Below are 115,343 nucleotides of genomic sequence, written 5' to 3'. Positions count from 1 at the left end.
AAAATAGTGACCCGAATACTCTTTAGCGTTCACATCCGAAAACCGTTCTGGTTTAAATTTCACAGGCTCATCCCAGTTTTTTGGGTCGGTATGAATCTCTAACAATGAAAATAATAAACTTGAATTTTTCGGAATAAACATCCCTTCAAAAGTATCGTCTTCAATATTCACCCTATCTATAAAATATGCCGGAGGGTAAAGACGAAGTGATTCTTCAATTACATTCTTAATATACGAACAGTTTCTAATGAATTCCATTAAGCCTGTCGAATTCTCGGATGCGGCAGTTATTTCATCATAAATCTTATCTTGTACTTGAGGGTTTCGAGCTAATAATTCACAAGTAAATGTAAGTGCATTTGAAGTTGTTTCGTGACCAGCAGTAAACAATATTAAAATTTCATCTATCAACTGCTTATCGTCCATTCCACTTCCATCTTCGTATCTAGCGTCTAAAAGCATATCTAATAAGTCATCCTCACGAACACCCGATTGTCTCCTTTCATTAACAAGTTTCTTAAGAATGTTTCTCGCTTCTTTAGTTTCAGCAAGGTGTTTAGAAAGTTCACCGCTCAACTTAAACCACCAGCCCAAGTACGGCATACGTAATTCCTTTACCAGCATTTGTTGAGCAGATTCGGTGATATGTTGAAGCCTTTTTATTTCTCGACTGTCAACGGCACTACTAAAAAGAGATTTTACTACCGTTTGAAAAGCGAGGTCGTTGAAAATAGGAAAGATATCTTTCGCTTTACCCGTTTCAATCTTAGAAAGTTCAAATTCAATTGCACTTTGAATGGCGTCTAGTAAATTAACCAACTGTTTTTTATGAAAAGCAGGTTGAATTAGTTTACGTTGTTTTTGCCAAAGTTCACCTTCTGAAGTAAGAAGTCCGTTACCTACATACTTAACAAGGTCACGAGTTTGTATGGGAGATTTTTTATAATTCTTATGGTTTTTCTGAAGTGCATATTGTGCTAAGCCAGCATCACGAGAAAAAATTACAGATTTCCCAAAACCGAGCTTCAACCGAAACGTGTCCCCCTTATTTTCAAAATTACTATGATGAAATGGTAGGGGATTTTTTAAAATCTGAGTGGAGTGAATCAGAAATCGGAAGGCAGAAACCGATGGGATTTTCTTTACTTCCATAGCACAAATTAAAACAATTCACTTTGAGTTGAACCTCTATTCTTCCCAAGATGCTTATATGCCGCCTCGGTAACTTCTCTTCCCCTTGGAGTTCTCATAATAAACCCTTGTTGAATTAAGAAAGGTTCGTATACTTCTTCAATGGTTTCAGGACTTTCCGAAACAGCGGTTGCAATAGTAGTAATTCCAACAGGTCCGCCTTTAAACTTTTCGATTATTGTTGAAAGGATTTTATTGTCCATTTCATCTAAACCAAAGGCATCTACATTCAAGGCGTTTAACCCAAACCTTGCTATTTCAATATCAATTTTTCCGTTTCCTTTTATCTGAGCAAAATCTCTAATTCTACGTAAAAGAGCATTTGCAATACGAGGTGTACCACGACTGCGTCCTGCAATTTCTATAGCAGCTTCCATAGCGATAGGCACATTTAAAATACTTGCACTACGCTGTATAATTGTAGTTAACAATTCGGTAGAATAGTATTGAAGTCTTGAAGAAATTCCAAAACGTGCACGCATAGGCGCTGTAAGTAAACCTGAACGGGTTGTTGCACCTACTAGCGTAAAGGGATTTAAATTAATTTGAACCGAGCGCGCATTAGGCCCAGATTCAATCATTATATCAATCTTATAGTCTTCCATTGCTGAATAAAGATATTCTTCAACAATAGGGCTTAAACGGTGTATCTCGTCAATAAAAAGCACATCCCGTTCATCCAAATTGGTAAGTAATCCTGCAAGATCACCTGGCTTGTCTAATACAGGACCAGAAGTTACTCTAATATTAACGTCGAGCTCATTTGCAAGAATATGCGCTAATGTTGTTTTCCCTAATCCTGGAGGCCCGTGAAATAGGGTATGATCTAAAGCTTCACCTCTTTGATTTGCAGCTTGAACAAAGATTTGAAGATTTTCCAATGCCTGATCTTGTCCAGTAAAGTCTTCAAAGCTTAATGGACGCAATTGTTTCTCAATATCCAATTCCTGTGGGGATAAATTTTCGCCGGTGGGATCAAGGTTTTCATTCATAAAACAAATATAAGGAATCAGTAGATAGGAAGTGTAATTGTAATTAATGTAGAAATAAGAAAAAGCAGAAAAAACAACAAGCCGTGCTTTTTAGCACGGCTTGTCAAATAACTTGTAGTCTCCTCACTTCCTACTCATTATTATCTATTCAAAGATAACATGGTTTAAACTACTAGGAAATACGTGTTACTACTAATATTTTGCGTTAAACAGAGATTAATTAGTGTTCTAATTCATCCTCATTGTCCTGTAATGGCACGTTTTGAGGAACATAATCTTGACCAGCAATTACGTAATCTGTTTCGTCTTTATTAAGTTTACTATAATCGTAAGCCCAACGGTAAACATGTGGTATTGGACCAGCCCAGTTTCCATGGATGTGTTTTTGTTCTGCTGTCCATTCTAATGTTGTAGAATTCCAAGGGTTTTTTGGACCTATCTTTCCGTAGAACATAGAGTGGAAGAAGTTGTAAAGGAACACTACTTGTACTGCAATCGTCATAATTGCAAACAGCGTCATAACAACATTAATATCATGTAAGTCATCAAAATATGGGAAACTTGTGTTGTTGTAGTATCTACGAGGTAGACCTGCTAAACCAACAAAGTGCATTGGGAAGAAAATCCCGTAAGCTCCAATTGCTGTTACCCAGAAGTGGATGTATCCTAATTTTTTATTCATCATACGTCCTTCAAACATTTTAGGGAACCAGTGGTAAACCCCAGCAAGAAGTCCATAAAGCGCCGAAATACCCATCACTAAGTGGAAGTGAGCTACAACGAAATAAGTATCGTGAACGTTAATATCTAATGCACTATCTCCAACGATAATACCAGTAAGACCACCAGTTATGAAAGTAGAAACAAAACCGATACTCCATAGCATAGCTACGTTCATCTGTAAGTTACCTTTCCATAAAGTTGTAATCCAGTTAAATGCTTTTACAGCAGATGGAATTGCAATAAGTAATGTGGTAAAAGTAAACACAGAACCTAAGAATGGATTCATCCCTGAAACGAACATATGGTGACCCCATACAATTGTAGAAAGGAATGCAATTGCAAGGATAGACGCAACCATCGCACGGTATCCGAAAATTGGCTTACGAGCATTTGTAGCCATAATTTCAGATACAATACCCATTGCAGGTAGAATTACAATATATACCTCTGGGTGACCAAGGAACCAGAATAAGTGTTCAAACAATACTGGAGAACCTCCTTGGTGATGTAATACTTCACCAGCAATATAAATATCTGATAAGAAGAAAGAAGTACCAAAACTTCTATCCATTATAAGCATTAAAGCCGCTGAAAATAATACTGGGAAGGCAACTACACCAATAATAGCAGTTACAAAGAATGCCCAAATTGTTAAAGGAAGACGCGTCATAGACATTCCTTTAGTACGCATATTTAAAGTTGTAACTATATAGTTAAGCGAACCTAACAATGATGATGCAATAAATATCGCAATAGATATCAACCATAATGTCATACCTGCTCCAGAACCTGGAATAGATTGCGGTAAAGCACTAAGTGGAGGATAAATTGTCCAACCTGCTGATGCCGGTCCTGCTTCAACGAATAATGAGAAAACCATTATTGCACTAGAAATAAAGAACAACCAGTAAGAAACCATGTTTAGGAATCCTGAGGCCATATCTCTTGCACCAATCTGTAATGGAATTAATAAGTTACTAAAAGTACCACTCAATCCAGCTGTTAGTACGAAGAATACCATTATAGTACCGTGAATCGTAACTAATGCAAGGTAAACACTAGGATCCATAACTCCTTCTGGAGCCCATTTCCCTAGTAACATTTCAAAAATTGTAAAACTTTGGTCTGGCCATGCTAGTTGTATTCTAAATAATAAAGACATTAGAATACCAATAGTACCCATAAACAAACCTGTAATTAGGTATTGCTTAGAGATCATTTTATGATCTTGGCTAAAGATATATTTAGTTACAAATGTTTCTTTATGATGATGCCCATGATCTTCGTGATGATCTTCTATTGCGTGAGCCTGTGCGTGTGCTGACATATCTTTTTAAGCTAAATTTTCTATTAATATTATTTGCTAAGTTGTTCTGCCAAGGTAGGCTGTTCTGCCAACCAAGCATTATATTCTTCTTCAGATTCAACTACAATCTTCATTTGCATGTTATAGTGGCTAATACCACAAATCTTGTTACAAAGAATCATATAATCAAATTCATAAGGATCTAGAGGTTCTTCACCAGCAGCTTGAAGCTCTTTACTCTTCTCGGCTCTAATTTCATTAATGTTTTGAACCTTGTTGATAATATGATCTTCTTGACGCATTTCCTCAGTTGTAACTGTAGGCGTAAATGCAAATTGAGTAATCATACCAGGAACACAGTTCATTTGCGCTCTAAAGTGTGGCATGTAAGCAGAGTGTAATACATCCTGAGAACGTATCTTAAACAATACTTTTCTACCAACCGGTAAGTGAACTTCAGTTACAACTTTATCGTCTTGACCGTTAGGATCTGAAGGATCAACACCTAAAACGTTAACACCTTCGATTAAACGAACGTTAGCATCACCTAGTGTGTTGTCATTACCACCGTAACGTGCTTTCCAATTAAATTGTTGAGCATATAGTTCTATAACAAGTGGATCATCATCCTTATCAACATTCATAATGTCTGTCCAAGTGAAAAGACCATAAATAATAAGTCCAGCAAGAACAATTACAGGAATAATAGTCCAGATAAATTCTAATTTATCGTTATCAGCATAGAATGTCGCTTTTTTGGTTTTGTTACCTCTATAAACAAATGCAAAGTAGTGTAACAACCACTGTGTAAGAATACCAGCCGCAAAAATAACGATCATCGAAACCAACATTAAGTTGTCAATTTGCGCACCGTGTTCTGAAGCAGACTTTGGTAACAAGGTATCATACCATAACCAGAAAGAAACAATAGTTAAGATATAGATAAAGGCTAAAAATCCTAACATTAAATAACCTTGGTGGTTATTATCTTCATCTGAAGCGATATCAGAATGAGTTGTCGATTTAATCTGAGCCAATCGAAATATCCTGCTTATTTGCCAAACAGAGATTCCAAAAAGGAGAATTACTAAAATTACTAAAAATGCGGTCATCTTTAAATTTCTTCTTTTAAACTAAATGATTAAAAATGGTAGTTTTCACTTTCTTTGATAAATGGGTCGTTCTTAGGTCTTAGAGATACTTTTCCAAGTCCATTTCCAACAACCATAATGAAAAGTCCTGCAAAGAATAACAATGCAGCTACTTCAGGTATTCCAAAGCCCCAGTTGTGTCCAACTGTTGATGGCATAACTAATAGGAAGACATCTATATAGTGACCTACCAAGATGAATACTGCTGCTATAACAACAAACCATGGAACTTTTTTGAAATCACTATTCATTAACACAAGTAATGGGAACACAAAATTAAGTATTAGCATTCCAAAAAACAATCCTTGATACTCCTGAATTCTTATGATAAAGTAAGTTACTTCTTCTGGAATGTTTGAGTACCAGATTAGCATAAACTGGCTAAACCATAGGTAAGTCCAGAAAATACTGAAAGCAAACATATACTTAGCTAAGTCGTGTAAGTGTCTATCACTTACAAAAGACAATAGCCCTTTGCTCTTTAAGTGAATTGTTACTAAAGCAATCACAGTGATTGAAGAAACAAACATAGTTGCGAATACATACCATGCAAACAATGTACTATACCAATGTGGAGTCATAGACATGAACCAATCCCAAGCCATAGTAGCTTCAGTTAATAGGAAGAAGATAAGGAAGAAAACTGATGCCTTAAAGTTCTTTCTATAGTGATCAAAGTTATTTGCTTCAGCTTGTGCTAAAGAGTTTTTTCTTGAGTAGTAACGGTAAATATTCCATCCTAAAAGATAGATTGCAGCACGGATAACAAAGAATGGGAAGTTAAGGTATCCCGACTTTCCTTGTAAAATTTTATCCTCTGCTACTAAATCAGCATTTTGCCAAGGATAGAAGTGTTCTCCTGCAAAAATTACAAGAACAAAAACAATAATTGATCCTGGTAATAAATAAGATGTTATTCCTTCCATTACTCTATATAGTACTGGAGACCATCCTGCTTGTGATGCAAATTGAATTGCGTAAAACACAAGTACACCTAAAGCAATCATCATAAAGAAGAATGCAGCTACGAATGTAGCAGACCAAGGTCTAGTTTGTAATTGGTGTAGTACGTGTTCTTCATGTGATGAAGCTCCGTGACCTTCAGCACTTAAATCGGTTGCGTGCTCCATTGCAGCTCCTGAGTACCCTTCTTCACCTCTTGCAATATCAATGAAGTTAGCAGTATCTTCTTTATGATCCACTGCATGGTTTTCGCCATGGTGAGCCTCTTGTTCTGCTAAAATCTTTTTAACATCATCAATGGTCTTGGGAGTAGTCATAAACCCAAAGATTATTCCTGCAAGCCCTAGGACCATTAGAACAATAGAAAACAGTTTTAATTTACTTGGTAGCGTATACATATCTTTAGCCATTCTCTTTAATAAATCATTAATTACGTTCTACTTTTGAGTAGAGTTGTCATCTGTAACTGAGGTAAGAGACTCCGTTAATTCTTTTTCAGCTTGCACTGTTTCAAGAACACCAGGTTCACCTTTTAAGGATGCTTTTAAGTCCATTACGTGCATTGCTATTTGCCAACGTTCTTTTTCAGTTGTTTGCGAAGCATATGAACCCATTGCATTCAATCCATAAGTCTGTACGTGATAAATCCCTCCTGGTACAATTGTACGTCCTGCATCAGCAAAACTTGGAATACCTAAAAACTTTTCACGAGTTGCTAAGATTCCTTTTCCATCTCCTTTATCACCGTGGCAAACTGCACAATATATATTGAATAAGTCTGCTCCAACTTTTAAGTTTTCTTCAGTAACCTTATAAGGATTATCAAGTTCAGCTTTAGCTAAATTTAAACCTTCTGTACTGTTTTCATATTCATAAGGAACAAAACCACGAGGAACAGTATTTTCTACTGGCATCATTGCTGATTGTTGCCCTGGGAAAATCTCATACTCTCCATAGGTTTCGTAACCTACCGACTCATACATATTCGGGAAGTACTGATAATTTGGCTTTTTGTCATTAAAACAAGAAGTCAAAACTACAGAGGCACAAATTGCGATTGCTATGTTTTTTAATGTTTTCATACTAGTGGTCCTGCTCATTTTCAATTAAACTAATCTCTGATGCACCTGTGTCATACAAGAATTTAGAAAGCGTTTCAACATCGTGATTGTCTACATCTACTTCCATTAAGAAATGGGCATCAGTAGTACGTGGATCTGGATTTTCTGCTTTTCTAAAAGGCCAAAGCTTACTTCTCATATAAAATGTAATTACCATTAAGTGACCAGCGAAAAATACAGTCAACTCAAACATAATTGGGATGAAAGTAGGCATGTTTTGGTAGAAAGTAAAACTTGGTTTTCCACCAATATTTTGAGGCCAATCTTGAATCATCATATAATTCATCATCAGCACAGCAACTGTTAAACCACATAATCCATAAAGGAAAGAGGTAATCGCTAGTCGCGTTGGAGCCAGACCTAATGCGTGGTCTAATCCGTGTACTGGAAATGGTGTAAATATTTCAGAAATATGATATTTTGCCGCACGGGTTTGGTTTACAGCCTGCAATAACAGGTCGTCATCCGTGTAAATAGCGTGTATTTTCTTTGCAGCCATAATTATTTGTTGTTTTTTAGGATTAGCGCCTGTCCAGCCCAATCATCACGTTTGGCTCTTCCAGGGAATTCACTAACAATCTCATCTAATAAATCGTATTCACGGTCAGTCATTCTACTTACCTGATCAAAAGTAAAGATACCTATCTGATGCAGTTTTTGCTCCATCACAGGTCCAACTCCATTAATCAACTTCAAGTCATCTTGCTCTTCAACATCAGGATTAAATGTTCCTATAGTTGAAAGTAACGAGTCTACTTTTGCTTTATCAGACACAATATTTTGTGAAGCTACAGGCTTTTCAACTACCGGTCCACCGTCAAGTGCTCTTACGTGGCTAACATCATTTCCGTGTTTCGCACGTAAATTCTTGAATTTCTCACCTGAAGATTTCAATATTGTTTTCACCTCTGCTTGTGCAATTACAGGGAATGTACGCGCATATAGAAGGAATAGAACAAAGAAGAAACCAATAGTTCCTACGAACGTTCCTATATCAACAAATGTTGGTTGGAACATTGTCCATGAAGAGGTCAACCTATCTTTTGTAATGTTTACAACGATAATGTTGAAACGCTCAAACCACATTCCGATGTTAATCACTAATGCAACAATAAATGTCCAAATAATGTTTCTTCTATATTTCTTAATCCATAAGGTCATTGGAACAACAAAGTTACAGATAATCAATGCCCAGAATGCCCACCAGTAAGGTCCTGTTGCAGCACCGTATGAAAGGTAAGTGTAATCCTCGTAAGGAACACCAGAATACCACATCACGAAATACTCAGTAGCATAAGCAACTGTTACAATACCTCCCGTTAGTAGGATTACTTTGTTCATATATTCAATATGAACTATTGTAATATAGTTTTCTAGGTTAGACACTTTTCTCATTATTATAAGAAGCGTTTGTACCATTGCGAATCCTGAGAAAATCGCACCTGCCACGAAATATGGAGGATAAATAGTACTATGCCATCCAGGAACTACAGAAGTTGCGAAGTCAAAAGATACAATGGTGTGTACAGAAAGTACAAGTGGAGTCGCTAAACCTGCTAATACAAGTGAAACTTCCTCAAAACGTTGCCAGTCTTTTACACGACCACTCCATCCAAAACTAAGGATTCCGTAAATCTTTTTCTGGAAAGGACTTTTAGTCTTATCACGAATCATCGCGAAGTCAGGAAGTAATCCTGTCCACCAGAATACCAATGAAATTGATAAATAGGTAGAAATCGCGAATACGTCCCAAAGAAGAGGCGAGTTAAAGTTAACCCATAGTGATCCAAATTGGTTAGGTATTGGAAGTACCCAATATGCTAACCATGGACGACCCATGTGAATAATCGGGAATAAACCTGCTTGAACAACGGCGAAAATTGTCATTGCTTCCGCAGAACGGTTTACAGCCATTCTCCATTTTTGACGGAAAAGTAAAAGTACTGCAGAAATAAGTGTTCCTGCGTGACCAATACCTACCCACCAAACGAAGTTAGTAATATCCCAAGCCCATCCAACGGTCTTGTTCAAACCCCAAACTCCAATTCCAGTAGAAACTGTATAAATAATACAACCTAATCCCCATAAAAATGCAATAAGGGCTATGGTAAAAACAATCCACCAAGATTTATTTGCTTTTCCTAGTACAGGAGCTGCTACATCTGCACTGATGTCTTGATAGGACTTTTCGCCCAGAACCAGTGGTTCTCTTATAGGTGCTTCGTAGTGTGACGACATATTTAATTATTAAATAATTGGTTCTTGATTAAATTATTATGCTTCAGAAGTGTTTTTAACTATCATTTGATAGAAAACGTTTGGTTTAGTACCAACATTTTCAAGAAGATAGTACATTCTGTCATCTTTTTTCTTCTTAAGTATTTCTGATTCTTCATCATTTACATCTCCAAATACCATGGCTCCAGTTTCACAAGCATTTGAACATGCTGTAGCAAATTCACCATCTCTTACTGGCCTACCCTCACGCTTAGCGTCTAGTATAGTTTTCTGAGTCATTTGGATACATAAAGAACATTTTTCCATTACTCCACGAGAACGAACTACCACATCTGGGTTAAGTACCATTCTACCAAGGTCGTTATTCATGTTGTAATCAAACTCATCATTTTCACTGTATAAGAACCAGTTGAAACGACGAACTTTGTAAGGACAGTTGTTAGCGCAGTAACGAGTACCAACACAACGGTTATAAGCCATATGGTTTTGCCCTTGACGCCCGTGAGATGTTGCCGCTACTGGACAAACAGTTTCACAAGGTGCGTGGTTACAGTGCTGACACATTACAGGCTGGAATGCTACTTCAAGGTTTTCATAGTTTGGCACCTCTACGGCTTCATAACTATCAAAAGCAGGAAGGTTTTCGTACATCTCAGCTTCTTCCTTAAAGGTTTCCCCTGCAGAGTAATATCTATCGATACGCAACCAGTGCATATCACGGAATTTTCTAACTTCAGTTTTACCAACTACCGGTACGTTGTTTTCAGCGTGACAAGCGATAACACAAGCCCCACATCCCGTACAAGCATTTAAATCTATAGATAAGTTAAAGTGAGTTCCGATAGTAGTATCGAATGGACTCCAGATATCTGCTTTTTTATCACGAACGGAAATAGGAGCGTGATCATAGTCTACAACTGGAACAGCATTCCACTCACTTACATCTTTAGTATTAAAAATCTCTAAAGTAGTATCCTTTATAATATCGTTACTACGTCCAGCCATTGTGCTTTGCAACTGTACGCAAGCAAACTCGTGCATTCCACTAGCTTTTTCGATATTTACTTTTTGAACATCAGAGAAGTTCTGGTAAAGCGGGTAGGCATTAATACCTGTTTGCATTTCTTCTTGAATAGCAGCTGTTTTACCATAACCTAAAGCTAGACCAACAGATCCTTTAGCTTGTCCAGGTTGAATAATAACAGGAACTTTTTCAAGAACAACACCACCTACCGATACGTTTACATAACTACCGTTTAAGGCACCATTTGCAACGTTCTTATTAACAAGTCCTAACTCTTTAGCGTCTGCAGCTGAAACAGTAAGGTAGTTATCCCAAGATGCTCTTGTAATTGGATCTGGGAATTCTTGTAACCAAGGGTTGTTTGCTTGTTGACCATCACCAATACCTGTTGATGTATACAATGTCAACTCGTAACCTCCTTCTTGAGATAAAGCTGCAAGCGCACCATTAGATGTACTTTCCTGCATTAAACCAGAACCTTCAGTAGCTGGCTTAACTTCTTCCATTTTCATTTCTACATCACTAGAAACAAAACCATCGTGAAGAGCTTCATTCCAAGAACCTCCAGACAAAATAGAACTTGTCCAAACTTCTTTAATGTAATCGTAATATTTTTTTGAGTTACCTGTCCACTGTAATATGCTATCTTGGAATTGACGCGTATTGAATAATGGACGGATAGTTGGCTGAGTAAGGCTATAAGTACCTTTCTTAATTTGTGCATCACCCCAAGACTCTAGGTAGTGAGGAGTTGCAGCAACTAATTGTGCCAATGATGCTGTTTCATCTTGCTTCATACTGAATGCAAGACTCATTTCAAGCTTTTGGTAAGCTTCAGCAAATTCTTTGCTATTTGGTAGCGAGTAAACTGGGTTTACACCTACTGTAATTAATCCTTTTATACTTCCAGAAATAACGCCGTTAACAACACTCATCACTTCGCTAGTACTTCCTTGTCTAACAAGTAATGGCTTATTAACATCAATTGCCTCACTATTAGCATTGAAATCCAAAGCTAACGTTTGCGAAGCTACATCTGGTAAGCCAGTCACCAATAATGCTTTTCCTCCAGCTTTCTGAAGTTGAGCTTTTGCTTTATTCACTGCGTCAGCAATATTTTCTGGCAAGCCAGAAGCACTTCCGCCAGTTAAAGCCTTAAGTATTTGTAATTGTTGAGATGGAGTTGCCGCAACACGCTTATCAGCTTTAGCACCAGTCAATGTAAAGTTAGCCTCAAACTGAATATGTCGAGACATTTTTCCATTTTTAGGCACTCTTCCTTGAGCATATCCTTTGCTATAGCTTCCTCCTTGCCAATCTCCTAAGAAATCTGCACCAACAGAAACAATAACTTCAGCTTTTGAAAAATCGTAATCTGGTAATGCGCGAGTTCCGTATTTATTTTGGAAAGCATCTAATGCAGCTGAACTAGACACGGTGTCATAAACAACGTGACGCACATTAGGATACTTAGTAGTAAATTCAGAAATTAACTTAGATGTAGATGGACTCGCGAATGTTTGAGTAAGTAGAACTATGTCTTTCCCAGACATTTCGTTCATCTTCTGCGCAATAGCAGTATCAAACTCCGGCCACGATACTTCAGATCCACCAACCATAGGACCAGTTAATCTATTTTTATCATATAATGATAAAACCGATGCGTGAACACGAGCATTTACACTTCCTCCATTTTTAGCTAAATCATTCTTCTCAATTTTGATAGGACGACCTTCGCGTGTTTTTACCAATATATTGGCAAAATCGAAACCATCCGCCATTGTAGAAGCATAATAATTTGCTACACCTGGAACAATTTCATCTGGCTGAACAACATAAGGGATAGATTTCACTACAGGTCCTTCACAAGCCGCTAAAGTTGCAGCTGCTGTAGAAAAACCTACATATTTTAAGAAATCACGACGCGTGGTAGAAGAAGCTGATAAAGCTTCTTTGTTTCCAAGAAATTCGTCCGTAGGTATTTCAGTTACAAACTCATTGTCTTGTAGCGCCTTCACAATAGTGCTGTCTTCATTCAGCTCTTCAACACTTTTCCAGTATTTCTTGTTTGATGCCATATTGCTATTTGTAATTATCCTTTTTTATTTATTAATAGTGACACTTGCCACACTCCAATCCACCCATTTCGGCGATTGTCAATTTTTCTACACCGTACTTCTTAGAAAGCTCTTCATGTATCTTAGCGTAGTACTCATTAGACTCTAAGTTAACATTGGTCTCTTTGTGGCAATCAATACACCATCCCATTGTAAGTGGCGCAAACTGCTCCATAACCTCCATACTCTCAACTTCACCGTGACACTTTTGACAATCAACTCCCGCTACTGTTACGTGTTGTGAGTGGTTGAAATATGCGAAATCAGGAAGATTGTGAATACGAACCCATTTTACAGGCTTTGTTTCGCCAGTATATGCTTGTTGCTCTGGATCCCATCCAACAGCGTCATACAACTTAGCGATTTCACCATCGTAAAATTCTTTTGAGTACTCTTCAGTAGCAGTATCTTCTGCAACTTCAGAAATATTTTTATGACAGTTCATACAAACGTTTAACGAAGGTATACCTGCAGTTTTACTCTTTCTAGCTGAACTATGACAGAAGTTACAATCTATCTGATTGTCTCCTGCGTGAATTTTATGCGAATAGTGAATTGGCTGAACCGGAGCATATCCTTGGTCAACTCCTACTTGCATTAAGTATCCGTAAGCGAAGTAGCTTCCAAAAAGAATAAAGAAAATAGACGTAACTAATACCAAGAATTGATTCTCAGCAAAAGCCTTCCAGATTGGAGTACGCTTTTCTCTTTCTTCATAAACTACACCGTTAGCTTCAGCAATTCTCTTCAAGGTAGTAGATACCATATAAAGAAGAATAACCAACAACAAGAATACAAGAACTAGCGCACCTAACACTAAAGCATTAGAAACACCCTCACCTCCTCCTGTACTTGCAGCACCTCCAGCAGGAACTTCAGCAACAACAGGCGCAGCTTTTGGCTGACTTGTATACGCAAGGATATTATCGATATCCTCATCAGACAGTCCTGGGAAAGCCGTCATGACAGCTTTGTTATTTTCTTCAAATAATCTTACTGCAGTTGCATCACCTGAAGCAATAAGAGCTGAACTATTTCGAATCCAGCTGTACAACCAATCACGGTCAAACTTATCGGCCACACCTCTTAAGGCAGGACCAACCGCTTTTTTGTCCATCTTGTGACAGGCAGCACAGTTTGCCTTAAATAATGATTCACCCGCAGCAACATCACCTCCAGCATCAGCCGGCGCATCCGCAGAAGCAGCTTCCGCTTCATCTTGAGAATACGAGGTAGTTGAAAAAGTTAGTGTAAGCACTAACAATAGAAGTGGCAATTTTGATCGTAGATGTATAAAATTCACCTTTTTCATACTAATGGTTAAATTATTGTCGATAGTTTGGCACAGAATTAGTTAGGTTATGTTTTAACAGAATTACTCTTTCCGTACCGCAAATAAAGGAGCAAAAATACATTATTAAGTCGATTTTGGAAATGCAAACAAAGTGTTAACCATTAATTTATATTAGTTCTAAATAATAAATTTGCGCTTCACTCAGTTATTAAGTTTTACATTTGCATTAAAGATATAATTATATGAAATCAACAACTTCTCACAAGATTTTTATAGCCAGCATTTTACTGATTTTATTATCAGCTAATAGCTATTCACAAAGCGCAACACTTCAGGTAAATCAAGATCCAAAAATCACACAATTGTTAGATTTGAAAAAGAGTCTTGAAAAAGACAATAAGCTAACAGATGGCTACACCATACAGCTTTATTACGGTGAATTGGATAAAGCCAACCAAATACTACGAAAATACAAGGGTAGTTTTAGCAATTGGCCTGCTTCTATTGAATACGAAACTCCGAACTACAAAGTATGGGCCGGAAGTTTTGACACCCGTATAGAAGCGGAAAGAGCTTTGCTTAAAATACAACAAAGCTTTAGTTCTGCTTTTATCTTAAAGCCAGAAAGAAGAAAGTAATTTTACACTTCCAATTTCTCCAATCTAGAAAACGAGATTTTATTCATTTTTCTAGACTTCTCAATTTCCATATTCTGAATGGGACGGTTTTTTTTAATTATTCTGAAGACTGCTCTTTAGGAACAAATGATATTAATGAACAACTATTTTCTATATATCCAAACCCTGTTAATGAAGTTTTGGTATTAAATGACACAAAAGATATTGGCAAGCTTAAAACCCAAATTTACTCAACAGAAGGCAAGCTTTTAAACACACAACATATAAATTTTAATAAGCAAAATTTAATCGATCTATCAAATCTTTCCAGCGGCATCTATTTTTTAAATATTGAAGATGAAGAAGGGAATACTGAAACAAAAAAGTTCTTTAAAGAGTAAACTGTTAACTATACCTACAAGGAGATTGCTTCGTGCCTCGCAATGACACCTTGCAGGATATTTAGGGTTTAAAATAGTTTAAACAAAAAAAAAAAAAAAAACGCTCCGAAAAGTTAATTTTCGGAGCGTTTTTAATATTTATAGAAACTAGTTATTACTTCAACTTCTTCTTCACTGCTACTTCTTGGAAAGCTTCAATAATATCGTTTTCTCTAATATCGTTGTAGTTTTTAATTTGAATACCACAGTCGTACCCTTTAGATACTTCTTTCACATCGTCTTTGAAACGTTTTAAAGAAGCTAGTTCACCTGTGTAAACCACAACACCTTCACGAATCAATCGAATACCCGAGTTTCTAAAGATTTTACCTGTAAGCACCATACAACCTGCAATGGTTCCAACTTTCGATATTTTGAATGTTTCACGAATTTCGGCTGTACCAGTAATCTCTTCTTTCATCTCTGGAGATAGCATTCCTTCCATCGCATCCTTTACGTCGCCAATTGCATCGTAAATGATAGAGTATGTACGGATATCTATTTCTTCCTTATCAGCTATCTGACGCGCATTACCCATTGGACGCACGTTAAATCCAATTATAATTGCATCGGAAGCAGAAGCTAACAACACATCGCTTTCGGTAATTGGCCCAACAGCTTTATGGATTATATTCACCTGAATTTCTTCAGTAGATAGTTTTTGGAATGAATCTGTCAATGCTTCCACCGAACCATCAACATCTCCCTTAAGGATAATATTAAGTTCTTTAAAGTCTCCAAGAGCAATACGTCTTCCAATTTCATCAAGCGTAATATGACGTTGTGTTCTTACCGACTGCTCACGTTGTAATTGAGTACGTTTAGTAGCAATAGATTTTGCTTCACGTTCATCTTCAAACACGTTAAACTTATCACCCGCTTGAGGCGCACCATCTAAACCTAGTACAGATACTGGAGTTGACGGACCTGCTTCCTGAACATTTTTACCACGCTCATCTTGCATTGCCTTAACCTTACCACTATGCTGACCAGCTAGCAAGTAGTCTCCTACCTTCAATGTACCTCCTTGCACTAGTACTGTTGAAACATAACCACGACCTTTGTCTAGGAATGCCTCTACTACAGTACCATCTGCTAGACGGTTTGGATTTGCTTTAAGCTCTAGTAATTCAGCTTCAAGCAATACTTTTTCTAGTAATTCTTTAACACCAACTCCTGTTTTAGCAGAAATATCGTGTGATTGAATTTTACCACCCCAATCTTCAACCAATAGGTTCATTTGAGCTAGTCTTTCTTTAATCCTTTCTGGATTAGCAGTAGGCTTATCAATTTTGTTTATCGCGAAAACTATTGGCACACCCGCAGCTTGTGCGTGGCTTATTGCCTCCTTAGTTTGTGGCATAATATCATCATCTGCCGCTACAACAATAATTGCAATATCTGTTACTTGAGCACCACGAGCACGCATCGCTGTAAACGCTTCGTGACCAGGAGTATCAAGGAAAGCTAGTTTTTGACCTCCATCAAGCTCTACGGCGTACGCACCAATATGCTGCGTAATACCTCCAGACTCACCTGCAATTACATTTTCCTTACGTATGTTATCTAGCAATGACGTCTTACCGTGATCAACGTGACCCATTACAGTTACAATTGGAGCTCTTGGCAATAAATCTTCAGGAGCATCTACGTTGCGTTCTATAGACTCTTCAATATCTGCAGTTACAAATTCAACGTCGTAACCAAATTCATCGGCAACAATACTTAGTGTTTCTGCATCTAGACGTTGGTTCATCGTAACCATCATACCCAAACTCATACAAGCTGAGATAATTTTGGTAACAGGAACATCCATCATAGTTGCCATTTCGCTAGCTGTTACAAACTCGGTAACCTTAAGAAGCTTACTTTCTGCTTCTTGTTGTGCCATTTCCTCCTCAGTTTTCTGACGGTGGAAATCTCTTTTTTCACGACGATACTTAGCACCCTTCCCTTTAGAAGACTTCCCTTGAAGTTTTTCTAAAGTTTCGCGTACTTGTTTTTGTACTTCTTCTTCGCTAGGCTCTTCTTTAGGAGTATTTGGACGCGGCTTTCTGCCTTTTCCACGATTATCTCTAAAGTTTCCACCTCCAGCAGTTTTAGGAGCTTCTTTACTTATACGACGACGCTTACCTTTTTTGTCTTTGTTAGCGTCTGCCTTAGGATCTTTTTTCTTTTCAGGTTTTTTAAACTGAGAAAGATCAATTTTTTGACCTGTAAAGTTTGGACCTTCTAGTTTGCGGTATTTTGTAGTTACCGTATCCGAATCTTTTATTGAAGGCTCCTCTTTGGCTTCTTCTTTAGATTCAACCTTAGGCTCAACTTTCGGTTCTTCTTTAGTTTCTTTTTTAGAAACAGGAGTTTCAGCAGGCTTTTCTACTTCTTCTTTTTTAGCAGGAGGAGTTGGTTTCGTTTTTGGCTTTTCTTCTACAACCTTTTCTTCTTTAGCCTTTTCTTCCACCTCAGGTTTTTCATCAACCTTTGGTTTTTCGGCTTTAGGTTTTTCTGCTACAACTTCAGGCTTTTCTTGTTTTTCAACCTTTACCTTTTCTTCTTTAGCAGGCTCCACCTCAACTGGTTTTTCCGCAGCTTTAGGCTCTTCTTTTTTAGGTTTCCCCGTAGAAAGATCAATCTTACCTACTTGTTTAGGACCCTCAAGTTTAGCACCAGCTCTGATTACTCGAGAAGCTTCTTCTTTCTTTTGCTTTTCTTCAAGCTCACGCTCACGCGCTAATCGAAGCTCTTCTTTCTCCTTGCGCTTTTCCTCACCAATTTCCTTGGATTCTACTTTTTTACTTTTGTCGGTTTCAAACTCTTCAAAAAGAACTTCGTATTCATCGCCCGTTATTTTAGTGTTTGGACTTGCGACCACATCGAAACCTTTTGTGCTCAAAAATTCCACGGCACGATCCAACGAGATATTAAATTCACGTAATACCTGACTTAGTCTTTTTTTCTTTACTCCAGCCATAAATGCTTTTTCCTGTTTTTCTTTTTAAAAAATTTGTATAAAAGTAGTCAAAGTTTCAACTACTCTTCAAATTCTTCTTTTAATATATTAATTACATCAAGAATGGTTTCTTCTTCCAAATCGGTTCGTTTAACCAAATCCTTGATATCGTGTTCTAGTACACTCTTAGCTGTGTCTAGACCTATTTTATGGAATTCTTCGATGATCCAGCCTTCTATTTCATCTGAGAATTCACGCAACTCTACGTCTTCTTCTGCGCCTTCACGAAGCACATCTATTTCATAACCTGTTAATTGACCTGCAAGGCGAATGTTATGCCCTCCACGACCAATTGCTTTACTCACTTCTTCAGGACGAAGAATTACTTCAGCTCGCTTAGTCTCTTCATTTATTTTAATTGAAGTTACTTTTGCTGGGCTTAATGCACGAGTAATATAAAGGTTAATATTACTTGTATAATTTATAACATCGATATTTTCGTTTCCAAGTTCACGTACAATACCGTGTATTCTTGAACCTTTCATACCAACACAAGCTCCTACAGGATCAATACGATCATCGTATGAATCTACAGCAACTTTTGCTTTTTCACCAGGAATACGAACTACTTTTTTAACAGTAATTAAACCGTCAAACACTTCTGGAATTTCTTGTTCGAATAATTTTTCAAGGAAAATTGGGTTTGCGCGCGACATAATAATTGTCGGTTTATTTCCTTTTAAATCAACGCTTTCAATAATTCCACGAACGTTATCTCCTTTTCTAAAAAAGTCTGAAGGAATTTGTTTATCCTTTGGAAGGATAACTTCATTCCCTTCATCGTCTAACAATATAACGGCACGGTGACGAATGTGATGAACCTCAGCAGTGTAAATTTCTCCTTCAAGATCTTTAAATTGCTTATAGATGATAGTATTATCGTGCTCGTGAATTTTTGAAATAAGGTTTTGACGCAATGCCAAAATAGAACGACGTCCTAGGTCGATTAACTTTACTTCTTCCGAAACATCCTCTCCAATCTCAAAATCCGGCTCAATTTTTTGTGCTTCGCTTAAAGAAATCTCTTCGTTTGGATCCTCTACTTCTCCATCTGCAACCACAACACGGTTTCTCCAAATCTCCAAATCCCCTTTATCAGGGTTTACAATTATATCAAAGTTATCGTCACTTCCATATTTCTTTTTCAGTGCATTTCTGAAAACGTCTTCAAGTATCGCCATAAGCGTTACTCTATCTATTTGCTTATCATCTTTAAACTCTGAAAAAGAATCGATTAGTGCTAAGTTTTCCATATCAATTCTATTAAAATGTTATCATCACTTTTGCTTCCATAATATCTTCATAAGGCAGTGTTGCCTCTTTTTGAACGGTAACTTTCCCCTTTCCTACTGGTTTAGGCTCTCGCACAGACCACTTCAAGGTACAACTTTCTTCGTTCGCAGCGATTAATTCGCCTTCAATTTTTTCTTCGTTTTTAGTTTTTATTTTAAGCGTTCTACCTAAGTTCTTTTTATACTGCCTAGGTAAAGTCAATGGTTCTGAAACACCCGATGACATTACTTCTAATGAGAAATCATATTCCTCACGGTCCAAATTATGTTCAATTTGTCGGCTAACAGCTATACAATCTTCAACCGTAACGCCTTTATCGCCGTCAAGGATGACCCGTATTTGGTTGTCTTCAGTAATATTTAGGTCGATCAAAAACAGAGATTGGTTTTCTGCTAAAGCAGTTTCTAGTAGTTGTGCTACTTTTTCTCGCATCGTTTTTTTTAGCTATAAAAAGAGGGGACTTTTAGTCCCCTCAGATATTTTCGTATCAAAATCGGTGCAAATATACTATAATTTTTTAATATTATAAAAATCAAGGGCAACCGATTTATTTTTGTAAATTATCATCGCTAAAAAATTTAATCCCAAAACTATTTATGAAACGTATTTTAGTCCCCACAGATTTTTCCGAACAAGCTGAAAACGCCCTTAAAGTAGCTATAAAATTAGCTAAAAAACACAATAGTGAAGTTTACGTTTTGCACTCTTTGGAAATTCCCATGCAATACGCTACTGCTAAAGATTCTGGCAGCCTTCCTGAATCGCTGTATTTTATAAAACTTACTGAAAAACGCTTTAACGACCTTAGAAATAGCGACTTCCTTGAGGGAATTACGATAAACGAGACAATTGGTCACAACGAAATTTTTGAGGATATCAATGAAGCTTGTAAGAATTATGACATAAATCTTATCGTTATGGGATCTAATGGTGCAAGTGGATTTAAAGAAATGTTTGTAGGAAGTAATACAGAAAAAGTAGTTCGCACCGCCGAAGTTCCAGTTTTAGTGATAAAAAATAATCATTCGGAATTTAATGTGGAAGATTTTGTATTCGCAACTGATTTTTCTGAAAATTCACGCGGTACATTAATTAAAGCTTATGATTTCGCTAAAAAAATTAACGCAAAACTACATTTGCTATACGTGAACACGCCTGCAGGTTTTAAAACTTCTGGCCAAGCTCAGGAGTTAATGGAGGATTTTGTAGATGGTATGGGAATTGAAAATTACTCTCTAAACATCTATAACGACACTACTGTGGAAAAAGGAATACTAAATTTCACAAAATTCATAAATGGTGAATTAATTGGAATGGCTACCCACGGACGCAAAGGTATTTCGCACTTTTTTAATGGAAGTATCAGTGAGGACATGGTAAACCATGCTAATATGCCAGTAATTACATTTAAGAAATAAAGAAATACCTACTTAATTTTTTTGAAGCCTGTGATCTATCAAGTCCACAGGCTTTCTACTTAAAGGTGGAAACCTAAGTGCTTGAATCTCTTTAGATGAGGCAAATTCTAATTTAGGCGCTACTCTTAATTTTGCTCTAAAATGATCCTTGATATCTAAAAGAAGCTCTTCGGAAATATTATCGGAAGCAATCTTTATTAAAATTTCATCGGTACCTAATTCATTGTGGAACACTTCAATTACGTAGCTTTCAACTTCTGAAAAGTTATTTAAAATATTATACATCGCCGGCGGATACAAGGTAGTTCCCTTATATTTAATCATTTGCTTTTTACGCCCAACAACTGGCCCTAAGCGCATGGTATTACGTCCACACTTGCACCTTTCATCATTTGCTTGAACCATATCACCAGTTTTAAAACGCAATAATGGCATCGCTTCAACACCTAAGGTGGTAATTGTAAGTTCGCCCACTTCACCATTTTTTACGGGGTTATTATTTTCATCCAAAATTTCAGCAATAATTAATTCCGGATGGTGATGACCGCCAACGTGATATTCGCATTCATTAAAAGCTGTGCTCATTTCGGTAGAAGCGTAAGTTGAAAACAACTCAATATCCCAATCTTTTTTAATTTTTTTTGACAGTATATTCAAAGAAAAATCTTGATCGCGAATAGGTTCACCAATGCATATAGCTGCTTTAACACCTGTATTTTTTAAATCTATATTATGCTGTTTTGCATATTCTATAAGTTTTAAAAGAAACGAAGGCACTGTAATTAAGTAAGTAGGATTAAATTTTAAAATCGAATCCCATTGTAGCTCAGGAATCCCAGATCCAACTCGAATGATTCCCGCTCCCAATTTTCGAGCACCTAAAAAGTAAGCCAACCCTGCCATAAACCTGCGGTCGATAGTGGTCATCAACTGCATCACATCGGTCTTCTTAACTCCTGCACACTCAAATGAAATCGCTTCGTTATAGGCTAAGCGGTTTAAATCATTATCGGTAAGGGCAAATATTACAGGGTCACCCAAAGTCCCAGAGGTTGTAACATAGTCTATAATTTCAGCTCTTGGCACACATATAAAATCATCATTATAACGCTGCAGAAAATCTTTAGTAGTAACAGGAATTTTATAAAGGTCTTCTAGCTTCTTTATTTCTGAAACGTTAATATTGTTTTCCTTAAAAAAGCGCTTGTAAAATGGAGATTTCTCATTTAGATATTCTAGCGTGTCTTTAAGCTTCTCTTCTTGAAAGACTTTTATTTCTTCTTTGGATGCTTTTTCTATTTCTGGAATCATTTACTGTTCTTTTTTGAAGCAAGACTTTAAGGCTTACTAAACACCACGACTTTTTAATTCTGTTAGTTTAATTTCCGAAGATATTTTTCAATTTTCTGTCTATCGGTAACTGTTGTTATTTCTTTGGTCAACGCTTTTTCAAAATCAAGTTTTGCGGCGGCGTCATATTTTTTTCCAAAGTAATACTTTCCTATTAAATAATAGGCTTTCCAATACTCTGGGTTTTTTTGTTGTAAAGCTAAAATTGTTTCCTGGGAAAGTGTTTCTTTTTCCGAAATAGCTTTTTCAACTTTCCGCTCCAAAACTCGGTATTCTTGGTAGTCTTTAAATTCTTTTGAATGTATAAACTTATCTTCAGGAATATTCCCTTTCCTGTTTGAAACGGAAGTAATTGCTGGGTTATCTTCCCTATTCATAAAAATATCATCTAAATCGTATTCCACAAATTCACCCAATTGATAGGGGTTTGAAGAAACCCATACTTTTTTACTTTCAGGTTTAAAAACAATCCCGTGATGGGCTAAAAGTTGGTTTAAGGCTTTTTCATTTCCAAAACCTATTTCTTTGTTATCTAATCCCTTTTTATTTCGAAGAATGGCAACCGCATCTTTAACATCAATTTTTTCTTTTTCTGAAATCAGTTCTTGCATCCTTTCAAAACGGTACATAGAATGACTCTCTTCTATCCATTTTATATTGCGTTCGTCATTTTGATATTCTTCACTTTGAAAGTGATTACTACATATAAGTTTATTGGTGTTTTCTACTTCATAAACACCAAAATTATCCGGTGAAACTTCAATAACAACTGCTTTTTTATCCTTAGCACTCCCGATAAAAATAGCTTCAGATACAAATACTTCACGCTTTTTTGCAATAGCAATTGCCTCATCTATAGTAGATGCATATTGAAGAATTTCGCGTGTTACTATAGATATTGGTGTTTTAGCAACTAATGGAATTTTAGATTTTCCAGCATTTATAGTAACCGTTAAACCTTGCTCGTTCATTCCAGACACTACGCCTATCATTCCGCCCCAAGTTACCGACATAAACTTGTGTCCTTTTGAAGGGTTTACAAAAGAGATTATTTTCTCCTTCGCAAAGTCATCTCCAGCATAAAAATCGAAATTTCTTCCAATTAGCAGATCGTTATCGACTGTTTTATCTCCCCAAACAGCGAAAGATGAACAACCAACCAGCATTAAATCTTGCATTGCATGGCCTATATCGTGGGCGCCGTGCAGGTATAGTATTCGCAAATAAGGCTTGCCAATTTCACTGAAATTTGATGATGAATATTGTGAAAGACCATAAATTTCGGTTTTATATTCCTCAGGGATATGTTGATACATTTTGCGATTGTACCAAGCCAAAAATTTACGAAGTAAGAATTGTTGAAACTTTGAAGGGATTATATCCTCCACCATATTGAAGATATAAGCCTCCTGACTTTGAAGTTGTTTCTGCGTAAGGCTTCCAGTTATTTCCCCAATTTGTAAGGGATTACCTTCTACATATAGCTCCCACAGACCTTGTTTATTTTTTAAGAAGAAGTTATTTCCAGCTATAAAAGTGGAATCGTTGATTTTAATTTTTTCAGGAATTGAAGAATTGTAGCCACTAACATCAGGTCTATTGTTAATAGATTTTGACACTCCACACGAATTCAAAAGAAATATTAACAAAGCAAATGCAAGTAACTTTCCTGAATTCTTCATCCTTATAAATTTTGATTATTCAGCTTGGCTACCCTATTATTTGTTTTCTTATAAGTACGGTTTTCTTTATAATCAATCCACTTCTGCCCAAATGATTTACGCATTAGATTTTCAAAATGTCGCATAAAGAATACGTTGTAAAGCATATTTCCAAAACGCCCTAAATGCCTTGGAAAAGCTCGAAGTGTCATAGAAAAACCTCCATTTAGATATTTTATATAGTGCCAGTAGCCGCTTGGCATATACAACGCATCACCATGTTCCATTGTCGCGTGAATTCCTTCAACATATTTTAACGCAGGATACTTTTCAAAATCGGGATTATCTAGATCGATGGTTTCTAAGTTATGTACTGCAAATGGAATTTTATATAAATACTTAGTTTGCTCGGGAGAGAAAAGCAAAACACTCTTAGTCCCCTGAAAATGGAAATGCACTAAATCTGCTAAGTCCATGTCGTAATGTGGTAAAACCTTAGACCCTTCACCTCCAAAGAATAGTACTGGAAGACGTTTAAAAAACTTTAAACCAATATTGGGGTATTCAAAATCTTTTAGAAGTTCTGGCAACTTCACCTTAAGATCGTAGAAGAAAATTCGTAAATCGGTAGGTTTGGATTTTATAAGATCGATATAGTCAGACATTTTCATTTCAGTAGCAGGCTCGGCCGAGTTCTGCTTCCCTTTTGTAGGCTCATTATTATAAAGCGGAACCACTTGATCTCCAGCGTGTTTTTGAATATAGTCCAAGTTCCACATTTTGAATGCCTTCCAATCTTTGGTGAGTCCTTCAATTAAAACAGGCTTTTGAGGTTTGTAATATTTCTCAATAAACTCTTCCTTAGAAATATTCCGAACCCTTTCAATAGGTTTTGATTTGATTTGTGACATCTCTAAACTCTTTAAGTTATCCTTTCCGTATTTGAAGCTTCTAAAATTTTATTTAAAAGGTATTCCCCTCCTAATATTTCCGAACAAGTTACTACTCCACTAATTGTAACGCCTAAAATCCCGTGCATATTTAAATTTTGCCCAGTAAAATAAAGATTGTTGATTTTAGTTCGTGGCGACACGAAAGATTTTAATGGACTATTAGCGTCTTTAACAAAGCCATACATCGATCCTTTACTACACCCTATATAATCACGGTAAGATAAAGGGGTTGAAGCGTAAACTGCTTCTATACAATCTCGGATATTGGGGAATTTTTTTTCTAACTCCTGAATAATTATCTCAGCCTTTTGCTCCTTAAACTCTTCATAGGTTTGCCCTCTCTCATTTTTATCGGCGGCTGTGTTAAAGGTATTTATCCAAGGTTCCATTTCTTCAAAACGCATATAAGTCATAACCGTTAAGTTATCCCCATACTCATCTTCGTCCTTCTTAATTCCCATAGACATCATATACACTTCAGGCCAACTTTCTTCAGTATACTTATGCGCATCCCAAATAGAGTTATAGTCTTTAAAATGATAGTAATTATGATTTAAGTATTTAAAACTATTGGGTTTCAATACTAAATAAAGACTAAAAGCAGCAATTGTACTTTCAATATTTTCAATACGCTTGGTGTAGGATTTCCTAAAATGATTTTCACCAATCATCTGAAGGGTCATCTTAGGATCTATATTAGAAATAAATATATCGCCTTTTATTGTCTTCCCATTTGCAATTTCCACAGCTGAAACCTGACCATCTTCTGTAACAAACTTTGTTACTTCGTGGCGTTTATATGCCTTTCCTCCATTTTCACGTAGCCTAGCAAGTAGTGCCTTGGTAATTTGACTTCCACCATTTATACAACGATAGGAGCTTTCTATATAAGAATTTACTGACAAAGCGTGCATATACAAAGGAGTGCGTTCCCCCTCACCAGCATATAGCAAATTACTTCCTCCTAATACAGCTCGAAGTTTTTTATTATCTGTAATAGAATCTATAAAATCTTTTATTTTCACTTCAAAAAGTGAAGTGTTTTCATAATATGGTTTTCCAAGTTTAAGTCTGTAAAGCGGAAAGAAATCGCAGGTTTCTTTCATTTTATTGCAATAGGCATCTATTGCCTTTTCTTCTTCAGGAAATTCCTCGAGGAGCGTTTTTTTAAATCTTTCGTAACCTTGTGCGTATTTGTATTCCTTTGGGTCATTGTCAAAAGTGATTCTATCAAAACCATCTTCGTCCATTTTCTTTAGTGTAATATCGTCAAGAATACCTAAATACTTGAAGTACCTATTCAGATTTTGTCCATCCGAAAGTCCTCCTATATAATGTACCCCTGTATCAAAAATGGTTTTATTACGTGAAAAGGTTTGTAGATTCCCACCAAATTGTTGATTCTTTTCGAGCACACAAACACTATAACCTTCTTTGGCTAGTATAATTGCCGATACCAGCCCTCCTAGGCCGCTACCAATAATTACTACATCGTATTTTTCAGTCATTCTGCTGTGGTTCTCGATAGATTAAAAACACTAATATTCGTATTTTGATATACACTTTGATATACACTTTGATAGTCTAATGTAACAATATTTTCCTTCTCAACAAGGGAGGCATCTTTCAGAAAGACAATGGTTTTCACAGAAATTTGCGGTAAAATGTCTATTACTTCAGCCAGGTGTTTTTCTGAAGAAATTACTAGCATTTCAACATCTGCGTTCAATACAGCTGAGATAGACGATTTAAAATAAACCTTACCGTATTTATTAGTTATATAACTATTTTGAAGTATTGCTCTATTATCTGAATCTTCAATATAGCTGAAAATTTTTCTATCTGACCCATCAAGATTTAAAAGAAAGTCGAGTTGCCCAATATCATCTGAAATATGTGCAATATTCCCACGCTTTTCAAGGTGTCTTCGGGTTTCGAAATACGCCGCAGCATTTTCTTTTAAATCCTTCTTTACAGCCTTATAAACTGAGTCTCCCTTATATCGGTATTCCTCTAAAACAATATTGTGAAAGTAATTTACACCTTCAATTTCGTTTCTAATTTTTAAAAACTCATCTCTAAAATACGCGCCTATTTGTTTTGCTTGTTGCCTATGAGTTTCTCCATAAGAAGTGTCTTCGGCTTTTATACGCGGTAAAATCTTTACAGTAATGCTACCGTCTTTTATAATAAAGCTTCCCTTAGGATTAACTTCGCTATTTCCGTGAATTAATACCGGTAGAATATCCAAATTGAATTGGTTTGCCAAATAAAAAGCACCTTTGTGAAAACGCTTAATTTTATTGGAGTCACTTCTAGTGCCTTCTGGAAAAACCATCAACGAATATCCTTCCTCAATTTTCTTTTTTAAAGGCTCTAAGCTATTTTCAATTCCACTTGATACAGGGTAGAAATCTGCTTTTTGCACTGCTTTCCCAAAAATTGGAGAATTATAAACCCAATCGTTTACCAAGAAACAAATTTTTGGATTCAACATCCCCACCGCCAAAATATCTAGGAAGGAAGTGTGATTGGCTATAATTACCGCAGGTTTTGAAAAATCCTCACCCGATTCATTGATTATAGTTTTCTTCACAAAGGGATTGGTGTATAATACCGATTTAAAGAATTTCGATATTACCTTATGAAACCATCCCATAGATGTTTTCTTACTTATTGGTAAGATTGGCATTAAGGTTACACTGTAGATTGAAAGCAATATTCCTCCTAATCCGAAATAACTAAACGACAATACCGAATGCACAAACATCCTAGGGGTTATAGGGCGCTTTTTTGAACTTCCTATAAAAAGCTTAAACAATAACGGTTGCACTGTGAATGCTGTAAACATTGCCGAAAATATTCCAATGATCGAGACTATAGATATTGAATACAATGCCGGATGTTTAGCAAAAATTAGAACTCCAACTCCGAGAATCGTGGTTAAAACCGACAGTATTATTGATGTTCTATTGGTTACCATTACTTTTTCACCCATAGCAAGCTCTTTCAACAAGCCTTTAGTCATAAAAATGCTGTAATCGATTCCCAATCCAAAAATGAAAGTGGAAATTATAATATTGAAAATATTGAATTGAATATTGAGCAATCCCATTACCCCTAAGGTTAAAAACCAGGTTAGGAAAATTGGGGTTGCAGTAACCAAAGTGAGAGAGAAACTTCGGAAGAATAAAAACAGTATTAATAAAACTGCCAACAAACAATACCCTATCAGGCTGTTGAAATCGTTTTTAAGATTCCCTAAGAAGGTTTCATTCATTTCCTGCCTATCAATAACATAGGTATTCGGGATTTTCTTAAACCTATCTTTAATGTCAGAAACATCTACATTCTCTAGTTTAACTAGGGTTGTAATTGTTGTAAATCCAGCTTCTGTAGTGATATAATCCTCTAGAATAATCGATGGAATTTGCTGATAATCCTCAGGCTTTAAAGTGTTGAAGTCTTTATTCAGAAAATCGTAAAACTTACCAAAAGTTGAAGGTTTAAAACCAAGTTCTTTCCCACTGTCAATAAGATTGTTTGCCGTACTATCCTTTCGAGATTCACTCCAAAACTGTTGCCAAACAGATATTTTATTTCTTTGGTCACGTTGTGAATGCACTAAAGCTCCAATAGAACTAAAACTGCTTATTTTATCATCTTCTTTTAGTAATTCTAAGGTTGCGTGAATTGAATCGTTTAGCTGAAGCGTACTTTCTACAGATTTCCCATAAGTCGCTAAGTAGACCGATTTTGAGGAAATATCTGTCAGCTCATCCAAATGCTGCATTGCAGCTTTCAACGCTTCAGGCTCATAATTTAATTTTGAAATATCTTTATCAAATTCAACCTTATTGAAGGTGAACAGACTTACCGCTAAAACCGCTCCTAGACCTATTAACAACCATTTATTTCTATGGTAGGAATAATCGGCGATTTTATCCAACACATTAACTTGTTGCTTTTGCGAAAGTGGATTTTTGTAAACTAATGGAATAAATAAAAGTGCAAAAACCGAAGCACCCAAAACACTTACTGCAGCAAACATCCCTAAATCCTGTAAGGCTTGAGAATCTAAAAACAACAAGCACAAAAATGCTAACGCAGTTGTTAAACTGCTCATCAATATTGGTTCTGCTACATCTTTATATAAACTTTCTACAGTTTCATTATTGCGGATATGAGTGAGTATATGAAGTGAATAATCCAATGTTACCCCCAGCAAAACTGAGCCTATCCCTAATGAAATAGCAGAGATGTTGTCTCGAACTAAATACAATAGTGCAACTGCTAAAAGTCCACCGAAAAGCGTCGGTACAAATAAAATTATGGGAACATATATCTTTCGGTAAAAGAGTATAAAAACTAGAACCAATAACGAAAAGGCGATACCTACGGTAAACTGTATATCACTTTTTATTTGCTGGGCATTTGCAACTGCAATTAACGCAGCTCCAAAATATTCACTTTTTACTTTTCCTGAATATTTAAGATCTAAAGATTTTTGTAGCGCATATAATTTTTCGGCAAACTTGCTGTTTTCAGAAGTCTCACTACTTGCATATTGCGGAGTGATAAAAAGAAGAAGATTTTTTTCATCCTTACTTACTAAAAACCCGTCTTTCAATACAAATTCGTCGGTGACTCCAAGCTGTCTAAGCTTTTTTAAGGCGATTAGTGAAAGCCCCAAAGGGTCTTTAAGAATAATATCTTTCGTTACTATGCCAGAAGGGGAGATAAGTGTTTTGTAATTCGCTGCTGTTATAGCCGAAACACTATCTTTTTCAAGTTTGTTGGCAATGGTTTTGTAATCATCTTTATCAAGAAATAAAGGCAAATTTTCGTACACAAAATTCATAGTACGAAGTAAATCGTCATCGTTAACTTTCCCTCTAATGTTTTTGATGTATTGAGGTGAGTGAGTTTGTAAGCTATCGATAAATTCTGAAGCGTAATCGGTAAGTTCTTCAACGGCTACATCTTCATTTTTCTGAAGGGTGACAATAATTTTATCAGTAAAATTTACTGATTTTAATACTTTCTGAAGGTTTTTAGACTCTCCTTCTACAGGTATTAATTTTGAAATATCTTCTTCAAATTGAATTTTGGTAACAAGGAACACCAAACCTGAGAGCAACAATAAAAAGATAATTGCGCTTCTGGATTTATTATTTTGAAGAAATTGATATGCCTTAAAAAACCATTTACCCATTCTTAAAAATCTTTTTACGCTCAAACAACGTTAAGACTAAGTATCCTGCAAGTCCGCAGAAAATTGCTGCAGAAATTGAAAGAGCCAAACTGCCAACAATATAAGATTTTAAATATTTCACTAGCTCTAAACTAGGATCTATTTCATTAAATGAAAGGACAAAGTTTTCACCTAAAAGCCAACTCCCAAGTTTTAAACTGAAATAAAGAATAAAAGGGATAAATGGAGGCAAGCTTACATTAGAAAAAGCAAAGGCAATCACCTTATTTAGCTTCAAAAGAATGGCCAAAAATATAACCGATACAGTATGAAAGCCCCAAATTGGAGACAAGCCTATAAACACCCCTAAAGCGATTGAAAAAGCTTTCTTTTCGGCAGAATCATCGCTTTGAAGTAGGTCTTCCATCAAGAACCTTTTAAGTCCTTTTTTTTTTAATTTCCTAAAGAGATCTCGTGGTTTAATATATAGGAAGGTAACAAGTACAAGCCAAGTGTTTAAGATACTTATTCGTGTAAAATCTTTAAACGGACGAAAATGTGAAACTCTGTTTTCCAACTCATAGTGAATTTGAATCGGAATGTTTTTCACTTCTATCCCACTCCAGGCAGATTTGACTATTGCTTCAATTTCAAATTCAAACTTACTGGTGTAAAAGCTTAAGTCTTTCATTGCGTAAAGCGGATATAATCTAAAGCCAGACTGGGTGTCTTTTAAGCGAATTCCCGTTTCTACCCAAAACCAAAAATTTGAAAACTTGTTTCCAAAGCTACTTTTCTTAGGTACTCCCGTTTGCCCCATATTTCGTGCGCCGATAAGGAGTAACTTTTTATTTTCTGACTTTTCTAAAGCTTCTGTAAAAACCGGAATATCTTCTGGAAAATGTTGCCCATCACTATCAATGGTAATGGCGTAATGGTAACCCAAACTTTCAGCGTGTTTAAAGCCTTGTCGCAGCGCATTCCCCTTTCCTTTATTTTGTGAAAGGTTAATTAACTCCAATTGCGGAAACTTTAGCAATATTTCTGAAGTTGAATCTGTGGATCCATCATTCACCACAATTACATTTTCAGTGTAAACCAAAACACCTTCAATTACCTGTTGCAAGGTCTTGTGATTATTATAAGTAGGAATAATCACACAACACTTCAGGGAATTAAGTTTTTCTGAATGTAGTTTTTGGCTCATTATGAAGTTTTATTCTTAGTGTCCTCTGTGTCTTTGCGGTGTATAACTACCACTGAGGAATAGAGCACGCAACAAATATAAGTTATTGCAGTTGAAGTAATGGTTTTGCTTAGGCTAATTCAACCCTAACTTTTCAGTTTCATCAAAACTATTAGAGTTTAAAACAAAATCTTTTACAATGGTTTTTAAAGTCTTAGAGGATAGCGTTCCGTAATTCTTTAAAATAAAATCTTTATCAGCCTCAATATTTTTGTGATACCCTATGAATTTTGGCGAATTTTCTTGAACTGATAAACGGATGTATCTAATTTCAGTATTCTTCGAATCTGACTCTACAGCAGATTCAAGTAAAGAAACGCCTTCTTTAAAAAAGTCTTTCTTATCGCGTTTACTTTTTGAAAACTTAGCTTTCAACGTCAACATTGCTCCTTTATAGGCAAGTAATACAGGCTTACTCGATGTACTTATTCTTGCAAGTTCGCCATACAATTTCTCGGTTACTTCAGTGCTCTCAACTGCTTTTGGGTATTGCGTACGAATTTCTCCTAAATCTTGAGCGTTTCCAATAAAGGAAATAAAAAAGAATAAAATGAATATGTTTTTCATAATTGTAAGTTCTAAATCTAAAAGGTTTTAAAACCTTGTTAGGCTTAGACAAAAATTAAATAATATTAAACGTAGCACTTAACTTAAGAGCTATAGTGTCTTCGAAAGATGTAGTGTTTTTCACCTTTACCTCTCCATTTTCTTCAGTAATATCTATGGAAAGCTGCAATTCTGAATTCTTTTCAGGATTGATAATTGCCATAAACTTTATATTGGAAGAAACCGCCAAAAACAATTCCTTTTCTACTGTTTTTTCAGTGAGCTCCTTTATAATCTGAATCATACAAACTCCTGGCATAACTGGATTTCCAGGAAAATGCCCCTTAAAAATATCGTGATTTTTATCTAAGTGTACTTTTGCTAAGATGCCTTTTTCAGTCTTATCGATAGCAATTATTTTGTATAAACCTTCTATGAGCATATTATTCTTTTTTGAATTTTTCCAAGTCTATCGTTAACTTGAAGTTGTTGTGTTTAATGCTTATGATGTCTGCGATTTCTTTTTGAGTTGAAGTAAAATCAACCTCAACTTTTTCTTTTCTTTTAGTTGTATTTATAATATTTTGAAGCTTTCCTGTTTCCTTTTCAAAAAAGTAATAATTGAATCGTTCCTCGGACTGTGTTTTAAAAACATTATGCACTTCAGAACTAAAAACTTCCAAAATATCAGATTTTTCGGTTATCAATAATTTGAAATCGTCTCTCAAAATATTAATTATAAATTTTTTATCTAAATCTTCAACAACAAAATTCTTGGTAAACTTATCTCCATCAAACTGAAAGTCTAATAATTTACTTCCAAATTCAGTTGTAAATACTACTCTGTGATTTTCTAGACCTGTCTTTTTTACAATTAATATTCCGCCGAAATTTTTATTGTAAACCTTGATTTTCGCTTTATAAACATAGTCTATTTCTGGGTTAGAAAAATATAGATTTTCGACCACTTTATTCAACTTAGCAACCTCATTCAAATCTATTAGTCGCAATCCTTCTGTGGTCTTTAACGAGCAGGAAGTTAAAGAGAAAACAAGGGATAGACTAATTGCTAAAAACCGAATCATTAATCTTACTGTTTAAAACTCGATTGCTAAATATAATCCTTGTAAAGTCTTTTGAAGGCTCAATCATTTTTACCTCGTGAACCTGTGCGTCGTCTTTGTTGAAAAGCAATTCGAAAGAAGCTATATAATTAGCTATTTTTTTGTCTTTAGGCACAAAAACCGCTTTGTAATGTTTCGATACTTTATAAAATGAAACCGTAAAATCGGCGTCGTTAAACATATTGCCTTTTACGCTATTCACGATTAACTCGTTTAATTTCTTAAAGAGATTGCTATTCCCAATATCGACTTTACTTTTAGTTCCTCCATCATTGATAAGTAGCTTATCTTCTTTAAAAATTACGCTGTATTGATAAGGGTTTGTGTACTCCCATTTTACCAAATTAGGAGCTTTAAACACCATTTTCCCTGAAGTTTTTACATCATTCGCTAAAAAGTCTAGATGCTTGAATTGCACAAAATCAGCTTTAATTGAATTTGTGCTTTTTGCAGTAGTGATAACTTTTTGTTTGAAAGCAGAAATTTCAGAAGCACTCATCGCAATTTCTTGTGCTGCAATGCTACCGCCGATTAAAACAAAAACTAGTAAAAAAAGATAATTACGCATAAGGTTCTATTTCTAGCAAACGATCCACCGAAACCGACTGCAATTCGTGCGGAGTCAAAGTTAACAATAACTGTTCCAATACGGCAACGGATTTTGAACTGCTATCGTGAAGTAATACAATATCACCTTTTCTCAGGTTGGGAATAATGCGTTTTAAAATCTTTTCTTCCGAAAGATTCGTAGTATCCAAACTGCGTTTACTCCAACCAATAGAGTGATGCCCAGTTTTTTTCAAAGCTTTCTTGATATTCGGATTTGTTACACCAAATGGAGGACGAAATAATTTAACTTCCTTTCCTGTGATTTCTTTCAGAATTGAATCAGATTTTTTTAATTCGGCTATAATTTTTTCAGAAGAAAAAAAACTGAAAGTATTAGCGTGTGAAAATGAGTGATTTCCTATAGTATGTCCATCTGCTATTATTTCACGGACTAAGTCTGGGTGATGTTCAGCGTTTTTTCCTATTATGAAAAAAGTAGCTTTTGCGTTGTGTTCCTTTAAAAGCGAAAGAACTTTTGGTGTATAATCTGGATTTGGTCCATCGTCGAAAGTGATGGATATATAGTTTTTTGAAGTTTTATAATTGTGGTTTAATGACTCTAAATGATAATTCCATTTTATTTGAAAAGACCCAATAGCAGTAATTACTATCCAAATAATTACAAATAATACATAAAGCCAAACCGGAACATCACCAAAAAAACCTGTTAGCAGCAATCCAAAAAAGATTACTAAAGCTAAGGCGTTTATGGTGTAGAATTTCAACATTTTTTCAGGAGTACAAGACTGTGGTTTTCACCGCGATATTGGTTGTAACACAAAACAATATTAGTTTCTGTTGATTCAATTTCGTTCAAATTCACTATAGCTGGAATTTGTTGTGTTTTAATAATTTTTGAAGCCAACCAAACCCCAAATGCCGACACTGTATTATTTTCACCAACTAGGTGTTTGTAGTAAACCTGTTTAGTGTTTTTGAAGATATTTTCAGATAGTTGATTGTAATATCCATCAAAATCTACATCACCATTATTACCGAGCACCACAAGGTCTAAGTCTTCAGGTTTTAAGTTATTTTCTTCTAAAAAGTTTTTAATTATTTCTGAAACCTTGTCTTTTTGAAGAGTATTGTATGTTTCAACAGCAAGTAATTCGGCATAACTGCTATCTTTCTTATCGTTAGAAACCACGAAGAAATTAGCACCTTCACTAAACACAGCTCCTTCAGTATTGGAATTTAAAACCTCTGAAATTGTTACTGGCTCAGGTTTAACGTGATTGATAACACGATGAACATTGGTGGTATGTGAGCCTAATTCTTCTACGCCCCCTACTAATATGTTATTTGCTTCGTCATTTTCTAGTTGCATTTTAGCGTCTATCAAAGCCGATTCAAACGAAATAGCAGAGTGAACATAAGTGAAATTATAAGCTTTACACTCCATTCCTAAAGCTATCTGCCCAGCAACTGTATTGTGTGTACTTTGTATAAAGGAAGTAGGAGTTAAATATTGCTCGTTGTTATCAATAATAGCACTGACAAATTTTTCAGAATCGATCATGCAACCCATTCCTGTTCCTGTAATTATAGCATCTACAGTTTCAATCCCTGCTTCTTTCATTGCAAGTTTTGAAGCTACCACTCCCATTTTAATTCCTTTTGCCATCCGTCTAGCAGCGGCAGGCGGTATGTGCTCTTTATAGTTTGGGTCGAAGGCTGGAATTACATTGTCGTTATATTCAATAATATCATCTAAAAAGGATGCACTCTCAAAGGTTTTTTGAGGTGAAATAGAAGCGATACTATTAATATACACCTTTTTCATTAAGCTTCTTTTGAATAGATAACAGTTGAACAATTACCGCCAAACCCTAATGAATTTGAAAGCACGGTATTTAATTCTTTCTTCTTTAATTCGGTTTGTGGAATTAAATTGAATTCTTTCATCGGAGTTTTAAAATTCAGGTTGGGAAAAATTACGTTTTCTTGTAATGCCAAAACTGAATATACAGCTTCAATCGCTCCAGCTGCAGCCAAAGTATGACCGGTATATGCTTTTGTAGAGCTAAATTCTGGCATTTCATCCTTAAAAATGCGAAGAATTGCCCTTCCTTCCGAAAGATCGTTATTTCCTGTTGCAGTTCCGTGAGCGTTTATATAATCTATATCAAACGGATTTAAATTGGCAACTTTTAATGCCTTTTCCATCGCTAGTGTTGCTCCATCACCATTATCAGAAGATGCTGTTTGGTGAAATGCATCATTGGCATTTCCATATCCTTTTACGTAAGCGAGTACCTTTCTATTTTCAGCTTTTACCACTTTATCACTTTCTAAAACTAGATAAGCAGCTGCTTCTCCAAGGTTTAGTCCTTTCCTATTTTCGTCGAAAGGAGTGTTGAAGGTATCGCTTAAAATCATCAAGGTTTTAAATCCGTTGATGGTAAATTTTGAAAGACAATCGGCTCCGCCTACTACTACTCTATCTAGTTTTCCAGATTTTATAAGTCGGGCTCCCAACATAATTGCATTGGCAGCAGAAGAACAAGCAGTACTTATAGTTGTTACAAAACTTTCTTCAATGCCTAATTGCTCTGCAATTTTTTGTGTAGAATCTCCAGCGTGATGACTTTCAATATATTTCTGAGGTTCTTTTTCGGTGAGATATTCGTAATAGTACTTTTCAGTCATATCCATTCCGCCTACACTGGTACCCGAAACAATGCCTGTTTTATATTTTTTAATATCGGTTATTCTTGCCTGAGCAATGGCTTCTTTAGCTGCAATAACACCTAACATCGCAGTACGCGAGAAGTTGTTTTCAGGTGGAAGACCTAATTGAGCGATTAATTCATCGTTTGTGAATTTAATTTCGCCAACCATAATTTCTTCGCGTTGTATGGTTTTAATATTATCAACACGAGTAATCCCTTTTTTTTGATTTATAAGCGCATCAAAGTTTTCAGCTACATTGTTTCCAATGGCCGAAATTATCCCCATTCCGGTTATCGCTACGCCTTTACTCATTTAAACAAGAGACTTTATAATAATTTCAATAAGGTTTTGACTGCCCTCAGTCTATAAATTCAAAAATTACTTAGTGCGGTTTGCTTCTATATAATCTGCCATTACTTGCACAGATTCAAATATTTTGCGTCCTTCTTTCGGATCACTCAAACGGATACCATAATCTTTGTCCAACATTACGATAAGCTCCAAAGCATCAATAGAATCTAAGCCAAGACCATCACCAAAAAGTGCGTCATCGTCAGCAATTTCTTCAACTGAAACATCTTCAAGGTTTAATTGCTCAATTATTTTTGCCTTTAATTCTTCTTTTAATTCGCTCATAATAAATTATATAATCTGTTTATTTCTTCAGTGTTATGTACTATTTCGCCTTTGCTTTCAACTAAATATAAAAAAGCTTCATAGCTATTTTCATCAAAATCTACCCAGCCGCATAATACCTTTTCTGCTTTGTTATTTTGCAATAAATTATTGGCATACAGATATAAATGCTCGGCATTGAAGCGGTCAAAGATAAAAAAACTATTCTCAGAATAAAGTTTGTGTTTTATACTTATCTCCCCAAGACAAATGTTCGGCAAAGTATAAACAAAAACTGCCGGACTAGGGAAATATTCCTCTTGGTTTTCAATTGATTTTTGATGTTTTCTATCTGTATCTAAACTCGATGCTTTATTTGAAAATATAAGGGCAATATTGTTTTCCTCTTCACTTAAGCTTTCTTGCTTCAACAATACATCGGCCGCTAGAAATGCCAGCTTACTGAGGTTATCCATCTTGAAGAACTTAGAATAACTTGTCTCCAAATGTTTATATGCACTCTTTATAAAGTTTGGAAAATCAGCATCATCTCCTTTAAAAATCACATTTCCGTTTACTGAAACAGTTTGGTTTTTAATATGTGAGTAGCTTTTTATGTGAAGTTTATTCGTCAATTTTATAATTCTTTAGAATCTCGAGTTCGTATAGATGCTCAAAAACACCGTTTTATTGTGATTTCTTTTTACAAACTAGCATAGTGTGATACTCACCGATTTTACAATCTTCGTGTAATTGCAAGCCGGCTTTTTCAATCAGTTTAATAAATACACTCGCAGGGTACATTTTACTATTTCCATTTGCAAGTACTGTAAAATAAAGTGAAGTTGCTTCTAATATAAACTGGGAAGCCTTAAATGCTTGTCTATCTGTAAAGGTTTCTACAATAATCAACTCGGCATTATCATTCATCGAATCTGCGCAAGTTTTCAAGATTTTTAAAATTTCATCCTCTGAAAAACAATCTAAAAACTGACACATCCAAATAAGATCTGCACCTGTTGGTATCTGTGGATTTTCTGAAAGCCAATCTATTGGGTGACCTTTAATTCTGTCTTTAAAGCCTCGTTTTTCGGCATTGGATAAAGCCATCTTTAATTGTCCAGGTAAATCAACAATAGTAATGTTTACGTCTTTATTAAATTCGGCACATTTAATTGAAAACTTCCCGGTATTCCCACCAATATCAAATAGCGTTTTTATGTCCTTTTGAAAAATTTTCTGAAGCGCTTCATCAAAAATATTATCTGAATAATGATGATCGAAATCGAACCAAGCTTTTTGTTCCTCTGGTTGTAATTTTGAAAGCCCTTCGTATATAGTTGGCCATTCGCCTAACTCTTTAAGTCCTTCAGGTTTTCCAGTTTTTATTGCATCGTTTAAATGGAAAAGACCTTTGTAACAAACTTCATTGGTAAAATTGAGGTTTACGCTTGTTGTAGTGTCGTAATTTAAAAAGTAACCAACCTTAGACAACTCATACTTTCCTGCTTTACACTTATTAACGATATTTGATGTTTCTGCAATTTCAAGAAGCACCCCCACACCATATGGACTTAGTGAAAGTTTTTCAGAAATTTCTTCGGCAGTAGGTCCTCCACCTTTTCTATTTTCAAAGATATAATCTAGGATTCCTAATTTCCGAAGCGAAACTGAAGCCTGAAAAACAAATGGCGCAAAGGCTATGCGATGCGCTTCTTCCAAAGCTTCAAATGCGTTAATATTTTTTTTATTTGCTTGCATTATGGTTGGTTAATTGGTTGTTTTTTGAAAAACTATTGCTGTATTACAACCCCCAAAACCTGATGCAGTTTTTAGGAAAACATTCAAGGTTTTCGGTGTATTGGACGTTATTATGTTTATATTTTGTGAAACCCCAAGTTCGGTAAATCCTTTGGAAGAAAAAAGTAAATTTTTCTTTACAGAATGCATCCCCACGATAGTTTCCAATAATCCAGAGGCACCTAAAGTGTGTCCGAAATATCCTTTTAAACTATTTAAAGGTACGTTTTCTAATCCTAATCTATTGAATGCAATTGCTTCCATTTCATCGTTAAATGCGGTAGCAGTTCCGTGAGCCGATACATAATCAATATCTGATGCCTTTACACCTGCCTCTTTCATTGCTGCCTTAACACTTCTATATAAACCTTCACCAGTTCGTGACGGGCCTGAAATATGATTAGCATCATTGCAAGTAGCGTCGCCTAAGATTTCAACAGCTTCACTATTTAAGTGTTTTTTTGAAGAGGTAACTAAAATACTTGCTGCAACTTCGCCTAGGTTAATTCCTATTCTATTTTTATCGTAAGGCTTACAAGGTTCTGATGAAAGAGCTTGAAAAGAATTAAATCCAGATAATATGAATTTAGTAACTAGATCTCCACTTGTAATAAAAACGTGGTCGTATTTTTTTTCAGCAATAAAACGCTTTGCTCCCGAAATTGCTAAAACTCCCGAAACACAAGCATTAGAAACGACTATTGCCTCATTTTTAAACCCGAAGAAATCCTTCAGGGTTTTTCCTAACTCACTTAAATATGAGCGACTTTCGTCGAAATTACTTTCACTTTCAAGTACGTCAATATTTCCTTTAGTTGTTGAAATAATAAGCCCAACCCTATCACTTAAAGTTATTGAAGATGCATCTATAACTTTTTTTAACGACAGAATTAACATCTGTTCAAGCTTAGTATATTTTGAAGCGTCTGATATTTTGTTGAATTCTTCCCTTACTACTTCCGAAGAAAGTAAGGAAGCGCAAAATGGTTGAGGTAAGAGAGAATTGTTGTCATATCTATCTAATCCTGAAACGGCATTAGACACTTTTTCAATAACAGTTTCAGAATCAAATCCAAGACTTGAAAATATATTATTATATGAAAGATATGTTTTAGCCATTTTTAAACTCCCATTTTCTCTCTCCACTTAGCAAAAAACTCAGGCATTGTAAGTGAGAGCTTTCCGTCTTCATTTAAAAAAACTTGAATAGTTTCACCTACACATACTTCTTTCCCTTCAGGGTTATAGATTTTGTATTTAAAAATCATTTTTGCTGCACGCGAGGGTACAAATGTGGTTTTGATAGTTGCCACATCTCCATATCGCAATGGTAATTTATGCTCACAAGTAGATTTAACAATTGGCGAGGTGTAACCATTGGCCTTTTGCTCTAAGTACGAAATACCGTGTTCGCGCCCAAAGGCTTCTCTACCATCTTCAAAGTATTGTATATAATTCCCGTGCCAAACAATCCCTAATGGATCGGTTTCGGTGAAACGCACTCGTATTTCAGAAGTGAAACTTATTTCATTTTTTTTATCAGACGGCATTTTTACTACGATTATAAATTATTGCTATTAAAATTGTTAGCAGGAAAAACAGCAATAATAATGAAATTTCAGGAAGGATTTTAACAAAACTCACATTTCTTAAAAATACATCATAAAATGCTTCCAAGCCCCAATTCATAGGAGATATTTTTGAAATCAACTGCATAAATTTTGGCATCACAAATACTGGAACCCAAACACCACCGAGTGCGGCTAATATTACTACCATTGTTGCTCCAAACGGCGCTGCTTGCTCTTGCGTTTTTGCTATCGTCCCTAAAAGCAACCCTAAGCCAATGGCAGCCAATCCTGAAAATAAAGCTACAACATAAAGCAAAGGCAGTTTACCTGTTACATCCACACCAGGAAGTCCGATGGCTGGAAAAAGATATATTCCCACCAATAACATTAATGTAAATTGAATAAGGCAAACCCCTAGATACACTATCGTTTTCCCTCCTAAAACCGTGGCATAGTTCACAGGTTGAGTGCGTAATCGAACAAAAGTTCCTTGATTTTTTTCTTTTACTAAATTTATTGAAAGCGGAACAATAATGAAAAAAATTGCAAACAACGTCCAAGCTGGAACGTTGTGTTGTGCCGAGTTTGGAATAATTTCCTCATTATTTTTTGTAGGTAAAATTTCCTTGAAAGCAATAAAATTTTCTGTATCAAATATCGATTCGTCTTCGTCTTCCCCTAATTCAGATTGAAAAGCTTTGTAAATACTTTGGGTTTCAATTTTTGAAATCATTTTATCGATTCCGTTTTTAACTGAAGACTTAAAACTCACTTGTGTAGCTGGATCAAAGTAAAGTCGGACTTCCTTAACGGGAATAGTTTCTTTTTCAACAAGCAAACTATCTTCCTCCAACCCAAATTTGGATAAAATCCCTTCAACATTTTGATTTACTTTCTTCTGAAGAGACGTAGAGAGACTTTCAGGAATTACGATAGCTAGCTGATATTTTCCTGCGAAAACAGCTTCTTTCGCTTCTTCTTCAGTGTCTTTTTGAAGAATTTGAAAGGAATTAGATTCAGAAAGGTTATCTATAATATTCTTAGAAACTTCCCCTTTATCATTATCCACTAACAGCACAGGAATTTTAATGTCGCTAATGGTTTTAAACGTACTATCCTGAACCAAAGTAATAACAATCAGCAATAACATTGGCATCACGAAAAGGATTGCTATTCCGCCTAAATCGCGCAAAAGCAGTAGCATTTCTTTGTATGTTGAAGCCCAAAGTTTATGCATAATCGCGAAGTGCATTACCCGTTTTTGCCAAAAACACATCTTCGAGGTTGTTGGCAGCGGCTTGATTGTTTATTAATTCAGAAGGAACTCCTTCAACAATAATTTCTCCATTGTCGATTATAGCAACACGAGTACAAAAAACCTCTGCTTCGTTTAAATGATGCGAGGTGTAAACAATAGTTGTTCCCTGCTCGTTTAAATATTTTAGATGGTCTATAATTACGTTTTTTGACTGTACATCTACTCCAACTGTAGGTTCATCGAGAAACAACACTTTTGGTTGATGAAGAATTCCCGCTATTAAGTTTACACGGCGTTTCATTCCTCCAGAAAAAGTTGCCGTTTTTTTATTGGCAAATTTTGAAAGTCCCATTATCTCCAAATGTTGCATGATAGATTTTTTTAAGGCCCCTCCTTTTATACCGTACATACTCCCGAAATACTCCAAATTCTCATACGCAGTAAGTGTTGGGTAAAGTGCGTATTCCTGAGGAACAATTCCTATTAATTGTTTTAGCTGAATTTTATGCTCTTTAAAATTCAAGCCATCAATAGTAAACGTACCTGAAGTTGGTTTTAACAGTGAAGTTAGCATCGAAATTAACGTGGTTTTACCTGCTCCATTTGGGCCGAGTAAACCGTAAATTTCACCCTCCTCAACTTTCAAATCAAGGTCTTTAACCGAAAATAATTCGGCGCCTTTGTATTTTTTTGAAAGTTGATTAATCTGTATCATTTGCTGTACTAAATCCCACTAAGGGATTTTAAAACTTAATTAGATTGCCTTTTTCAATTTCTTGAAAAACACTTTTTCTAAGTCGGCTATATGGTCTAACTGATTTGCTACTTGGTTATAATTTTCGGATTGGCCTGCGTCATTTCGTGATCTATTTTTATAAATCCTTGAAGCTTCAACGGCAAAGTCACGCCATAAATCCCCAATTTCAGTCATTTCTTTTGCAAGTTCTATCAGTTTTTCATTTCCTAATAACTTACCTGATTCTTGAAGAAATGCTGCATAAATATATCGAAATCCACCGCCTCCAGTTCCTATTTCTTCCTGCATTCGCACTACTTGACCTAGATAATGATTCGCAGTTTTAATTCCTTTTTTCTTAGGCCATTTACGAATTAAATTTGCAATAGTTTTAATTCCCTTCACTCCTACAATTGGAATGGGCGCAAGCATGGTTTTACAAGTATCTTTAATACCTGCAACAATAGCTTTTTCAAGTTCCAGTTTTTCAGGAAAAGAAATAGGATAATACATATGCCCTTTAGGTGCAAAGGCCCCTTTAGCAAAACGCACTTTTTCCAATTCTTTTTCAGAAAGCGAAGTAACTTCTTCCATTACTGGATCGCTAATTAAATAACGGCCATTTTGCTTTCCATACACCACCATATTGTGAGCGTTGAAATGGAAACGGTATTCATCAGGAAAATATAAAAGGTTATAAACGCCCACTTGTAAACCAACAGGATTGTTGCGCTCCAGATTTTCATCTAACCTACTTTGCGCTTCTTTTGGGTTACTGAACTTTTCACGCTTCATTTTTATACCAGTACGCTTGGCGAATTTTTTAAAAATATGACCAGGCATAGCGCGATATGTAATTACAGGCGCGTGATTTACTTTTAGAAATGGTATATAACAAAATAGCAATCCACTGCCGATACCAAAAACCATAGGCTCGCTAACGCTAAAGCCGTTGTGCTTCATCAAGTTTGAAACTACCCCGTTCTCACAGTGAGCAGCTTGATGGTGGGTAAAGTTTATTATGGTTTCTTCTTTCAATATTAATATTTTTAACCACAAATCTAAATAAGAAACAACTATCGTATTTATAGAGTTGCGGCAATTTGTATTCGATTAAAATTTAGGTTTTAACTGGATGAATTACGAAGTTTTAAAAGCGCTAATTAAAGGAATTAAATATTTTCCATGTTGAGAATCATCACTTTACAGTTTTTAACTCATCGACTGAAATTTCAAAAACCTCAGCGTACTTCTGCAAAGTATTAGTTTTTAATTTTTTAAAAACCGAAGGTTTAAAATGTCTTTTCACCCTCCATTGCCATAAACCAACATAGCTTGCTAAAATCCCAACATCCATTTTATGGAGTTCCATATAATATTCTATCGGGCTAGTTTTTCCTTCTAAAACACGCTTTTTTGCATCTTCAATTCTTTCGTTTATTTCATCAATAGCATTGTTTAATGCCACCGTCTTAGGCTCCCAACCAGTGCTATTTGCTGTGGTATATTCACCATTTTCGTCAACCGCATAACAGAGTTCGCGAAAATTTGCAGATTCTAAATTACTCTTATCCTGTGGTACTTCTTCCTTTTTCATTATCAGACCTCATGTATTAAAAAATTCATAGTAGAAGATACAATTAATTTTTCATCGATATAGGTTTCAGTGTCTAAACTGCACATTGTCATTTCGCCTGTATCAAACCGTGAAAGGAGTTTTGCCTTTGTTATAATAGTTTCACCTACTTTCGGCAACTGAAGTATCTCCACTTTTCTTACAGCACTTATATAACCAACTAACTTGTTGCCCGTTCCTTTTAGGTCGTCTTTTTCAAAAAATGTTTGTCCAACTACCCCAGAAGCCGCTTGTGCAGCATTTTCTATAAGTCCAGTTTCCGATAGACTTCCATTTTTTATAAAAACACAATCTTCAGCTATATAAAATTTCGTTGCAACAGAATCATCGTTTATATCCACTACCGAATCTACCATTAACATCGGCTTACGATGTGGTAGAAAATTTGAAATATCAATATCTGAAATATCGGTAGACTTCATTAGTTAGCTAGTACTGTTTTCATTTCACTAGATGCAATTACTTTTCCATCGCATTCAGTTTCAACATTAACAAGTGTAACTCCCATAATATCGTGGAGTATATTTACAGTTGTTTTTAATTCTGCTCCCACTTCTGGAAGTTTAAAAATTTCAGCTTTTTTTATGGCTCCAATATAACCTATTGGTGCTTCTTCATTTTTTAAATGATATTGATAACCCGTATAAAGTGCAACCGATTGAGCCATATGCTCTATTAAACCTGGCGCGGTAAACTTTTTATTTTGAGTGAAAATATTTTCTTCGGAAATGGTAAAGCCTGCCACAACTTTATTTTCTTCAAAGTGAAGTAGTTTATCTACCATTACAAACGGCGCTTTCTGCGGAATCAATTTTCCGATGAAATCTTTATCCGTTATTTCTTCCGTGAAGTTAATCATTTATACTACGGTTAGATATGCGTAAGAATATGCAAAACGCGCACTTTCAGGAACCTGAAGGAATATTCTATCTCCTTTTTTAAGTTTTCCAGAATTAATCAATTCCTCTAACATAAGATATATTGAACCTGCGCCTACATTCCCTACCTTTTGAAGGTTTAGAAACCATTTTTCCCAAGGCATATGAAGACCTTGATTTTCAATTTCTTTATATAAGTTTTCTTTAAAGTAATATGAAGAAATATGCGGTAGGTAATAGTCGATATCATCTTCTGTGATATTGTGCTTTTCCATAGCCAACTTCATACTTGCCACACCTTTTTGAAGGATATTTTCACCAAGTAATTTTACATCTTGCTTCATAGCAAAAAGTGACCTTTTCCCCCATTCGTCTGCGGGATATTCACTCCACGGCTTTAGGTGTCCGTTTTCTAACTTATCCCCACCTGCATACATACAAGTTTCAAGCTCGAAGGCATAGCTATAGCCTTCCATCCATTCAATTTTTAGGGGTGTTTTTCCGTTTGGTTCACTTTCTAAAAGAACAGCTCCAGCACCATCAGAAAGCATCCAACGCAAAAATTCTTTATTGAAAGCTAGAATAGGTTGCTCTTCTATTGATTCTAAATGAGCCACTTCATCTTCAAAAATATCAGATTTCATCCAAGAAGAAGTTCTCTCAGATCCTGTACAAACTGCATTTTTTACTTGATCAGACTTCACGGCCATATAGCCGTACTTTAATGCATTCATTCCCGCGCAACAAGCACCCGAAGGAGAATTCACTTCAAGGTTTCCATTCTTTAAAAATCCGTGTACCATAGCTGCGTGGCTTGGTAGGATTTGATCTGGACTTGAAGTTCCGCAAGAAAGTAGTTCGATATCGTTTTTGCTAAAAGTATCGTCGCATAAAGCCTCGACTGCTTCTGCTACTAACTGTGCATTGTTATGAGTTACATTTCCATCTTTATCGATGGCGTAATAACGCGTTTTAATTTGGTTGTTTCTAAGAATAATTCGGCGTGCTTTTGAGGTCTTGCCGTTAATAATACCAAGTTTCTCCTCCATTTCCTCATTTTCAACGGGGTCGTTAGGTAAAAACTTCGCAATTCTAGTAATGTAAACGTTCTTCATTAATCCTTCTTTAATTCAACTGATGAATAATAAGCTATATCTTTTTGTATTTTACGATACATGGGGAGATAGGTAAGTAAAAATACAATAAATACTATTGGGGCTATAAGCCATATTGCAAATAACAAATAATATTTAAAATAAACGAGCCATTTCTTTCTTTCTTCGCCTTCTTTCTTAATTAATTGATTAGCCCATTTTGTAAAAACCATGTTTCCTCTAATGTCTGTAGCAATAAGTGATGCTTCAACCTTTACTGCTCCAATACTCAATAGATTACTTTGTAAATCTGAATAGTCATTTTTTAACAAAGCCGCTTTAATTGGGCCTCCAAATCGTGATGAAGCTTGAATATCACTATCAGAAACTCCTGGCTTCGGGAAGATACCAAACATTCTTGTTTTTTTACCGCCCATTAGCCAATGTACGATTGTTATAACACTAATGTGATTTATGTTTTTATCTACCAAAGCTATATTCCCAACTAGTTTAGCACTGTTTGCTTGTAGCAACTTCTTAATTTTTTCCTGAGCCATAATCCACATATTTCTACTTGCGGAAACAGTAACTACAGGAGTGTTGTTAAGTAAGACTTTAGCTTCTTCCGATTTTAAAAATGAATTTATAGGAATTGAAGGCGTTAAATACCAAGTTGTATATCCTAAAATTACTAAGTCGTATTTCTTTTGAAGCACATTAGGCGTTACTGCTTCTAAAGGTGTTGGAATTTGAAGAAAAGTTTCAGGAAAAGCGCCATAAAATTCTTCTTGAGTCCAAGGGAAGGGAAATTTTTTCTTCGGAACTATTTTGTGATAAGAAATATTTACTTCTTCCCCAGAAAGCGTTGTTGCAATATTTTTTAAGATATTGGTTAACTGTCCAGTTTGAGAATAATATACTATTAATACTTCTTTCATAAGCTGTATGTTTATACCTACATGATCTTTGAGACCTTGCAGGATGCCGTGGAGACCTGCCCTTCCTACAGAAAAACTTTCCTTGCTACGAAAGGTCTTGCTTGTCTTTTAATTAGCTGGCATGAAAGATAAAAATTAGTCATCTGTTTCCCAAAAATCAAAATAATTAAACCACTGCAAAGGATACATTCCCAACATCCACTCTACACTTTCTGTATATTTTTTTAACAACCCTTGCGCATCTCGGCTTTTCACTTCGGCTTTTCTAGCGTATAAGTGGTAATGTTTGTTAGTTTCTTTCATAACATAAACAAACAATACAGGCACTTTTAATCTGCTAGCTAAAAGAAATGGTCCTGCGGGAAAATTAGCTTCTTTCCCTAACAACGATTCTGACAACACCTTTTGATCTTTCATATATCTGTCGCCAGTAAAGCAGACTAATTCTCCATTACTCAATGCGTTATTAATTTCAAATATATGTGACATATCGTCCTTCACCAAAATAAATTTAATCTTAGAACGCACAGTAACTTTCTCCATATACTCCTTGATATTTCGATGTTCCGCATCTGTGGTTACAAGACTTATTTGAGATCTAGTATCAATTTCTTCGAAAAAGAATTCAGCGATTTCGAAATTCCCAACGTGAGCACTAATAAGTATTCCTCCTTGTTGCTTATCAAGCAAGTCGGTTATATTTTCTACACCATCACATTCATGAGTGAATTTATTTTTTAAGCCTGAAGAGATTGCGGCTTTATCGATAATAGTTTTTCCGAAAACGTAATAACTCTTATAAATACTCACCAAGCTTTTGAAGCTTGAATACTTAAGTCTTTTTCGAAAATAGTAATAAATAGATCGGGTGCTCTTTCCTGCGAAGAAAACATAATAAAGCGCAACAAAGTAAAGCAAGCCATAAGCTGCTCTAACACCAAGTTTTCTTATAAAAAAAATGAATATTTTATACCCTAAAACGGTGCCTTTGCTTTTGCCTTCCCACTCGCCCGCCATATTAAATAGGGTGTTTTATCCGATTTTTGTTTCGATTAAATCGTAAAAATCTTGAAGAGTTATAATGTTTTGAAAATCTTCACCAGTTAATTTAACTCCAAAGTTAGCTTCAATAGCAACCACCAAATCCACGAAATCTAAGCTATCTAACTCAAGCGTTTCCTTTAGGTTTGCATTTGGTTCTATATCATCTTTATCCACCTCAAATTCATCTACCAAAAAGTAGTTGATCTTTTCTACTATAACTTCTTTGTTCATTTCTAAAGTTTGCATTTTTTAATAATTAATGCGGAATTGGTACCACCAAAGCCAAATGAATTCGACAAAAATACATCAATTTTTTTGTTTAACGTTTTGTTAACAAGGTTTAATTTTGAAGCAGCCTCGTCTACACTTTCTAAATTGATGTTTGGTGCAACAAAAGAATGCTCCATCATAAGCATTGAATATATTATTTCGCTAGCTCCTGCCATCCAACATTCGTGGCCTGTCATTGATTTTGTTGAACTAACGCAAGGGCCATTTTCACCAAATACATCGGTGATTGCAAGGGCTTCATTGGCATCTCCTACAGGAGTTGAAGTTGCGTGTGCATTTACATAATCTACATCTGAAGCTTTAATATTTGCTTGCTGTAAGGCCATTTTCATTGCTCGAGAAGGGCCATCGACGTTAGGAGTAGAAATATGATCTCCATTGGATGAAAATCCGTACCCAATAATTTCGCCTAAAATTGGTGCGCCACGCTTTACTGCGCTTTCGTAACTTTCTATTACTAAGGTAGCAGCTCCACCACTAGGCACCAAGCCATCGCGGTCTTTATCGAAAGGACGACTAGCTTTAGTTGGATCTAATTGAGTAGAAAAAACTCCTAAGCCATCAAAACTACCCATAGCAAATTCGTTTATTTCTTGGGCTCCTCCTGAAATTATGCAGTCTTGTAATCCGTTTTTAATTAAAAAATATGCCATCCCAACAGAATGCGACCCACTTGCACAAGCTGCACTAATTGTAAAATTAATCCCTCTCAACTTAAAAATAGTTGCAAGATTCATCGTTACAGAAGAGTTCATTGCTTTAAAAATAGCACCTGACCCTACAAGAGTAGTATCTTTCTTTTCTCGAATTTTATCTACCGATTCAATTACAGATTTTGCTGTACTATCATTTCCGTAGAGAATTCCTACTTCATTTGTTTCTAGAAATTGCTCGTCTATTTTTGCATTTTTTAGGGCTTCCAAAGTAGCTGCGTACGCATACGCTCCTTCTTCACCTAAACTAACACGTTCGCGACGAGAAAGTTGTTTCTTTAAATCTGGCTCTTCTACCCATCCTGTTAAACAAGAACGGTAACCAAAATCTTTGCGTTTTCCGTCGCAGATAATGCCAGATTTTCCGTTGTATAACGATTCTTTTACTTCTTCTAGGTTCTTACCTATACAGGAATAAATACCCATACCGGTTATAACTACTCTTCTCACTTTTCGTTGAATTTAGGAATAAATACCTCCATTAATATTAATAACTTCCCCGGTAATATATGAAGCTTTATTGGATGCTAAAAAACTTACTAAATGCGCTACCTCTTCTGCTTCACCAAAACGATTGGCTGGAACCATTTTTTTAAGTTCTTTCTGGTCAAGCTCAGCAGTCATATCACTATTTATAAATCCTGGTGCTACTGCATTTACAGTAATATTGCGTTTAGCAACTTCTTGAGCTAGGGCTTTTGTTGCTCCAATAACCGCCGCTTTTGCAGCAGAATAATTTACTTGGCCTGGCGTTCCCTTTAGTCCAGAAACTGAAACCATATTTATTACTCTCCCGTATTTATTAACCAACAGTTTCTGAATAAGAGCATTGGTAACATTGTAGAAACCATTTAGACTAGTGTTAATTACACTATTCCAATCGTCTTGGTTCATCCACATAAACAAGCCGTCTTTAGTAATACCTGCATTGTTTACAATTACCTCAATAACAGCCTCTTTATTTTCTGAGTGCCAAGCGTCCAGTGCATTATTTACAGCTTCGGCATTGGTTACGTCGAACTGCATAATTTCACCTTTTCCCCCAAGGGCTTCAACTTCGCTTAGGGTTTGTTGGGCTGCTTCTTTGTTGCCGTTATAGTTTATTAGAAGGCCATAGTCTAAATCTTTTGCTAATTGTATACAAATGGCACGACCTATCCCGCGTGACCCTCCAGTTATTAATGCGTATTTCGGTTTGTTTTTTTTCTCTTTCATATAAATTTATCACACGGAGTAACCCCTCCGCCTTCGGCACCTCCCCTTTAAAGAAGGGGAGGAACTTTTTATAATATATTTAAATCTTAGTCTTTTACTAAAATATTACAACTAATAATTAATCCGTAAAAACACTTAAATTATTCCTTGTATTCGGTCCCACATATTCCTTGAAAAAACAGGTAAAACATTTTACAATATATTTAAATCTTAGTCTTTACTAAATATTACAACTAATAATTAATCCGTAAAAACATTTAAATTATTCCTTGTATTCGGTCCCACATATTCCTTGAAAAAACAGGTGAAACATTTTACAATATATTTAAATCTTAATCTTTTATTGCCAAGTTTTCTTCAGTAGAAATTCTATTTAGAAACATCTACAAAGTTTTCTGCGTTTTGGAACCATTTGCCCACTACTTGGCCGTTTTTATTTATAAATCCCCATTCTTTCTTATACTTCACACGTGCAAGTCCGTTTTGGAAACCTTTTTCAGATCCCTTTTGTAAAAACCCAAACATACCAATTGAAATATCATATTCCATTGGAATTACAAGATTTCCTGTTTTGTCTATAAAGCCCCAAAGTTTTTTCTCTTTTACGGGTGCTAAACCATCATCTGAAAATATCTCGGCATCTCTGTATTTTATATCAATTACTTTTTCACCTTTTTCATTAATGTATCCCCATTCCTTACCCATATTAACTGGAGCAAGACCTGCATTAAACGCACGAACTTTATCGTAAGTTGGAGGTATAACCCATTCTCCCTTAGCATTCACAAATCCCATTTTACCTCCGCTTCGTGCATAAGTTAGCGATGAATCATTTGTGAAATCCCACATTTTCTCAACGCCATTAATCGGTGTAAAGGTTACGTTGTTGATCACGCCAAAGCTATCTCCTTTTTTAGCCCAAATTCCGTTTTTGCTATAATCGCCAATCTCATCGTATTCAGCAGCTACAAACACCTTTCCTTTATTGGTTATCAACCCCCATTTTTCTCCTTCTTTAAACTTTGCATAGCCATCGTTAAAACTTTTAATTTCATCGTATTTTGTTTCAACAATCGCTTTCCCACTGGTGTCTATCAAACCTACTTTATCACCACTTCTAATAATTGCCACGCCTTGATCGAAGTCGTAATACTTATCGGTGGCAGGTGTGTTAAGGGTTTCGCCTTTAGTGTTTATATACTTCCACTCTTTACCTTCTTCAACTAAAAAGTATCCAGAATTATAAGGCTTTATACGATCGTAAGTAGGTTGAATTACCCACTCTCCTGAGGCGTTTATAACTCCCCATTTTTTGTCTTTCATTACTGCAGCGTACTTACCCGAAAAGCTATCTGCTTTGTCATACTGTGGTTGAATTACAAATTCACCAGATCTATTTATATAACCAAAGCTTCCACCGTCTCGCACTAAGGCGAGTTCTTGTGCGTTTATAGCACTAATCCCCATCAAAAAAATGCTCAGAATTGTAAATATCGATTTCATAATATTTTTATTTTAAGTTAGTTAAAGTTAAAATAAGCAATTTTGAGGAGACTGAATAATTTTATTTGGAAGTATTCATCAGGTACTCTTTCACCTTATTTACATAAGGATACATTACCACATCTTCTTTAAACACAGGCACTATCGCACGAATTTGCTGATACATTTTTTTGGTTTCAGAAGACACCTGATCCTGTACCTCTAGATATTCGATAGCTTGAATAATGGTAATTAACTCTATTGCAACTACTTCGAATGCATTTTCTATCACCTTTTTAGTGATAAGCGCAGCATTTGTACCCATACTTACAATATCTTGATTGTCGTTATTGTTTGGAATACTATGAACATACATCGGATTGCTAAGCATTTGACTTTCTGCTGTTGTTGAAGTTGCAGTAAACTGAACTCCTTGCATTCCGAAGTTTAAACCTAATTTCCCCAAATTAACAAATGGAGGAAGAATATCATTAAGTTTAGAATTCAATAAATAGTTAAGTTGGCGTTCCGAAAGCATTGTCATTTTAGCAACAACAATTTTCAGTTTATCCATTTCTAATGAAATATAATCGCCGTGGAAATTTCCGCCGTGATAAACATTTCTATTTTCAACATCTACAATAGGATTGTCGTTTGCAGAGTTTACTTCTTCTATTAAAATATTTTCAACAGAATCAAGCGTGTCTAAAACTGGACCTAATATCTGCGGAACACATCGCAAAGAGTAATACTCTTGTACTTTTTCAACAAAAACATCTTCTTCTTTAGTTCCGTTATATAGATGGTGTTCACGTTTTCTTGTAAGCGTACTATCCTTTAAATGCGTGCGCATCATCTCGGCAACTTTACGTTGACCGTTATGTCTTTTTGTTTGATTCAACTCGAAAGAAAGATGATCGTCGTAGGCTTTTACAATTTCATTAATGGCAGAAGACGCTTTAATCATCCAATCCATTATAATTCTAGTATAGAGCACATTTACAACACCAATTCCCGTCATAACCGAAGTTCCATTCATCAGCGCTAGACCTTCACGTAACTCAACTTTTATAGGTTCGAGGTTTTCTAGTTTGAAAACTTCTTCTGTATTTCTTCGTTCGCCTTTATAAAAAACTTCGCCTTCGCCAATTAGCACCAATGCCAAGTGTGCCAGTTGTACCAAGTCACCACTCGCCCCTACACCTCCGTGTTCGTATATTAGCGGAATAATGTTTTTGTTAAGCAATTCGCTCATCAAGTTAATTACAGACGGATGTACACCACTATTACCGAGGCTTAAAGTATTTAATCTAGCCAACATTGCCGCGCGTACGTGTTGAGCAGGAATAGGGTTTCCTGTTCCAGAAGCGTGGCTACGGATAAGATTGTATTGCAATTGAATTCGTTCGTCGTCTTTAATCTTGTATTGCGCCATTGGCCCAAAGCCAGTATTAACACCGTAAATAATTTTATTTTCAGAAAATTCTTTCAGAAATTTAAAACTACCTTGAACTCTTTCTATTATATCTTTGTGAAGTTGGACAGCTTCATTTTTGAAGATCGTTTTTTCAAAATCTGCTATTTCCAGTTTTCCTTGTAGTATTGGCATTTATTCTTGAATCAAAGTGTGTAAAAATGTGTACTGCGAAAATAAATTGGTAACTTTCCACTGCAAATTTATATTTTTTTAACAATCTATTTCTTAATTATATGAATGATATTAATGTTGATGTGTTAATAATTGGAGCTGGTCCTTCGGGGTGCGTGGCTGCTGCTTATTTAAACAACAATGGAATAAGCTGCAAAGTAGTTGAAAAAAATATCTTTCCACGTTTTGTGATAGGTGAAAGTCTATTACCGCGTTGTATGGATCATTTTGAAGAGACTGGGCTATTAGATTGTTTGATGGCACAAGGATTTGAAATAAAATCTGGAGCTCGATTTTTAAAAAATAACATTGTTTGCAACTTCGATTTTAGCAAGAAACACACTCCTGGTTGGGATTACACCTGGCAAGTCCCTCGCGCTGATTTTGATAACACACTCGCTAAAGAAATAGTGAAGAACGGCGTAGATGTTTCGTTTGGGCATGAAGTTATCGATGTGCAATTCAATACTACCGATGAGAATATTAATCCGACTCAAGGGGTTGGAAGCTCTACCACAACTGTAAAGGATGAAAGTGGGAAAGAATATAAAATAAATGCCAAGTTTATAATTGATAGTAGTGGCTACGGAAGAGTTTTACCTCGATTATTAGATTTAGACAAACCTTCTTCTCTTGATGCTAATTCAGCCATTTTCACTCACGTTAAAGAAAATAGAAGACCTGAAGGCGTAGAAGGAACTATTATAACCTTTGACGTTGTAAGAGATGATGTTTGGCTTTGGGTGATTCCTTTTTCAAACGGTGTTACTAGTATTGGTTTTGTAGGACCAACCTCGTTTATAGAATCCTACAAAGGCACAAATGCTGAGAAAATGAAGGAAATGCTAAAAATTTCCGATTACTATTACGATAGACTAAAGAATGAAGAATTTTTGTTTGAACCTTATACTATTAAAAATTACTCTAAGGCTGTAAAACAACTTTACGGAAAGGGCTATGCTCTTACCGGCAACAGCGCCGAATTTTTAGACCCGGTATTCTCTTCAGGGGTAACTTTCGCAACCGAATCTGGATTAAAATCGGCCAAACTAATAACCAAAGAATTAAAAGGCGAACAAGTAGATTGGGAAGCAGAGTACACAGGGTATATTATGAGAGGTGTAGATGTATTTAGAACCTATGTTAAAGAATGGTACACAGGGAATCTTCAGAAAATATTTTTTCACCGACCTGAAAATCCTGTAATTAAAGAACAAATTTGCGCTGTACTTGCTGGTTATGTTTGGGATGAAACGAATCCTTTTGTAAAAAACCACAACCGCTTGGTTAAAACGGTTGCAAAGGTTATTGATATGGAAAATGAGCGATTAAACGAGTAAAGTTATTTTGCTTTCTTTTTTATGTTGTAAGCAACTTCCTTAGCTAGTTTGGCATAAGCTTCAGAAATTCTATATCCAGAATCGAAGTCGTAACCCATAGCGCCACTCCCTTCTACTTTAGTGTAATTGGCAGACCATAATACTTCGGAGGGGTTACTTGTTTTATAAACCGAAACCGTAGCTTCAAGCTTAGAGTTTTTTCTAACCACCCCAACGTTATATCCTGCCCACATCATTGTGGAATGAATTTTCATAGTGTATTCGGCATCTATATCTTTGGCTACGCGTACCTCACCATCAAAGCGCTTATTAAAAGATTCGATAAACTTTGGCTCATATCTTTCTTCCCTATCGGCAAACCAAGATTTTTTAAATTCCTCTCCAGCTCCAGCCTTTTTATTTTCACGTTTTTCCATTTTATCCTTTAAAAACGCTTCTTCCGAATCGTATTTTGGAATCTGAACTCCAGTGTAATCAAACTCCAAGTTATAGACTGTAATACCCTTAAGGTTCTTAAAACCCCCTTCTATCACCTTTACTTTCTGTGAAAACATAACCGTAGAACACAGTAAGATTGAAAGGATTAAAACTATTTTTTTCATAATTAAATTGTGTTAGTTAAATACATCTTTTAAAGATAGTTATCATCTTCTAATAAATTATTTAAATCGTTAAAATAATATCGAGGCTTATTTACAATATAGACCGAGCAAATTATTGTTTGCTATATATCTACTTCAAATAAAATACAGAATAAAAAAAGCTGCCTCCCATTAGGAGGCAGCTTAAATTGAATTTAACTAAAAATTAATTACTGCTTTATAACTTTGAAGTTTTCTGTTAATCCGCCTTCAAAAGTAACACGGAATAAGAAAGTTCCAGTTGATAATGCAGAAACATCAACCTTACCGTTAGAAACGTTTACGTTGCTCATTACTTCTTGACCCAATAAGTTGTAAACTGAAATTGACTCAATGCTTAAGTTTGAAGCAATGTTAAGTTCATTTTGCATTGGGTTAGGGAAATACGAGAAGTTAACTGCTGAGAAATCATTCACACCTGCAGTACCATCAACTGTAATAGTATAATCTTCAGTTTCTCCGTATCCTTGTGTTTCATCACAAGACATATCCCAAGTAGCTGTAGATTGACCTACTGCTGCCACACGAACTCTCATTCTATAGTCTCCATCAGCAAGACCAGCTGGTATCGCTAATTCACCTGTTAAAGCTTCATCAGATCCAGTTCCGATATAGAAGAATTCAGACTCTTCGAAAGTTTCGCTATTGTCAAAATCGATCCAAACAGATACAGACTCACTTGACCATCCATTTCCTACACTTACAGAGATTGGATAAGTTCCACCTGCTGCAACAGTTCCAGACATAGCAGTATAATCGCCATATCCATCAGGGCTACAAGTAGTAGTATTGTCTATTTCTTGGAAAGTTACATTAGTAATCATATCGTTATCTGTACAATCCAATACAGGGATACAGTAACCTCCACCAACAGTGCCAGTACCTACAGTGAATTTATAATCTTCAAATTCTCCGTAGCTAAATCCAGTTTCACAAGGATCAACATCTCCATTTGGATCTAACCAATGGCTAGCAATACGCATACGAGTATCTCCTTCTAAAGCATCAGCAGGTACTGTAAATGATCCAGAATGTGAGTTCTCATACGAAGAAGAGTTGTAAGCTACTTCAGTAGCAGTATCAAATACACCATCTTGGTTCCAGTCTACCCAAACTCTAAATCCAGCAGTTCCACCTTCTATATCAACAGTAAATTCAACATCACCACCTTGCTCTTGAGCTACAGTATGTGTATCATAGAAATCTCCATATCCATCAGCTGAGTACCCAGAAGCCATATTAGAAACATTATCAGATCCTCCAGTAGTACTGAAGTTATTGATAAAACGGCTAGAGTTTGTACCTTCAGGGATACAGTAAGTAATTGTTCCACCTCCAGTGTCACAATTTAAGTCGCTAAATGTAGCTTCTTCACCACCTGGAAGAACTCCGTCTAAAATTTCATTCCCATCAGTTAAAATAGTGTATGCTGGAGTATTATCTCCAAATGTACCAATAGAATTAATATAGAATTCTAGAGGTCCCTCAGCAGTAGTTGTTTGCTCGTCGTAGTAGCCTTGACCGTAGCCACCACCAGATAACAATACAGCACCACCTGCCTCTCTTAATTCCCATTCTACTTCATCACCAAAGCTTGTACCCTGAACGATTACTGTCCATTCACATCCAGCTCCACCAGCTTGTTCCCCGTGGATTTGGAAAGGCACTCCTTGTGGTGTATTTAATCCAGTATCTAACCAAGGACCCCATCCTGTTGAAGTTTTTTGTAGCGCGTCTCCTGTTGAAGTCTCGCCTAAAATAGATATAGGTGGCTGCCAAGGTCCAGAACCACCAGTACCATCAAATGAATATTCTAACCAGTATGTCCCAGCGCTTAAGGTAAGTCCTGTAATTGCAGCATTAACCTTTTGAATCATTCTAGCTCTACCTCCTTGGTCATTTTCTGCAACTCTATATGCGTTAATATTTTCTACTGAAGAGAAAACATTGGTAGTTTGGTCTCCCCAAACTATTGTAGAAGATGCATCACTAGGATTTCCATCCCAAATAGTTACATACATTGCATTAATACTAGTAGATGTAGCATTTGTTTGGTATGCATATCCTGTAATTTCAGTAACTTCAGTTTCAGCAAGTAATTCAAAATCATCTGCATAAGCAAAACCAGCTGCATTTGAAACATTACCACCTAAGGTGTTCATTCCATGAGTAACAGACTCAAGAACACTTAAGTCAGGGTTTCCAACTACGTTAACATGAGGTCCGTTATCGTAAACAACGGTCGCTTGAGTACGTGGATAAAAAGCTGTTGAAGTGTTTGGAAAACTAAACGTACTTGGATCTACTCCATTTACGGTTATTTCACCTACTCCATTAGTACGTTCGTTAAAATTAGTCCAACTTGAATTAGCTCTAGAGCTACTCAAATCTGTTTGGGCTTCGCTAGTCGGAACCGCTCCGAAAAACAACATCGTGGACATAAGCCATGATCCGCATAAATACTTTGGTATTTTTTTCATCATAATTAAAAAGATTTGGGGTTAAAAATTAAGTTATTATCAGAAGTAAGCAAGGCTCACCATTTTTTATCTCTGTAACACATTAAAGCAATCAAAACTTAACTAACATAGTTACCACGTTTTATAACTAAATAGCATTCGATACATTTTTGGTATGGAAACTTTGGAAATTTAATCTTCTGCCGTTGTACGTTTTCCAGACTTGTTAATTCTGTGATTTACAACTTTAGTAAGACGATTTGGACCTCCTTAATTTAATAGCACAAAAATTGATTTAATGTGTTTTTACATTAAGGTTTTAAAGAATTAATAAAAGCTAAAATTTTTTGCTTTGAAGAAAGAGCAGGGTATGCAAGAATAGCAGCGAATAAGTAATTTACTTTCATAATTCTAGGTTAATTAATGTTAATTCCTTTCAAACTTAGGAATAAATTATGATAAAAACCAATTCTTTTAAAATCTTTTTAAAAAAATAAAACACACTTAACAAAACGCTCTTAGGCATAGTAAAATCAAGCTTTTGCAGTAACACACTGTCTGTCAGTCACATCCGATTTTATGATGTTTTTCCAACTAAAATGAACAAAATAATTTTCGTTATTTTTATAATAACAAACACATACATATTTCATTAATAATCATTTAACATAATTAGTTATAATTCATTTATTTGTTTCTTAAATTCCTGATAATTTAACCTTTGACAAACTATTAAATAGTTTAAAGCAAATCTTATTTGGAAAAATCAGTTGTAGAGGAGTTACGATTAACTGAAAATTTGACTTAGAAACCAACAAAGACATAAACAATACTCTTTAAATCGTTTGTAGATACTCTAAAAAAGAAGTTAAGTTACCAAATGAACAATCATTTAAAGACAAGAATAACTTTTACTCAAGGACGAAAAGAGTGTTTTGTTTGGATACAATTGGTTAATGAGAGAAGATGGAATTAGAAATAGACCCTTAATTTTAAAAATAACACCTATTGTTTAGATTATAGTGTAACCAAAGAAACACACCTTGTTATTTACACCTTCAACAATGATCCTATGCTATATAATAAAAAAGTCACATATTTCTTGGATTAATAAATAGAAACAAATCCAACAAAAAAAGCCGCTGAATATCAGCGGCTTTTATATTTACACATGTTGAGGTTTAAGAAATACTCCAGATATCCACACCCTTAATCATAATTTAAAGACATGAAACAAGCAATCTCAACTTAAAAATTTATTCTTTGATGAATTTTTTAGTGATTTTAACACCATCTAAAAAATTAATCTCAACCAAGAAATAACCATCATTTAAATTTGACACATCTATAGTAGACTGACCATATTCAGTTTGAACCAATCGTCCTGTTACGTCATAAATATTGATTTGATCTATCGCTAAATTTTGAGGAGTGGTCATATTTAATTCATGAGCTGTAGGATTTGGGAAAACCTTAATTTGATTTTCAAAATTATTTTCTTCCATTCCCATAATAACTTCTTCACCATAAAGAAAGAAACTAAGCCCTCTAACGTCATCGCCGAAAGCGCCCCCTGTCATGTCATAAATTGACAACCAATAAGTTAAGCCAGAACCAAAAAAGTCATCTGGATCTATATTCATAGCATCGTTAAAGTGAAATGTTGTACTGTTAAACCAATTCCACATTTCAGGGTGATCTAACTTTTCAGCAAAATCAATTTTTACCGCAAATACCATCCAATACGTTTTACCCCCTTCCAAGAATAAATCAGGAGTTTCAACACTAAACTCATAGAGATAATCACCTCCTGATGTCATAGCTAATAATGGATTTGTTTTATCTAGATCTAATGAATAATAAGGCGTTCCTGATTTCTCTGGAATGCCGTTAGGGATACCTTCATTATTTTCATAAATATACAGCACTGCTCCAGTGTAGGTATTTTCTAAATTGTTCGCGAACTGATATCCAGGAAACGTGATGCTCGAAATATTAGCATCCGAATCAAGTACAACATCCTCACCAGAGTAATACCCTTCTCCATCTATCGATGCAACAGATGATCCAGAGCCCATTTGAGAATTTATTTCTTGCGAATACAAAAGAGAGTTACTTTCTTGAGCGTAGGTGTTAAACCCGCAAATAGAAAAAAAGGATAAACAAATAAGGGCAAAATAGTTCTTTTTCATAATTTTATTTTTTTCGCGAAAATATAAAATCATCTAAGAAACACACTGAAATGGGAAAGATTTTAATTTCTCTAAGATACTTCCAATTGACACAAACAAAAGACCAATACAGACAGAAGGACAATTGACATAAACAATCTGTTAATATAATAGAAAAGGATGTTTACTTTAACATAAAGTGATGCCAATAAAATTATTGCAATAAATACAACTTAACATCAACCCTGCAACTATCCCACTAAACAAGACAACTATCACCCAACCATAAAAAGAAAAACCCCGACCCTTTATTAAATCGGTATACCGCAAAGGGAAACGCCATAAACATAAAATGTCTTTAGCATTTTGTTTAAACCATTCACATTTACGTAAGCCAACAGCTTAAAAATCAAGATAAAAAACTACATAAATAAAAAATCCCGACCTAAATTTAGATCGGGATTTTTTTTTGTTGGCCCACTAGGGCTCGAACCTAGACTCTTCTGGACCAAAACCAGACGTGTTGCCAGTTACACCATGGGCCATTTCCATAATGAGGTTGCAAATTTAATACATATTTTGGCTTGTACAAACTTTTTTGAAAAAAATTTTATCTTCTTTTTTTAATTTCAACTTTTACCCTTAAAAAAAATAACATAGCAAGTTGAACGTTACCCTATTTACCTATGTAAGCTATATATATTATTAGTAAATTCGTGCCATCAAAACTTTAAATGTACTTATGGGTTCTTTCAACTTTAAAAAATGGAACAATATCACAGGTTGGATTGTTTTTGCTATAGCGCTTACTACTTACTGGCTTACGGTAGAACCTACAGCAAGCTTTTGGGATGCTGGCGAATATATTACCACTTCAAGTAACCTTGAGGTAGGTCACCCTCCAGGAGCTCCATTATACCAATTGCTTGGGGCATTTTTCTCAATATTCGCACCAGATGCCACATATATCGCACTTACCATTAACCTAATGTCGGTATTCTCAAGTGCATTTACCATATTATTTATGTTTTGGTCGCTTACAATATTGATGACCAATCTAATTTCTAAAAAACAAGAAATAGAAAAAACTAGCGCTTTAGCAATCTTAGGAAGTGCTGCTGTTGGTGCTTTAGCCTTTGCTTTTACAGATAGCTTCTGGTTTAACGCAGTAGAAGCCGAAGTATATGCAAGCGCGGCTTTTCTAATGTCGGTTTTATTTTACACCGCACTTCGTTGGGAACGCGAAATGCTTGAACCAAGAGGGAATCGATGGGTAATTCTTATTGCCTTTATTATCGGACTTTCATTTGGAGTGCACTTTATGGCGCTACTTACCATTCCTGCTATAGGTTTCTTATACTTCTTTAAGCATTACAAAACAGTTACAATCAAGAATTTTATCATTGCAAACGTAGTTACTGTAGCCATCCTACTCTTTATCTTCAAGCTATTGCTACCAATGTCGATGAAATTCTTTAGTGCTTCCGAAGTATTTTTTGTAAACAGCGTAGGCCTTCCTTTTAACTCAGGAACCATTATAGCTGCTTTACTTTTCGTTGTTGTGTTTATCTACACCTTGCGATTAACACGTAAAAAAGGTTTTGTACAACTTAATACAATTCTGCTTTGTGTGCTTTTTATCTTTATTGGATTTAGTAGCTGGTTAATGCTTCCAATCCGTGCTAATGCAGGAACAGTAATTAACGAGAACAACCCAAACAACGCCCGTGAACTTTTAGCGTATTACAACAGAGAACAATACCCAGAAACACATTTGTTTTATGGACCACACTTCACAGAAAGCTATGTAGGTCTAGATGAAGAAAATCCGTACAAAGACGATAAGCCAAACTACGAAAAAGATGAAGCTACTGGGAAATACGTTATTGTAAACAACTACAAAAACGCAAGTCAAAACACAGATGACGCTCAAAAAGGCTTTTTACCACGTATGTGGAGTACAGAGCACAGCTCTAACTATATGGAGTTTACTGGCGGATTAGATTTTTCGGTTAAAGCTGAATATCTTAACGAGCCAAGATTGATTGATGAAGTAAATAAATTTAAACAAGCTCACGCTCAAGGTTTGGTTGACACCAAGGACTTCGATAAGTTCCTAAAGAATTTCGGACAGTTCCTAGATATTAAGAGGCCTACCTTTCTTCAGAATATGAAGTTTATGTTCGAATATCAATTTGGATATATGTATTGGCGCTATTTTATGTGGAATTTCACAGGTAGACAAGACGACATCCAAGGTCAGTACACCGATCTACACGGGAATTGGCTGAGTGGAATTAAGTTTATAGACGAACTCCGCTTAGGAAGCCAAGACAACTTGCCAAGCGATATAAAAAACAATAAAGCACGAAATACTTACTTTTTCCTTCCGCTTATTTTAGGAATTATAGGTTTAGTTTTTCACTTTAAAAACGACCAAAAGAGCTTTTGGGTATTATTAGTGTTCTTCCTATTTACCGGACTTGCCCTAAAAGTTTACCTCAACGAGCGACCTTTTGAACCTCGTGAAAGAGATTATGCTTTAGTGGGTAGTTTTTATGTGTTTGCAATGTGGATTGGTTATGGCGCCTATGCCCTTTTCGATCTTGCAAAGGAATATATAAAACCTAAAATTGCACTTCCGGTGGTAATGATTGCTACTGCTTTGGCGGCGCCTATATTATTGGCATCACAAAACTGGGACGATCACGATCGTAGCAACCGCTATACTGCCCAAGCAATGGGGAAAATGTATTTAGATTCCTGCGATGAAAATGGAATTGTATTTACTATTGGAGATAACGACACTTTTGCCTTGTGGTATATTCAGAATGTGGAAGGTTATCGTCAAGATGTGCGTGTTGTAAACACAAGTTTATTCCAAACGGATTGGTATATAGACGATATGAAGAAAAAAGCGTTTACGAGCGATCCTATTCCGTCTCAACTAACACACGATAAATATCGTTTTGGTACTCGCGATTTCCTTATTCACCAAAGAACAAATCAAGATACTATTGACATTAAAACTTGGATGAATTTTGTTGCTAGCGACAGTCCTGCCACGCAAATGCAATTACAAAATGGTCAACAAGTACATACATTCCCTTCAAAAGTAATTCGCATTCCTGTAGATAAGGAAGCAGTTTTAAGAAATGGAATTGTTGACGCTAAAGACGCCGATAAAATTGTTCCTTATATCGATATTAATGTAAAAGGTGACGTTATCTACAAAAACCGTATGATGATGTTGGATATAATCGCAAACAACAATTGGGAGCGTCCAATCTACTTTAGTGGCGGAAGCTTTGGTGACGACGATTATATCTGGATGAAAGAATACCTACAACTTGAAGGTGTAGTTTACAAATTAGTACCAATTAAAACACCAATGAACAACCGTAACCCTTATGAAATGGGTCGTATAGACAGCGATAAGATGTACGACATCGTTATGTCTTGGGATTGGGGTAATAGCGGTAGCCCGGATATCTACCACGATACTGAAACACGTAGAAATGGTATTACCTACCGAAGTAATTTAGCGCGTCTTGCAGAAACCTTAATTAATGAAGGTAAAGAAGAAAAAGCTGAAAAAGTACTAGATCTTGGAATGGAAAAAATGCCAGTGAAGTATTTTGAATACTACTCGCTACTAGAGCCTTTTGTTATAGGATATTACGAATTAGGTAAAAAAGAAAAAGCTCGTCAAGTATATAATGATGTTACTAAGATTTACCAAGAACATCTTATTTACTACAACGGTCTTAAGTTTAATAGACAACGCAATATTGCTTCCGATATCATAAGTGATATGGAGCGCTACAGAAGTTTAATTCAGTTTGTAATTATTTACGACGATGAAGAGTTTGCCAAGTCTGAAGCAAAGAAATTCAACGATTACTTAAAGATGTTCCGTCATTTCTATACTCCAGATGAAGCGATTGACTTAGATCGAGAAATGGAAGCTAAAGAAACTCTTGAAGTGGAATTAGATTCTAGTATATTAGAAAATATGCAGCTGCAACCTTCTGAAGCTGTTGAAGAGGAATTGCCGATAAACTAAATTTAAATATTTGATTTGTTGAGAGGACACCTTCAACAAGAACAGACTTTAAAATTAAGAATAGCATTTATAACATTGTTTAAGCTTATTCAACTTTAAAATTTGAAATTTAAAATCGTAAAAATGCCCAGGTTTATTCAGCGGTTATACCCTGAACGGATTTGGGCATTTTCGCGTGCTAAAAATTCAGTTTACCTCACTTTTGACGACGGCCCTATTCCTGAAGTGACGCCTTGGGTGTTAAACGAACTAAAGAAACACCAAGCCAAAGCAACCTTCTTTTGTATTGGTAACAACATTCAAAAGCATCCTGAGATTTTTAAAAGTGTAATTTCTGAAGGTCATACAGTAGGGAATCACACCTACAACCATTTAAACGGATGGAAGACAAAAACTTCAAATTATATTGAAAATACCGAGAAAGCTTCTAAGAAAATAATCGATACCATATTACAAGTTAATGGCATGGATCAGAAGTCATATGGTTCAAAGTTATTTAGACCTCCTTATGGGAGAATAACTTCAAAACAAGCTAATATACTTCAGAAAAAAGGGTATAAAATTGTAATGTGGGATATCATAAGTTTTGATTACGACGCTTCCATTTCAAAAGAAAAGTGTCTTCAAAATGTACTAAAAAACATAAAGCCTGGAAGTGTTGTGGTATTTCACGACAGTTTAAAAGCCGAGAAAAATCTCAGGTATACTTTACCTAAAGTATTGAGTTATATCTCTGAAAAAGGCTGGAAGTGTGCCTCACTTTAAAATATATAGTTACTAAAAACTAATCTTTAGCAACTAAATATATTCTTTAATAAGTCCGATAAGAGTATCGGCATCTTGTTCTCCTCCTTGTCGCCATTTCATCTCTGCATCTTTATAAATCATAAATGTAGGAAGGTTTTTAACGCGTAAAGCATCAGAAAGTTCCTTGTTTTTTTCTACATCTATTTTTATAACGCGAGCATTTTCTCCTAGAGCAGTGGCTACTTCACGCAATACTGGATGCATCTTTTTAGAAGTTTCATCCCATTCTGCATAAAAGTTTAGTAGCACTGGAGTGCGGCTTTCAATTAATTCTCCGAATTTCGACATTCATCTAATGTATTAGTTGAACAATGTATTACAAATATAATAAAATAACTTCCTAATGTTACGTAGCACCTATAATGTATGCTTAGGAATAGTTTGGTGTGTTTTCACTTAACCACCTTACAAGGTAACAATTAATTAGTTAGGCTTCTCTTAAATTTTCACTGCTTTTAGTTTGAGTTAGACTTTTTTTAAGTTTAATCACAGTTATCTCCGGCCACATCCCTACTCTTCCTGGATAACCTAGAAATCCAAAACCTCGATTTACGTTTATATATCTTCCAAACTCTTGGTAAATTCCTGCCCAATTTTCATACCTGTACTTTATTGGGCTCCATTTAAAAACTCCAGGAATATCAATACCAAACTGCATCCCGTGGGTATGACCGCTGAGGGTAAGGTGAAAGTTTCGTGGGTCTTTTTTTACTTCAGATTGCCAATGTGAGGGATCGTGACTTAAAAGTATTTTGAAATCTTCTTTTGAAATTCCTTCACAAGCTTTGTCGAGATCCCCTGCTTTCTTAAAACCGTTTTCCCCCCAATTTTCAACTCCTACCAAAGCTATTTTCTGACCGTTTTTAGTAATAAATCGGTTCTCATTCAAAAGCAAATCCCAACCCATTTCTCTTTGGATTGATTTTAGCCTGTTAAGGTTTTCTACTTTTTCTGAAACACTATTCCACTTTACATAATCGCCATAATCGTGATTTCCTAAAACCGAGAAAACACCTTGTGGTGCTTTTAATGTACTAAACAACCCTTTCCAATCGTCCATTTCTTCAGCGAGATTATTTACCAAATCCCCTGTAAAAACAATCATATCACTTTGCTGTTCGTTGATAAGATTAACGGCGTATTCAACCTTGTTTCTATTGCTAAAACTACCGATGTGAACATCGCTAATTTGTGTAAGTGTAAACCCATCAAACTCATCAGGCAAGTCATCAAATTCTAATGCGTATTTTAAAACTTTGTAATTGTACCTCCCTTGAATCATTCCATAAATTAAAGAGGCAAATGGAATAGCAGCAATTCCCAAGGCAAGTGTACTTACAAACTTTCTTCTCGAAGCCATAAATGGTGTTTCACTGCTTCCTGCTACTTTCATATAAGTACCCACAAAAAACCTACCTATATCTTCAGCAAACATAAAAATAACGACTAGTAATTTCGGAACAAATAGCGCAAGGAAAGCTCCAAATACATACATAGTGCTTATCCCCATGTTCTTTCCAGCTCCCATTGCCGACAGCTCATAAATTAAAGCTCCCAAAACAGCTAGGGAAAGCAAAACATAAATACCGTAAACAAAGGGATTTCTAGTAAGTGTTTTCACAGCCTGAAAGGCATAAATATCAACGAGAATATAAACTGAAATAAAAATAAACCAACGCATAGTGTAGATAGAATTTTTAAAAGTAACAAGATTGAAAAACCTTTATCGCAAACTTCACTTTATTTTAACGATTATCAAGAACGGCATGTTTTTAAGCCATATAATATTATAAGCAATAAAATTGTTTAGTACCCAATCCTTTTATATAATCTTAGCGCTGTAAAGCTGTTAAATATTATTTTAGTATTTTAGAATCAGAATACTAAATATTGAGAACCTCACTTCTTTTTTTAGCTATAATTATCGGCTTTTCTGGATTTTCCCAAAAAAATCCAGAAACTAATGCTGCGGTTATAGATTCTCTTTTAAAGGTCACTGAAAGCTTATCTTCAGCAGATGAAAAAATAACAGCATTAACCACTTTTATTAGCAATTTACGTTACGGAGCGGGAAGTGAAAAGCTCATCAAAAAAGCGGAAGAAGTTTCTACCTTAAGCAATACCCCCAAGCTTCTCGCTACCACATATTATTTTTACGGAAACTACTATTACTACAATTCGAAGTTAGATTCATCACTTTATTATATCGAAAAATCAAAATCCTTAATTGAGGAAGAGGATTTGCCATTCTTAAAGTCTTCATTATACAATACTGAGGGTGGCGTTTATAGAATAAAGGGAGATATGCCACAGGCACTTGCACTAACCTTAAAAGCACAGGAATTTTTAGACAAAGTAGATACCAACAAGCTAAATGAACTAGATCTTAGAAAATTAAAAAAAGAGCGATTGTCCCTAGACAATAGTATTGCTAATTTCTATAATCAAATGGAAGAGTACGACAAGGCCTCCATTTATTATGACAAGGGTTATAAAGATGCCTTAAACGACAAATCATACATTGCTGCTGGAGTTTTCATTACTAATAAAGGTGATTTGTTTTTAAAAACTAACAAACACGAACAAGCATTAGAAGCTTTTCTCAAAGGAAAAGAATTAAAGGAAAAAGGTAACGCACCTCCTGTAATGCTAGTAAATTCAGATTTAAACATTGGAATTGCGCACACAAACTTGAACAATTTTGAAGATGCCTTGCCCTATCTAAACACTTCGATTGCCTTTTATGAAAGTAATAATATGTCTGGCCGATTAGCAGAAACACTAGCTTATAGAGGCGACTTATTTTTAAAGCAGGGAGAATATTCGCAAGCAATTGCCGATTGCGAAAAAGCCAAAGCAATGACTTCTATGTCTGATGGAATACAAGTGTTTTCCAAAGCATGTAACTGTTTATACACAGCATATAAAAGCACTGCCGACCTAAGCAAATCGCTTGAAAATTTTGAATTATATGTCGATGCTAGAGAAACTATTTTTAATGAGAAAAACATTAGAAAACAAACGCAACAGGAAATGCAGTTTGAATTCAATAAAACTTCTGCCCTTAAAAATGCTGAAATATCGGCACGTAAAAAAGAAAGTCAACTTTATGGTGTACTTTCAGGCATAGGTTTTCTATTTGCTGGGTTTTTAGGGTTTTTCTTTTATAAAAACAGAAAGAAAAATCGCTCTTTGGCAAAACAGAAAAAACTACTAGAAGCCACGATTGACGAGAAAAACGTGCTGTTAAAAGAAACTCATCACCGTGTAAAAAATAGTTTCCAAATAGTATCATCACTCCTCTATCTTCAGTCTGAAAGCATGGAAGATAAAAAAGCACAAGTTGCCCTTCGTGAAGCTCAAAACAGAGTGAAGTCGATGGTGTTAATTCATCAAAGACTTTACAACAAAGACCAATTAGTAGGGATTAACAGTAAAGAATATTTGGAAGCATTAACCAAAGATATTTTTGAAACACATCAATTTAAAAGTGAAGTTTTACCTTACAAATTAAATATTGAACCTATAGTATTGAGTATTGAAACAATAACTCCCATAGGTTTAATTTTAAATGAATTAATTGTTAATGTTTTAAAACACGCTTATAAAACTATTAAACCGGAAAGCATTCTTTTAATTGATTTCAGAAAAATAGATGACGAGCTTGTGCTAAAGGTTATTGATAATGGACAGGGTTTTGAAGGCAAAATTAAAGAAACCTCTTTCGGAATTAAATTAATGAAGGCATTATCAAAAAAACTAAAAGCTACTTTAAATTATAATTCGACGGTAAATAAAGGAACTGAAGTAATTTTAAAAATTAAAAAGTTTGAAATACTTTGATTAAACTAAGCTAAATATTTTGAGTAAATTAAATATATACATAGTTGAAGACGATCCGATAATCGCAATAACCTTAGAGTCTATTTTGCAGAAAAATGGGTATAGTGTTTGCGGTCAAGCCGATAATGTTGAAGAAGCATTAACCGAAATTAAAAGTAATAAACCTGATCTTGTTTTAGTAGATATTCAACTCGATGGTGAAAAAGACGGTGTTGATTTAGCAGAAAACCTAGACATGCTTAACAAACCGTATTTGTACCTAACGTCTCAAACAGATCCGCATACTATAAAAAGGGTTAAGCAAACGCGCCCATTGGGGTATATTGTAAAACCATTTACTGAAAATGGATTGCGAAGTAATATTGAAATTGCTTGGAATAACTACATTCACGATGAAGAATTTCTTTCTTTTTCAGCAGATAATGAACTTTATAAAATAAAGCAATCACAAATTCTCTACCTGAAAGCCTATGACAATTACTGCTATGTTATAACTACCACACGTAAGTATTTAGTCCCTAAAACGCTCAAGTACTTATCCTCTCAACTCAACCAAGAAAAGTTTATTAAAACACATCGTTCATATATAATCAATTTATTAAAAGTTGATGCGTTGTGTAAAAATGTTGTAATTATAAACAACATAGAAATTCCTATTAGCAACTCTCGAAAATCTGAGCTAAAACAGCTAATTCAAAGTTAATTTTTCATTCACTAAAAATTACACCCCACTCACTAAAGAATCTAAGTTAATTATTTTTTACAGTTTATATTCGATTTGTAATTATTCATAAACGCACTTTTAATAAAGATTTTGTTGCGGGTAATGAATCAAATTGAAAAGGTAGAAAATTTGGCTATGGTTAAAATCATAGTATAAATTGGTTTAGTTAATGGTATTTTAAACCATAGCTTCAATTGAGTTTTCAATTGATAATGAAGATAGCCACGGTGGGGCGTGGCTATTTTTATAAAAAACAATACCGAGATAAATTAAAGTAATTGTGGGGATAATTAATTTATAATTAGAAAACTAACTAACCGTGTTTTCATATTTCGGTATTAAAGGAAAGTCGCTTTTGAGGAGGAGCGACTTTTTCTTATTTAAATAAACACAGAAAGCATAAATCAATCCTATAGTTTACTTATTTTAAAAGTTTGCGACTTATAAGCCGATTCAACTTTCACCAAATAAATTCCAGTGTTAATTCCTGAGAAATCTATGGTAGTATTAACCGACTGTGGAAAGTGTTTAGAAATTTCTCTCCCCGCCAAATCGTAAACCGAGATACTGCTAATTTCTTCTACACTCTGAACATTAATAAAATCTGATGTAGGATTTGGGAATATTAACACCTCTTTTATCTCAGATTCATTTACCGAAAGATTGGTATTTATTCCAAAAATAGTTTCATAAGTCTTTCCTCCAAACGTAACTGTCACATTATAAACGCCATCTTCCCAACTACTGTCTGTAGGCCAAATCCAATAGGCCCAAGCAGCAAAATTATTAGGCCATTCCGAGACAAAATCGTAATCCCAAAGTATATTCCCGTTAGGCTTTTTCACTTGGATATTTGTTATATCGCCTGTTTGAATATCTCGATAGAACAATTTAAAATAAATCGTTTCGCCAGGTAAGAAATTAAGTTCTTCATAAGTATCTTCAATTTCTCCACAGTCATCATCTAATATTTCCGAATAATGAGTAGAAAGCGTAAGTATTTCGGGAACCATATAATCAGGTTGCTCAATCCACCAACTATCAGAATTTAAGTCATTACAAGGTCCGGCGTATGGGTCTATAAGTTCTCCGGCAGCATCGTGAACTTCAAAATGTAAATGTGGAATTGTGCTACTTCCCGAGCTTCCGGCCAAACCTAAATACTCACCACTTGCCACGGCATCACCAACATTTTTAGTTGTTGTACTTCCATCTTTAAAATGCCAATACCAAGATTGCGACCCATCGGAGTGCTCTAAAATCACTCCATTCCAATTTGGGTTTCCATTATTTACACAGTTCTTATCAAAATATCCATCCTTTTTCTGAATTATTATTCCAGGAGCAGCGGCAACTATCTCCATAACATCTTCTTCCATTTTTTTCCATGGATATGGCCACACTACATAGTCTGTTCCGGCGTGATTTCCAGTTGCCCAATCATAAGTTCGTTCTCCGCAGTTATAATCTAATAATTGACCTCCAGGAGCAATGTTGTGATCTACCTGATTGAATAATGAATAATATCCATAATCATTAAATCCTGACTTTGCTTTAAATGGAAGTTCAAAAAGCGGATGTGTAGTTGTTCTATTCTGAAATATTTCTGGATTAACTTCAAGAATTGCTCGTTTATTAGTTTCAATTTCTTGCAAAATATTCTGCCTATGCGCGTCGGGAATACACTCTATTTCTGAAATAGTAATAGGATTAAAATAAGCCTGAGACGGTGTGCTGTTTTGAGCAAATACAATAGACGACACGCTCAATAGAAAATAAAATACTGATGTTTTCATAATGTGAGATTTTAAAGATTAGTATGCCACTTTACCTTCCTATCGAAAAAAAATCAAGAAGTCATCATTTAAAAGCAGTTAACTTGTAAGTGGTATTATATTTTTTCAAAAACTACTTTTAATAATTAGTTATCGTGCATCAATATTTTTCTTTATTTTTGCCGCAGTAAACCCACACTATGGACTACAAGAGAATATTATTAAAACTTTCAGGGGAAGCCTTGATGGGCGAACAACAATACGGGATAGACCCAGTTCGTCTTAAAGAATACGCTCAAGAAATTAAGCAAATAACCGATAGAGGCGTACAAGTAGCTATAGTTATTGGCGGCGGAAACATCTTTAGAGGCTTGGCAGGCGCTAGCAGCGGAATGGATCGAGTTCAAGGTGATCATATGGGAATGTTAGCCACTGTAATTAATGGCTTAGCATTACAGAGTGCACTTGAAAATGAAGATATCCCAACCCGATTACAAAGTGCTATTAACATCAATGAGGTTGCAGAGCCTTTTATTCGTCGTAAAGCAATTAGACATTTGGAAAAAGGTCGAGTTGTAATCTTTGGAGGAGGTACTGGAAACCCATATTTCACTACAGATTCGGCTGCAGTTTTAAGAGCAATAGAAATTCAAGCTGATGTAATCTTAAAAGGAACTCGCGTAGATGGTATTTATACTAGCGATCCAGAAAAAGATAAACTGGCAGAGAAATTTGAATTTATCAGTTTTGAAGACGTGCTTCAAAAAGGATTAAAAGTAATGGACACTACTGCATTTACTTTAAGTCAAGAAAACGAATTACCAATCATTGTTTTCGATATGAATACCAAAGGAAACTTACTTAAAGTAGTTTCTGGTGAAAATATTGGAACAAAAGTAAATTTATAACGCTAACGCCACTTTAAGCGGTTTTTGTGTTATAAAATAATATTGAGTTTTGAGTTTAAAATTCTTAATTTTGAACTATTCAATTTTCAAAAACAGAAACTATAAATAATAAATACGTTCGGTTATCGAACTAAGTCGAGATATGGAAGACGAAATAGACTTTATAATTGATGGTACTAAAGAAGCAATGGCAAATGCGCTAAGGCATCTTGAGAAACAACTAGTAAACATTCGCGCTGGAAAAGCTTCTCCTTCTATGGTAGGAAGTGTAATGGTAGATTACTACGGTAGTCCTACTCCATTAAGCCAAGTTGCAAATGTTAACACCCCAGATGGAATGACAATTTCTATTCAACCTTGGGAAAAAGGCTTAATTCCAGAAATTGAACGCGGTATTCACTTAGCAAACCTAGGTTTTAACCCAATGAATAACGGGGAGAGTGTAATTATAAACGTACCACCATTAACTGAAGAACGCAGAAAAGATTTAGCAAAGCAAGCAAAAGCAGTTGCTGAAGAAGCAAAAATCGGAGTGCGTAACGACAGAAAAAATGCTAACAACGATTTAAAAAACTTAGATATCTCTGAAGACCTTAAAAAGAGTTTGGAAGAAGATGTTCAAGAAATGACCGACACTCACATCAAAAAGATCGATGAAATTTTAGCGAAAAAAGAAAAAGAAATTATGACTGTTTAATTTCCTTTTTCGTTAAACTATATACAATAAAGCGGCACCTGTGCCGCTTTTTTTTATTTTTACGACACTAATCAACAGTTTATTACACCTATGCGTAAGATTTTATTTTTATTCTCCTTTTTAATAGGAGTCACTGCTATTGCGCAAGTAAACAATGAAACAAATAACGATTCTGTAACGGGAATTAAAAAAACTTTTTTAGATTTTTCTAAAGAAAAAGGATATCCCCTTACTACTGGATATTTCCCTGTTGGTTTTTTCGATATCGATTTAAAAACACTCGTGAAGTACAACAATCACGAAGGATTACGCCTTGGTGTAGGTGGACTTACCAATGACAAGCTTTTTGAAAAGTATAGATTTGGCGGTTATGTTGCCTATGGATTTAAAGACAAGGAATTTAAATACAGCCTTGGTGGAAGTGCAAGAGTAAACAAAGAAAAAAAAACCTGGATAAGCTTATACTATACCGATGACATTAAAGAAATTGGTACTTATGACTTTCTAACCGATGCAAGGTTTTACTCTCTATTTGAACCAAGACTTTTAAATGTAATTGAGTTTTACGACTATAAAGAATGGCAAGCCAATATACAAAGTGAATTATCTCCAAGTATATTGACCGAATTCCGCGTAGCACATTCAGACGTAAACAATTTTGAAGACTACTATTTTATAGATGAAGGAAAGACATATAACCAATACAAATTGGCAGAAGCAATTCTATCTTTCCGAATAAAATTGAAGACAGATACTATAGTAAACGACGACGGAAATAGTGTGACAACTGATAGACTTCCTAAGGTAAGCACACAAATTACAAAAGGATTTAAAGACGTAGCTGGCAGTGATTTTAATTACGCCAAATTTGGACTTAAACTCGATTACGAAATAAAACGAAAAAACCTCTCTTCTACCAGTTTCATACTTCAAAGTGAAATTGCAACGGGAGATTTGCCTTTAACGCATTTATTTCACGCTTTTCCAAACCAACCTATTAAAGAAACACTTATAAAACGTTTTTCTGTAGCAGGTGTACAGAGTTTTGAAACGATGTATTTTGGAGAATTTTACTCAGATAAATTAGCAATGCTTCAAATGAAGCATACCTTTAGGAGGTTTAGATTAGCTGAAAAATGGAATCCAGAATTGGTGTTAATCTCTCGTCACGCTATTGGAGATATGAAGGATACAGACCGTCATTTCGGTATTCCTTTCAACACTTTAGACCATCCGTATAACGAAGCAGGATTAGAACTGAATAAAATTGCACTTGGATTCGGACTTAGCTTTGCCTATAGATATGGCTATTATAGCTTGCCAAATTTTGAAGATAACGTATCTTTTAAATTTACTTTTAATTTGAAGGTTTAGTAATAAATCTCGTTAGCTGAAAAATAGAGCTTTAACATAGTTTTCCACCTATTACATTGAGAGCTTTCCTAAATTGAGGGTCGTAAATGGAAGAGGTTTTATAAGTCCATTCTGCACCATTCTTCAATAACACTTTTAATATTTTAGGTTCGGTAATAGAAAAATACATGTAGTCTACTACCTTATTCTCTTATAATCGTAAATCTAAACAAATTCTAAAACAATTCTTTTAACGCATTAAGATACTCCAAAATACCCTTAAAAATAAATCGCCTACTTATAGGGAATCCTTACCTTTGCGGAATCTTTAAAAAATTGCTTTGAACAAACTTTTTAGCATCGGATTTTGGAGTTGGGTTGCACGATTTATCTTGCGCAACCGAACATGGATTTTAATTGTAATTGCCGCAATTACAGTACTTCTTGCACTTCAGTGGAAAAACATGCGCTTTACGTATACCGAAGCCAATCTACTGCCAGATGACCACCCAATAAATCTTGAGTACAATAAATTCCTTTCGCATTTTGGCGAAGAAGGAAACCTTATCGTGATGGGCGTGAAAGATTCGTCTATTTTCACACCTGAAAAATTTAAAGCGTGGAATAAACTTTCTGAAGACATCGGGAAGTTTAATGAGGTAGAACTCACACTTTCGGTAGGCAACCTTCAAAAACTTCAAAAGAGAACCGATACCACAGGTTTTGAGCTCGTACCCTTTATAAAAGACTCAATCTTTACCAGTGAAAATTTAGCAGGGTATGAAGACGAGCTCTTTAACAAGCTTCCATTTTATGACGGTTTAATTTATAGCCCAGACAAACAGTCTATTCGCTCGGCTATTTATATGAAAAAGGACATCGTAAATACCGCAGCGAGAAAAGATTTTGTGGTTGACGATTTAATTCCACTTATTAAAAAGTTTGAAGAAGATACTGGTGTAAAGGTTTATACCTCTGGTATGCCCTACATCCGTACACTCAACTCACAAAGTATTATTGACGAAATCGGACTATTTATTGGGGCCGCACTATTTATAACTTCCCTGATATTTTTCTTCTTTTTCCGCTCTTGGCGCGCTACGTTTATTTCAATGTTTACCGTAATAATCGGAGTAATGTGGGCCTTTGGATTCTTAGGATTACTGCAGTATGAAATTACTGTTCTTACAGCGCTAATTCCTCCATTGATTATCGTAATTGGAATTCCAAACTGTATTTTCCTAATCAATAAATACCAGCAGGAAATAAAACTTCACGGAAATCAAGCAAAATCGTTACAACGCGTTATTGCTAAAGTGGGGAATGCAACTTTAATGACGAACCTCACAACTGCTTCAGGTTTTGCTACTTTTATTCTGGTAAATAGTGAATTGCTTAGAGAATTTGGTATTGTAGCTTCTATCAATATAGTGGCTATCTTTTTATTGAGTTTATTCATTATTCCAATTATATACAGCTATATGGCGGTGCCTAAATACAAGCACCTAAAACACTTGAACAAAACGTGGATAAACAGTTTTGTGAATTGGATTGAGCGCATGGTAAAAGAACAACGCATTACCATTTCCATTACGGCACTGCTACTTCTTTGCGCAAGTATTATTGGAATTTATAACATCAAGATTTCTGGTAGTTTAATTGAAGATATGCCTAAAAACACTGGCTTCTTTGACGATATCCGCTTTTTTGAGAAAGAATACGAAGGTATTATGCCATTAGAGATAATGGTAGACACCAAAAAGAAAAAGGGAGTGATGAACCTTGCTACCTTAAAACGAATTGACAGGCTACAAGAACATATTAAGGAAATTCCAGAATTTGCTAAACCAATTTCGGTAGTAGAACTAGTAAAATATTCTAAGCAAGCCTACTACAACGGAAACCCTAATTACTATCAACTTCCTAATAGTCAAGAAAGAAGTTTTATTCTTTCGCACGCAAAAAGCAGTAATACCGATACAAATATGCTTAGCAGCTATGTAGATAGTACAGGGCAGTTTGCGCGTATCACAACTTTTATGAAGGATACGGAACCGGATAGATTCGACCGTATAGAAGAAGATCTAAATGCTGAAATCGCCAAAATTTTTCCAGAAGAAAGATATAACGTTACCGTTACTGGAAAAGCATTGGTATTTCAAAAGGGAACTCACTTTTTAGTAAATAACCTTATCCTTTCCCTTTCACTTGCAATTTTCTTAATTGCATTATTTATGGCCTGGATGTTCCGAAGCTTTAAAATGATTATTGTTTCGTTAATCCCTAACCTACTCCCGCTAATAATAACCGCAGGTGTAATGGGGTTTGTTGGGGTTCCTATAAAACCATCTACTATTTTGGTGTTTAGTATTGCATTCGGGATTTCGGTAGATGATACTATTCACTTCTTGGCAAAATACAGGCAAGAGCTAATTGCAAATAATTGGAAAATCAAGAAATCGGTATATGGCGCACTGCGCGAAACTACAGTAAGTATGTTTTACACATCTATAGTATTGTTTTTTGGGTTCTCAGTGTTTACAATATCTAGTTTTGGAGGTACAGTAGCATTAGGAGCATTAGTTTCAATTACGCTTCTTTTTGCTATGTTATCCAACTTATTATTGCTGCCTACGCTGTTGCTTTCACTTGAAAAGAGCATTGCAAATAAGCAAACAATGAAAAAGCCTGCTATTGAAATTTTATCTGATGGAGAGGATGAAGAAAATGATGAAAAATTAAAATAGCAAATTCAATTACACATTAAACAAAACCTTATCAATTTGGAATTTGGTGCTTTTACTTTTATGGAATTTTATTTAAAAGTATCTTTGTTCCACTTAAAATATGACCATGCGACACAAAACTATTGATGAATTGCTGAATAGCGAAAAAACCCACATTGAAGTAACTGTAAAAGGTTGGGTTCGCTCATTTAGAAGTAACAGATTTATAGCGCTAAATGACGGATCAACAATTAATACGCTTCAATGCGTAGTGGATTTTGAAAATTTTGAAGATGAAGTTCTAAAAAAGGTGACTGTTGGTGCAGCAATTAAAGTTGTAGGAACACTTGTAGAAAGTCAAGGGAAAGGTCAGAAAGTAGAAGTTCAAGTATCAAAACTTACTGTTTTAGGTGAAGCAAAACCTGAAGATGTAAAACTTACTATCCTTTCACCAAAAAGACATACATTAGAAACTTTACGCGAGCAAGCACATTTACGTATTAGAACCAATACTTTCGGTGCCGTAATGCGTACACGTTCAAAACTTGCATTTGCAGTACACGAATATTTTCAGAAAAACGGATTTAACTATATGCACTCACCTATTATCACAGGTAGTGATGCTGAAGGTGCAGGTGAAATGTTCCGCGTATCGGCTTTAGACCCTAAAAATCCACCACTTGATGAAAATGGAAATATAGATTACAAGCAAGATTTCTTCGAAAAAGAAACAAATCTTACTGTTAGTGGACAATTAGAAGCTGAAACTTACGCAATGGCACTTGGTAAAGTTTATACTTTTGGACCAACATTCCGTGCAGAAAATTCGAATACTAGCCGCCACTTAGCTGAGTTCTGGATGATAGAGCCAGAGGTTGCATTCAACGATTTGGATGCGAATATGGATTTAGCTGAAGACTTTATTAAATATGTTGTAAAATACGCTTTAGATAATTGTGCTGACGATCTTGAATTCTTAGAAAACAGATTGTTGGAAGAGGAAAAGAACAAACCTCAAAACGAACGTAGCGAAATGAAACTTCGCGAAAAGCTTCACTTTATTTTAGACAACAATTTTAAACGTGTAAGTTATACCGAAGCGATAGATATTCTTAAAAACTCTACTCCAAATAAGAAGAAGAAATTCAAATATTTAATTGAAGAATGGGGTGCAGATTTACAGAGTGAGCACGAGCGTTTCTTAGTTGAAAAACACTTTAAATGCCCAGTGATTCTTTTTGATTATCCTGCAAAAATTAAAGCTTTCTATATGCGTTTGAACGACGATGGAAAAACGGTTCGCGCGATGGATGTACTTTTCCCAGGAATTGGAGAAATTGTTGGTGGGTCTCAGCGTGAAGAACGTTTTGACGTATTGAAAGAGAAAATGGCCGCAATGGACATTGACGAAAAAGAACTATATTGGTACTTAGATCTTCGTAAATTTGGAACTGCTGTTCACAGTGGTTTCGGGCTTGGATTTGAGCGTTTGGTACAGTTTACAACGGGAATGGGGAACATTCGCGATGTAATTCCTTACCCAAGAACTCCAGGTAACGCAGAATTCTAATTATAATAACATAAGATTGTATTAAAACTAGCTACTTAATTATTTTAGTAGCTAGTTTTTTTTAACTTTATGATGTAGTATTTTATAACCATGTTAAAGCAACAATTAAATTTTAAACTATCCCAAAAATTATCTCCTCAACAAATACAGTTGATGAAGATGATTCAATTACCTACGCAAGCATTCGAACAACGAATTGCGCAGGAATTGGAAGAAAACCCAGCTCTTGAAGGTGGCAAAGAGGAAAGCGATGAGTTTGATGACGAATTCAGCAACGAGGAATACGACGAAGGCAACGAAGTAATCGAAACCGATATAAACGTTGACGATTATCTTAGTGATGACGAAGTGCCAAGCTATAAGCTTTCTGCAAACAATTACAGCGCAGACGATGAGGAGAAACAAATGCCTTATGCGGCAGGAACCTCATTTACGCAGCACCTAATGGCGCAGTTAAACACCTATAGATTAAATGAAGAAGAAAAGGAAATAGCAATTTTCCTGGTTGGTAGTGTTGATGAAAGTGGTTACATCCGTCGAGAATTACAGGACATAGTAGATGACCTTGCTTTTACTCAAAATATATACACTACCGAAGATAAAGTAGAAAAAGTACTGAAAGTAGTTCAAGAATTAGACCCAGCAGGTGTTGCCGCTCGTGACCTACAGGAGTGTTTGTTGATTCAGTTAGAACGAAAAGAGCAAACCCCATCTATTGCATTGGCAATTGATATTCTTGACGACTCTTTCGACCAATTCAGTAAAAAGCATTATAAGAAATTAATTCAGAAATTAAATATTACTGAAGACCAACTCCGTGAAGCAATTCACGAAATTGAAGCGCTAAACCCAAAACCAGGAGGAACTTATTCTGGTAACAATAGAATAGTTGAACACGTAGTTCCCGATTTTACCATAAGAATTGTGGATGGAGAGCTAGATTTAACCTTAAACGGAAGAAACGCACCCGAACTTCACGTTAGCCACGATTATAAAAATATGCTTAAAGGCTACAAGGAGGCCACTGAAAAATCGAAGGCACAGAAAGATGCCGTTATGTTCATTAAGCAAAAGCTAGACGCCGCAAAATGGTTTATAGACGCTATTAAACAACGTCAGCAAACTCTTTACATTACTATGAATGCAATTATGCATCATCAAGAAGAGTATTTCTTAAGCGGTGACGAACGAAAGCTAAAGCCGATGATATTAAAAGATATTGCCGATAAGATTAATATGGACGTATCCACTGTGTCACGAGTTGCTAATAGTAAGTATGTTGACACCCCTTACGGAACAAAGTTGATTAAGGAGTTTTTCAGCGAATCGATGAAGAATGACCAAGGTGAAGATGTTTCCACAAGAGAGATTAAAAAAATACTTGAAATAACTATTTCTGAAGAAGATAAGCGCAAACCACTTACAGATGATAAGCTTGCGAAAATCTTATTGGAAAAGGGCTATCCAATTGCACGTCGTACTATTGCTAAATATCGCGAGCAATTAGACCTGCCAGTAGCAAGACTTCGAAAAGAAATCTGATGAATTTATTTCTTAAAAGTGCCTCGTATATCTTCCACCCTCTTTTGATGACGCTATTGGGTGTTATATTGTATTACAGTGTTACCCCTAGGTATGTAGATGCAGAAATTGTTCGAGCAGAGCTTTTAGCCATAGCAATTATTACTGTTTTGATTCCCTTAGTAGTATTTTTCTTATTGAAAAACTTAGGAGCAGTTGAAACTATTTATTTAAGAAACGTAAAAGAGCGAAAGTTCCCGTTGATGATTCAGTGCATCCTCTTGCTACTAATCATTAAAATGGTTTTTGACATTTACGACGACCCAGAATTGTATTACTTTATAGTGGGCATCCTGTTTTCTACTTTTAGTGCTCTTATAATGGTGTTTTTTAAAGTAAAAATAAGCTTACACCAAATGGGAGTAGCGGGTATTCTAATGTTTCTCGTAGGAATTAGCGCACATTTTAAAATAAACTTATTAGTTTCAATTAGCTTTTTTCTATTTGTAAATGGCTGGGTTGCTTCTTCTCGCTTAAATGCTAATGCTCACGATTATCGCGAATTAATGCTTGGACTTTTTATTGGAGCCTTACCTCAACTTATACTATTCAACTTTTGGTTATAGTATAAAAAATACAATTCCCAATTTAAGAGATCGGAATTCAAAAGGCTCACCATCAACAGTCTTAGCATTATCGAAGAAAGGATTAATACCATAGGCCGCAAAGAGGTTGAAATTACTAAATCCAGCGCTAAGGGTAGCCGTTAATCTCAACGGGTTAAATTCAGGTATCTTGGTTTGATTAACGTTATTTCCAGACTGTTTAAACGTAGATTTATACCAAAAGGCATATCCAACTCTAAATCCGGGATAAACACGCCAAAAAGCATATTTTTCTAGTGTAGATGTTCGCCATCTAAATTCAATAGGAACCTCAATTATACTCGTATTAAAGCGATTTCGTGAATAGTCTACATCCTTATCTAAAACCTTAAATATAGTTTCATCTTTTAGCGATTCACCAATAAATAAATTTTGGCCGTATTGATCCAATGCGATACCAAGTCCCACGGCTATTGAAATATTACGTTGCTTATTGATGGGCATATCTCTTAGAAACCCAAAATGAATTCCACCTGTCAATCCTCTTGTAGATACCCCTGAAGGAAGATTTAACGGTACATTGTAAGTAACCCCCAAGTAGAATTGATCCTCTCTATAAAGTGAATCTACTACCGGACGTGGCAATGTATCTTGCGCCAAGGCAGCAATACCAGTAAGAATAAAAAGGAATGTGAGTACTTTATTCATATCGATAAAGATAAACGTATTTTCAGAATCTTGGAAACAAAAAAACGCCTCATTATTATGAGACGTTTTTATTTATAATTGTTGTTATGCTTAATCTAATTCATTACCTGGAGTAGTGATATAGATAATTTTAAGCATATTAAGATCACGCAATTCCTGCTTAATGTCTGTTACCATTCCTGTATTAGTTTCCTCATCTACTTTAAGAGCAACCATTACTTTATCCTGAAGTTCAGGACGAAGCTTTTGACGTGCTTCAGTAAGTGCGAATTTAATGTTAGATATATCTGTATACTTATCGCCTATTTGAATTTTCGCTTCAGTACCAAAACTCTCTTGGTAACGAGCTGAAGGTTTTCCAGCATAAATATACACCGATCTATCTTTCTTTAATTTCTCAACTTGGTCTGCTTTAGGTAATTTATTTTGAACCAATAAATTATCATCACGCAGTACAGTTACTACCATAAAGAAGAATAGAAGCATAAATACAATATCCGGTAAAGATGCTGTACTTACAGGCGGTAATTCATTACTTTTTTTCTTTCTAAACTTTGACATAGTTGTAATATTATGATCCAGATTTTTTAGGTTCAGCTTCTGACAGCTTTTGAGGGAATAGCTTTTGAATTGTTTGCAATTTTTCTTGCAACTGTTCTTTTGCTACTTCACCTTTAATCTTTCCTTCATCTAGATCTTTGGTCATTTCGGTAAACTTCCAGCCATAAAGCCTTTGTGATTCCCGATCTCTTAAATAGTTGTATGCTGCTACCAATTCATTTTGAACAGCGATATACATTTTATAAGAAGTAAGCCTATCGTTCTGAACAGATATTACTGCTTTATCAGGGTTATCTGAAGATTCAGGATTACGACTTCCTTTACAATAGTCGCAGTATTCTGGACTTCCAGCAGGTGCTCCACCATTATCTAAGAAATCAATTGCCGCTTGACGCAAGTCTTTAAGATCCATTAGTTTCTCTTCAACTAGCAATTGATCCTCTCGGTTAACGTTAACGATAAAGAGGTTCTTTTCTTTAATCTTTACTTGTTCGTCCGTTGGCGGTTCTTTAGGCGGCAACTGTCTTCCAATCCCACTATCCTTCTCGATGGTAGTAGTTACCAAGAAAAAGATAAGCAATAGGAAGGCGATGTCTGCCATCGACCCAGCATTTACTTCCGGTGTTGCTCTTCTTGCCATTATTTTGCTAGTTTTTTGATTCCGCTAAATACCATTGCTGCAATAGCTAAAACTCCTAAGATGTAGAAGGTATATAAACCTGTACCCACCCATTTTGAGCCACTTGCAGAAAGCATATCGCCTTCACGCATTGCCATTGGAGTGCCTTCAGCTAAAACATAAGAGATTACTACAATAAGTAAGAATGCTCCTACTGATAGTAATGTTTTCTTTACATCTCCGGCAAAAATACCTTTAAGAACGAAGAAGAGAACAAATACTAAGATTAAAGCGAAAGTGATATAGGCCACATACAAGAAGCCATCTACTCCTGCGCCAGTTTCAGCGACTGCAGTATCACCTTTTGAGATGATCATTGCAAGAAAAATAATTCCCGCAACGCTTAAAAGCAATGCTACAATTTTTAATATTTTATGTAATGCCATCTTGTGGTTTGTTTAAATTTATTTTTTTGAGTTGTAATCGAACAACATATCGATTAAAGTGATAGAAGCATCTTCCATGCTGTTTACAATACTATCGATTTTAGCGATAATGTAGTTGTAAAAAATCTGAAGGATAATCGCAACGATCAAACCAAATACAGTTGTTAAAAGTGCAACTTTAATACCACCAGCTACAAGAGAAGGGTTCATGTCACCAGCTGCTTGAATTTTATCAAACGCAGTAATCATACCTATTACAGTACCCATGAAACCAAGCATCGGTGCAATAGCGATAAATAGAGAGATCCATGATACGTTTTTCTCAAGTTGTCCCATTTGAACACCTCCGTAAGCAACTACAGCTTTCTCAGCTAAGTCAATACCTTCGTCGGCTCTATCAAGACCTTGATAGTAAATTGATGCAACAGGACCTTTTGTGTTTCTGCACACTTCTTTAGCAGCGTCTATACCACCACTGTTTAGTGCGTCTTGAACTTCCTGAGCTAATTTTTGCGTGTTGGTTGTTGAAAGGTTAAGGTAGATAATTCTTTCAATAGCAATTGCCAATCCTAGAATTAAACATAGAAGTACAACCCCCATAAATCCAGGACCACCCTCTACGAAACGTTCTTTTAATTCTTGATGGAATCCTTTATCAGCAACATCGGCAGAAGCCGTTTCATCCTGAATAAAAGATACTGTTGCTGCTGCTACCAAAGCTTGTGAGCTTGTTGGTAATGTTTGCGCTGTTGAAGCGTTTGCGTTTAACGTGCCTACAAATACCATTGCGGCGAGCGCCATAATAGAAAATAATTTTTTCATTGCTATCGACTTAAAGTTTGTTTTTAGTTAAAGGTTTAAAGATATAAAATAATTTAGTTAATCTACAAGAATATTAATATGTACTAAAAAGGAATTTCCAATCCACCCTAAATAGGTTAATATCAGCTTCCTTTTTAAATTTTAATGAACTTTTACACTTATATATAGTATCAATTTTTCTTGATTCAAATCTATTGATTGTCATAATCAAGTCTATCGTTGCTACTATTGTGTTTATTTCTACTTTATTTAGTTGCTAGAGCACGCTCTTTCATTACCTTAATAATGCAAAAATATACTCGCAGAGAGGAAGGGATTCGAACCCTCGATACGCTTTTGGCGTATACACACTTTCCAGGCGTGCGCCTTCGACCACTCGGCCACCTCTCTAAAAAATGTTTTTTTAGCTCAGAACAATTCTGAAGCAAAAATTTATTTCAAATATTCGAATCGAACACCTACTAATTAGTTACAAAAAAGGTGCTTCCGCTTAACGAGTGCCAAATATCAAAAAAAAATCAACGCCATAAAAAAAAATAACAGATTAATTTACTGCATTTCTCCTCTTAATGAGGTTTCGAATATAGTTTTAAAGCTATTTGGAGATACATTTTCACCCAATAAGTACATTAATTTAGCCAATGCAGCCTCTGTAGTGCTATCCTTTGCGCTAATTACCCCCATTTTTTTAAGCTCTGTACTAGTTTCGTAAAGCCCCATGTTTACACTCCCACCAGTGCATTGGGTTACGTTTATTACTGGAATCCTTCTTTTTATGACATTTTTGAGCGAATTGATAAACCATTCTTCAGTAGTTACATTACCTGCACCGTAGGTTTCTAAAACCAAACCTTTCATTTCAGGATAATCGAATAAATACTTAATAGTTGATTCATCTATACCTGGAAAAATCTTAACCAACAGTATATTGCTCTCCATCGTTTTATGAACTTTAAGCTTTTTTCTGCGGTTTGGCTTGTAAAGCGCTTCGTTATTAACCACTAAATGCAACCCACTTTGAACCAAATCTGGATAGTTTGGCGATTCGAAAGCCTCAAAATGCTCCGCATTTATCTTAGTCGTTCTATTTCCTCTATATAGTTTGTACTCAAAATAAAGACAAACCTCCGCAATTTTCGGAACGCCCTTTTCTCGTAACGATGCGATTTGAATGGAAGTAATTAAATTTTCTTTTGCATCGGTACGTAAATCTCCAATTGGAAGTTGGGAACCAGTAAAAATCACAGGTTTCCCTAAATTCTCCAACATAAAACTCAATGCCGATGCCGTATATGACATTGTATCGCTACCGTGCAATACTACAAACCCATCAATTTCATCATAATTTTCCTCAATAATAGTAGCTATATCTACCCAATACTTAGGGTTCATATTAGAACTATCTATGGGTTCAGGAAATGAGGTTGTAGTAATATTACAGTCTAACAGTTTAAGTTCGGGGATATGATTTAATAATTCATCAAAATTGAAATTGCGCAAAGCACCAGTTTCAAAGTCTTTTATCATCCCGATTGTTCCACCTGTATATATAAGGAGTATGTTAGGTTGGGTTTTCATATTAATCTCTAAGCTTTTAAATGAAAAATAATATGTTGCGATTTAAAAATTTCACGATAAGGCTCTTAGTCATCAAACTTTAAAAACCGCTTTGGAATTTTCAGTCGTTATACTAGCCACTTCTGCTTCAGAAACATTGTATAACTCTGAGAGTTTTTTACAAATTAAGGCCAAATAACTACTTTCATTACGTTTTCCTCGATAAGGAACCGGAGCAAGATAAGGCGAATCGGTTTCCAAAACGATATGTTTCAAAGGAATTTGGTTTAAAAAAGTATCAATCTTTCCATTCTTAAATGTAACTACACCACCTATCCCCAATTTCATGTTAAATGAAATAGCTCTTTGTGCTTGTTCAAAATCTCCGGTAAAACAATGGAAGATCCCAAAGAGGTCTTCACTTTTTTCAGTTTCTAAAACTTCAAAAATCTCATCAAAAGCATCACGACAGTGTATTACTATAGGTAGTTTGTATTTTTTAGCTAACTGAATTTGGCGTTTAAAAGCAATCTTTTGGATTTCTAATGTAGAAGTATCCCAATAAAGATCAATTCCTATTTCGCCAACGGCAAAGAAATCTCGTTTTTCGAACTGTTCTTCTACGTGAGCTAATTCTTCTTCATAGTTTTCTTTTACTGAAGTTGGGTGTAGGCCCATCATTAGGAAAACATTTTCAGGATATTCCTTCTCTAAATCATACATAGATTCGGTAAAACCCGAGTCTATTGCGGGGATAAAAAATCTTGTAACCCCTGCATCAAATGCACGTTGCATCATATCTGCTCGGTCGTCGGAAAAGGCATCACTATATAAATGGGTATGGGTATCTGTCATCATAGCTGCAAAGCTACTTATTTTGTTTACTATCTTTGAGCAAAAAAATTGATGCATTTACGAGAATTTCTTGAAACCCAAGGTTTTTATCGCATTCCACTTAAAAAATTAGCAACAGGGCATTATTTGTTCTCGGCTAAAATAAATGGAGTTTCAGGCGATTTCATTCTAGACACTGGTGCTTCTACAAGTTGTGTAGGCTTTAAAAACAGTACTCACTTCAAACTTATTAGTGAAGAGAGCATGATTAAAGCTGCTGGTGCCGGAGCTATAAATATGGAGACTATGCTATCCAGAAAAAACATTTTTGCAATTAAGGAATGGAAGATTTCTAATATGGATTTTGTGCTCTTTGATCTCACTCACGTAAACGCAGCATTAGCACAAGTTGAAGAGGGACCTATTCACGGTATTATTGGAGCCGATTTTTTAAAAAAGAATCGCGCAGTTATCGATTATGGAAGAAATTGTTTTTATATAAAGCTACCAAGTCTTTAACAAAAAGATTTATTGTATTTTTTTAAGTACATTTATAGTAAATAGATGATAATATAAACGTGCTCAAGAACCTAGCTATATTTTTTATTATTATTGCGTTATCCCCCATCTGGGGATTTAACGCGCATGAAACTGAATATTCTGGATTTGCTCAAATCGAACAATCTAGAACTGAAAAGTTAGCAACTTTAGACAGTCTTATTTCTCTAAATAAGAATACTGATATCGATGCTTTTATTCAATACAGTATTGAATACGTTAAATTAGCTCAAGAACTAGACTTTATAGAAGCTGCTGCTAAAAAAGCGATCGATCTACAACGGCCACTTACAAACTTTCGCAACGACCCTTTAAACGCTATAACCGTTATAAACAGTGTTCTCGCGCGTAAGTATAAAATAAACGACAGCTTATTACTTGGAGGTTTATATCTAAAACGAGGTATGGCAAACACACAAGTTGATGCTAATAAAGCAATCTCCGATTACAATAAAGCATTTTTAAATTTCTCTTACTGCGATTCACTTAGTATTGCAGAAACACATTATTATCGTGGGCAGGCTTACTCAAGTTTAGGAAAATTCATACTTGCAGGAGAAGACCTACACAAAGCGTATTCGATTTTTGAAAGTCAAAAAAAGTACGATTGTATGATTACTGCTCAGCAAGGAATCATTAATATGTTTAGTAGAAATGGTTTTTATGAAAAAGCTAAATCCGAAAGAAATGCCTTAATAGAGACAATTAAAAAATTAAAATTAAATTCCTTCTTATCTCAAGAGTACTATAATCAAGCAATTGATTACCACAAAATGGGCGATAAAAACGCTGAATTTAAATCTTTGCTCTTAGCTGTAGAAAACTTTGATAATGAAAAGTCCAATAAATCTGTATTTACAAACATTCACTCAAGTCTTGTAAACTACTACTGCGAGCGATACCAGATTAAAGAAGCAAACATTCATTTAAACCTTTTAGAAAACATAAAGTTTGATATACTTGAAGACCAAGTAACAAAAATTAATTATTTAAGTGCAAAGGCTAAATTTTTACAAACCACAGGTTACTACGAAGAAGCCGAAAAAATTGCCGCTCAGTGTTTGGAAATTGCACAAAGCATTAATTCTGAAGACGATATAATGAATTCTTACAAATTCTTATCAGAAATCTACTTTGATATGAAAGAGTACAGAAAAAGTATCGAAAGCAACCGTGCCGCTTCTTTAATAAAAGACTCCATTTATAATAGAAGTACCGCAAATGCATTAGCTTACTATCTTACTTTATATGAAACTGAAAAAAAAGAAAAAGAACTAATTGAAAAAAGCACTAACATTAGCTTACTAGAAAAGGACAATGAAATTTTTAAGAAAGCAATGGTTTTTGGTGGAATAGCTTTAATTCTAGCTTTCGGAGTTGTTATTTTATATCGAAATCAAATACACTTAAGAAGTAATAAAGATCTCCAAGAAAAATTCAGTCAGGAATTACTTATTTCTCAAGAAAAAGAACGTCGTAGAATATCGAAAGATTTACACGATGGAATAGGGCAACAATTACTACTCATAAAAAACAAACTGATTAAAAAAGGCACCCCAGAAGTTAAAGAAATGGTGAATCATACTATTGAAGAAGTACGAAGCATATCAAGAGACTTGCATCCATTTCACCTTCAAGAACTAGGTGTTACCAAAGCCATAGAAAACACAATTAGGCAAATAGATGAAAACACATCCCTTTTCATTTCTTCAGAAATAGATAATATAGATAATTTATTTACTAAAGAAGAGGAGGTCAACATATATAGAATAGTTCAAGAAAGTTTAAGTAATATTATAAAACACGCAAATGCTGAAGCTGGGAAAGTTTCAATTAAAATATTTTCAAACAATATACTTATTTCCATTCGCGACAATGGTGTGGGTTTTGATTTTACTGACAAATACCAAGATTTAAAATCTCTTGGGTTAAAAACGTTACTGGAACGCACTAAATTTCTAAAAGGGCAAATGAAGGTAACTTCTAAAAAAGACTTTGGAACATTATTAGAATTTCAACTACCATTATGAAAAAGCATAAACATTCAATTATTATAGCAGACGATCACCCTTTATTATTAAAAGGGCTAAGTGATTTTTTGATTGAGAAAAACTATAATTTAATAGGTAGTGGGAATGACGGAAGGGAAGCTTACAACTTAATTGTGAAAGAAAATCCCGACATAGCCATTATCGACATACAAATGCCGTATATGTCTGGGATTGAAATCGCACAAAAATGCAAAGGCCTAGAAGGTATTGATACAAAAATTGTACTTATCACCCTTCATAAGGAAAAGGAGCTTTATCAAAAAGCACAAGAACTGAATATATTCGGATATATTTTAAAAGAATTTGCTTTAGATGAAATTGAAAATTGCATTAAAACAGTGTCTAAGGGGGAACCTTTTTTCAGTAATAGAATCATGGAGCTTATTGACATTAATCCTGTTGAAAGCAATGATTTAAAAAAGCTCACGCCCTCAGAAAAAAAGATTTTGAAGCTTATTGCAAATGACAAAACTAATAAAGAGATAGCTTCTCTACTTTTTATATCCTACAGAACGGTAGAAAAACACAGAAGCAATATTATCAACAAATTAAATTTAGAGGCTAAAACCAATAGTTTGCTTATTTGGGCCAAAGAAAATCACGATAAACTTTTATAAGCATCAATCTTTTAGGTGACACTTTAATTTATTACAAATAAAAAAATCCGGCCATTGGCCGGATTTTTTTACTAGATATCTATTCGTTAGATTATAATTCTAACGCTTTTTTCACATCGTTATTCATTAATAACTCAACTGGATTTTCTAATGCTTCTTTAACTGCTACTAGGAATCCAACTGATTCACGGCCATCAATAATTCTATGGTCGTAAGAAAGTGCAACAAACATAATAGGTGCTACTACTATTCCTCCATCTCTTACAATAGGACGCTCAACAATATTATGCATTCCTAAAATTGCAGATTGTGGTGGGTTAATAATTGGAGTTGAAAGCATACTTCCGAAAACCCCTCCGTTAGAGATTGTAAACGTACCACCTGTCATTTCATCAACAGTTATTTGACCATCTCTAGCTCTAAGTGCAAGGCGCTTCACTTCATCTTCAACACCTCTGAAACTTAAGTTTTCGGCATTTCTAATTACAGGAACCATTAAACCTTTAGGTCCAGAAACTGCAATTGAAATATCTTTAAAGTCGTAAGAAATCATATAATCTCCATCAATCATAGAGTTTACATCTGGGTAAAGCTCTAATGCACGAACTACTGCCAAAGTAAAGAAAGACATAAAGCCTAATCCTACTCCGTGTTTAGCTTTAAACTGTTCTTTATACTGACTTCTTAATTCGAAAATCGGCGACATATCTACCTCGTTAAAAGTAGTAAGCATCGCTGTTTCATTTTTAGCTGAAACCAAACGTTCTGCAACTTTTCTACGTAACATAGAAAGTTTTTTACGCTCGCTTCCACGGCTTCCTGTTCCTGGAGTTCCCATAGATGGAGTTGCCTTAATAGCGTCGTCTTTAGTTACGCGACCGTCACGTCCACTTCCTTTTACATCTTTAGAAGACATTCCTTTCTCGTCAAGAATCTTCTTAGCTGCCGGAGAAGGAGTACCTGTAGCGTAAGATTTCTTTTCTTCTTCTTTTGGAGCTGCTGGTTTAGAAGGAGCTTCTTCTTTCTTTTCTTCTTTTTTATCAGCTTTAGGAGCATCTCCGCCACTTGGCTTTGCAGCGTCTGTATCAATAATACAAACCACCTGCCCTACTTCAACTGTATCACCTTCTTCAGCTTTTAAAGTAATGATTCCACTAGCTTCTGCCGGAAGTTCAAGAGTTGCCTTGTCACTATCTACCTCAGCGATTGCTTGATCTTTTTCCACATAATCGCCATCGCTTACTAACCATTCGGCAATTTCAACTTCTGTGATGGATTCTCCCGGAGACGGGACTTTCATTTCTAATGCCATATTATTTCTGTTTTATATAAACCTTCGTTTATTAATCTAATAAATTTAAATGTTTTTACTTTATTATTTACAAAGTAAGCATAATTCTTACTTCATGTCTTTATCAAACACGTTTTCAATTACTTTAGCGTGTCTTGCTTTTGAGCGAACAGTACTTCCTGCAGCTGGAGCAGCATACATTTTTCTACTGCAAACTCTAAAGTTTTTAGCTTCTTCAAAATGCATCATTAAATAAGAATAAGCACCCATATTTTTAGGTTCTTCTTGTGCCCAAACTATATCGTCTGCATTTTTATACTTCTTAATTATCTTATTAATCTCATCGGTTGGCAGTGGGAATAATTGCTCAATTCTCACCAATGCAACATCATCTCTTTTCAATTCTTCTCTTTTATCAAGAAGATCGTAATAGAATTTACCTGTTACAAATACCAATGATTTTACTTTTGAAGCTTTTACCTCAGCATCATCAATAACCATTTGGAATGTACCATTTGCAAATTCCTCCTTAGTAGAAACTACTTTTGGATGACGCAGTAAACTCTTAGGAGTAAATACAATTAATGGTTTGCGATATTTAGTTTTAATTTGTCTTCTTAATAAGTGGAATAAGTTTGCTGGTGTTGTAACATCTGCAACAAACATATTATCTACAGCACATAACTGTAGGTAACGCTCCATTCTTGCCGATGAGTGTTCTGCACCTTGGCCTTCATAACCGTGTGGCAATAACATTACCAAACCATTTTGAAGCTTCCATTTATCTTCAGCAGCTGAAATATATTGGTCTATCATAATTTGGGCTCCATTACTGAAATCTCCAAACTGTGCTTCCCAAATTGTTAACGTATTAGGGCTAGCCATAGCATAACCATAATCGAAACCTACAACTCCATACTCAGAAAGCAATGAGTTGTAAATATAGAAATTAGCTTGATCGCCTTTTAAATTGTTTAAAAGAACTACTTCTTCTTCGCTATCTTCAACTTTTATTACTGCGTGACGGTGAGAGAAAGTTCCACGCTCTACATCCTGCCCACTCATTCTTACATCGTGACCTTCTTTCAACAAACTTCCATAAGCCAATAGTTCACCCATTGCCCAGTCAAGTTTGTTCTTCTCAAAGTACATTTCTTTTCTAGACTCAATAAGCTTAGCTATTTTTTTGAGGAATTTCTTATCCTTTGGAAGCTCTGTAATTACCTCAGCAATTTCATCAAGCATCTTTAAATCAAATGTAGTGTCAACAGACTCTAACATCTGACCGTCTTCAGAATATTCGTAACCATCCCATTCATCTTGCATAAATGGAGTAACGGTTGTTTTATCCTCTTTTCTTGAGTCTTCTAGATTTTCTTCTAGCTTATCCTTGTATTCTTTTTCTAGTTTAGCAACGTATTCGCTATCGATTACACCTTCACTAATCAATTTTTCAGCATAAATGTCTCTTGGATTCTTGTGCTTAGCAATTGCTTTGTAAAGTTTAGGCTGCGTAAAACGAGGCTCATCACCTTCGTTATGTCCGTATTTTCTATATCCTAATAAATCTATAAACACATCACGACCGTATTCCATTCTGAAGTCAAGTGCAAAATTCATTGCGTGAACTACAGCTTCTACGTCATCTGCGTTTACGTGAAGTATTGGAGATAGTGTTACTTTAGCAACATCTGTACAGTATATAGATGAACGTGCATCTAGGTAGTTTGTAGTAAAACCTATTTGGTTGTTTACTACAATATGTATTGTTCCGCCTGTTTTATAACCGTCAAGCTGTGCCATTTGCACAATTTCATAAACTAGACCTTGACCAGCAATTGCAGCATCACCGTGAACAACTATTGGCAATACTTTGCTTGGGTTGTCTTTGTGATGGTCGTCTTGCTTAGAACGTGCAATACCCTGAACTACTGCTCCAACAGTCTCCAAATGTGAAGGGTTTGGTGCAATGTTCAAGTTGATTTCTTTTCCTGAATCTGTTTTACGTTTTGAAGTCCAACCTAAGTGGTACTTAACATCTCCATCAAAAATATCGAGTGCGTAATCTTTTCCGTCAAATTCACTGAAAATATTCTTTGCACTTTTTCCGAATATATTTGTAAGAGTACTTAAACGACCACGGTGAGCCATTCCCATTACAAATTCTTCAACACCTCTTTCTGCTGCATTTTCGATAAGAGTATCTAAAGCTGGAATTAAGCTTTCACCTCCTTCCAAAGAGAATCTTTTTTGCCCTACATATTTAGTGTGAAGGAAATTCTCGAAAGATACTGCCTCGTTAAGCTTTTTAAGAATATGCTTCTTTTGGTCTACAGTAAAGTTTGGCTGATTGTCATTAGCATTTAGTCTTTGCTGAATCCAATCAATTTCTTCGGGTTTACGAAGAAACATATATTCCATACCGATAGATTCGCAATAAATTCTCTTAAGGTGCGTGATTATTTCTTCAAGAGTATTTTCACCTATACCAATAATTTCTCCCGCTCTAAATTTCGCTTTCAAATCGTCTTGTGAAAGTCCGAAATTCTCAATATCTAAGGTTGGGGTATAAGTTCTACGCTCCCTAACTGGGTTTGTTTTTGTGAAGAAATGCCCTCTTGTGCGATAGGCATCAATTAATTTTATTACTTGGAATTCCTTAATTACATCAGCACAAATTGCACCTAGATCATAATCCTGAGGATCTGTTGAAGCAACTCCTGAATCCGCAAAGAATTCTTGACTTCCTGGCTCTGAGCCAAAATCAAACCCTTGGAAGAATGCTCTCCAACTTGGTTCAATGCTATCTGGGTATTGTAAATATTTTTCGTATTGTTCTGCGATTACAGATGGATGAACCGCGTTTAAGAATGAAAATTTATCCATGATAAATATACAAATGGTCTTTTAAATAAAACGGTACAAATTTACAATAATTAAGCACAATAGGCGGCTCGATTTCATATATTTATTGTTTGAAACTCATAAAGTATTCATAATGGAAAAGACAGTATATCGACTAATTGCTAAATTATTACTAATTTTAGTAATATTCTACTCAAATAATGCGAATGCTCAGGAGAAACAGTACAACTTTTGGGACCATGTGCGATTTGGTGGTGGCGTGGGTTTAAATTTTGGAAACGGTTACTTTAGCGGTACTCTAGCTCCAAGTGCTATTTATCAATTTAACAATCAATTTTCTGCAGGAGTGGCACTTACAGGAACTTACGCAAGTTTAAAAAACAACAATTCTGCAACTATTTTAGGTGGAAGTGTGCTAGCACTTTATAACGTAATTCCTGAAATTCAACTTTCAGCAGAGTTTGAAGAATTAAACGTAAACCGAACTTATAAATATATAGGTAGCCCCGATGTAACAAGAAATTATTGGTATCCTGCCCTATATCTCGGTGCTGGATTCCGTAGTAATAATTTTACTATGGGAGTTCGATACGATGTGCTTTTTGATAAAGATGAAAGCATTTACGGGAGTGCCTTTGCTCCATTCGTAAGAGTGTATTTCTAAACGTTTCGCTCCATCAAGCTATTTCCAAACTGACGAAGCATTTCTCTTTTCTCATCAGTAATGTTTATTTCGTTTAACACAGAATAAGCCAAATTACTGTATTTTTCAATTTCAACTTGGGTAGCTTTCGCCGCTCCAGAGTTAACAAAAATATCCTTAACTGTTGAGATTTTATCAGCTGGATCTTTTGGATTAATACTGTAAAGGTGCTCTAATTCTTCAGCTTGAACTTTACTGCTCTGTTCTATTGCTATTAGGTAAAGAAAAGTTTTTTTGTTTGCAATTATATCGCCACCAACTTGCTTCCCAAATGTTTCTGGGTTGCCAAAAACATCTAAGTAATCGTCTTGCAACTGAAATGCAATTCCAAGATTTCTCCCAAACTGATAGATTTTATCCTTATCACTTTCAGAAGCATCAGCGACAATAGCTCCCATTTTCATAGCCGCTCCAACCAAGACAGCGGTTTTATGGTCTATCATATTAATATACTCTTCTAACGAAACATCATCACGAGTTTCAAAATCCATATCGTGTTGTTGCCCTTCACAAACTTGCAAAGCAGTTTCACTAAAAAGTTTAGCTAAATCCTGAAATGTTTTCGGATTGTAATTTTCAAAAAATCTATATGCTAAAATCAGCATAGCATCACCGGAAAGAATACCTGTATTTACATCCCACTTTTCGTGAACAGTTGCTTTACCTCTGCGTAAAGGCGCGTTATCCATAATATCATCGTGAATAAGCGAGAAGTTATGGAACAACTCTACTGCCATTGCTGCAGATAAAGCCTCTTTATAATCTTTTCCAAAAAAATCACAAACCATCAGCGTTAGTGCTGGTCTAATTCTTTTACCCCCTAATGAAAGAATATACTTAATAGGGTCGTAAAGTTGAGCTGGTTCGTTTTGAGAAACTGCTTGTTCAAGATTTTGATTGAGAAGTGTGTTGTATTTCGATAAAATTTCCATTGAATAAAAAATTTTGGCTAAGGTAAAATAAGCATTGCAAATGCACACAATTTATAACCGAAAAAGAATTGAAACTTAAAAAGTAGATTTCTCCATTTGAAGAATAACACTAAGATTTATTCACTACACCCACTTTTACAACCTCATATCCAAAATGTTAAATAAAATAAAACTTTGGAAACTACTATTGTTTTAAAAGTTTCCACAACCTATCTTTGCATCCCATTATGAGAGAACGAATAATCCATAAAGCTACAGACCTCTTTTTAAAGCTTGGCTTTAAGAGTGTTACCATGGATGATATAGCTCAAGAGTTAGCTATATCAAAAAAGACTATTTACACCCATTTTAAGAATAAGACTGAACTTATTAAAGAATGTGCTTGGTTTATGCTAGACAATATCACGACTGGGATAGACGAAATATGTGCATTAGATATAAATCCGATTGAAGAATTATTCAAGATTAAGAAATTTATAATGCAGAAATTGAAAGATGAACAAACATCTGCTCAATATCAGCTAAACAAATATTACCCCGAAATAAGTTCGAGTATTCATAAGAATCAGCTTGAAAAAATGTTGGAAAGCACCCAAAAGAATATCAAAAAGGGTATAGAACAAGGCCTATACCGTAAAAACCTTGATTCAGATTTTATAAGTCGTCTCTATTTTATGGGGATAACCAACATTCACGACCAAGCATTATTTCCTATTGAAAAGTTTTCATCAAAATATAGGGCTGAAGAATACTTAGAATATCATTTACGAGGAATTGTAACACCTGAAGGATTAATGACACTAAATAAATACCTTAAAGAACATCACACTAATGATTAAAAGAATTTTAATAGTCAGTATTATACTGTTCAGTTTTGCAGGATTTTCTCAAGAGCAAAAAGAATATAGTTTTAGTCTTGAGGAAGCAATTCTATTTGCTTTAGATAGCAATTACACTTCTATTAATGCTAGACGTGACATTGCTAAGGCCATAAAGCAAAAGTGGGAAACTACAGCTCAAGGGCTACCGCAAATTAGTGGAAGCGTAAGTTATCAAAACAACTTAAAACAGCCAGTAACCTTGCTTCCTGGGGAGCTTGCAGGTGGAGAACCAGGCACATATCTTCCTGTAACTTTTGGAACAAAGCAAAATGCCAATGCAGTAGCTACTTTAAACCAACTTATTTTTGACGGCAGTTATCTTGTAGGTTTAAAAGCAGCAAAAACATTTTTAAAATATTCCGAGAATTACAATGAAAAAGTGCGTTTAGAAGTACGCAAAGGTGTTATTAACGCCTACGGAAGTGTTCTACTTTCTGAAGAGTTGGTAGCTATTTTTGAAAAAAACAAAACCAATCTAGAAAACAATCTTTTTGAAACCAGGAAAATATTTGAAAATGGATTGGCCGAAGAAGAAAGTGTCGAGCAACTAGAAATCACACTCTTAGACATCGAAACACAATTAAGCAATGCCAAAAGAAGTCGGAAAATAGCAAAGCAAATGTTCAACCTTTCTTTGGGGATAGATGTAGACACTCCAATTATGTTAACAGACGATTTAGACAAATTAGCAGATGCAAATATTAGCCTTGCGCTTTTAGACAATTCAATAAATTTTGAAGAGAATGTAGATTTCAAAATTGCAAACAATCTCGTTCAACAACGTTTTTTTGAAAATAGACTAGAGAAGAGTAAAGCACTACCAACTCTTTCGGCCTTTATAAATTACGGCACCTCGGCAAATAGTGAAGATTTTACATTTTTCAATGGAGACCAAAAATGGTATCAATCCTCAGTACTAGGTGTAAGTTTGAACATTCCTATCTTTAGTAGTGGTATGCGAAGTGCTGCGACACAACGAACAAGAATTGCTTTAGACCAAGCTAAAACAGATTTAGAAAACACCAAGCAGGAAATTAAACTCGATTTAACTACAGCTCAAAGCAATTATCAATTCGCCATCGAGAATTATGAAAATTCTAAAAAGAACTTAAGATTAGCAGAGCGAATTGAAAATAAAAATCAGGTGAAATTTACTGAAGGCTTATCAACGAGTTTTGATTTACGACAAGCACAAACACAATTATATACAGCGCAACAACAATATTTTCAATCGATGTTGAATGTAATAAATGAAAAAGCAAATCTGGAAACAGTTTTAAACATCCCGCAATTACGAATAGTTTCGGATGAAATAAAAGGAAAATATTAACCCTACCGACTTAAATAATTCAAAAAATGAAAAAAATATTTCTACTTATAATCTTTATAGCCACTTTGGTTTCTTGCGGCGGTGACCAAAAATCTGTGGATTCTCTCATAGAATCTGGAGATCTTTCTGCAATTAAGACTAAAAGAACTGAACTTAATCAACAACAAAGAGACCTTAAAGCTGAGATCGACAAGTTGAATGAGTATATCGATTCTCACGAAAAAAAGGAACGCCCAGCGTTAATCACTGCTGAAGTGATTAAAGACACTGTTTTTAAACACTATGTTGAAGTGCAGGGAAATGTTGAAACAGATCAAAATGTCGTATTGAATGCCGAATATTCAGGTGTACTTACCAATATATACGTAAAAGAAGGTCAGCGCGTGTCAAAAGGGCAACGTCTTGCAAAAATAGACGACGGTGGTTTATCTAGCCAAGTAGCACAACAAGAAGCACAATTAGCATTAGCAAAAACAACTTTCGAACGTCAAGAAAGACTTTGGGAACAAAAAATTGGGTCAGAAATTCAATACCTTCAAGCAAAAACCAATTACGAGGCCGCAAAAAATACCACCAATCAGTTGCGCGCTCAATTAGGAAAAACAATCATTACTGCGCCATTTAGCGGAGTGATAGACGATATTATTTCGGACCCAGGTCAAGTAGTTGTACCGGGACAAACTCCAATTATTCGACTAGTAAACTTGAGTGATATGTATGTTAAAGCGTCAATACCTGAAACCTACTTAACAAACATTAAAAAAGGGACCCGTGTTGAAGTAAACTTAGCGTCAATTAACGAAAACTTTACAGGAACTGTTCGCCAAGTAAGCAACTATATAAATCCGAATAATAGAAGTTTTGAGATTCAAGTTGAAATTCCAAATAAGGACGGGAATGTAAAACCAAATCTAATTGCAACAGTAAAGGTTAACGATTACAGCGCTGAGAATGCCATTACTATACCTGAGAATATTCTACAAGAAAATGCTGCAGGTGAAACTATTGCATATATATACAAACCTATAGACGACAGTACTGGAGTTGCTAAACGCATCATTATTGAAACAGGGCTTTCATACGGTAACCACACCGAAGTAAAGTCGGGACTCAAAAAAGGTGATACTATTATAAAAGAAGGTGCAAAAACACTTCGCGACGGTCAAAAAGTAACTATCAAACAATAAGAAACTCTTGCAAAATGAGCAAAAACCCGTATAAAGAATTTAGTATATCATCTTGGGCTATCGATAACAAAATGACGGTCTATGTGGTAATGGCTATTATCCTGTTTTTAGGTGCCTTTGCCTACTATAGTATGCCACGAGAGGCATTTCCTGAAATTATCGAAACTAAGATTTATGTAAGTTCGGTTAACCCAGGAAACTCTGCCGAAGACGTAGAAAAGTTTATAACCGAACCCTTAGAAGAAGAGTTTAAGGATATTGCAGGAGTAAAAGAAATTACTTCTACCACACTTCAAGATTACTCCATAATTATTGTGGAATTTGAAGAAAGCGTTGAAATTCCTGTAGCAAAACAATCTGTTAAAGATAAGATTGACCTTGTAAAAGCTGAAGCCACTTGGCCAGTACTTACAAACGGTGCTAAAGTTGAACCAAATGCGTTCGATTTAAATTTTTCGGAAGAATTTCCTATTCTAAACATTAACCTAACAGGGGATTATACCGTTCAGACATTAAAGGATTACGCCGAATACCTTCAAGATAAAATTGAAATGCTGCCTCAAATAAAGGAAGCTACTATTCGAGGGGCTGAAGAAAAAGAAATTGAAGTAGCTGTCGATATTTATAAAATGACCGCTTCTCAGGTTAGCTTCGACAATATTATAAATGCCATTAAAGGTGAAAACACTACAATTTCTGGTGGTAATATTATAACCAATGGGGTTCAGAAAAACATTCGTATTACAGGTGAAATTCAAAATCCCAAAGAGCTAGAAAGGCTTGTAGTTAAAAAAGATGATGGGATTGTTTTCTTAAAAGACATTGCCGACATTAAATTTCACGAGAAGGATGCTACAACTTTTGCTCGTGAATACGGAGAACCTGTTGTGATGCTCGATGTAAAGAAACGAGCAGGAAAAAACATGATTGAGGCGGTTGAGCTAATTAAAGAACTTATCAAAGACGAGCAAGATAATTACCTGCCTGAAACACTTCATATAAGTCTTTCTAATGACCAATCAATCAAAACTGAAAACCAGGTAAACGACTTGGTAAACAACATCATTTTTGGGGTTATCTTGGTTGTTGTGGTACTTATGTTCTTTTTAGGATTTAGAAACGCGCTTTTTGTTGGTTTTGCCATCCCGCTCTCTATGCTTATGTCGTTGTTTATACTATCGTCATTAGGCTTTACGCTTAATACAATGGTGCTTTTCGGACTAGTTATGGGTCTCGGAATGTTGGTAGACAATGGAATTGTGGTGGTAGAAAACGTATACACCTTGATGAGTGAGGGAATGTCGCCTAGAAAAGCAGCAAAACAAGGTATGGGTGAAATTGCCTGGCCTATTATTGCTTCAACGGCTACTACACTTGCAGCCTTTTTCCCGCTCGGACTTTGGCCAGGAATGATAGGTAAGTTTATGATATATTTCCCAATTACGCTGTCTGTAGTTTTGAGTTCTTCACTTTTTGTAGCCCTTGTAATTAACTCCATGCTTACTTCAAAATTTATGAAAATTGAAGAAGAGCCGCTTACAAAACGAAAGCTTATTCGCTGGAGTTTAATATTGTTTGGAGTTGGAGCATTGCTTCTGGTTGCAGGGTTTATTATGGATATTGCTGCCTTTAGAGGATTTGGAAATTTAGCAATCCTAACCGCTATAATCCTTTGGTTGTACAAATACGTATTGGCAGGTGCTGTAGAGTATTTTCAGTATAAATCTTTGAAAAAACTTGAAAACTTCTACGAAGGCACTTTAAAATACGCACTAAAAGGACCAAAAGCCTATGTGTTTTTCTTTGGTACAGTGGTATTGTTAATCTTTTCATTCATTTTAGTAGGCTTAGTACAACCCAAAGTTCTTTTCTTTCCAGAAAATGAACCGAATCAAATTATTACTTATATAGAATATCCGCAAGGAACAGATATTGAGAAAACAAACGAGCTTACCAAACAAGTTGAGGAACGTATATATAAAGCCATTTCAAAATACGAAGACAATGGCTACAACTATATGGTTGAATCTGCAGTTTCGCAAGTAGGGCAAGGTGCTGGAAACCCACAAACCGACGGGGGCCAAAGTAACGATATGCCGCAGAAAGGGAAAATCACTTTATCTATGCGAGATTATCAGTTGCGACGTGGTGTAAAAAGTAGTGATGTTTTAGAAGAAGTTCGAGAATCTGTAAAAGGTTTCCCAGGAGCTTCTATTATTGTTGAAAAAGATGCTGCTGGACCTCCTGTTGGATACCCAATTAATATCGAATTAAGTGGGGATGATTATGAGGAAATGCTTCACGAGGCTGAAAATCTTCGTTCGTATATTGAAGGGTTAGGTATTAGCGGGATTGAAGAGCTAAAAATAGACGTAAACAAGAGTAAACCTGAGATGAATGTAACTGTAGATCGTGAAAAAGCGGGACAGTTAGGAATTAGCACAGGGCAAATTGGGCAAACGTTACGTCGTGCCATTTTTGGAGAAGAAGCTTCTACTTACAAAGATGGAAACGACGATTACGAAATAAACGTACGTCTTTCAGAGGCATCGAGGTATGACGAAAGTGCACTTTTTAATCAACCAATTACTTTTAGAAACAATCAAGGGAAAATTGTTCAAGTACCCATTTCAGCTATGGTTACCAAAAACAATACAGCTTCGTTTAGTGCAATAAAAAGAAAAGATTTAAAAAGAACCATTACTGTTTATTCAAACGTAATTGGAGGTTATAACGGAACCGAAATTGTAAACGATTTAAAAACCGAACTTCAAAATTACGATTTACCTAATGATGTTAATTTAACCTTTACAGGAGAGCAAGAAGAACAAGAAGACAATATGGGCTTCCTAATGATGGCGCTATTTTATGCTTTAGGAGGAATATTATTAATATTGGTTGCTCAGTTTAACTCACTTTCAAAACCTATTATTATTCTTACTTCGGTAGTATTAAGCTTAGCAGGTGTATTCCTCGGATTGGTAGTTTTCCAAATGGATTTCGTAATTATTATGACGATGATGGGAATTATCTCGCTTGCAGGTATTGTTGTAAATAACGCCATTGTACTTATCGATTACACCCAGATTCTTATAGATCGTAAAAAGTATGAGTTGCAAATGGACGAGGAGCAAATGCTTACCAAAAAACAGTATTTTGAGATTATTGTTGCGGGTGGAAAATCCCGTTTGCGTCCAGTGCTTTTAACAGCGATTACAACCGTTTTAGGGCTTATCCCCCTTGCTATCGGATTTAACATCGATTTCTTCGGGTTGTTTACAGATTACAGCCCTAATATTTATATTGGTGGGGACAACGTAATTTTCTGGGGACCACTGGCTTGGACAGTAATCTTCGGATTAATTTTCGCAACTTTCTTAACCTTAATTGTGGTTCCGGTGATGTTTTATTTGGTGAATCGCGCTAAAATTAGCCTGAGAAAGAAAAAGCGATTAAAGCAGTTAAAAAAGCAAAGAGCTAAAGAGGCTAATAATTACGAGCGGATAGCCTAAACTATTAATATTCAATAAACACTAAAACCCTTTTGGCTAGCAATTTTCCAAAAGGGTTTTTTATTGTGCATACCTAAACTTAGCAGAAAAAAGGGGGAAATCCCCCAACATAATACAGGGAATTACCTATTTTAATTTTGAAGATTTTTGCATAATTTTAAGAGATTAACTAACTTTAATCCTCATATTATGACATTACAAGCCACAAGCCACAAGCCACAAGCCACAAGCCTTAAAAGCATTAATACTACTACTATTTTTATTTTATTCTTTTTTTCTATTTGCTCAGAATAGGCATGATTATTATGTTGCCCAGGATGCCGGTTCTGCCTACCTAATGGTAACAAGTATAACTAACGGCACCTCCAACAATTACATTGTAGATACTGCTTTAAACAGTATTGTATTGGATATTTCAAATTACACCTCGGGCACCTACAGCGTTGCGTTAGTATGCGATGGCCAAATACAAGATTCTAAAAACCTTTTAAAACAATAAATTATGAGAACTATCATCCTATTTTTCTTAACTAGCCTTATATACAATACTAGTCTAGCCCAAGACCCACAGCTTTTTGAAAATGATTGGTATTTATCCAAGCTTAACATTGATGGAATGGAGTATCCAGCACCGCAGAATGATGAAATTGATTTTATCCAATTAGTTATTGTAGGGGAGTTGTTCACTTCGGAAATATGTGATGAACTATTTCAGGGAGATGAAGTTACTATCTCAAATATAGAAATCAATATTTCAAATTTTATTGTTACTGGCTTTAATGATTGTACAATACCAGAAAATGTTAATTATACAGATTTATATTTATCCCAATTCTTTAATACGCAATTATCAAATAGAATATTTAGTTATATAATTGAAAGTAATGGAACAGATTTAGCTTTAACACTTACAAACGAAGAAGGTTATAAGGCATTTTATGGAAATACACCTTTAAGTGTTAATGGTTATGATCTATCAAGATTTGCCATATTCCCCAATCCATTAAAAGATATTTTAAATATAATTTCTACTGAATTAATGGAAAATATCAACATTAAAATATATAGTACAGAAGGCAAGCTTTTAAAGGTTGAAAATTTCAATTTAGAAAATCAAACATCAATCGATGTATTAAATCTTTCCAGCGGTATTTATTTTTTAAATATTGAAGACCAAAGCGGGAGAGTAGAGGTGAAAAAGTTTATAAAACAATAAATATTTCTCGACTGCGCTCGAACGGACATTTTTCTGTTTCTTCAAAAATAAATGAGGTATTTGGGAAAAGGGGGAAATCCCCCAACATAATACAGGGAATTACCTATTTTAATTTTGAAGGTTTTTGCATAATTTTAAGAAATCAACTAGCTTTAATCCTCACATTATGAAAACGCAACCACGCAACCACGCAACCACGCAACCGCACAACCGGACAACTATTTAAGCTTTCCTTTAAGATATTTAGTAGTTTCCTATTCCTATTTTCTAATTTAATATATGCACAAGCGGACGAATTTTGTGCCACTCCTGCTAAATCAATTCCAGATCCTCTAGGAGTTTATAGTAAATCTACAGATGCCAATTATGTTGAGAATATTAAAACACTAGTAAAAAACTAATATTTAAAATACACCACTATGAAATTAATATTTAAAATATACAAAACAAGAATATCTATGCTAAATATACTTTGTATAGGGCTGTTTTTATTGCCATTAGGGCTTTACGCACAAGTAACAAATATACCCGATCCTAATTTTGAACAAGCACTTATTGACTTAGGCATTGATAGCGATGGTATGATAAATGGACAGGTTTTAACTAGCGATATTGAAAATGTAGTAACGCTCGATGTGAATCATCGATTTATAGAAGATTTAACAGGTCTCGAAGATTTTTCAGCTTTAGAATTGTTGGATGTAAGTGGTAATATACTTTATTTACTAGATGTGAGTGAAAACATTCTATTAAAAGAGCTTTATTTTAATAGTCAAAGTCCTGGCTTTTCAATGCTAATGACTTCATTGGACTTTTCCAGTAACGTAAATCTTGAAATTGTTGAAGCGGGGAATGTAATTTTTCTAGAAAATTTGAATTTAAAAAATGGAGCTAATTCAATTTTAACAATAAGCCTGCCCTGCCAATTTGAAGGTGAGCCTTGTGAACTTACAGAATTACAGTGTATTACTGTGGATGATGAGGTGGCTGCAAATAATAATGAATTACCATATTCTCGCTGGTATTTTGCTGCAAATTTTATCTATTCTGAAGACTGCTCTTTAGGAACAAATGATATTAATGAAAAACTATTTTCTATATATCCAAACCCTGTTAATGAAGTTTTGGTATTAAATGGCACAAAAAATATAGGCAAACTTAAAACCCAAATTTATTCAACAGAAGGAAAACTTTTAAACACTCATAATATTGATTTTAATAAGCAAACTTCAATTGATGTTTCAAATCTTTCCAATGGTATTTATTTTTTAAATATTGAAGATGAAAGCGGGAGAGTAGAGGTGAAAAAGTTTGTAAAACAATAAATAATCCAATGTAACTAACAGCATTTTTCTTAACCTGCAAAGATTTAAAAAACTTTGCAGGTTTTTTTACTGAGTATTTCTATATAATTCGTGTCCCAAGCCTTCGGGAGTGGCAAAACAGCCACAGAAATAATAATCCGCACAAAACCACAACAATTCGCTTTATACTTGTTAAATTTGCCCTGCTAATTTTTTTCAGAATAAGATGTACAGAACGCACAATAACGGCGAACTACGCGCCGCAGATATCAATAAAGAAGTAACCCTTTCAGGATGGGTTCAAAAAACTCGTGATAAAGGATTTATGGTTTGGGTGGACCTTCGTGACCGCTACGGCATTACCCAACTTATTTTTGATGAAGAACGTACCCCAAAAGACGTAATGGACAGATGTTCAAAACTAGGGCGAGAGTTTGTGATACAAGTAACGGGAACTGTGATTGAACGCGTTTCAAAAAATCCAAATATGCCGACTGGGGATGTGGAAATATTGGTTTCTAAATTAACTATATTAAACGAATCGCTTACGCCTCCATTTACCATTGAAGATGAAACAGATGGTGGTGAGGATTTACGTATGAAATATCGATACCTAGATATTCGTAGAAATCCAGTGCGAGAAAATCTTATTTTCCGTCACAAAGTTGCTATTGAAGTGCGTAACTATTTATCAAACCAAGGTTTTATTGAAGTAGAAACTCCGTATTTAATTAAATCAACTCCTGAAGGAGCGCGCGATTTTGTGGTTCCTTCAAGAATGAATGAAGGACAGTTTTATGCCCTTCCACAATCGCCACAAACATTCAAGCAATTGCTTATGGTAGGTGGTTTGGATAAGTATTTCCAGATAGTAAAATGTTTCCGTGACGAAGATTTACGTGCAGACCGCCAACCAGAATTTACCCAAATAGACTGCGAAATGGCTTTCGTAGAACAAGAAGATATTTTAAATGCTTTTGAAGGTTTAACGAGACACCTTTTAAAAGAAATTAACGGCGTAGAGATTTCTGAATTCCCAAGAATGACATACGACGAAGCAATGGCTAAATACGGAAACGACAAACCAGATATCCGATTTGGGATGGAGTTTGGCGAGTTAAATGAAGTAGCTCAACACAAAGACTTTGGCGTTTTTAACCAAGCTGAATTAGTGGTTGGAATTGCAGTTCCTGGTGGAAATGCTTTTACAAGAAAAGAAATAGATAAATTAATAGACTGGGTTAAACGTCCTCAAGTTGGTGCTTTAGGAATGGTTTATTCGCGTTGTAATGACGACGGAACCTTTAAGTCTTCTGTAGATAAATTTTTCGATCAAGATGATTTAGCACAATGGGCTGAAGTTACGGGTGCAAAACCGGGCGATTTAGTTTGTGTACTTTCTGGAGACAAAAACAAAGTAAGAACACAACTAAGTGCTTTAAGAATGCATTTAGCTGAGCAGCTTGGTTTGAGAAAGAATGACGAGTTTGCGCCACTTTGGGTAATAGACTTCCCACTTTTAGAATGGGATGAAGAAACGGAGCGTTACCACGCAATGCACCACCCATTCACGTCTCCAAAGCCTGGGCAACTAGAACTTCTAGATACTAATCCTGGAGAAGTAAAGGCAAATGCCTACGACTTAGTTTTAAACGGAAATGAAATTGGCGGTGGCTCTATCCGTATTCACGATAAGAAAACTCAGTCATTGATGTTTAATTATTTAGGATTTACACCTGAAGAAGCAAAAGCACAGTTCGGCTTTTTAATGGATGCCTTCCAATACGGTGCACCTCCACACGGTGGATTAGCTTTTGGACTGGATAGACTGGTTTCTATTTTGGGCGGACAAGAAACAATACGCGATTTTATTGCATTCCCTAAAAACAATTCGGGACGAGATGTAATGATAGACGCCCCTGCTCCAATTGATGAAAAACAATTAGAAGAACTTCACCTTAGGGTTGAATTAAATAAATAAAACACCTTAAACCTAACAGGTCAGAGTGCTTCTTGTATCGCAATGTCTGTTAGGTTTTTTGATTAAGGTTATCAATATAATTAATGAAAGCTCTAAAAATCATCACATTTATAGTTCTAGGTCTTTGCATTATAGCACTCTTTGTCTTTTTTGGCGGTTGGTTGTATTACCACAAAAAATTCCCAGTTAACGAGGAGGTTTATCCAAATTATGTGGGGTACATCAATCAAGAAACAACAGCCTTAAATAGAAGTTACAATCTTTGTGATCCTAAAACAATATATCACGTACATCACGGTGCTTCAGAAGAAGGATATGCTGGTAATAAAAAGCAGTATAGGGATGATATACTGGCGCAATACAAAAACAATAGTTATACAGATTCTGGCTATCTAAACTTTAGATTTTTGGTTAATTGTGAAGGAAAACCAGGATGGTTTGAAACTATTGAAGTAGACACAAATTATCAAAAAACACAATTTTCAGAAGAATTAGTCTCCCAATTACTCGCATTAACAGCTCAAGCAAAACATTGGAATATAATACGTTTTGATGAACAACCCGTAGATTATTATATGTACGTATCGTATAAATTAAAAGATGGAGAAATTACTGAAATATTGCCTTAGCCTTCTATTTATTGCAGCTTTGTTTACTTCTTGTGAAAAAGACCCTTCACAAATGTCTGAAGCTGAAAAGAAGCAATACTCTGTTGAATTATACAAAGAAGCAGTAGGCTTACACGCAGCACAAGGCGATCCAAGGGTTATGACAAAGCTGGAAGCAGCAGTTGCCATGGATCCTAACAATTGTAAAGCGCTACGAGAACTTTCTGTAGCCTATTTAAAGCGGGGATTGATTGATGAATGGAAAATCAAATTCGACAAAGCAGCTAAATGTGATCCAAAAATTTGGGTGCCGTGGCGAGGGTATCTTTACCTACAGTTTTATAGAGATTATGAAAAGGCTATTGCAGATTTTGATGCTTCAGATACTTTAACCCCAAACTTCACCGATGCACCACAGGGCCACAGTGTAGATTATTGGCGTGGATTGGCCTATCTAGGCCTAAAAGATTACGAGAATTCAATTAAGTATTTAAACCGTTATTTAGATGATGTAACAGAAAAGAATGGTGAAGATTGGGCTGAGCCTACTGCATTTCTATATAGAGGAATTGCTCATTATGAAAATAACACCCCTGAAGCTGCCCTAATAGACTTTGACAAGATGATTTTCTATAATCAGAACAAGACCGCAGATGGAAGTTATTATAAAGCTTTAATTTTATTTGAACAAAATAAATGTGAAGACGCTAAGAAAGAATTAGATATGGCCTTGGATAATTTTAAAAATGGTTATTTTAACAAACACGTTTACACCGAAGCTTTAAAACAGATCTATATTCAGGACTTAAATAATTTAGAAAACGCGATTAGCAACCAATGCCCGCACAAAAAAGAAGCATATTAGCACGCCTACTTATCTGGCGAATTAAGAATATATCAAATCAGCGATTTGTATATATCTTAAGTATAATTGTAGGTTTCTTATCAGGCGTTGTGGCTGTAATTATCAAAAACGGCACTCACTTTATTCAGCTTTTACTAGAAGGAAAATTAATTGCGGAGTACTATTCTGCTTTTTACTTTATCTTCCCACTTATCGGACTCGGAATTACTTATTTAGTTATTAAGTATTTAATCCGAAATAAAGTAAACCACGGCATCCCTTCTACCCTTTTTGCTATATCAAAAGAAAAAGGGTTGATGAGGCGTTTTCAAATGTTTGGAAGTATGATTGCCGCCCCAATTACAGTAGGTTTTGGTGGATCCGTAGGGCTTGAGGGACCCACTGTTGCTACAGGTGCTGCAATAAGTTCGAATCTTTCACGCGTATTACACGTAGACCAAGCCACCCGTACTTTATTAATAGGATGTGCTGCTGCAGGGGCTATGTCGTCTATGTTTAAAGCTCCAATCGCTGCTATTATTTTTGCGATTGAAGTTTTTAGTTTAGACCTCACCTTAGTCTCGATGGTACCTTTGCTGTTAGCTTCGGTTTCAGCAATTTTAACTTCTTATTTCTTCTTCGGAAATGATGTTCTACTCCCTTTTAAAGAAACCGACACCTTTAATATTAATAATATTCCTTTCTATATAATTCTTGCAGTAATAGCTTCATTAGTTTCAATATACTTTGCAAAAACCTATGCATTCTTTCAAGATATGTTCGAGAAGATAAAATCGCCAATTAAAAGACTTTTTATAGGTGGTTTAAGTATTGGTGTACTAATATATTTTATTCCACCCCTTTATGGAGAAGGTTTTGACATTATAAACGATATAGTAAAAGGAAAGCCAGAGTTAGCTTTACAGAACAATATATTTAATCTAGACCTAAATAGTGTGTGGATGGTGATTGCATTATTATCTGGATTAGTCTTTTTTAAAATTATAGCAAGTGCTTTGACCTTTGGCGCAGGAGGTGTAGGAGGTATTTTTGCACCAGTACTTTTTATGGGAAGTATTATGGGGAATGTTGTAGCCAAAATAATAAATAATTGTGGATTGTTTCCAAATGGAGTTTCGGAAAGTAATTTCACTTTAGTGGGAATGACAGGCTTAATGGCAGGCGTACTTTACGCTCCTTTAACCGCAATTTTCTTAATCGCAGAAGTAACCGGAGGCTATGAGCTTTTTATTCCTTTAATGATTGTAGCTACCATATCATTCTCTATGACAAAGTACTTTATTCCACATTCGGTTTATGCTATGGAACTAGGGAAAAAAGGAGATTTAATTACTCATAATAAGGACCACGCTGTGCTTACATTAATGGATATAAAAACTGTGATAGAACGTGATTTTATAAGTGTTAATCCACAAATGAATTTAGGTGAAATAGTCAAACAAGCGGTTGTGAAATCTAATAGAAACATTTATCCTGTTTTAAACAAAGAAACAAAGGCTTTGGAAGGTATTATACTTTTAGACGACTTAAGACCTGTGATGTTTAATCAGAGTTTATACGAAGAAATGAAAGCTAGCGAGTTAATGCATCATCCACCTGCAGTGGTTAACCTCAGTGAAGATAAGATGACAGAAGTAATGAAAAAATTTCAAGATACTGGTGCTTGGAATCTCCCTGTAATTAAAAATGGTGAATATTACGGGTTTATATCAAAGTCTAAATTACTTACAGCCTACAGAAAGAAATTAATTGATTTTTCTAGGAACTAATACCTTAAAGAATACGTATTTATGAAGTACATTTTAATAATATTATTACTTATCGTTTTCACAGGATTGGGAAGCGGATTTTATATAAAACCAGATGATGAAGCCACTGGCAACTTACTTATTGGTTTAAGTATTTCACTTGGCTTTTTTATTTTGATGCCTCTGTTTATATACCATCGATGGAAGGATAAAAATGTAAAAGACTATATGCTAACCAAGGAGAATATCCTTAAAATGCAAGAGTATCAAAACTCAAAAGATAAAAAGTAATTTTTTTTTAGGCTTAGTACAAATCTAATTTAGATTTCTTTTTTCTATAAAAAATCGCTTTAATAATGTAGAAGCTTCTTTTTCCATAACCCCTCCTATCATTACAGTTTTCGGATGAAGCTTTGTGTTTAGTGAAATACAACCTCTTGCTTCATCTCTCGCACCGTAAACTATTTTAGAAATCTGACTCCAGAACAAAGCTCCCGCACACATTTGGCAAGGTTCTATTGTTACGTACAACGTACAATCGATAAGGTATTTTCCTCCTAAATAATTGGCAGCAGAAGTAATGGCCTGCATTTCGGCGTGAGCAGTAACATCGTTTAGTGTTTCTGTTAGATTGTGCGCTCGAGCTATTATTTGATTGTTAATTACCACTACAGCTCCAATCGGAATCTCACCTTTTTTGTAAGCTTCTTCTGCCTCTTGATAGGCGCGTTTCATAAAATATGTATCGTCGTAAGGATTGATCATTTTAATAAATTGTATTCTAAATTCAGTTTAAAATTACGATTAATTGAATTAGCATTTACTTAATTGACAAATTAACGAAATCTCCAATTAACAAATTCCCAATAAATGTATCTTTACCACGTGTTAGTAAACATTCTAAATAATATTAAATCTCCAGAGGACTTACGTAAGTTACCTCAGGAAAATTTGCCACAACTGGCACAGGAACTTCGTGAGTTTATAATAAATATTGTTGCCACTAAAGAAGGCCACCTGGGCGCTAGTTTAGGCGTAGTAGAGCTTACAATAGCCTTACATTACGTGTTTAATACACCCGAAGATATTTTAGTTTGGGATGTGGGTCATCAAGCGTATGGCCATAAAATTTTGACAGGTAGAAAAGAAATTTTTCACACTAATAGACAGCTTAATGGTATTAGTGGCTTTCCAAAACGCGAAGAAAGTGAATACGATACTTTTGGAGTGGGACACAGCAGTACTGCAATTTCAGCAGCATTAGGAATGGCGATTGCTTCAAAATTAAAAGGTGAGGTAAACAAACAGCATATAGCAGTGGTAGGAGATGCCTCAATAGCTAGTGGAATGGCCTTCGAAGCGCTAAATCACGCTGGAGTTACAGATACTAACCTATTGGTGATTTTAAACGATAATGCCATTGGAATCGACCCAAGCGTAGGAGCCTTAAAAGAGTACTTCACAAAAGTAAAACTTAACGGCGCAAAAGAAGCCGATAATATATTCGAAGCCTTAAACTTTAATTATTCCGGCCCTGTAGACGGTCATAATTTAGATCTTGTAATCTCAGAATTGGAGCGATTAAAAAATATTCCTGGACCAAAACTTCTTCATTTAATCACCAAAAAAGGAAAAGGATTACGTCAAGCAGAGGAAAACCAGGTGGTATATCATGCTCCTGGGAAATTTGATGCCTTAACAGGAGATCTTGCGCCAAGAAGCAAGGAAGTTTTACCTCCTAAATTTCAAGATGTCTTCGGAAAAACACTAGTAGAAATAGCTACTACAAATAATAGGATAGTTGGAATTACTCCAGCAATGCCTACTGGAAGCTCGTTAAAATTTATGATGGACGCTTTTCCTGATAGAGCTTTTGATGTTGGGATTGCAGAGCAACACGCTGTAACTTTTGCCGCAGGATTGGCGACTCAAGGTTTTACCGTATTTTGTAATATTTATTCAACCTTTCTTCAAAGGGCATACGATCAAGTAATACACGATGTATGTTTACAAAAAATTCCAGTTATTTTCTGTTTAGATCGAGCTGGAATAGTAGGTGAAGATGGAGCAACCCACCACGGAATTTTCGATTTGGCATACTTAAACTGTATCCCAAACCTCATCATTTTTGCACCGCGAAATGAAGTTGAACTTCGCAACATTATGTTTACCGCGCAGCAAGGGCTACCGTTACCAATCTTTATTCGTTATCCTCGAGGTAGAGGAAAAATTATTGATTGGAAACAGTCTTTTCAAGCTATCGAGATTGGAAAAGCAATTGTTTTAAAGGAAGGTTTAGATATAGCGGTTATAACAATCGGTACAATTGTAAACGATGCATTACAAGCTATTGAAATGCTTAACCCTTCAGATAAAGAAAAAATAAGCGTCGTAGATATCAGATTCTTAAAACCTTTAGACGAGGCATTACTTCATAATATATTCCAGAATCACCACACTATAGTTACTATTGAAGATGGAACTACTATTGGCGGTTTAGGATCTACAATTGCCACTTTTGCTGCTTCGATGGGATATACTAATAAAATTGAAATTTTAGGGATTCAAGATACATTTCTAGAACACGGAACCACTTCAGAATTACGTGATATTGCTGGAATATCCCCGGAAAAAATTAAGCTTACACTTCAACAATACATATAAAAAAAGAGGCTCTTTCGAGCCTCTTTTAATTTTTAACTGATAATTTCTTTTCTTATTTAATTATCAATTTTGAAGTTTGAGTTTTATCACCACCTTCTACTGTAATCATATACATACCAGTTGATAATTCACTAGCGTCAATTAAAGCGGTATGGTGTAATTCAACTTGTTTCTTGAATACTAATCTTCCATTAATATCATAGATTGAAACTTTAGTATTACCAAGGTCAAATCTAGATTTGATGTTAATATGTCCATTAGATGGGTTAGGGTAAATAATGAAATTATTTTCAATTTCATTGTTTGCTGTTCCAAGTGGACAATCTGCAGGTACGTCAAAAGCTTCAGTTCCATCTTGCTTACTTGCAACACTTCCTTGATTAGCGCTAAATCCTAATCCTCTACGAGCAAAAACATTCCAAATTAAACATTTGTTAGCTCCACCGTTTATAATTTCGTCTGCTTCAAGAATAGCATTTCTACCATCTATAAATCCTGGACTACATCTTTGTAATTTTAAACCGTCTACAACTAACTGTAAAGCCATATTATTTCCTCCAGTACCATTGTAAATATCTTCATCAAAACCATACTCATCTATAAATGCCCAAGTTAAATCCCATAACATCGTAGCCCAAACCGATCCTACTCCGTGAGGTGCAACTTGAGATTTAATACTGTTATAAGTAAAGTTATTAATTGACATATCGGTAGTATAAGGCTTAGTTCTAATTCCGCCACCTGCTCTACTTTGTCCGCTAATATAAGTTCCCATTCCTCTTACATCTTCACCAGATTCACCAGGTAACATAGTTAGCATAAGAGCGAAATAGTCACTCCAACCTTCACCCATTTGCTCTTCGTTTTGTAAACATCCTGCAGCAGCTGGACCTCCAGCTAATCTGTTTGAGATTCCGTGTCCGTATTCGTGAGCTACAATAGTATTATCTACATCTCCATCACGTTGGTTAAAATCTGTTCCAGAGCCATCATCCACTAAAGTTGTACTAATAGTTTCACCATTTAGTAATGCATCTATAATAGCATCTCCATCACTTTTAAAGATCATAATCGAAGGAATTCCAAGTCCTGCTCCAGAACCTCCCATTCTTATTGGGTCACCTGGTACATTATTTACCATTACAACAGCTACAGCTCCTGCATCTTCTGCTGCTTGCACTTTTTGTGCGAAACCGCATTCTCCTCTTCTAACAACAACAATTTTACCGCTAAGCTCAGAAGCATTTGTTACGTTATCACATCCATCGTGAGGGTCTGTAGAGTTTCCAGAGTTATCGTCTTCAATTAATGCTAAATTAGCTGTAATTGGCGTTGTTGGAAGTGGAGTTCCACCACCAGTAAAAGCTGATTTATGTGCGTAATAATCTCCAGCTAAAGCACCGTTATTAATAGTCATAAAAGTACCTAAAACATTTTGAGGTGCAGACCATAAGTACATTTGCATTCTTCCTGAATATCCATCTGGAGGAGTCATAAAGTTTGCGTTATTTAAACCACCACCATCTTGAGCTTCTGCTACAACGTAGTCACCTTCAGCGCCTCCATTACCATAGTTATTAGCTTGGAAGTTTCCACTTGCTTCATCAAAACCGTATTGGTAAAACACATCGTGCATGATGTTGTTCATATAGAATAAGTTTGTGATAGCTGCCTCAGTATAGTTTGATGGATTTTGAGGTAAGTCGAAAGGAAAATCAAACTGTAGCGTTGCTCCTCCTTCAGCTTGCATACCTGCACCATTATTACCTGCAATATCTTCTTTAGCCAAAACATTGTTTCCACGAGTAGTAGTGTATTCAGCACCTGCAACACCGTCTGTATCGTGCCATCCAAATGGTGAAGCTACAACGTTAGAAGGGTCAGAAACTAAAACATCGTCTCCATCATTTGGCGCTCCAAATGGTATTGGGAATACTCTGTATGCAGCTCCATTTACAACTGGCTGATGAAAGTCTGCTGAAGATTTTTTAGAAAATAAAACACTCTCAGTTGCCTCCATAGTGTGTGAGTGAGGTTGAGCGTCAAAATTACAGCTAGCAACCCAGTCATTTATTTCTAACAATTTTCCTGTTAAGGCATCAACACGTACACTATAGTAGTTTTGTGCATCTTTTTTATAAATACTAACATCCCAAGCCAAACGCAAAGTTTGGTTGTCGTTTAATCCTTGATACACAAGAGTTACAGGAATGTTGTTTATTGAAATATTTCCATCAGAAAAAACATAAGAGTTATTTCCCACTGTCTCAATAAGGTTTAAACCTGTTGGAGCTGGAAGACCCAATTCTGATGCAGCATTCGAAATTGCCGCAAGAGCAGAAACAGAAGGCTGAGTAGTGTTCGCTTTAAGTGCGATATTGTTTGCAAATGCCAATTGAGCCGAGATAACTGATCCTTCTCTTAGTACAAACGAAGAAATAGCATTGTGAATCTTAATTCCACGGAAACGCTGTTCTACATAAACATTGTCTGCTTGTAAGCTTTTTGAGTGACTTTGAGAGGTAATATTTATGTCTGAATAATCTTGTTGTTCAAGATTTAAGTTCGATCTATTTTGCTGAAGATAGGATTTGATAGAATTAGTGTAATCCTGTGCAAAGCTTAGATTAAAGGTTAATAAAATAAGTGAGTAAATAATTTTTTTCATGAAAATTTGGTTTAATATTATAAGAGTTTGCTGAAAATAGTGTTCCAACTCTACAAACAATTGTGAAACTAAAAGAGCAATGTAGCCGCTAAATTTAACATTAATTAAGGTATTTATTAACATAACAGTATATTTTAACATTTACTGTGTCAATTGCCCTACCCTTAATAATTAAAGATTACCATTTAGTTTTTGAAAAATCTGAAGTGCATTGCCATCAGGCATTCTTGAAATATGGTTACAGCTTTCCATTAAATACTCATAGACACTCTTAGATTTTGTCTTATCTAGAGCAGCAAGCTTTAATAACACCTTGTCTTTTTGACGTGCTTCACCATTATATGTGTTTTCAAAAGCAGTTGTATAGGCATCTAATAAAGTAGTAAGGATAGTATAACCTGCAATTTCTTTTTCCATCACCTCATTACTTTGA

At 35.3% G+C, this 115,343-nt stretch carries 95 protein-coding genes and 2 tRNA genes (2 of these 97 cut by a window edge); 31 read left to right on the top strand and 66 right to left on the bottom strand.

Translation table 11 applies throughout. The features are described 5' to 3' along the window. From G3A46_RS03330 to G3A46_RS03285, 10 genes are all read right to left on the bottom strand, one after another. A protein-coding gene (locus G3A46_RS03330) for a cytochrome P450 (RefSeq protein WP_165146192.1) crosses the window boundary here: on the bottom strand, positions 1–1,152 show its 5' portion. It extends 180 nt beyond the left edge of the window; 1,152 of the gene's 1,332 nt are visible here — the first part of the coding sequence; the start codon lies at positions 1,150–1,152; its stop codon lies off the left edge, out of view. Positions 1,153–1,160: 8 nt separating this feature from the next. Then, positions 1,161–2,183, bottom strand: a complete 1,023-nt coding sequence (gene ruvB / locus G3A46_RS03325; RefSeq protein ID WP_139855568.1) for a Holliday junction branch migration DNA helicase RuvB — start codon at positions 2,181–2,183, stop codon at positions 1,161–1,163. 220 nt (positions 2,184–2,403) lie between these two features. Next, complete coding sequence (locus tag G3A46_RS03320) at positions 2,404–4,233, bottom strand: cbb3-type cytochrome c oxidase subunit I (RefSeq protein WP_165146189.1); 1,830 nt, start codon at positions 4,231–4,233, stop codon at positions 2,404–2,406. A gap of 29 nt (positions 4,234–4,262) precedes the next feature. Continuing rightward, positions 4,263–5,324, bottom strand: coding sequence for a cytochrome c oxidase subunit II (locus G3A46_RS03315; RefSeq protein ID WP_165146186.1), 1,062 nt, complete (start codon positions 5,322–5,324; stop codon positions 4,263–4,265). A 29-nt stretch (positions 5,325–5,353) separates the two neighbouring features. Further along, positions 5,354–6,724 carry a quinol:cytochrome C oxidoreductase gene (locus G3A46_RS03310; protein ID WP_165147600.1) on the bottom strand — a complete coding sequence of 457 codons (1,371 nt, stop codon included), beginning with the start codon at positions 6,722–6,724 and terminating at the stop codon, positions 5,354–5,356. Positions 6,725–6,763: 39 nt separating this feature from the next. Further along, the gene (locus G3A46_RS03305; protein WP_241836853.1) at positions 6,764–7,408 is read right to left on the bottom strand and encodes a cytochrome c; all 645 of its coding nucleotides are present in this window, start codon (positions 7,406–7,408) and stop codon (positions 6,764–6,766) included. A gap of 1 nt (position 7,409) precedes the next feature. Further along, complete coding sequence (locus G3A46_RS03300) at positions 7,410–7,946, bottom strand: DUF3341 domain-containing protein (protein ID WP_139855572.1); 537 nt, start codon at positions 7,944–7,946, stop codon at positions 7,410–7,412. A gap of 2 nt (positions 7,947–7,948) precedes the next feature. After that, on the bottom strand, positions 7,949–9,685 hold the full coding sequence (nrfD, locus tag G3A46_RS03295) for an NrfD/PsrC family molybdoenzyme membrane anchor subunit (RefSeq protein ID WP_165146183.1): 1,737 nt from the start codon (positions 9,683–9,685) through the stop codon (positions 7,949–7,951). A 36-nt stretch (positions 9,686–9,721) separates the two neighbouring features. Beyond that, positions 9,722–12,787 (bottom strand): TAT-variant-translocated molybdopterin oxidoreductase, encoded by a 3,066-nt coding sequence (locus G3A46_RS03290; protein WP_165146180.1) that lies wholly within the window; start codon positions 12,785–12,787, stop codon positions 9,722–9,724. A gap of 31 nt (positions 12,788–12,818) precedes the next feature. Further along, positions 12,819–14,138, bottom strand: a complete 1,320-nt coding sequence (locus G3A46_RS03285) for a c-type cytochrome (protein WP_165146177.1) — start codon at positions 14,136–14,138, stop codon at positions 12,819–12,821. A gap of 224 nt (positions 14,139–14,362) precedes the next feature. On the opposite strand from G3A46_RS03285, the gene G3A46_RS03280 reads away from it, so the two are divergent. After that, entirely contained in the window at positions 14,363–14,758 is a 396-nt protein-coding gene (locus G3A46_RS03280; RefSeq protein WP_165146174.1) for an SPOR domain-containing protein, read from the top strand. A gap of 534 nt (positions 14,759–15,292) precedes the next feature. Here the strand turns inward: G3A46_RS03280 and infB are convergent. Genes infB through rimP form a run of 3 tightly spaced genes read right to left on the bottom strand, consistent with a single transcriptional unit; the run spans position 15,293 to position 19,912 of the window. Continuing rightward, positions 15,293–18,148 carry a translation initiation factor IF-2 gene (infB, locus tag G3A46_RS03270; protein WP_165146168.1) on the bottom strand — a complete coding sequence of 952 codons (2,856 nt, stop codon included), beginning with the start codon at positions 18,146–18,148 and terminating at the stop codon, positions 15,293–15,295. 59 nt (positions 18,149–18,207) lie between these two features. After that, the gene (nusA, locus tag G3A46_RS03265) at positions 18,208–19,440 is read right to left on the bottom strand and encodes a transcription termination factor NusA (protein WP_139855581.1); all 1,233 of its coding nucleotides are present in this window, start codon (positions 19,438–19,440) and stop codon (positions 18,208–18,210) included. A 10-nt stretch (positions 19,441–19,450) separates the two neighbouring features. Next, a complete protein-coding gene (gene rimP / locus G3A46_RS03260) occupies positions 19,451–19,912 on the bottom strand; it encodes a ribosome assembly cofactor RimP (RefSeq protein ID WP_139855582.1) in 462 nt (153 codons plus the stop codon). A 164-nt stretch (positions 19,913–20,076) separates the two neighbouring features. Between rimP and G3A46_RS03255 the strand changes: the two genes are divergently transcribed. Beyond that, on the top strand, positions 20,077–20,898 hold the full coding sequence (locus G3A46_RS03255) for a universal stress protein (protein WP_165146165.1): 822 nt from the start codon (positions 20,077–20,079) through the stop codon (positions 20,896–20,898). A gap of 12 nt (positions 20,899–20,910) precedes the next feature. Here the strand turns inward: G3A46_RS03255 and G3A46_RS03250 are convergent, their stop codons facing one another. The 32 genes from G3A46_RS03250 to G3A46_RS03095 all read right to left on the bottom strand — a co-directional run bounded on the left by G3A46_RS03250 (position 20,911) and on the right by G3A46_RS03095 (position 53,137). Continuing rightward, positions 20,911–22,209, bottom strand: coding sequence for an AMP-binding protein (locus tag G3A46_RS03250; RefSeq protein ID WP_165146162.1), 1,299 nt, complete (start codon positions 22,207–22,209; stop codon positions 20,911–20,913). 62 nt (positions 22,210–22,271) lie between these two features. Beyond that, positions 22,272–23,930, bottom strand: coding sequence for a C45 family peptidase (locus G3A46_RS03245; protein ID WP_165146159.1), 1,659 nt, complete (start codon positions 23,928–23,930; stop codon positions 22,272–22,274). Between the two features lie 2 nt (positions 23,931–23,932). After that, a complete protein-coding gene (locus G3A46_RS03240) occupies positions 23,933–24,820 on the bottom strand; it encodes a cupin-like domain-containing protein (RefSeq protein WP_165146156.1) in 888 nt (295 codons plus the stop codon). Positions 24,821–24,831: 11 nt separating this feature from the next. Then, entirely contained in the window at positions 24,832–26,370 is a 1,539-nt protein-coding gene (locus G3A46_RS03235) for an NAD(P)/FAD-dependent oxidoreductase (protein ID WP_165146153.1), read from the bottom strand. Then, positions 26,367–30,077 carry a 1-acyl-sn-glycerol-3-phosphate acyltransferase gene (locus G3A46_RS03230; RefSeq protein ID WP_165146150.1) on the bottom strand — a complete coding sequence of 1,237 codons (3,711 nt, stop codon included), beginning with the start codon at positions 30,075–30,077 and terminating at the stop codon, positions 26,367–26,369. The genes G3A46_RS03235 and G3A46_RS03230 overlap by 4 nt, the downstream gene beginning before the upstream one ends. Then, entirely contained in the window at positions 30,070–31,263 is a 1,194-nt protein-coding gene (locus G3A46_RS03225; RefSeq protein ID WP_165146147.1) for a DUF2062 domain-containing protein, read from the bottom strand. The genes G3A46_RS03230 and G3A46_RS03225 overlap by 8 nt, the downstream gene beginning before the upstream one ends. Positions 31,264–31,377: 114 nt before the next feature. Next, the gene (locus G3A46_RS03220; protein WP_165146144.1) at positions 31,378–31,869 is read right to left on the bottom strand and encodes a hypothetical protein; all 492 of its coding nucleotides are present in this window, start codon (positions 31,867–31,869) and stop codon (positions 31,378–31,380) included. Positions 31,870–31,924: 55 nt separating this feature from the next. Then, positions 31,925–32,290, bottom strand: a complete 366-nt coding sequence (locus G3A46_RS03215) for a 3-hydroxyacyl-ACP dehydratase (RefSeq protein WP_165146141.1) — start codon at positions 32,288–32,290, stop codon at positions 31,925–31,927. Between the two features lies 1 nt (position 32,291). Beyond that, positions 32,292–32,933 carry a hypothetical protein gene (locus G3A46_RS03210; protein ID WP_165146138.1) on the bottom strand — a complete coding sequence of 214 codons (642 nt, stop codon included), beginning with the start codon at positions 32,931–32,933 and terminating at the stop codon, positions 32,292–32,294. Then, a complete protein-coding gene (locus tag G3A46_RS03205) occupies positions 32,911–33,540 on the bottom strand; it encodes an outer membrane lipoprotein carrier protein LolA (RefSeq protein ID WP_165146135.1) in 630 nt (209 codons plus the stop codon). Before G3A46_RS03205 ends, G3A46_RS03210 begins: the two co-directional genes overlap by 23 nt. Further along, positions 33,533–34,309, bottom strand: coding sequence for a polysaccharide deacetylase family protein (locus tag G3A46_RS03200; protein ID WP_165146132.1), 777 nt, complete (start codon positions 34,307–34,309; stop codon positions 33,533–33,535). Before G3A46_RS03200 ends, G3A46_RS03205 begins: the two co-directional genes overlap by 8 nt. Next, complete coding sequence (locus G3A46_RS03195; protein WP_165146129.1) at positions 34,303–35,367, bottom strand: beta-ketoacyl synthase N-terminal-like domain-containing protein; 1,065 nt, start codon at positions 35,365–35,367, stop codon at positions 34,303–34,305. The genes G3A46_RS03200 and G3A46_RS03195 overlap by 7 nt, the downstream gene beginning before the upstream one ends. Next, entirely contained in the window at positions 35,367–36,569 is a 1,203-nt protein-coding gene (locus tag G3A46_RS03190; protein WP_165146126.1) for a beta-ketoacyl-[acyl-carrier-protein] synthase family protein, read from the bottom strand. The genes G3A46_RS03195 and G3A46_RS03190 overlap by 1 nt, the downstream gene beginning before the upstream one ends. Before the next feature lie 66 nt (positions 36,570–36,635). Further along, complete coding sequence (locus G3A46_RS03185; RefSeq protein ID WP_139855597.1) at positions 36,636–36,893, bottom strand: phosphopantetheine-binding protein; 258 nt, start codon at positions 36,891–36,893, stop codon at positions 36,636–36,638. After that, positions 36,890–37,507: a 3-oxoacyl-ACP synthase gene (locus G3A46_RS03180; RefSeq protein ID WP_165146123.1), complete on the bottom strand. Its 618-nt coding sequence runs from the start codon at positions 37,505–37,507 to the stop codon at positions 36,890–36,892. Before G3A46_RS03180 ends, G3A46_RS03185 begins: the two co-directional genes overlap by 4 nt. 52 nt (positions 37,508–37,559) lie before the next feature. Beyond that, positions 37,560–38,633: a methyltransferase gene (locus G3A46_RS03175; protein ID WP_165146120.1), complete on the bottom strand. Its 1,074-nt coding sequence runs from the start codon at positions 38,631–38,633 to the stop codon at positions 37,560–37,562. A 9-nt stretch (positions 38,634–38,642) separates the two neighbouring features. Beyond that, positions 38,643–39,791, bottom strand: a complete 1,149-nt coding sequence (locus G3A46_RS03170) for a beta-ketoacyl synthase N-terminal-like domain-containing protein (RefSeq protein WP_165146117.1) — start codon at positions 39,789–39,791, stop codon at positions 38,643–38,645. A 2-nt stretch (positions 39,792–39,793) separates the two neighbouring features. Further along, positions 39,794–40,222 (bottom strand): acyl-CoA thioesterase, encoded by a 429-nt coding sequence (locus G3A46_RS03165; protein ID WP_139855601.1) that lies wholly within the window; start codon positions 40,220–40,222, stop codon positions 39,794–39,796. After that, on the bottom strand, positions 40,212–41,480 hold the full coding sequence (locus tag G3A46_RS03160) for an ABC transporter permease (RefSeq protein WP_165147597.1): 1,269 nt from the start codon (positions 41,478–41,480) through the stop codon (positions 40,212–40,214). The genes G3A46_RS03165 and G3A46_RS03160 overlap by 11 nt, the downstream gene beginning before the upstream one ends. Then, positions 41,473–42,216: an ABC transporter ATP-binding protein gene (locus G3A46_RS03155; RefSeq protein ID WP_165146114.1), complete on the bottom strand. Its 744-nt coding sequence runs from the start codon at positions 42,214–42,216 to the stop codon at positions 41,473–41,475. Before G3A46_RS03155 ends, G3A46_RS03160 begins: the two co-directional genes overlap by 8 nt. A 39-nt stretch (positions 42,217–42,255) precedes the next feature. Then, the gene (locus G3A46_RS03150; RefSeq protein ID WP_206735946.1) at positions 42,256–43,275 is read right to left on the bottom strand and encodes a BtrH N-terminal domain-containing protein; all 1,020 of its coding nucleotides are present in this window, start codon (positions 43,273–43,275) and stop codon (positions 42,256–42,258) included. A gap of 160 nt (positions 43,276–43,435) precedes the next feature. Continuing rightward, positions 43,436–43,834 (bottom strand): hypothetical protein, encoded by a 399-nt coding sequence (locus tag G3A46_RS03145; protein ID WP_165146111.1) that lies wholly within the window; start codon positions 43,832–43,834, stop codon positions 43,436–43,438. A 2-nt stretch (positions 43,835–43,836) separates the two neighbouring features. Then, the gene (locus G3A46_RS03140; protein WP_165146108.1) at positions 43,837–44,295 is read right to left on the bottom strand and encodes an ABC transporter permease; all 459 of its coding nucleotides are present in this window, start codon (positions 44,293–44,295) and stop codon (positions 43,837–43,839) included. Beyond that, positions 44,295–44,732: a hypothetical protein gene (locus G3A46_RS03135; RefSeq protein ID WP_165146105.1), complete on the bottom strand. Its 438-nt coding sequence runs from the start codon at positions 44,730–44,732 to the stop codon at positions 44,295–44,297. Before G3A46_RS03135 ends, G3A46_RS03140 begins: the two co-directional genes overlap by 1 nt. Continuing rightward, the gene (locus G3A46_RS03130) at positions 44,733–45,866 is read right to left on the bottom strand and encodes a beta-ketoacyl-ACP synthase III (protein ID WP_165146102.1); all 1,134 of its coding nucleotides are present in this window, start codon (positions 45,864–45,866) and stop codon (positions 44,733–44,735) included. After that, complete coding sequence (locus tag G3A46_RS03125) at positions 45,866–46,783, bottom strand: dialkylrecorsinol condensing enzyme DarA (protein ID WP_165146099.1); 918 nt, start codon at positions 46,781–46,783, stop codon at positions 45,866–45,868. Before G3A46_RS03125 ends, G3A46_RS03130 begins: the two co-directional genes overlap by 1 nt. Before the next feature lie 135 nt (positions 46,784–46,918). After that, positions 46,919–47,800, bottom strand: coding sequence for a lipid A biosynthesis acyltransferase (locus G3A46_RS03120; protein ID WP_165146096.1), 882 nt, complete (start codon positions 47,798–47,800; stop codon positions 46,919–46,921). 15 nt (positions 47,801–47,815) lie between these two features. Next, positions 47,816–48,058, bottom strand: coding sequence for an acyl carrier protein (locus G3A46_RS03115; RefSeq protein WP_165147591.1), 243 nt, complete (start codon positions 48,056–48,058; stop codon positions 47,816–47,818). Positions 48,059–48,060: 2 nt separating this feature from the next. Next, the gene (locus G3A46_RS03110) at positions 48,061–49,281 is read right to left on the bottom strand and encodes a beta-ketoacyl-[acyl-carrier-protein] synthase family protein (protein WP_165146093.1); all 1,221 of its coding nucleotides are present in this window, start codon (positions 49,279–49,281) and stop codon (positions 48,061–48,063) included. Between the two features lie 12 nt (positions 49,282–49,293). Beyond that, positions 49,294–50,046 carry a 3-oxoacyl-ACP reductase FabG gene (gene fabG, locus G3A46_RS03105; RefSeq protein WP_165146090.1) on the bottom strand — a complete coding sequence of 251 codons (753 nt, stop codon included), beginning with the start codon at positions 50,044–50,046 and terminating at the stop codon, positions 49,294–49,296. A 369-nt stretch (positions 50,047–50,415) separates the two neighbouring features. Beyond that, the gene (locus tag G3A46_RS03100) at positions 50,416–51,549 is read right to left on the bottom strand and encodes a WG repeat-containing protein (RefSeq protein WP_165146087.1); all 1,134 of its coding nucleotides are present in this window, start codon (positions 51,547–51,549) and stop codon (positions 50,416–50,418) included. A gap of 61 nt (positions 51,550–51,610) precedes the next feature. Next, positions 51,611–53,137: an aromatic amino acid ammonia-lyase gene (locus G3A46_RS03095; RefSeq protein ID WP_165146084.1), complete on the bottom strand. Its 1,527-nt coding sequence runs from the start codon at positions 53,135–53,137 to the stop codon at positions 51,611–51,613. A gap of 101 nt (positions 53,138–53,238) precedes the next feature. Here G3A46_RS03095 and G3A46_RS03090 point away from each other — a divergent pair, with 101 nt between their 5' ends. Continuing rightward, the gene (locus G3A46_RS03090; RefSeq protein ID WP_165146081.1) at positions 53,239–54,516 is read left to right on the top strand and encodes an NAD(P)/FAD-dependent oxidoreductase; all 1,278 of its coding nucleotides are present in this window, start codon (positions 53,239–53,241) and stop codon (positions 54,514–54,516) included. A gap of 2 nt (positions 54,517–54,518) precedes the next feature. On the opposite strand, the gene G3A46_RS03085 is transcribed toward G3A46_RS03090, so the two are convergent. From G3A46_RS03085 to G3A46_RS03070, 4 genes are all read right to left on the bottom strand, one after another. Further along, positions 54,519–55,118, bottom strand: coding sequence for a hypothetical protein (locus G3A46_RS03085; RefSeq protein WP_165146078.1), 600 nt, complete (start codon positions 55,116–55,118; stop codon positions 54,519–54,521). Between the two features lie 209 nt (positions 55,119–55,327). Next, positions 55,328–57,640, bottom strand: a complete 2,313-nt coding sequence (locus G3A46_RS03080) for a GEVED domain-containing protein (protein ID WP_165146075.1) — start codon at positions 57,638–57,640, stop codon at positions 55,328–55,330. A gap of 1,232 nt (positions 57,641–58,872) precedes the next feature. After that, positions 58,873–59,808 (bottom strand): T9SS type A sorting domain-containing protein, encoded by a 936-nt coding sequence (locus tag G3A46_RS03075; RefSeq protein ID WP_165146072.1) that lies wholly within the window; start codon positions 59,806–59,808, stop codon positions 58,873–58,875. 451 nt (positions 59,809–60,259) lie between these two features. Further along, positions 60,260–60,332 (bottom strand) — tRNA-Gln (locus G3A46_RS03070). Positions 60,333–60,529: 197 nt separating this feature from the next. On the opposite strand from G3A46_RS03070, the gene G3A46_RS03065 reads away from it, so the two are divergent. Both G3A46_RS03065 and G3A46_RS03060 read left to right on the top strand, forming a co-directional pair. After that, a complete protein-coding gene (locus tag G3A46_RS03065; RefSeq protein WP_165146069.1) occupies positions 60,530–63,853 on the top strand; it encodes a DUF2723 domain-containing protein in 3,324 nt (1,107 codons plus the stop codon). A 123-nt stretch (positions 63,854–63,976) separates the two neighbouring features. Beyond that, positions 63,977–64,618: a polysaccharide deacetylase family protein gene (locus G3A46_RS03060; protein ID WP_165146066.1), complete on the top strand. Its 642-nt coding sequence runs from the start codon at positions 63,977–63,979 to the stop codon at positions 64,616–64,618. A gap of 33 nt (positions 64,619–64,651) precedes the next feature. On the opposite strand, the gene G3A46_RS03055 is transcribed toward G3A46_RS03060, so the two are convergent. Together G3A46_RS03055 and G3A46_RS03050 are read right to left on the bottom strand one after the other, a co-directional pair. Continuing rightward, complete coding sequence (locus tag G3A46_RS03055) at positions 64,652–64,948, bottom strand: thioredoxin family protein (protein WP_139856137.1); 297 nt, start codon at positions 64,946–64,948, stop codon at positions 64,652–64,654. 139 nt (positions 64,949–65,087) lie between these two features. After that, positions 65,088–66,341, bottom strand: a complete 1,254-nt coding sequence (locus tag G3A46_RS03050; RefSeq protein WP_165146063.1) for a metallophosphoesterase — start codon at positions 66,339–66,341, stop codon at positions 65,088–65,090. 209 nt (positions 66,342–66,550) lie between these two features. Between G3A46_RS03050 and G3A46_RS03045 the strand changes: the two genes are divergently transcribed. Both G3A46_RS03045 and G3A46_RS03040 read left to right on the top strand, forming a co-directional pair. Continuing rightward, the gene (locus G3A46_RS03045; RefSeq protein ID WP_165146060.1) at positions 66,551–68,503 is read left to right on the top strand and encodes a histidine kinase dimerization/phosphoacceptor domain -containing protein; all 1,953 of its coding nucleotides are present in this window, start codon (positions 66,551–66,553) and stop codon (positions 68,501–68,503) included. 19 nt (positions 68,504–68,522) lie between these two features. Continuing rightward, complete coding sequence (locus G3A46_RS03040; RefSeq protein WP_165146057.1) at positions 68,523–69,206, top strand: response regulator; 684 nt, start codon at positions 68,523–68,525, stop codon at positions 69,204–69,206. A gap of 431 nt (positions 69,207–69,637) precedes the next feature. Here G3A46_RS03040 and G3A46_RS03035 read toward each other — a convergent pair whose 3' ends face one another. Continuing rightward, complete coding sequence (locus tag G3A46_RS03035) at positions 69,638–71,023, bottom strand: T9SS type A sorting domain-containing protein (RefSeq protein WP_165146054.1); 1,386 nt, start codon at positions 71,021–71,023, stop codon at positions 69,638–69,640. A 179-nt stretch (positions 71,024–71,202) separates the two neighbouring features. On the opposite strand from G3A46_RS03035, the gene pyrH reads away from it, so the two are divergent. The 7 genes from pyrH to G3A46_RS03000 all read left to right on the top strand — a co-directional run bounded on the left by pyrH (position 71,203) and on the right by G3A46_RS03000 (position 80,403). Beyond that, complete coding sequence (gene pyrH, locus G3A46_RS03030; RefSeq protein WP_139856142.1) at positions 71,203–71,910, top strand: UMP kinase; 708 nt, start codon at positions 71,203–71,205, stop codon at positions 71,908–71,910. A 142-nt stretch (positions 71,911–72,052) separates the two neighbouring features. Continuing rightward, positions 72,053–72,607: a ribosome recycling factor gene (gene frr, locus G3A46_RS03025; protein ID WP_165146051.1), complete on the top strand. Its 555-nt coding sequence runs from the start codon at positions 72,053–72,055 to the stop codon at positions 72,605–72,607. 90 nt (positions 72,608–72,697) lie between these two features. Beyond that, positions 72,698–73,981: a DUF5686 family protein gene (locus G3A46_RS03020; protein WP_165146048.1), complete on the top strand. Its 1,284-nt coding sequence runs from the start codon at positions 72,698–72,700 to the stop codon at positions 73,979–73,981. A gap of 320 nt (positions 73,982–74,301) precedes the next feature. Continuing rightward, a complete protein-coding gene (locus G3A46_RS03015; RefSeq protein ID WP_165146045.1) occupies positions 74,302–76,707 on the top strand; it encodes an efflux RND transporter permease subunit in 2,406 nt (801 codons plus the stop codon). 106 nt (positions 76,708–76,813) lie between these two features. Beyond that, positions 76,814–78,256, top strand: coding sequence for an asparagine--tRNA ligase (asnS, locus tag G3A46_RS03010; protein WP_165146042.1), 1,443 nt, complete (start codon positions 76,814–76,816; stop codon positions 78,254–78,256). 90 nt (positions 78,257–78,346) lie between these two features. After that, the gene (gene rpoN / locus G3A46_RS03005; protein ID WP_165146039.1) at positions 78,347–79,798 is read left to right on the top strand and encodes an RNA polymerase factor sigma-54; all 1,452 of its coding nucleotides are present in this window, start codon (positions 78,347–78,349) and stop codon (positions 79,796–79,798) included. Further along, on the top strand, positions 79,798–80,403 hold the full coding sequence (locus G3A46_RS03000) for a hypothetical protein (RefSeq protein ID WP_165146036.1): 606 nt from the start codon (positions 79,798–79,800) through the stop codon (positions 80,401–80,403). The genes rpoN and G3A46_RS03000 overlap by 1 nt, the downstream gene beginning before the upstream one ends. Here the strand turns inward: G3A46_RS03000 and G3A46_RS02995 are convergent. The 8 genes from G3A46_RS02995 to G3A46_RS02960 form a co-directional block, all read right to left on the bottom strand. Then, on the bottom strand, positions 80,398–81,090 hold the full coding sequence (locus tag G3A46_RS02995) for a porin family protein (RefSeq protein ID WP_165146033.1): 693 nt from the start codon (positions 81,088–81,090) through the stop codon (positions 80,398–80,400). The genes G3A46_RS03000 and G3A46_RS02995 overlap by 6 nt on opposite strands. 90 nt (positions 81,091–81,180) lie before the next feature. After that, entirely contained in the window at positions 81,181–81,651 is a 471-nt protein-coding gene (locus tag G3A46_RS02990) for a biopolymer transporter ExbD (RefSeq protein ID WP_139856151.1), read from the bottom strand. A 10-nt stretch (positions 81,652–81,661) separates the two neighbouring features. Then, the gene (locus tag G3A46_RS02985) at positions 81,662–82,291 is read right to left on the bottom strand and encodes a biopolymer transporter ExbD (protein WP_165146030.1); all 630 of its coding nucleotides are present in this window, start codon (positions 82,289–82,291) and stop codon (positions 81,662–81,664) included. Beyond that, a complete protein-coding gene (locus G3A46_RS02980) occupies positions 82,291–82,716 on the bottom strand; it encodes a hypothetical protein (RefSeq protein WP_139856153.1) in 426 nt (141 codons plus the stop codon). Before G3A46_RS02980 ends, G3A46_RS02985 begins: the two co-directional genes overlap by 1 nt. A gap of 18 nt (positions 82,717–82,734) precedes the next feature. Further along, positions 82,735–83,538, bottom strand: coding sequence for a MotA/TolQ/ExbB proton channel family protein (locus tag G3A46_RS02975; protein WP_165146027.1), 804 nt, complete (start codon positions 83,536–83,538; stop codon positions 82,735–82,737). Positions 83,539–83,840: 302 nt separating this feature from the next. Further along, positions 83,841–83,928 (bottom strand) — tRNA-Ser (locus G3A46_RS02970). 159 nt (positions 83,929–84,087) lie between these two features. Continuing rightward, positions 84,088–85,116: an asparaginase gene (locus G3A46_RS02965; protein ID WP_165146024.1), complete on the bottom strand. Its 1,029-nt coding sequence runs from the start codon at positions 85,114–85,116 to the stop codon at positions 84,088–84,090. A gap of 72 nt (positions 85,117–85,188) precedes the next feature. Further along, positions 85,189–85,953, bottom strand: a complete 765-nt coding sequence (locus G3A46_RS02960) for a TatD family hydrolase (RefSeq protein ID WP_165146021.1) — start codon at positions 85,951–85,953, stop codon at positions 85,189–85,191. 48 nt (positions 85,954–86,001) lie between these two features. Between G3A46_RS02960 and G3A46_RS02955 the strand changes: the two genes are divergently transcribed. The 3 genes from G3A46_RS02955 to G3A46_RS02945 are packed head-to-tail and all read left to right on the top strand — an operon-like array spanning position 86,002 to position 89,155. Beyond that, positions 86,002–86,448, top strand: coding sequence for a retropepsin-like aspartic protease (locus tag G3A46_RS02955; RefSeq protein ID WP_165147588.1), 447 nt, complete (start codon positions 86,002–86,004; stop codon positions 86,446–86,448). A 59-nt stretch (positions 86,449–86,507) separates the two neighbouring features. Beyond that, complete coding sequence (locus G3A46_RS14590) at positions 86,508–88,517, top strand: ATP-binding protein (protein ID WP_165146018.1); 2,010 nt, start codon at positions 86,508–86,510, stop codon at positions 88,515–88,517. Next, entirely contained in the window at positions 88,514–89,155 is a 642-nt protein-coding gene (locus G3A46_RS02945; RefSeq protein WP_165146015.1) for a response regulator transcription factor, read from the top strand. Before G3A46_RS14590 ends, G3A46_RS02945 begins: the two co-directional genes overlap by 4 nt. 91 nt (positions 89,156–89,246) lie before the next feature. On the opposite strand, the gene odhB is transcribed toward G3A46_RS02945, so the two are convergent. Both odhB and G3A46_RS02935 read right to left on the bottom strand, forming a co-directional pair. Then, positions 89,247–90,467, bottom strand: a complete 1,221-nt coding sequence (gene odhB, locus G3A46_RS02940; RefSeq protein ID WP_165146012.1) for a 2-oxoglutarate dehydrogenase complex dihydrolipoyllysine-residue succinyltransferase — start codon at positions 90,465–90,467, stop codon at positions 89,247–89,249. An 87-nt stretch (positions 90,468–90,554) separates the two neighbouring features. After that, complete coding sequence (locus G3A46_RS02935; protein WP_165146009.1) at positions 90,555–93,332, bottom strand: 2-oxoglutarate dehydrogenase E1 component; 2,778 nt, start codon at positions 93,330–93,332, stop codon at positions 90,555–90,557. Positions 93,333–93,444: 112 nt separating this feature from the next. On the opposite strand from G3A46_RS02935, the gene G3A46_RS02930 reads away from it, so the two are divergent. Beyond that, positions 93,445–93,975: an alpha-ketoglutarate decarboxylase gene (locus G3A46_RS02930; RefSeq protein WP_139856160.1), complete on the top strand. Its 531-nt coding sequence runs from the start codon at positions 93,445–93,447 to the stop codon at positions 93,973–93,975. Here G3A46_RS02930 and G3A46_RS02925 read toward each other — a convergent pair. Then, positions 93,972–94,946, bottom strand: a complete 975-nt coding sequence (locus tag G3A46_RS02925; protein ID WP_165146006.1) for a polyprenyl synthetase family protein — start codon at positions 94,944–94,946, stop codon at positions 93,972–93,974. The two genes, G3A46_RS02930 and G3A46_RS02925, sit on opposite strands and share 4 nt — an antisense overlap. A gap of 227 nt (positions 94,947–95,173) precedes the next feature. Between G3A46_RS02925 and G3A46_RS02920 the strand changes: the two genes are divergently transcribed. From G3A46_RS02920 to G3A46_RS02865, 12 genes are all read left to right on the top strand, one after another. Then, positions 95,174–95,785, top strand: coding sequence for a TetR/AcrR family transcriptional regulator (locus G3A46_RS02920; protein ID WP_165146003.1), 612 nt, complete (start codon positions 95,174–95,176; stop codon positions 95,783–95,785). Then, positions 95,778–97,157, top strand: coding sequence for a TolC family protein (locus G3A46_RS02915; RefSeq protein ID WP_165146000.1), 1,380 nt, complete (start codon positions 95,778–95,780; stop codon positions 97,155–97,157). The genes G3A46_RS02920 and G3A46_RS02915 overlap by 8 nt, the downstream gene beginning before the upstream one ends. A gap of 26 nt (positions 97,158–97,183) precedes the next feature. Next, positions 97,184–98,344: an efflux RND transporter periplasmic adaptor subunit gene (locus G3A46_RS02910; RefSeq protein ID WP_165145997.1), complete on the top strand. Its 1,161-nt coding sequence runs from the start codon at positions 97,184–97,186 to the stop codon at positions 98,342–98,344. Between the two features lie 14 nt (positions 98,345–98,358). Beyond that, the gene (locus G3A46_RS02905) at positions 98,359–101,856 is read left to right on the top strand and encodes an efflux RND transporter permease subunit (RefSeq protein WP_165145994.1); all 3,498 of its coding nucleotides are present in this window, start codon (positions 98,359–98,361) and stop codon (positions 101,854–101,856) included. A 337-nt stretch (positions 101,857–102,193) separates the two neighbouring features. Further along, complete coding sequence (locus tag G3A46_RS02900; protein WP_158319136.1) at positions 102,194–102,355, top strand: hypothetical protein; 162 nt, start codon at positions 102,194–102,196, stop codon at positions 102,353–102,355. A 3-nt stretch (positions 102,356–102,358) separates the two neighbouring features. Further along, a complete protein-coding gene (locus tag G3A46_RS02895; protein ID WP_165145991.1) occupies positions 102,359–103,072 on the top strand; it encodes a T9SS type A sorting domain-containing protein in 714 nt (237 codons plus the stop codon). 419 nt (positions 103,073–103,491) lie between these two features. Beyond that, positions 103,492–104,397 (top strand): T9SS type A sorting domain-containing protein, encoded by a 906-nt coding sequence (locus G3A46_RS02890; RefSeq protein ID WP_165145988.1) that lies wholly within the window; start codon positions 103,492–103,494, stop codon positions 104,395–104,397. Positions 104,398–104,602: 205 nt separating this feature from the next. Continuing rightward, positions 104,603–106,357 (top strand): aspartate--tRNA ligase, encoded by a 1,755-nt coding sequence (gene aspS, locus G3A46_RS02885; protein WP_165145985.1) that lies wholly within the window; start codon positions 104,603–104,605, stop codon positions 106,355–106,357. Positions 106,358–106,440: 83 nt separating this feature from the next. Further along, positions 106,441–106,986, top strand: a complete 546-nt coding sequence (locus G3A46_RS02880) for a hypothetical protein (RefSeq protein WP_165145982.1) — start codon at positions 106,441–106,443, stop codon at positions 106,984–106,986. Further along, on the top strand, positions 106,958–107,830 hold the full coding sequence (locus G3A46_RS02875) for a tetratricopeptide repeat protein (protein ID WP_165145979.1): 873 nt from the start codon (positions 106,958–106,960) through the stop codon (positions 107,828–107,830). Before G3A46_RS02880 ends, G3A46_RS02875 begins: the two co-directional genes overlap by 29 nt. Continuing rightward, a complete protein-coding gene (locus G3A46_RS02870) occupies positions 107,803–109,599 on the top strand; it encodes a chloride channel protein (protein WP_165145976.1) in 1,797 nt (598 codons plus the stop codon). Before G3A46_RS02875 ends, G3A46_RS02870 begins: the two co-directional genes overlap by 28 nt. A 21-nt stretch (positions 109,600–109,620) precedes the next feature. Beyond that, positions 109,621–109,869 carry a hypothetical protein gene (locus G3A46_RS02865; protein WP_165145973.1) on the top strand — a complete coding sequence of 83 codons (249 nt, stop codon included), beginning with the start codon at positions 109,621–109,623 and terminating at the stop codon, positions 109,867–109,869. 24 nt (positions 109,870–109,893) lie between these two features. On the opposite strand, the gene G3A46_RS02860 is transcribed toward G3A46_RS02865, so the two are convergent. Beyond that, on the bottom strand, positions 109,894–110,343 hold the full coding sequence (locus tag G3A46_RS02860) for a nucleoside deaminase (protein WP_165145970.1): 450 nt from the start codon (positions 110,341–110,343) through the stop codon (positions 109,894–109,896). 105 nt (positions 110,344–110,448) lie between these two features. Here G3A46_RS02860 and G3A46_RS02855 point away from each other — a divergent pair, with 105 nt between their 5' ends. Continuing rightward, positions 110,449–112,242: a 1-deoxy-D-xylulose-5-phosphate synthase gene (locus G3A46_RS02855; RefSeq protein ID WP_206735945.1), complete on the top strand. Its 1,794-nt coding sequence runs from the start codon at positions 110,449–110,451 to the stop codon at positions 112,240–112,242. Between the two features lie 52 nt (positions 112,243–112,294). On the opposite strand, the gene G3A46_RS02850 is transcribed toward G3A46_RS02855, so the two are convergent. Together G3A46_RS02850 and G3A46_RS02845 are read right to left on the bottom strand one after the other, a co-directional pair. Continuing rightward, positions 112,295–114,910, bottom strand: coding sequence for a T9SS-dependent M36 family metallopeptidase (locus G3A46_RS02850; protein WP_165145967.1), 2,616 nt, complete (start codon positions 114,908–114,910; stop codon positions 112,295–112,297). Between the two features lie 171 nt (positions 114,911–115,081). After that, positions 115,082–115,343, bottom strand: the 3' end of a protein-coding gene (locus G3A46_RS02845) for a deoxyguanosinetriphosphate triphosphohydrolase (RefSeq protein ID WP_165147582.1). Its footprint extends 1,067 nt past the window's final position; 262 of the gene's 1,329 nt are visible here — the last part of the coding sequence; its start codon lies beyond the right edge, outside the window; its stop codon occupies positions 115,082–115,084.

The organism is Aequorivita sp. KMM 9714, from assembly GCF_011065475.1.
Classification (GTDB): Bacteria; Bacteroidota; Bacteroidia; order Flavobacteriales; family Flavobacteriaceae; genus Aequorivita; species Aequorivita sinensis.
This window is presented reverse-complemented; position numbering and strand designations above follow the sequence as displayed.

Excerpts from the sequence above, each read along its gene's own strand:
- G3A46_RS03245 (WP_165146159.1), bottom strand. The coding sequence starts at position 23,930 with ATGAAGAATTCAGGAAAGTTACTTGCATTTGCTTTGTTAATATTTCTT.
- fabG (WP_165146090.1), bottom strand. The coding sequence starts at position 50,046 with ATGAAAGAGAAAAAAAACAAACCGAAATACGCATTAATAACTGGAGGG.
- G3A46_RS03100 (WP_165146087.1), bottom strand. The coding sequence starts at position 51,549 with ATGAAATCGATATTTACAATTCTGAGCATTTTTTTGATGGGGATTAGT.
- G3A46_RS02875 (WP_165145979.1), top strand. The coding sequence starts at position 106,958 with ATGGAGAAATTACTGAAATATTGCCTTAGCCTTCTATTTATTGCAGCT.
- G3A46_RS03020 (WP_165146048.1), top strand. The coding sequence starts at position 72,698 with ATGCGTAAGATTTTATTTTTATTCTCCTTTTTAATAGGAGTCACTGCT.
- G3A46_RS03080 (WP_165146075.1), bottom strand. The coding sequence starts at position 57,640 with ATGATGAAAAAAATACCAAAGTATTTATGCGGATCATGGCTTATGTCC.
- G3A46_RS02975 (WP_165146027.1), bottom strand. The coding sequence starts at position 83,538 with ATGAAAAAATTATTTTCTATTATGGCGCTCGCCGCAATGGTATTTGTA.
- G3A46_RS02910 (WP_165145997.1), top strand. The coding sequence starts at position 97,184 with ATGAAAAAAATATTTCTACTTATAATCTTTATAGCCACTTTGGTTTCT.
- frr (WP_165146051.1), top strand. The coding sequence starts at position 72,053 with ATGGAAGACGAAATAGACTTTATAATTGATGGTACTAAAGAAGCAATG.
- G3A46_RS02905 (WP_165145994.1), top strand. The coding sequence starts at position 98,359 with ATGAGCAAAAACCCGTATAAAGAATTTAGTATATCATCTTGGGCTATC.
- G3A46_RS03115 (WP_165147591.1), bottom strand. The coding sequence starts at position 48,058 with ATGAACAAAGAAGTTATAGTAGAAAAGATCAACTACTTTTTGGTAGAT.
- ruvB (WP_139855568.1), bottom strand. The coding sequence starts at position 2,183 with ATGAATGAAAACCTTGATCCCACCGGCGAAAATTTATCCCCACAGGAA.
- G3A46_RS03195 (WP_165146129.1), bottom strand. The coding sequence starts at position 35,367 with ATGAAAAAGGTGTATATTAATAGTATCGCTTCTATTTCACCTCAAAAA.
- G3A46_RS02865 (WP_165145973.1), top strand. The coding sequence starts at position 109,621 with ATGAAGTACATTTTAATAATATTATTACTTATCGTTTTCACAGGATTG.
- G3A46_RS03320 (WP_165146189.1), bottom strand. The coding sequence starts at position 4,233 with ATGTCAGCACACGCACAGGCTCACGCAATAGAAGATCATCACGAAGAT.
- G3A46_RS03065 (WP_165146069.1), top strand. The coding sequence starts at position 60,530 with ATGGGTTCTTTCAACTTTAAAAAATGGAACAATATCACAGGTTGGATT.
- G3A46_RS03090 (WP_165146081.1), top strand. The coding sequence starts at position 53,239 with ATGAATGATATTAATGTTGATGTGTTAATAATTGGAGCTGGTCCTTCG.
- G3A46_RS03165 (WP_139855601.1), bottom strand. The coding sequence starts at position 40,222 with ATGCCGTCTGATAAAAAAAATGAAATAAGTTTCACTTCTGAAATACGA.
- G3A46_RS02965 (WP_165146024.1), bottom strand. The coding sequence starts at position 85,116 with ATGAAAACCCAACCTAACATACTCCTTATATATACAGGTGGAACAATC.
- G3A46_RS02915 (WP_165146000.1), top strand. The coding sequence starts at position 95,778 with ATGATTAAAAGAATTTTAATAGTCAGTATTATACTGTTCAGTTTTGCA.
- G3A46_RS03230 (WP_165146150.1), bottom strand. The coding sequence starts at position 30,077 with ATGGGTAAATGGTTTTTTAAGGCATATCAATTTCTTCAAAATAATAAA.
- G3A46_RS03170 (WP_165146117.1), bottom strand. The coding sequence starts at position 39,791 with ATGGCTAAAACATATCTTTCATATAATAATATATTTTCAAGTCTTGGA.
- G3A46_RS03155 (WP_165146114.1), bottom strand. The coding sequence starts at position 42,216 with ATGATACAGATTAATCAACTTTCAAAAAAATACAAAGGCGCCGAATTA.
- G3A46_RS03305 (WP_241836853.1), bottom strand. The coding sequence starts at position 7,408 with ATGAAAACATTAAAAAACATAGCAATCGCAATTTGTGCCTCTGTAGTT.
- G3A46_RS02995 (WP_165146033.1), bottom strand. The coding sequence starts at position 81,090 with ATGAATAAAGTACTCACATTCCTTTTTATTCTTACTGGTATTGCTGCC.
- G3A46_RS03255 (WP_165146165.1), top strand. The coding sequence starts at position 20,077 with ATGAAACGTATTTTAGTCCCCACAGATTTTTCCGAACAAGCTGAAAAC.
- G3A46_RS03125 (WP_165146099.1), bottom strand. The coding sequence starts at position 46,783 with ATGAAAGAAGTATTAATAGTATATTATTCTCAAACTGGACAGTTAACC.
- G3A46_RS03190 (WP_165146126.1), bottom strand. The coding sequence starts at position 36,569 with ATGAGTAAAGGCGTAGCGATAACCGGAATGGGGATAATTTCGGCCATT.
- G3A46_RS02930 (WP_139856160.1), top strand. The coding sequence starts at position 93,445 with ATGGAAAAGACAGTATATCGACTAATTGCTAAATTATTACTAATTTTA.
- G3A46_RS03225 (WP_165146147.1), bottom strand. The coding sequence starts at position 31,263 with ATGAGCCAAAAACTACATTCAGAAAAACTTAATTCCCTGAAGTGTTGT.
- G3A46_RS02870 (WP_165145976.1), top strand. The coding sequence starts at position 107,803 with ATGCCCGCACAAAAAAGAAGCATATTAGCACGCCTACTTATCTGGCGA.
- G3A46_RS03215 (WP_165146141.1), bottom strand. The coding sequence starts at position 32,290 with ATGCTCATAGAAGGTTTATACAAAATAATTGCTATCGATAAGACTGAA.
- G3A46_RS03250 (WP_165146162.1), bottom strand. The coding sequence starts at position 22,209 with ATGATTCCAGAAATAGAAAAAGCATCCAAAGAAGAAATAAAAGTCTTT.
- G3A46_RS02960 (WP_165146021.1), bottom strand. The coding sequence starts at position 85,953 with ATGATGACAGATACCCATACCCATTTATATAGTGATGCCTTTTCCGAC.
- G3A46_RS02900 (WP_158319136.1), top strand. The coding sequence starts at position 102,194 with ATGGTAACAAGTATAACTAACGGCACCTCCAACAATTACATTGTAGAT.
- G3A46_RS02935 (WP_165146009.1), bottom strand. The coding sequence starts at position 93,332 with ATGGATAAATTTTCATTCTTAAACGCGGTTCATCCATCTGTAATCGCA.
- G3A46_RS03235 (WP_165146153.1), bottom strand. The coding sequence starts at position 26,370 with ATGACTGAAAAATACGATGTAGTAATTATTGGTAGCGGCCTAGGAGGG.
- G3A46_RS03135 (WP_165146105.1), bottom strand. The coding sequence starts at position 44,732 with ATGATTAACTTCACGGAAGAAATAACGGATAAAGATTTCATCGGAAAA.
- G3A46_RS02850 (WP_165145967.1), bottom strand. The coding sequence starts at position 114,910 with ATGAAAAAAATTATTTACTCACTTATTTTATTAACCTTTAATCTAAGC.
- nusA (WP_139855581.1), bottom strand. The coding sequence starts at position 19,440 with ATGGAAAACTTAGCACTAATCGATTCTTTTTCAGAGTTTAAAGATGAT.
- G3A46_RS03200 (WP_165146132.1), bottom strand. The coding sequence starts at position 34,309 with ATGTTGAAATTCTACACCATAAACGCCTTAGCTTTAGTAATCTTTTTT.
- G3A46_RS03000 (WP_165146036.1), top strand. The coding sequence starts at position 79,798 with ATGAATTTATTTCTTAAAAGTGCCTCGTATATCTTCCACCCTCTTTTG.
- G3A46_RS03130 (WP_165146102.1), bottom strand. The coding sequence starts at position 45,866 with ATGAAGAACGTTTACATTACTAGAATTGCGAAGTTTTTACCTAACGAC.
- G3A46_RS03220 (WP_165146144.1), bottom strand. The coding sequence starts at position 31,869 with ATGAAAAACATATTCATTTTATTCTTTTTTATTTCCTTTATTGGAAAC.
- G3A46_RS02945 (WP_165146015.1), top strand. The coding sequence starts at position 88,514 with ATGAAAAAGCATAAACATTCAATTATTATAGCAGACGATCACCCTTTA.
- G3A46_RS03145 (WP_165146111.1), bottom strand. The coding sequence starts at position 43,834 with ATGAAAAAGGAAGAAGTACCACAGGATAAGAGTAATTTAGAATCTGCA.
- G3A46_RS03285 (WP_165146177.1), bottom strand. The coding sequence starts at position 14,138 with ATGAAAAAGGTGAATTTTATACATCTACGATCAAAATTGCCACTTCTA.
- G3A46_RS03050 (WP_165146063.1), bottom strand. The coding sequence starts at position 66,341 with ATGCGTTGGTTTATTTTTATTTCAGTTTATATTCTCGTTGATATTTAT.
- G3A46_RS02860 (WP_165145970.1), bottom strand. The coding sequence starts at position 110,343 with ATGATCAATCCTTACGACGATACATATTTTATGAAACGCGCCTATCAA.
- pyrH (WP_139856142.1), top strand. The coding sequence starts at position 71,203 with ATGGACTACAAGAGAATATTATTAAAACTTTCAGGGGAAGCCTTGATG.
- G3A46_RS03060 (WP_165146066.1), top strand. The coding sequence starts at position 63,977 with ATGCCCAGGTTTATTCAGCGGTTATACCCTGAACGGATTTGGGCATTT.
- G3A46_RS03290 (WP_165146180.1), bottom strand. The coding sequence starts at position 12,787 with ATGGCATCAAACAAGAAATACTGGAAAAGTGTTGAAGAGCTGAATGAA.
- G3A46_RS02855 (WP_206735945.1), top strand. The coding sequence starts at position 110,449 with ATGTATCTTTACCACGTGTTAGTAAACATTCTAAATAATATTAAATCT.
- G3A46_RS03095 (WP_165146084.1), bottom strand. The coding sequence starts at position 53,137 with ATGCCAATACTACAAGGAAAACTGGAAATAGCAGATTTTGAAAAAACG.
- G3A46_RS03120 (WP_165146096.1), bottom strand. The coding sequence starts at position 47,800 with ATGGCGGGCGAGTGGGAAGGCAAAAGCAAAGGCACCGTTTTAGGGTAT.
- G3A46_RS02925 (WP_165146006.1), bottom strand. The coding sequence starts at position 94,946 with ATGGAAATTTTATCGAAATACAACACACTTCTCAATCAAAATCTTGAA.
- G3A46_RS02980 (WP_139856153.1), bottom strand. The coding sequence starts at position 82,716 with ATGGCATTACATAAAATATTAAAAATTGTAGCATTGCTTTTAAGCGTT.
- G3A46_RS03210 (WP_165146138.1), bottom strand. The coding sequence starts at position 32,933 with ATGATTCGGTTTTTAGCAATTAGTCTATCCCTTGTTTTCTCTTTAACT.
- G3A46_RS03310 (WP_165147600.1), bottom strand. The coding sequence starts at position 6,724 with ATGTATACGCTACCAAGTAAATTAAAACTGTTTTCTATTGTTCTAATG.
- G3A46_RS02990 (WP_139856151.1), bottom strand. The coding sequence starts at position 81,651 with ATGTCAAAGTTTAGAAAGAAAAAAAGTAATGAATTACCGCCTGTAAGT.
- G3A46_RS03205 (WP_165146135.1), bottom strand. The coding sequence starts at position 33,540 with ATGCGTAATTATCTTTTTTTACTAGTTTTTGTTTTAATCGGCGGTAGC.
- rimP (WP_139855582.1), bottom strand. The coding sequence starts at position 19,912 with ATGCGAGAAAAAGTAGCACAACTACTAGAAACTGCTTTAGCAGAAAAC.
- G3A46_RS03085 (WP_165146078.1), bottom strand. The coding sequence starts at position 55,118 with ATGAAAAAAATAGTTTTAATCCTTTCAATCTTACTGTGTTCTACGGTT.
- G3A46_RS03075 (WP_165146072.1), bottom strand. The coding sequence starts at position 59,808 with ATGAAAAAGAACTATTTTGCCCTTATTTGTTTATCCTTTTTTTCTATT.
- G3A46_RS03240 (WP_165146156.1), bottom strand. The coding sequence starts at position 24,820 with ATGTCACAAATCAAATCAAAACCTATTGAAAGGGTTCGGAATATTTCT.
- G3A46_RS03160 (WP_165147597.1), bottom strand. The coding sequence starts at position 41,480 with ATGCATAAACTTTGGGCTTCAACATACAAAGAAATGCTACTGCTTTTG.
- G3A46_RS02920 (WP_165146003.1), top strand. The coding sequence starts at position 95,174 with ATGAGAGAACGAATAATCCATAAAGCTACAGACCTCTTTTTAAAGCTT.
- asnS (WP_165146042.1), top strand. The coding sequence starts at position 76,814 with ATGCGACACAAAACTATTGATGAATTGCTGAATAGCGAAAAAACCCAC.
- aspS (WP_165145985.1), top strand. The coding sequence starts at position 104,603 with ATGTACAGAACGCACAATAACGGCGAACTACGCGCCGCAGATATCAAT.
- G3A46_RS02985 (WP_165146030.1), bottom strand. The coding sequence starts at position 82,291 with ATGGCAAGAAGAGCAACACCGGAAGTAAATGCTGGGTCGATGGCAGAC.
- G3A46_RS03185 (WP_139855597.1), bottom strand. The coding sequence starts at position 36,893 with ATGAGCGAATTAAAAGAAGAATTAAAGGCAAAAATAATTGAGCAATTA.
- G3A46_RS03280 (WP_165146174.1), top strand. The coding sequence starts at position 14,363 with ATGAAATCAACAACTTCTCACAAGATTTTTATAGCCAGCATTTTACTG.
- G3A46_RS03300 (WP_139855572.1), bottom strand. The coding sequence starts at position 7,946 with ATGGCTGCAAAGAAAATACACGCTATTTACACGGATGACGACCTGTTA.
- rpoN (WP_165146039.1), top strand. The coding sequence starts at position 78,347 with ATGTTAAAGCAACAATTAAATTTTAAACTATCCCAAAAATTATCTCCT.
- nrfD (WP_165146183.1), bottom strand. The coding sequence starts at position 9,685 with ATGTCGTCACACTACGAAGCACCTATAAGAGAACCACTGGTTCTGGGC.
- G3A46_RS03175 (WP_165146120.1), bottom strand. The coding sequence starts at position 38,633 with ATGCAAGCAAATAAAAAAAATATTAACGCATTTGAAGCTTTGGAAGAA.
- G3A46_RS03055 (WP_139856137.1), bottom strand. The coding sequence starts at position 64,948 with ATGTCGAAATTCGGAGAATTAATTGAAAGCCGCACTCCAGTGCTACTA.
- G3A46_RS02895 (WP_165145991.1), top strand. The coding sequence starts at position 102,359 with ATGAGAACTATCATCCTATTTTTCTTAACTAGCCTTATATACAATACT.
- infB (WP_165146168.1), bottom strand. The coding sequence starts at position 18,148 with ATGGCTGGAGTAAAGAAAAAAAGACTAAGTCAGGTATTACGTGAATTT.
- odhB (WP_165146012.1), bottom strand. The coding sequence starts at position 90,467 with ATGGCATTAGAAATGAAAGTCCCGTCTCCGGGAGAATCCATCACAGAA.
- G3A46_RS02880 (WP_165145982.1), top strand. The coding sequence starts at position 106,441 with ATGAAAGCTCTAAAAATCATCACATTTATAGTTCTAGGTCTTTGCATT.
- G3A46_RS03035 (WP_165146054.1), bottom strand. The coding sequence starts at position 71,023 with ATGAAAACATCAGTATTTTATTTTCTATTGAGCGTGTCGTCTATTGTA.
- G3A46_RS02890 (WP_165145988.1), top strand. The coding sequence starts at position 103,492 with ATGAAATTAATATTTAAAATATACAAAACAAGAATATCTATGCTAAAT.
- G3A46_RS03140 (WP_165146108.1), bottom strand. The coding sequence starts at position 44,295 with ATGAAGTCTACCGATATTTCAGATATTGATATTTCAAATTTTCTACCA.
- G3A46_RS03315 (WP_165146186.1), bottom strand. The coding sequence starts at position 5,324 with ATGACCGCATTTTTAGTAATTTTAGTAATTCTCCTTTTTGGAATCTCT.
- G3A46_RS02955 (WP_165147588.1), top strand. The coding sequence starts at position 86,002 with ATGCATTTACGAGAATTTCTTGAAACCCAAGGTTTTTATCGCATTCCA.